At 60.4% G+C, this 114,580-nt stretch carries 105 protein-coding genes and 1 pseudogene (2 of these 106 cut by a window edge); 42 read left to right on the top strand and 64 right to left on the bottom strand.

The annotated features are described in order from the left end of the window. The 4 genes in view from JTP94_RS17440 to JTP94_RS17455 are tightly spaced (at most 43 nt apart) and all read right to left on the bottom strand, a layout consistent with a single transcriptional unit that may run on beyond the window. Positions 1–475 carry the start of an acyl-CoA dehydrogenase family protein gene (locus JTP94_RS17440; RefSeq protein WP_204851733.1) on the bottom strand. 674 nt of this gene lie to the left of the window's left edge, so 475 of the gene's 1,149 nt are visible here — the first part of the coding sequence; its start codon is at positions 473–475; its stop codon lies beyond the left edge, outside the window. A gap of 20 nt (positions 476–495) precedes the next feature. Further along, positions 496–1,533: an ABC transporter substrate-binding protein gene (locus JTP94_RS17445; RefSeq protein ID WP_204851734.1), complete on the bottom strand. Its 1,038-nt coding sequence runs from the start codon at positions 1,531–1,533 to the stop codon at positions 496–498. Between the two features lie 11 nt (positions 1,534–1,544). Then, a complete protein-coding gene (locus JTP94_RS17450) occupies positions 1,545–2,726 on the bottom strand; it encodes an LLM class flavin-dependent oxidoreductase (protein WP_204851735.1) in 1,182 nt (393 codons plus the stop codon). A 43-nt stretch (positions 2,727–2,769) separates the two neighbouring features. Next, on the bottom strand, positions 2,770–4,374 hold the full coding sequence (locus JTP94_RS17455) for an ABC transporter substrate-binding protein (protein ID WP_204851736.1): 1,605 nt from the start codon (positions 4,372–4,374) through the stop codon (positions 2,770–2,772). 289 nt (positions 4,375–4,663) lie between these two features. Here JTP94_RS17455 and JTP94_RS17460 point away from each other — a divergent pair, with 289 nt between their 5' ends. The 7 genes from JTP94_RS17460 (at position 4,664) to JTP94_RS17490 (ending at position 12,359) form a co-directional block, all read left to right on the top strand. Further along, a complete protein-coding gene (locus JTP94_RS17460; RefSeq protein WP_204851737.1) occupies positions 4,664–5,653 on the top strand; it encodes an ABC transporter permease in 990 nt (329 codons plus the stop codon). After that, positions 5,650–6,651, top strand: a complete 1,002-nt coding sequence (locus tag JTP94_RS17465) for an ABC transporter permease (protein WP_204851738.1) — start codon at positions 5,650–5,652, stop codon at positions 6,649–6,651. The genes JTP94_RS17460 and JTP94_RS17465 overlap by 4 nt, the downstream gene beginning before the upstream one ends. Then, complete coding sequence (locus tag JTP94_RS17470; protein ID WP_204851739.1) at positions 6,651–7,646, top strand: ABC transporter ATP-binding protein; 996 nt, start codon at positions 6,651–6,653, stop codon at positions 7,644–7,646. Before JTP94_RS17465 ends, JTP94_RS17470 begins: the two co-directional genes overlap by 1 nt. Further along, positions 7,624–8,559 carry an ABC transporter ATP-binding protein gene (locus JTP94_RS17475; protein ID WP_204851740.1) on the top strand — a complete coding sequence of 312 codons (936 nt, stop codon included), beginning with the start codon at positions 7,624–7,626 and terminating at the stop codon, positions 8,557–8,559. Before JTP94_RS17470 ends, JTP94_RS17475 begins: the two co-directional genes overlap by 23 nt. A gap of 16 nt (positions 8,560–8,575) precedes the next feature. Beyond that, positions 8,576–9,634, top strand: coding sequence for an aldo/keto reductase (locus JTP94_RS17480; RefSeq protein WP_204851741.1), 1,059 nt, complete (start codon positions 8,576–8,578; stop codon positions 9,632–9,634). Between the two features lie 64 nt (positions 9,635–9,698). Beyond that, on the top strand, positions 9,699–10,934 hold the full coding sequence (locus JTP94_RS17485; RefSeq protein WP_204851742.1) for an acyl-CoA dehydrogenase family protein: 1,236 nt from the start codon (positions 9,699–9,701) through the stop codon (positions 10,932–10,934). A 3-nt stretch (positions 10,935–10,937) separates the two neighbouring features. Beyond that, a complete protein-coding gene (locus JTP94_RS17490) occupies positions 10,938–12,359 on the top strand; it encodes an FAD/NAD(P)-binding protein (protein WP_204851743.1) in 1,422 nt (473 codons plus the stop codon). Between the two features lie 61 nt (positions 12,360–12,420). Here the strand turns inward: JTP94_RS17490 and JTP94_RS17495 are convergent, their stop codons facing one another. Then, on the bottom strand, positions 12,421–14,040 hold the full coding sequence (locus JTP94_RS17495; RefSeq protein ID WP_204851744.1) for an ABC transporter substrate-binding protein: 1,620 nt from the start codon (positions 14,038–14,040) through the stop codon (positions 12,421–12,423). 328 nt (positions 14,041–14,368) lie between these two features. Between JTP94_RS17495 and JTP94_RS17500 the strand changes: the two genes are divergently transcribed. Next, positions 14,369–15,379 carry a LysR substrate-binding domain-containing protein gene (locus tag JTP94_RS17500; RefSeq protein WP_204851745.1) on the top strand — a complete coding sequence of 337 codons (1,011 nt, stop codon included), beginning with the start codon at positions 14,369–14,371 and terminating at the stop codon, positions 15,377–15,379. 6 nt (positions 15,380–15,385) lie between these two features. On the opposite strand, the gene JTP94_RS17505 is transcribed toward JTP94_RS17500, so the two are convergent. Genes JTP94_RS17505 through JTP94_RS17530 form a run of 6 tightly spaced genes read right to left on the bottom strand, consistent with a single transcriptional unit; the run spans position 15,386 to position 21,706 of the window. Continuing rightward, complete coding sequence (locus JTP94_RS17505) at positions 15,386–16,237, bottom strand: NADPH-dependent oxidoreductase (RefSeq protein ID WP_204851746.1); 852 nt, start codon at positions 16,235–16,237, stop codon at positions 15,386–15,388. Between the two features lie 13 nt (positions 16,238–16,250). Beyond that, entirely contained in the window at positions 16,251–17,579 is a 1,329-nt protein-coding gene (locus JTP94_RS17510) for an LLM class flavin-dependent oxidoreductase (protein WP_271023939.1), read from the bottom strand. Next, positions 17,576–18,796, bottom strand: coding sequence for an acyl-CoA dehydrogenase family protein (locus JTP94_RS17515; RefSeq protein WP_204851748.1), 1,221 nt, complete (start codon positions 18,794–18,796; stop codon positions 17,576–17,578). The genes JTP94_RS17510 and JTP94_RS17515 overlap by 4 nt, the downstream gene beginning before the upstream one ends. A 12-nt stretch (positions 18,797–18,808) precedes the next feature. Next, positions 18,809–19,150, bottom strand: coding sequence for a DUF3088 domain-containing protein (locus JTP94_RS17520; protein WP_204851749.1), 342 nt, complete (start codon positions 19,148–19,150; stop codon positions 18,809–18,811). A gap of 10 nt (positions 19,151–19,160) precedes the next feature. After that, a complete protein-coding gene (locus JTP94_RS17525) occupies positions 19,161–20,516 on the bottom strand; it encodes an LLM class flavin-dependent oxidoreductase (protein ID WP_204851750.1) in 1,356 nt (451 codons plus the stop codon). Between the two features lie 11 nt (positions 20,517–20,527). Then, entirely contained in the window at positions 20,528–21,706 is a 1,179-nt protein-coding gene (locus tag JTP94_RS17530) for an acyl-CoA dehydrogenase family protein (RefSeq protein WP_204851751.1), read from the bottom strand. Positions 21,707–22,015: 309 nt separating this feature from the next. On the opposite strand from JTP94_RS17530, the gene JTP94_RS17535 reads away from it, so the two are divergent. The 5 genes from JTP94_RS17535 to JTP94_RS17555 are packed head-to-tail and all read left to right on the top strand — an operon-like array spanning position 22,016 to position 26,943. Then, a complete protein-coding gene (locus JTP94_RS17535; protein ID WP_204851752.1) occupies positions 22,016–23,371 on the top strand; it encodes an LLM class flavin-dependent oxidoreductase in 1,356 nt (451 codons plus the stop codon). A gap of 7 nt (positions 23,372–23,378) precedes the next feature. Continuing rightward, complete coding sequence (locus JTP94_RS17540; RefSeq protein WP_204851753.1) at positions 23,379–24,218, top strand: ABC transporter ATP-binding protein; 840 nt, start codon at positions 23,379–23,381, stop codon at positions 24,216–24,218. Positions 24,219–24,236: 18 nt separating this feature from the next. Beyond that, positions 24,237–25,313: an ABC transporter substrate-binding protein gene (locus JTP94_RS17545; RefSeq protein WP_204851754.1), complete on the top strand. Its 1,077-nt coding sequence runs from the start codon at positions 24,237–24,239 to the stop codon at positions 25,311–25,313. 32 nt (positions 25,314–25,345) lie between these two features. After that, entirely contained in the window at positions 25,346–26,164 is an 819-nt protein-coding gene (locus tag JTP94_RS17550; RefSeq protein ID WP_204851755.1) for an ABC transporter permease, read from the top strand. Positions 26,165–26,166: 2 nt separating this feature from the next. Beyond that, a complete protein-coding gene (locus tag JTP94_RS17555; protein WP_204851756.1) occupies positions 26,167–26,943 on the top strand; it encodes an ABC transporter permease in 777 nt (258 codons plus the stop codon). Positions 26,944–27,108: 165 nt separating this feature from the next. Here JTP94_RS17555 and JTP94_RS17560 read toward each other — a convergent pair whose 3' ends face one another. From JTP94_RS17560 to JTP94_RS17590, 7 genes are all read right to left on the bottom strand, one after another. Beyond that, positions 27,109–27,762 carry a hypothetical protein gene (locus JTP94_RS17560; RefSeq protein WP_204851757.1) on the bottom strand — a complete coding sequence of 218 codons (654 nt, stop codon included), beginning with the start codon at positions 27,760–27,762 and terminating at the stop codon, positions 27,109–27,111. Continuing rightward, positions 27,744–29,234, bottom strand: a complete 1,491-nt coding sequence (locus tag JTP94_RS17565; protein ID WP_204851758.1) for a sugar ABC transporter ATP-binding protein — start codon at positions 29,232–29,234, stop codon at positions 27,744–27,746. Before JTP94_RS17565 ends, JTP94_RS17560 begins: the two co-directional genes overlap by 19 nt. Before the next feature lie 66 nt (positions 29,235–29,300). Continuing rightward, complete coding sequence (locus tag JTP94_RS17570) at positions 29,301–30,257, bottom strand: substrate-binding domain-containing protein (RefSeq protein ID WP_204851759.1); 957 nt, start codon at positions 30,255–30,257, stop codon at positions 29,301–29,303. A gap of 69 nt (positions 30,258–30,326) precedes the next feature. Beyond that, positions 30,327–31,349, bottom strand: a complete 1,023-nt coding sequence (locus JTP94_RS17575) for an ABC transporter permease (RefSeq protein WP_204851760.1) — start codon at positions 31,347–31,349, stop codon at positions 30,327–30,329. Continuing rightward, positions 31,318–32,808, bottom strand: coding sequence for a xylulokinase (locus tag JTP94_RS17580; RefSeq protein WP_204851761.1), 1,491 nt, complete (start codon positions 32,806–32,808; stop codon positions 31,318–31,320). The genes JTP94_RS17575 and JTP94_RS17580 overlap by 32 nt, the downstream gene beginning before the upstream one ends. Before the next feature lie 3 nt (positions 32,809–32,811). After that, complete coding sequence (locus JTP94_RS17585) at positions 32,812–33,441, bottom strand: SIS domain-containing protein (RefSeq protein ID WP_204851762.1); 630 nt, start codon at positions 33,439–33,441, stop codon at positions 32,812–32,814. 88 nt (positions 33,442–33,529) lie between these two features. After that, entirely contained in the window at positions 33,530–34,465 is a 936-nt protein-coding gene (locus JTP94_RS17590) for a sugar-binding transcriptional regulator (RefSeq protein ID WP_204851763.1), read from the bottom strand. Between the two features lie 439 nt (positions 34,466–34,904). Here JTP94_RS17590 and JTP94_RS17595 point away from each other — a divergent pair, with 439 nt between their 5' ends. From JTP94_RS17595 to JTP94_RS17605, 3 genes are all read left to right on the top strand, one after another. Beyond that, on the top strand, positions 34,905–35,456 hold the full coding sequence (locus tag JTP94_RS17595; RefSeq protein WP_204851764.1) for a sorbitol dehydrogenase family protein: 552 nt from the start codon (positions 34,905–34,907) through the stop codon (positions 35,454–35,456). A gap of 147 nt (positions 35,457–35,603) precedes the next feature. Beyond that, positions 35,604–37,244: a GMC family oxidoreductase gene (locus JTP94_RS17600; RefSeq protein WP_204851765.1), complete on the top strand. Its 1,641-nt coding sequence runs from the start codon at positions 35,604–35,606 to the stop codon at positions 37,242–37,244. Between the two features lie 2 nt (positions 37,245–37,246). Further along, complete coding sequence (locus tag JTP94_RS17605) at positions 37,247–38,665, top strand: cytochrome c (RefSeq protein ID WP_312038179.1); 1,419 nt, start codon at positions 37,247–37,249, stop codon at positions 38,663–38,665. A gap of 204 nt (positions 38,666–38,869) precedes the next feature. On the opposite strand, the gene JTP94_RS17610 is transcribed toward JTP94_RS17605, so the two are convergent. The 3 genes from JTP94_RS17610 to JTP94_RS17620 form a co-directional block, all read right to left on the bottom strand. After that, positions 38,870–39,430: a GNAT family N-acetyltransferase gene (locus JTP94_RS17610; protein ID WP_204851766.1), complete on the bottom strand. Its 561-nt coding sequence runs from the start codon at positions 39,428–39,430 to the stop codon at positions 38,870–38,872. 22 nt (positions 39,431–39,452) lie between these two features. Continuing rightward, the gene (locus JTP94_RS17615) at positions 39,453–41,810 is read right to left on the bottom strand and encodes an Orn/Lys/Arg decarboxylase N-terminal domain-containing protein (RefSeq protein ID WP_204851767.1); all 2,358 of its coding nucleotides are present in this window, start codon (positions 41,808–41,810) and stop codon (positions 39,453–39,455) included. Between the two features lie 384 nt (positions 41,811–42,194). Further along, positions 42,195–42,770 (bottom strand): TetR/AcrR family transcriptional regulator, encoded by a 576-nt coding sequence (locus tag JTP94_RS17620; protein ID WP_204851768.1) that lies wholly within the window; start codon positions 42,768–42,770, stop codon positions 42,195–42,197. Between the two features lie 143 nt (positions 42,771–42,913). On the opposite strand from JTP94_RS17620, the gene JTP94_RS17625 reads away from it, so the two are divergent. From JTP94_RS17625 to bigR, 4 genes are all read left to right on the top strand, one after another. Continuing rightward, on the top strand, positions 42,914–43,276 hold the full coding sequence (locus tag JTP94_RS17625) for a DoxX family protein (protein WP_204851769.1): 363 nt from the start codon (positions 42,914–42,916) through the stop codon (positions 43,274–43,276). A gap of 186 nt (positions 43,277–43,462) precedes the next feature. Next, positions 43,463–44,029 carry a flavodoxin family protein gene (locus JTP94_RS17630; RefSeq protein WP_204851770.1) on the top strand — a complete coding sequence of 189 codons (567 nt, stop codon included), beginning with the start codon at positions 43,463–43,465 and terminating at the stop codon, positions 44,027–44,029. A 314-nt stretch (positions 44,030–44,343) separates the two neighbouring features. Further along, positions 44,344–45,639 carry a bifunctional sulfur transferase/dioxygenase Blh gene (gene blh, locus JTP94_RS17635; RefSeq protein ID WP_204851771.1) on the top strand — a complete coding sequence of 432 codons (1,296 nt, stop codon included), beginning with the start codon at positions 44,344–44,346 and terminating at the stop codon, positions 45,637–45,639. Then, complete coding sequence (gene bigR, locus JTP94_RS17640) at positions 45,633–45,977, top strand: sulfite-sensing transcriptional repressor BigR (protein WP_204851772.1); 345 nt, start codon at positions 45,633–45,635, stop codon at positions 45,975–45,977. Before blh ends, bigR begins: the two co-directional genes overlap by 7 nt. A 111-nt stretch (positions 45,978–46,088) precedes the next feature. Here the strand turns inward: bigR and JTP94_RS17645 are convergent, their stop codons facing one another. The 4 genes from JTP94_RS17645 to JTP94_RS17660 form a co-directional block, all read right to left on the bottom strand. Further along, a complete protein-coding gene (locus JTP94_RS17645; RefSeq protein WP_204851773.1) occupies positions 46,089–46,460 on the bottom strand; it encodes a response regulator in 372 nt (123 codons plus the stop codon). After that, the gene (locus tag JTP94_RS17650; RefSeq protein ID WP_204851774.1) at positions 46,453–47,505 is read right to left on the bottom strand and encodes an HWE histidine kinase domain-containing protein; all 1,053 of its coding nucleotides are present in this window, start codon (positions 47,503–47,505) and stop codon (positions 46,453–46,455) included. Before JTP94_RS17650 ends, JTP94_RS17645 begins: the two co-directional genes overlap by 8 nt. 443 nt (positions 47,506–47,948) lie before the next feature. Next, complete coding sequence (locus JTP94_RS17655) at positions 47,949–48,170, bottom strand: Sf3a2-prov protein (RefSeq protein WP_204851775.1); 222 nt, start codon at positions 48,168–48,170, stop codon at positions 47,949–47,951. A gap of 34 nt (positions 48,171–48,204) precedes the next feature. Continuing rightward, positions 48,205–48,636 (bottom strand): hypothetical protein, encoded by a 432-nt coding sequence (locus tag JTP94_RS17660; RefSeq protein ID WP_204851776.1) that lies wholly within the window; start codon positions 48,634–48,636, stop codon positions 48,205–48,207. A gap of 213 nt (positions 48,637–48,849) precedes the next feature. Here JTP94_RS17660 and JTP94_RS17665 point away from each other — a divergent pair, with 213 nt between their 5' ends. Beyond that, a complete protein-coding gene (locus tag JTP94_RS17665; protein ID WP_204851777.1) occupies positions 48,850–49,803 on the top strand; it encodes an NAD(P)-dependent oxidoreductase in 954 nt (317 codons plus the stop codon). Positions 49,804–49,823: 20 nt separating this feature from the next. On the opposite strand, the gene JTP94_RS17670 is transcribed toward JTP94_RS17665, so the two are convergent. Beyond that, complete coding sequence (locus tag JTP94_RS17670) at positions 49,824–51,032, bottom strand: TIGR03862 family flavoprotein (RefSeq protein ID WP_204851778.1); 1,209 nt, start codon at positions 51,030–51,032, stop codon at positions 49,824–49,826. Between the two features lie 258 nt (positions 51,033–51,290). On the opposite strand from JTP94_RS17670, the gene JTP94_RS17675 reads away from it, so the two are divergent. The 4 genes from JTP94_RS17675 to JTP94_RS17690 all read left to right on the top strand — a co-directional run bounded on the left by JTP94_RS17675 (position 51,291) and on the right by JTP94_RS17690 (position 55,328). After that, the gene (locus tag JTP94_RS17675; RefSeq protein WP_204851779.1) at positions 51,291–51,998 is read left to right on the top strand and encodes a TetR/AcrR family transcriptional regulator; all 708 of its coding nucleotides are present in this window, start codon (positions 51,291–51,293) and stop codon (positions 51,996–51,998) included. A gap of 127 nt (positions 51,999–52,125) precedes the next feature. Continuing rightward, positions 52,126–53,283 (top strand): Gfo/Idh/MocA family protein, encoded by a 1,158-nt coding sequence (locus JTP94_RS17680; protein ID WP_204851780.1) that lies wholly within the window; start codon positions 52,126–52,128, stop codon positions 53,281–53,283. 12 nt (positions 53,284–53,295) lie between these two features. Next, on the top strand, positions 53,296–54,471 hold the full coding sequence (locus JTP94_RS17685) for a dihydrodipicolinate synthase family protein (RefSeq protein ID WP_204851781.1): 1,176 nt from the start codon (positions 53,296–53,298) through the stop codon (positions 54,469–54,471). Positions 54,472–54,503: 32 nt separating this feature from the next. Then, the gene (locus JTP94_RS17690; protein WP_204851782.1) at positions 54,504–55,328 is read left to right on the top strand and encodes a sugar phosphate isomerase/epimerase; all 825 of its coding nucleotides are present in this window, start codon (positions 54,504–54,506) and stop codon (positions 55,326–55,328) included. An 80-nt stretch (positions 55,329–55,408) separates the two neighbouring features. Here the strand turns inward: JTP94_RS17690 and JTP94_RS17695 are convergent, their stop codons facing one another. From JTP94_RS17695 to JTP94_RS17730, 8 genes are all read right to left on the bottom strand, one after another. Next, positions 55,409–56,515 (bottom strand): branched-chain amino acid ABC transporter substrate-binding protein, encoded by a 1,107-nt coding sequence (locus JTP94_RS17695; protein WP_204851783.1) that lies wholly within the window; start codon positions 56,513–56,515, stop codon positions 55,409–55,411. 327 nt (positions 56,516–56,842) lie between these two features. Then, complete coding sequence (locus JTP94_RS17700; RefSeq protein WP_204851784.1) at positions 56,843–58,228, bottom strand: FGGY-family carbohydrate kinase; 1,386 nt, start codon at positions 58,226–58,228, stop codon at positions 56,843–56,845. Then, on the bottom strand, positions 58,225–58,551 hold the full coding sequence (gene rhaM / locus JTP94_RS17705) for an L-rhamnose mutarotase (protein ID WP_204851785.1): 327 nt from the start codon (positions 58,549–58,551) through the stop codon (positions 58,225–58,227). Before rhaM ends, JTP94_RS17700 begins: the two co-directional genes overlap by 4 nt. Next, positions 58,548–59,561 carry an ABC transporter permease gene (locus JTP94_RS17710; protein WP_204851786.1) on the bottom strand — a complete coding sequence of 338 codons (1,014 nt, stop codon included), beginning with the start codon at positions 59,559–59,561 and terminating at the stop codon, positions 58,548–58,550. The genes rhaM and JTP94_RS17710 overlap by 4 nt, the downstream gene beginning before the upstream one ends. Next, positions 59,558–60,562 (bottom strand): ABC transporter permease, encoded by a 1,005-nt coding sequence (locus JTP94_RS17715; RefSeq protein WP_204851787.1) that lies wholly within the window; start codon positions 60,560–60,562, stop codon positions 59,558–59,560. Before JTP94_RS17715 ends, JTP94_RS17710 begins: the two co-directional genes overlap by 4 nt. Positions 60,563–60,572: 10 nt before the next feature. Further along, a complete protein-coding gene (locus JTP94_RS17720) occupies positions 60,573–62,108 on the bottom strand; it encodes a sugar ABC transporter ATP-binding protein (protein WP_204851788.1) in 1,536 nt (511 codons plus the stop codon). Positions 62,109–62,181: 73 nt separating this feature from the next. Then, the gene (gene rhaS / locus JTP94_RS17725; RefSeq protein ID WP_034506542.1) at positions 62,182–63,177 is read right to left on the bottom strand and encodes a rhamnose ABC transporter substrate-binding protein; all 996 of its coding nucleotides are present in this window, start codon (positions 63,175–63,177) and stop codon (positions 62,182–62,184) included. A gap of 53 nt (positions 63,178–63,230) precedes the next feature. Beyond that, a complete protein-coding gene (locus tag JTP94_RS17730) occupies positions 63,231–64,043 on the bottom strand; it encodes a DeoR/GlpR family DNA-binding transcription regulator (protein ID WP_204851789.1) in 813 nt (270 codons plus the stop codon). Positions 64,044–64,250: 207 nt separating this feature from the next. Here JTP94_RS17730 and JTP94_RS17735 point away from each other — a divergent pair, with 207 nt between their 5' ends. Both JTP94_RS17735 and rhaI read left to right on the top strand, forming a co-directional pair. Beyond that, positions 64,251–66,347, top strand: coding sequence for a bifunctional rhamnulose-1-phosphate aldolase/short-chain dehydrogenase (locus JTP94_RS17735; protein ID WP_204851790.1), 2,097 nt, complete (start codon positions 64,251–64,253; stop codon positions 66,345–66,347). A 216-nt stretch (positions 66,348–66,563) separates the two neighbouring features. Then, the gene (gene rhaI, locus JTP94_RS17740) at positions 66,564–67,856 is read left to right on the top strand and encodes an L-rhamnose catabolism isomerase (protein WP_204851791.1); all 1,293 of its coding nucleotides are present in this window, start codon (positions 66,564–66,566) and stop codon (positions 67,854–67,856) included. A 67-nt stretch (positions 67,857–67,923) separates the two neighbouring features. Here rhaI and JTP94_RS17745 read toward each other — a convergent pair whose 3' ends face one another. The 3 genes from JTP94_RS17745 to JTP94_RS17755 all read right to left on the bottom strand — a co-directional run bounded on the left by JTP94_RS17745 (position 67,924) and on the right by JTP94_RS17755 (position 70,244). Beyond that, a complete protein-coding gene (locus JTP94_RS17745) occupies positions 67,924–68,178 on the bottom strand; it encodes a type II toxin-antitoxin system Phd/YefM family antitoxin (RefSeq protein WP_204851792.1) in 255 nt (84 codons plus the stop codon). A 66-nt stretch (positions 68,179–68,244) separates the two neighbouring features. Continuing rightward, a complete protein-coding gene (ggt, locus tag JTP94_RS17750) occupies positions 68,245–69,834 on the bottom strand; it encodes a gamma-glutamyltransferase (protein ID WP_204851793.1) in 1,590 nt (529 codons plus the stop codon). A 128-nt stretch (positions 69,835–69,962) separates the two neighbouring features. Then, positions 69,963–70,244 carry a hypothetical protein gene (locus tag JTP94_RS17755; RefSeq protein ID WP_204851794.1) on the bottom strand — a complete coding sequence of 94 codons (282 nt, stop codon included), beginning with the start codon at positions 70,242–70,244 and terminating at the stop codon, positions 69,963–69,965. On the opposite strand from JTP94_RS17755, the gene JTP94_RS17760 reads away from it, so the two are divergent. Next, positions 70,231–71,022: an HpcH/HpaI aldolase/citrate lyase family protein gene (locus JTP94_RS17760; protein ID WP_204851795.1), complete on the top strand. Its 792-nt coding sequence runs from the start codon at positions 70,231–70,233 to the stop codon at positions 71,020–71,022. The genes JTP94_RS17755 and JTP94_RS17760 overlap by 14 nt on opposite strands. A 161-nt stretch (positions 71,023–71,183) precedes the next feature. On the opposite strand, the gene JTP94_RS17765 is transcribed toward JTP94_RS17760, so the two are convergent. Further along, positions 71,184–71,333: a hypothetical protein gene (locus tag JTP94_RS17765; protein WP_204851796.1), complete on the bottom strand. Its 150-nt coding sequence runs from the start codon at positions 71,331–71,333 to the stop codon at positions 71,184–71,186. A gap of 220 nt (positions 71,334–71,553) precedes the next feature. Between JTP94_RS17765 and JTP94_RS17770 the strand changes: the two genes are divergently transcribed. From JTP94_RS17770 to JTP94_RS17800, 7 genes are all read left to right on the top strand, one after another. Next, positions 71,554–72,606 carry a LacI family transcriptional regulator gene (locus JTP94_RS17770; RefSeq protein ID WP_271024245.1) on the top strand — a complete coding sequence of 351 codons (1,053 nt, stop codon included), beginning with the start codon at positions 71,554–71,556 and terminating at the stop codon, positions 72,604–72,606. Positions 72,607–72,793: 187 nt separating this feature from the next. After that, entirely contained in the window at positions 72,794–73,783 is a 990-nt protein-coding gene (locus JTP94_RS17775) for a sugar phosphate isomerase/epimerase (protein ID WP_204851798.1), read from the top strand. A gap of 11 nt (positions 73,784–73,794) precedes the next feature. After that, entirely contained in the window at positions 73,795–74,916 is a 1,122-nt protein-coding gene (locus tag JTP94_RS17780) for a Gfo/Idh/MocA family protein (RefSeq protein WP_204851799.1), read from the top strand. Positions 74,917–75,120: 204 nt separating this feature from the next. Then, entirely contained in the window at positions 75,121–76,368 is a 1,248-nt protein-coding gene (locus tag JTP94_RS17785; protein WP_246755029.1) for an ABC transporter substrate-binding protein, read from the top strand. Between the two features lie 143 nt (positions 76,369–76,511). Further along, positions 76,512–77,378, top strand: coding sequence for a carbohydrate ABC transporter permease (locus JTP94_RS17790; RefSeq protein WP_204852315.1), 867 nt, complete (start codon positions 76,512–76,514; stop codon positions 77,376–77,378). A gap of 5 nt (positions 77,379–77,383) precedes the next feature. Continuing rightward, positions 77,384–78,286 carry a carbohydrate ABC transporter permease gene (locus JTP94_RS17795; protein ID WP_204852316.1) on the top strand — a complete coding sequence of 301 codons (903 nt, stop codon included), beginning with the start codon at positions 77,384–77,386 and terminating at the stop codon, positions 78,284–78,286. Positions 78,287–78,289: 3 nt separating this feature from the next. Further along, positions 78,290–79,375 (top strand): ABC transporter ATP-binding protein, encoded by a 1,086-nt coding sequence (locus tag JTP94_RS17800; RefSeq protein WP_204851800.1) that lies wholly within the window; start codon positions 78,290–78,292, stop codon positions 79,373–79,375. A gap of 46 nt (positions 79,376–79,421) precedes the next feature. On the opposite strand, the gene JTP94_RS17805 is transcribed toward JTP94_RS17800, so the two are convergent. From JTP94_RS17805 to JTP94_RS17855, 11 genes are all read right to left on the bottom strand, one after another. Then, on the bottom strand, positions 79,422–80,483 hold the full coding sequence (locus JTP94_RS17805; protein WP_204851801.1) for a class I SAM-dependent methyltransferase: 1,062 nt from the start codon (positions 80,481–80,483) through the stop codon (positions 79,422–79,424). Between the two features lie 187 nt (positions 80,484–80,670). Next, the gene (locus JTP94_RS17810) at positions 80,671–81,222 is read right to left on the bottom strand and encodes a glutathione peroxidase (protein ID WP_204851802.1); all 552 of its coding nucleotides are present in this window, start codon (positions 81,220–81,222) and stop codon (positions 80,671–80,673) included. Positions 81,223–81,301: 79 nt separating this feature from the next. After that, a complete protein-coding gene (locus JTP94_RS17815; protein ID WP_204851803.1) occupies positions 81,302–83,152 on the bottom strand; it encodes an ABC transporter ATP-binding protein in 1,851 nt (616 codons plus the stop codon). 53 nt (positions 83,153–83,205) lie between these two features. Next, positions 83,206–83,964, bottom strand: a complete 759-nt coding sequence (locus tag JTP94_RS17820; RefSeq protein WP_204851804.1) for a DUF1028 domain-containing protein — start codon at positions 83,962–83,964, stop codon at positions 83,206–83,208. A gap of 6 nt (positions 83,965–83,970) precedes the next feature. Continuing rightward, entirely contained in the window at positions 83,971–85,758 is a 1,788-nt protein-coding gene (locus JTP94_RS17825) for a gamma-glutamyltransferase family protein (protein ID WP_204851805.1), read from the bottom strand. A 22-nt stretch (positions 85,759–85,780) separates the two neighbouring features. Next, positions 85,781–86,659, bottom strand: coding sequence for an ABC transporter permease (locus tag JTP94_RS17830; protein ID WP_204851806.1), 879 nt, complete (start codon positions 86,657–86,659; stop codon positions 85,781–85,783). Beyond that, complete coding sequence (locus JTP94_RS17835; RefSeq protein ID WP_204851807.1) at positions 86,656–87,603, bottom strand: ABC transporter permease; 948 nt, start codon at positions 87,601–87,603, stop codon at positions 86,656–86,658. The genes JTP94_RS17830 and JTP94_RS17835 overlap by 4 nt, the downstream gene beginning before the upstream one ends. Positions 87,604–87,664: 61 nt before the next feature. Continuing rightward, the gene (locus JTP94_RS17840) at positions 87,665–89,173 is read right to left on the bottom strand and encodes an ABC transporter substrate-binding protein (RefSeq protein WP_204851808.1); all 1,509 of its coding nucleotides are present in this window, start codon (positions 89,171–89,173) and stop codon (positions 87,665–87,667) included. An 86-nt stretch (positions 89,174–89,259) separates the two neighbouring features. After that, positions 89,260–89,997 carry a FadR/GntR family transcriptional regulator gene (locus JTP94_RS17845; protein WP_204851809.1) on the bottom strand — a complete coding sequence of 246 codons (738 nt, stop codon included), beginning with the start codon at positions 89,995–89,997 and terminating at the stop codon, positions 89,260–89,262. Positions 89,998–90,169: 172 nt separating this feature from the next. Then, positions 90,170–91,612 carry a M81 family metallopeptidase gene (locus JTP94_RS17850; protein ID WP_204851810.1) on the bottom strand — a complete coding sequence of 481 codons (1,443 nt, stop codon included), beginning with the start codon at positions 91,610–91,612 and terminating at the stop codon, positions 90,170–90,172. Positions 91,613–91,619: 7 nt separating this feature from the next. Beyond that, positions 91,620–92,753 (bottom strand): ROK family transcriptional regulator, encoded by a 1,134-nt coding sequence (locus tag JTP94_RS17855; protein WP_204851811.1) that lies wholly within the window; start codon positions 92,751–92,753, stop codon positions 91,620–91,622. 301 nt (positions 92,754–93,054) lie between these two features. Here JTP94_RS17855 and JTP94_RS17860 point away from each other — a divergent pair, with 301 nt between their 5' ends. After that, entirely contained in the window at positions 93,055–94,551 is a 1,497-nt protein-coding gene (locus JTP94_RS17860) for an MDR family MFS transporter (RefSeq protein ID WP_204851812.1), read from the top strand. Between the two features lie 70 nt (positions 94,552–94,621). Here JTP94_RS17860 and JTP94_RS17865 read toward each other — a convergent pair whose 3' ends face one another. Further along, positions 94,622–95,416, bottom strand: coding sequence for a FadR/GntR family transcriptional regulator (locus tag JTP94_RS17865; protein WP_204851813.1), 795 nt, complete (start codon positions 95,414–95,416; stop codon positions 94,622–94,624). A gap of 416 nt (positions 95,417–95,832) precedes the next feature. Here JTP94_RS17865 and JTP94_RS17870 point away from each other — a divergent pair, with 416 nt between their 5' ends. After that, the gene (locus JTP94_RS17870) at positions 95,833–97,296 is read left to right on the top strand and encodes a DHA2 family efflux MFS transporter permease subunit (protein ID WP_204851814.1); all 1,464 of its coding nucleotides are present in this window, start codon (positions 95,833–95,835) and stop codon (positions 97,294–97,296) included. A 29-nt stretch (positions 97,297–97,325) separates the two neighbouring features. Here JTP94_RS17870 and JTP94_RS17875 read toward each other — a convergent pair whose 3' ends face one another. Further along, the gene (locus JTP94_RS17875; protein ID WP_167669539.1) at positions 97,326–97,466 is read right to left on the bottom strand and encodes a hypothetical protein; all 141 of its coding nucleotides are present in this window, start codon (positions 97,464–97,466) and stop codon (positions 97,326–97,328) included. A 258-nt stretch (positions 97,467–97,724) separates the two neighbouring features. Between JTP94_RS17875 and JTP94_RS17880 the strand changes: the two genes are divergently transcribed. Both JTP94_RS17880 and JTP94_RS17885 read left to right on the top strand, forming a co-directional pair. Beyond that, complete coding sequence (locus tag JTP94_RS17880; protein ID WP_204851815.1) at positions 97,725–98,771, top strand: NAD(P)-dependent alcohol dehydrogenase; 1,047 nt, start codon at positions 97,725–97,727, stop codon at positions 98,769–98,771. 147 nt (positions 98,772–98,918) lie between these two features. Beyond that, positions 98,919–100,661 (top strand): cation:proton antiporter, encoded by a 1,743-nt coding sequence (locus JTP94_RS17885; protein ID WP_204851816.1) that lies wholly within the window; start codon positions 98,919–98,921, stop codon positions 100,659–100,661. 15 nt (positions 100,662–100,676) lie between these two features. Here the strand turns inward: JTP94_RS17885 and JTP94_RS17890 are convergent, their stop codons facing one another. After that, positions 100,677–101,588, bottom strand: a complete 912-nt coding sequence (locus JTP94_RS17890; RefSeq protein ID WP_204851817.1) for an acetamidase/formamidase family protein — start codon at positions 101,586–101,588, stop codon at positions 100,677–100,679. A 179-nt stretch (positions 101,589–101,767) separates the two neighbouring features. Next, positions 101,768–102,718 carry a GlxA family transcriptional regulator gene (locus tag JTP94_RS17895; protein WP_204851818.1) on the bottom strand — a complete coding sequence of 317 codons (951 nt, stop codon included), beginning with the start codon at positions 102,716–102,718 and terminating at the stop codon, positions 101,768–101,770. A gap of 85 nt (positions 102,719–102,803) precedes the next feature. On the opposite strand from JTP94_RS17895, the gene JTP94_RS17900 reads away from it, so the two are divergent. The 3 genes from JTP94_RS17900 (at position 102,804) to JTP94_RS17910 (ending at position 105,938) form a co-directional block, all read left to right on the top strand. After that, positions 102,804–103,493 carry a DJ-1/PfpI family protein gene (locus tag JTP94_RS17900; protein WP_204851819.1) on the top strand — a complete coding sequence of 230 codons (690 nt, stop codon included), beginning with the start codon at positions 102,804–102,806 and terminating at the stop codon, positions 103,491–103,493. Positions 103,494–103,788: 295 nt separating this feature from the next. Further along, on the top strand, positions 103,789–104,766 hold the full coding sequence (locus JTP94_RS17905; protein ID WP_312038185.1) for an alpha/beta hydrolase: 978 nt from the start codon (positions 103,789–103,791) through the stop codon (positions 104,764–104,766). Between the two features lie 338 nt (positions 104,767–105,104). Beyond that, on the top strand, positions 105,105–105,938 hold the full coding sequence (locus JTP94_RS17910) for an alpha/beta fold hydrolase (protein WP_204851821.1): 834 nt from the start codon (positions 105,105–105,107) through the stop codon (positions 105,936–105,938). 77 nt (positions 105,939–106,015) lie between these two features. On the opposite strand, the gene JTP94_RS17915 is transcribed toward JTP94_RS17910, so the two are convergent. The 11 genes and pseudogenes from JTP94_RS17915 to JTP94_RS17965 all read right to left on the bottom strand — a co-directional run. Beyond that, positions 106,016–106,189, bottom strand: coding sequence for a hypothetical protein (locus tag JTP94_RS17915; protein ID WP_169055465.1), 174 nt, complete (start codon positions 106,187–106,189; stop codon positions 106,016–106,018). A 170-nt stretch (positions 106,190–106,359) separates the two neighbouring features. After that, a complete protein-coding gene (locus tag JTP94_RS17920) occupies positions 106,360–106,542 on the bottom strand; it encodes a hypothetical protein (RefSeq protein WP_204851822.1) in 183 nt (60 codons plus the stop codon). Between the two features lie 664 nt (positions 106,543–107,206). After that, complete coding sequence (locus tag JTP94_RS17925; RefSeq protein ID WP_204851823.1) at positions 107,207–107,437, bottom strand: hypothetical protein; 231 nt, start codon at positions 107,435–107,437, stop codon at positions 107,207–107,209. Positions 107,438–107,484: 47 nt separating this feature from the next. Then, positions 107,485–107,663 (bottom strand): annotated as a pseudogene (gene rpsU, locus JTP94_RS35575) (30S ribosomal protein S21). Between the two features lie 101 nt (positions 107,664–107,764). Continuing rightward, positions 107,765–108,058 carry a cold-shock protein gene (locus JTP94_RS17935; RefSeq protein WP_204851824.1) on the bottom strand — a complete coding sequence of 98 codons (294 nt, stop codon included), beginning with the start codon at positions 108,056–108,058 and terminating at the stop codon, positions 107,765–107,767. Between the two features lie 116 nt (positions 108,059–108,174). Then, positions 108,175–108,384, bottom strand: a complete 210-nt coding sequence (locus tag JTP94_RS17940; RefSeq protein WP_037192391.1) for a cold-shock protein — start codon at positions 108,382–108,384, stop codon at positions 108,175–108,177. A gap of 334 nt (positions 108,385–108,718) precedes the next feature. Next, complete coding sequence (locus JTP94_RS17945; RefSeq protein WP_246755031.1) at positions 108,719–109,771, bottom strand: siderophore-interacting protein; 1,053 nt, start codon at positions 109,769–109,771, stop codon at positions 108,719–108,721. After that, positions 109,768–111,768 carry a Fe(3+)-hydroxamate ABC transporter permease FhuB gene (gene fhuB, locus JTP94_RS17950; protein WP_246755033.1) on the bottom strand — a complete coding sequence of 667 codons (2,001 nt, stop codon included), beginning with the start codon at positions 111,766–111,768 and terminating at the stop codon, positions 109,768–109,770. Before fhuB ends, JTP94_RS17945 begins: the two co-directional genes overlap by 4 nt. Continuing rightward, positions 111,752–112,624, bottom strand: coding sequence for an ABC transporter substrate-binding protein (locus JTP94_RS17955; protein WP_204851826.1), 873 nt, complete (start codon positions 112,622–112,624; stop codon positions 111,752–111,754). Before JTP94_RS17955 ends, fhuB begins: the two co-directional genes overlap by 17 nt. 17 nt (positions 112,625–112,641) lie before the next feature. Continuing rightward, complete coding sequence (locus tag JTP94_RS17960; RefSeq protein WP_204851827.1) at positions 112,642–112,797, bottom strand: hypothetical protein; 156 nt, start codon at positions 112,795–112,797, stop codon at positions 112,642–112,644. 101 nt (positions 112,798–112,898) lie between these two features. Next, positions 112,899–114,580, bottom strand: the 3' portion of a protein-coding gene (locus JTP94_RS17965; protein ID WP_204851828.1) for a TonB-dependent siderophore receptor. The gene runs 514 nt beyond the window's last position; 1,682 of the gene's 2,196 nt are visible here — the last part of the coding sequence; its start codon lies off the right edge, out of view; the stop codon is at positions 112,899–112,901.

Genomic DNA, 114,580 nt, shown 5'->3' on the forward strand with positions numbered 1-114,580 from the left:
GGATGCCGGTGACGTAGCTCTTATGACCGGAGATGCGCCAGCGATTGCCGTCGCGGCGGGCGATTGTCTCGGGGAGGGCGCCATGCGCCGGAGAGCCTATGCGTGGTTCGGCCTGCGCGTTGTTGATCAAGGCCACCCCGCGCCGGTTGGCCGAAAGCACTCTTTGCGCAAGATGCGCCGGCCATTCGCCGAAACGCCGGATGGTAAAATGCGAGTTGTAGTGCATGGCAAGGACGAGCGCAGTCGAAGGCTCGCCGCGGGCGATCTCGCTGATAACAGCCTGGGCTGCGGTCAGACCCTCGCCAAGGCCGCCGTGCTCCGGTGCGCTCACCAGTCCCAAAAGACCGGCCTCGAAAAGCCTGTCGAAGTTTTCGAACGGAAAGGCACCGGTCGCATCATGATGGGCGGCCGTCGTCGAAAAATCCTCGGCAAGACGTTGTGCCTTGCCGATCACATGTTGAAGGTCTTCGGTCATGTCGGTCGTTGCGCCTTTCGTCAGGCGACTGCGCGAGCCGCGAAACTGTCGATATGCCGGCGGTCCACCCAATCTGCGATGACGAAATCGGCGGCCAGAAAGCCGAAGTCGCGCAGGAAGTTCTTGTAGTGCTCTACGGCGTCGACAAGCGCCGGCTCCAGTCCGAGGCCAAGATGTCGGTGAACCTCCGCACCGTTGGCAGCCAGGACCTGCTCTTCCGTCGCGCCGGATTCGCGCGCCACGAAACGTCTCGTTTCTTCTGGATGGGCCTGCGCCCAGGCGCTGGCCTTGAAGATCGCCTCGATGAGCTTGCGGACAAGATCAGGACGCTCTTCGGCGAGCAATTCGTCCACGGTCAGCACGCGCGGTGAGCCTGAGTTGATGCGGATCTTCGGATCGGGATGGAAGCCAAACTCAGCGACCTCTACAGCGCCGATGAGGTTGGCGACATTGATGCCTGCGGTTCCCTTGACATAGATCGCATCCACGTCGCCGCGCAGCAGCGCAGCAATTTCTTCACCGTAGGCCTGCCTGCGTTTCAGGCCGAACAGCGACGGTCCCTCCTGGCTTGCAAGCACGGAATCGGCAAGCGCTATCTCGACAATCTCCACGTCCGTCTGCGATAGGCCTTCAAGCGACAGTGCCGAAATCAGGCCTTTCAGTGCGGTTGCGCGCATGAAGTCGACGATCCCTTCGGGGCGGCGGGCGATGCCGAAGCGGCGGCCCTTCAAGTCCTTCGTCGTCTTGATCCCGGTTTCGGGCAGCGTGATGATCGCCTGAAACTCGTCCGTCCAGGTAATGCCGACAAGGCGCGTGCGGCGGCCTTCCGAGCGGGCGCGGATGGGCGGCACGTTGCCGCCATGGCGGAAGGACCAGTCGAGCGTATGGTTGAAATGGCTCTGGCGGATGTTGCGGTCGGGTGAATCGATGATCGATTTCAGCGTCACGCCCTCGCTGCGGAAACCCTCTTCGAGATAGCCGAGTTGAGCCGCGAGACCGATGGGCGTCGGCACGGGGCAGCGTGTGTACCAGATTTCGGAAATGGCATTGCTGGTCATGATCGTCCCTTTCAGTTGCGCAGGCCGGCCTGTTTCATCAGCGGCAGCACGTCGCTGCCGAAGAATTCCAGATCGTCGCGGAAATCGAAGAAGCTGAGTTGCAGGCCGTCGACGCCGGCGGCTTTCAATTTGACGAATTGATCGACCACCTGCTCCGGCGAGCCGATGACGCGGATATTGCCGCCGATAAAGCGGTACGGGTCTTGTGCGTCGCGGCCCTTCCACGCGTGGGCGTCGGAACTCAGCGACTGGAAGCCCTGCCGCGAGCGCTGATCGCCATGGGCGACGATGCGGTCGGCCAGTTCCCAGGCTTCCTTCTCGGTTGGCCGACAGATGACCATCGGGTTCAGGAGCGTGCGCACGGTGCGGCCGATATCGGTGGCTGCGTCCTTTACTCTTTTCGTGTGGGCAGGTAGCGAAGAAAGCGCGCTGTCGATGTCAGCCCCTGTCGGGCTAGTGATGAAGACGATGTCTGAATAGCGGGCGGCAAAGGCGATGCCGGCATCCGAGCCGGTGGCGTTCACCAGGATCGGCCTGCCGAAATTCGGCTTCGGCGTGACGAAGCCGCCACCAAGCTTCCAGCTGCTTTGACCTTCGAAGGAATAATTCTCATCGTCGCTCCAAAGGCGCTGCACGACTTCGAGAAATTCGGCCGCGAGTTCATAGCGCTTGTCGTGCTCGATGCGCGGCCAGCCGAACATTTCGTGTTCGACAGCTCTGTGGCCGGTGACGACGTTGATACCCCAGCGCCCGCCGGTGATGTGATCGAGTGTGGCGCCGAACTTGGCGAGATGCAGCGGGTGCCACGGTCCATAAAGGACATGCATGGTCGAGATCAGCATGATCTTCTTCGTGAGGCCAGCAAGCGCCGCCGTCGAGACGAAACTGTCGAGCGCCTGCCCGTCGAAGACGCCGCCATAGCCGCCCTTCGGAAGCCATTGCGACAGCGCGAAGACCAGATCGAAGCCCAACTCTTCCGCCCTCAAGGTCAGTGCCTTGTTGTAGTCGAAGCGCCAATCGGTCGAGCGTTCGAGCGTCGATTGGGTCCAGCCGCCGGCCTGGATCGGCAGAAACAGGCCAAGAAGAACCGGCTGCGTCTCCAGAGCCTTTGACAGCGGACTGTCCGGGAAATCGGTTGGCGCTGCGAATTTCGGCAACCCCACGATGGAGCCCGGCGAGTGTTGGATGGACATGGCGTTCCCTTGCTTTCGATGTTTCGGGCTTGGGCTGCTCCCGTCAGGCGGAGGCGATATAGGCGTAGGCCAAGCTGCCGGCGACGCCTTCGCCGCCAAGCGTGTGATCGGCGATGCGCTTGTTGTAGATGGTCAATTCCGGCTGGCTGACGATATCGATCGCCGGCAGATCATCCACCAGGATCTGCTGGATCTGCCGCCATTGCTCAACACGCTTTTTCGGATCGACTTCGATGGCGGAAGCCTCCAGCAGGGCGTCGACCTTCGGATTGCTATAGGCCGACCCATTTGAGAACGGCACGCCGGGCTTGAAGTTCTTGCTCCAGTAGAGCCGCTGCACGCCGACTGTCGGGTCGAAGAGGTTGCTCATTCCTTCGAAGGCAAAGTCGAAGTCGCGATCGGTGTAGATGCGCTTGGTATAGGTGGCGAAATCCTGGCTGCGTACGGTGACATCGACGCCGACCTTGGCGAGTGCCTGGCGGATATATTCCGAACCGCGGCTATAGCTTTCGCCGCTCGGCACATAGTCGAGACTGATGCGCAGGCGCACGCCATCCGAACCGCGGGGATGGCCGGCTTCGTCAAGCAGCTTCTCGGCGGCAGCGAGATCGATTGGATAGGTCTTCAGATCGGCGACATACCACTTCGTCAGATTGGGGTTGATCGGCCCCGGGATCGCTTCACCATAGCCATAGTTGATGGTGTTTCGGATGACCTTCCGGTCGATGACATGCGCAAAGGCTTGGCGTACGCGGATGTCCTTGAAGACTGGTCGCTCCAGGTTGAATTCGATGCGGCTGACGCCGTTGGAATATTGATAGCCACGGGTTTCAAAGGCCAGATTTGGCAAGTCCTTGAAACGTTCGAGATCGCTGAGAGGAACCGGCGTCGACGGGGCCAGATCGATCTCACCCGTCTCGATCGCGATGGAGCGTGCGGCGGCGTCCGGGATGAAGCGGACGATCAGCTGGTCGAGATAGGGCCGAGGCTGGTCCCAATAATCGGGATTGCGCTCGTAGACGATATGGCTGCCGCGCACCCACTCCTTGAATTTGAAGGGGCCGGTGCCGATAGGCGCCAGATTGACGGGGTTTTCAGCGACTTTCGTGCCTTCGTAGAGATGGCGCGGCACGATCGGGGATTCGGATGCGGCCAAGGCCGTGATCAGATAAGGCGCGGGTTTGGAGAGGACCAGGATCGCGGTCAGTGGATCCGGGGTCTCAATGTCGACGAGGTTGAGGAAGGTGTTGCGTCCGCGCGGATGCACGTCCTTGAGGGTCTTGATCGAAAAGGCCACGTCGCCAGACGTGAATGGCTTGCCGTCATGCCATTTGACGCCCTCGCGCAACTTGAACGTATAGCGCAATCCATCATCGCTGATGCTCCATTTTGTGGCGAGCAACGGCTGCGGATTGAGATCGAAATCATAGGTCAGCAAGCCTTCGGTCGTCTTGGGCGACACATAGACCGAGTTGAATGCCGTATGGGCGATCGTTGTCAGCACGGGCGGCTCGGCAGAGAGAAGGAGGATCGCGGTGCCGCCGCGAGCCGGGGCTGCGCGTGCCGGCAGGCCGGCCGCGACGGTCGCGCCGAAGGCTGCGGAGGCAAGCAGGAAATGGCGGCGGGCGATTGCCGGAAATTTTGTCATCTGGGTCTAGCCTTACATAAGTGGTGGACCGTTTTTCGCTTGCGGACGGCCCTTGGTTTTATCTTCCCGAAGAAGCGGATCTCGTAGGGTTTTTTGTCTCATCTAGCTGGCACTGTAGGATAATGGTCTACGTCTCGCTTCTTATTGGGTAAAAACTTCTAAAACTTACGATACATATGCCGATTTCTGGAAATATTTACCAATACTGATTTGACAAAAGCTACAGATTTAGTCAACTATTATTGCGATGCAGCGTTCATAATTTCTGTGGTGCTGCCGAGGAGTTGCGATGTCAGCTTACAAGCGGATAGGGCGAACGGTACGTCGAACAGCCATTCAAGCGGTGCCGACCGTGCTCGGCATCGTCATCCTGAATTTCTTCCTGCTGAAGCTGGCGCCAGGTGACGCGGCGGATGTCATGGCGGCGGAGGCAGGATCGGCGACGGTGGAGACGATGGCCGCGCTGAGGGAGCGCTTCGGCCTCGACAATCCAATCCTGGTGCAGCTTGCGAACTATCTGAACAATCTCGCCCATTTCAGCCTGGGTTTTTCGCCGCGCTACGGCATGCCGGTGGCCGATCTCATCGGGCAGCGCTTGCCGGGTACGCTCACCCTGATGTTGGTCGCGCTGGCGATTGCCATCGTGGTCGGCCTCGTCCTGGGATCGCTGATGGCGACCTTCGCCGGTCGGCTGCCCGATCGACTGATCTCCATCATCTCGTTGTTGTTCTATTCGATCCCGGGTTTCTGGATCGGTCTGATGCTGATCCTGCTGTTTTCTGTGAAACTTGGGTGGTTGCCGAGCGGCGGCGATAGCACCATCGGCTCGCGGCTAACGGGTTTGCCGGCACTTCTCGATCGCGCCCGTTACATGATCCTGCCGGCGACATCGCTCGCCCTGTTCTATCTCGCCATCTACGCAAGATTGACCCGCGCGGCGATGCTGGAAGTCAGATCCCAGGATTTTGTTCGCACGGCACGGGCCAAGGGCGTCTCCCCCTTCGTGCTGACAACGCGGCACATGCTGCGCAATGCGCTGGTCCCGATTACCACCATGGCAGGAATGCATTTCGGCGGCATGTTGGGCGGCGCCGTCGTTGTGGAAACCGTTTACAGTTGGCCTGGTCTCGGGCGGCTCGCCTTCGAAGCGGTCATGGCCCGCGACTTCAGCGTCCTGCTCGGCATCCTGCTCCTGTCATCGTTTCTCGTGATCATCGCCAACGCCGCGGTCGATCTTCTGCAGGCCTGGCTCGACCCCAGGATCGGAGCAAGTCGATGAAAGCACAGCAGCTCAAAATCTATTCCGGCACGGAAAATGAGATCAGCGCCAGCACACTGGTGCTGGAGGCAAACCCGGCTCCTGTGCCTGGGCGCCGCTGGACGCACATCCATGCGCCCGATGCGCGCACCACAGCCGTGGCGGATGCACGCCGCCAAGGGCGTGGCCGGGAACTCAAGATTTTCCTGTCAAATCCCAATGCGCTTTTCGGTATTGCCGTTCTGGCGATCATTGCGCTCGCTGCGCTGCTTGCGCCGGTGCTCTATCCGGGTGATCCGCTGGAAATGGTGGCGCGCCCCTTCCTCTGGCCTGGTCAGAATGCCGACTATCCGCTCGGCACGGATTCCATGGGGCGCGACGTTCTTGCCGGCATCCTGCATGGCGCCTGGATCTCGCTGACCGTTGGCATCGCCGCGACATTGCTCGGGCTCGGCGTGGGCGTGACCGTTGGTGCGCTCGCCGGCTATTTCGGTGGGCTGGTCGATGATCTCCTGGTCAAGCTTATCGAAATCTTCCAGACCATACCGAGCTTTGTCCTCCTCGTGGTGCTTGTCGCAATTGCACAACCGACCACCACGACGGTGACTGCTGCCATTGCGATCGTCAGCTGGCCGACCGTCGCGCGCCTGACACGCGCCGAGTTCAGGGCGATCCGCGAAAAGGACTATGTGCTTGCCGCCCGCAGCCTCGGTTTCGGTCATGCCCGCATCATTTTCCGTGAAATCCTGCCGAACGCGCTGCCGCCCCTGATCGTCACCTCGTCGGTCATGGTCGCAAGCGCCATCCTGATGGAATCGGCCCTTTCCTTCATGGGACTTGGCGACCCCAATCGCGTCTCCTGGGGGTCGATGATCGGATCAGGGCGCGATGTCATCCGAACGGCCTGGTATCTGACCGCCTTGCCGGGTCTTGCCATCGTCTTTACCGTGCTAGCGCTCAACCTCATCGGCGACGGCCTCAATGACGCCCTTAATCCTCGTTTCTCGGAGGAGCGCTGATGGTCCAGCTTTTGGATGTCCGCAATCTCTCTGTCGGATTTGGCGATGCCCAACCCGTCAAGGGTGTCAGCTTCACCGCCACGCCGGGCGAGATGCTGGCCATCGTCGGCGAGTCCGGCTCGGGGAAATCGCTGACGGCGCTGGGGCTGATGGGGCTTCTGCCACGTCATGCCAAGACGGGCGGTGAGATCCACTTTGATGGACGCGATCTGCTGAAATTGCCCGAGAAAGAACTGCGCGGCATTCGCGGGCGTGACATCGCCATGATCTTTCAAGAGCCGATGACGTCGCTCAATCCGGTCATGACGATTGGCGATCAGATTGTTGAAGTCCTGCGCATCCACGAGAGGCTAAGCCGCAAGCAGGCCCGCCTGCGCGCCATCGAATTGCTCGATCTGGTCAGCATCCCCGATGCGGCGAAGCGGGTGGACGACTATCCCCATCAGCTTTCGGGCGGCATGCGCCAGCGCGTGATGATCGCTATCGCGGTTGCCTGCAGCCCGAGACTGCTGATCGCCGACGAGGCGACGACGGCACTCGACGTGACGATCCAGGCTCAGGTGCTGCAACTTCTCGATCGCCTGCGCAGTCAGCTGAACATGGCTGTCATTCTCATCACCCATGATCTCGGCATTGTCGCCCAATGGGCCGATCGGGTCGTCGTCATGTATGCGGGCCGCAAGATCGAGCAGGGTCTGCCGGACGCACTTTTCGAGACACCCTACCATCCCTACACGCAAGGGCTGCTTGCGGCGTCGCCGCGGCTGAAGGCCGATTATCACTATCGTGACGGGCCTCTGACGGAAATTCCGGGTTCAATCGTATCGGCCGCGGGAGAGCAGGGCTGCGCGTTCCGGCCACGCTGTCCGGTTGCGCGATCCGCCTGTGGCTCCTCCGTGCCGGCTTTAGTACAGCTGTCAGCCGAGCGCGAGGTTGCCTGTCCCTATGTTCCAGCCATTGCGGAGGCATCTCATGCCGCTTCTGTCCGTCGATAGGCTCTCGACGCATTATCCGGCGACGGATGGAACCGTGCGCGCCGTGGATGATGTTTCGCTCGAGATCGTCGAGGGCGAAACCGTCGCCCTTGTCGGCGAATCCGGCTGCGGTAAGTCGACGCTCGGCAAGTCCTTGATGCGTCTCGTCAATCCGACATCCGGTCAGGTGACGTTCAAGGGGCGTGACGTTGCCGCAATGACCGGCAAGGAATTGCGGTCCGTTCGTCGGCATATCCAGATGATCTTCCAGGATCCGTTTGCCTCGCTCAATCCGCGCCAGACGATCCGGACCATCCTGACGTCGCCGCTCGCCGTCCACGGGATCGGCGATCGTAAGAGCCGCGAGGCCATTGCTGCCTCGATGGTCGCCCATGTCGGTTTGCCGGCGGATTCGCTCGATCGTTATCCGCATGAATTTTCCGGCGGTCAGCGCCAGCGCATCGGCATTGCCCGGGCGCTAATCCTGCAGCCGGAACTGGTGATATGCGACGAGCCGGTCTCGGCGCTCGATCTCTCGATCCAGGCACAGATCCTCAATCTCCTTGTGGAGATGAAGACGGAGCTTTCGCTCTCCTATCTGTTCATCTCTCACGATCTGTCGGTCGTGCGCTACTTCGCCGATCGTGTGCTCGTCATGTATCTCGGGCGTATCGTCGAAAGTGCTCCAACTGCAAAGCTCTGGAGCGGCGCCAAGCACCCTTACACGCAAGCGCTGTTGGCTGCCGTACCCGATCCGTCGCGGCGCAAGCAGGCGGCGCCGATTACCGGTGACCTGCCAAGCCCTCACAACCCGCCTTCCGGCTGTCGCTTCCATACGCGCTGCCCGCTCGCGACCGACATTTGCTGGACGGAAGATCCCACCTACACGCAGCTCGGCGGCGGTCATGCTGTCGCCTGCCATCACGCCCAATAGAACTGGAGAATTGACTATGGTCGACTATCGCTATCTCGGACGCAGCGCACTGAAAGTGTCGCCGCTCAATCTTGGAACGATGATGTTCGGCGGTCCGACGCCTGATGATGTTGCCTTCCGCATCATCGACAAGGCCCGCGACCAGGGGATCAATTTCATTGACACCGCCGATGCCTATCACGACGGCAAGTCGGAAGAGGTGGTCGGTCGCGGTATCAAGGCGAGCCGGGATCACTGGGTACTCGCAACAAAATTCGTCAACTCGCATAAAAAGGGCCCGAACCTTGGCGGCCATTCCCGCAAATGGGTGGTCGAAACAGTCGAGAATTCACTGCGTCGTCTCAATACCGACTATATCGATATCCTTTATTTCCACCGCGCGATCTTCGACGCGCCGCTGGAAGAGCCGGTGCGCGCCATTGCCGACCTCATCCGGGCGGGCAAGCTGCGGTATTTCGGCGTGTCGAATTTTCGTGGCTGGCGCATCGCTGAGATCTCGCACCTGGCCGATCAGCTCGGCATCGATCGCCCGGTTGCAAGCCAGCCGCTCTATAACATCGTCAACCGCACGGCGGAGGCCGAGCAACTGCCGGCGGCCCACTATTATGGCCTCGGCGTCGTATCCTATTCGCCGCTGGCACGCGGCGTGTTGACGGGCAAATATGAGCCGGGTCAGGCGCCGGCCGCCGACACTCGTGCAGGCCGCGGCGATAAGCGCATCCTGGAAACCGAATGGCGTCCGGAGTCCATCGCCATCGCCAAGGAGATCGCCGACCATGCCAAACGCAAGGGCATCGCCCCTACCGAGTTTGCGATCGCCTGGGTGCTGAACAACAAGCTGATTACATCTGCCATCACCGGCCCTCGCACGGAGGAGCATTGGGATAGCTATATCCGCGCGCTCGACGTCAAGCTCGATGCTGAAGACGAAGCGCTGGTCGATCGGCTGGTTACGACAGGCCATCCGTCGACGCCGGGCTTTAACGATCCAAGCCATCCCCTCGAAGGCCGCGTTCCGCTGAGCAGTACCGCCGACGCTGAAAACGTCGTGCCGCTGACGCGTGCCGTTGCCTGAATGATCGTGCTTCAGGCCCCACCGACATGGGGCCTGTTTCCTCCTGGCGCCGAAAGAGCCCCACATGCCGAACACAGCCTCATCAGCCATTGCAGCCGTTCCCGTCGCCAATGATCGTGCGGCACTTCTTGCCAGGATACCCGATCTTGCGGCGGAGATCGCAAAGGAGGCCGCGCGGCGGGACCTCGAACGTGAGCTGCCGCATGAGGCTTTCCGACTGTTCAAGGAGGCCGGGCTCGGAGCACTGCGAATTCCGGCAGCGCTTGGCGGGCCGGGCGGATCGGTGGTCGATTACATCGACATGATCATGGCGATCGGTGCCGCCGACTCCAATGTTGCCCATGCGCTGAGGAGCCATTTCAATTTCACCGAGGCCCTATTGCTCAATCCGGGCAGCGCGCTCGACCGCACCCAGCTTTCTCGCGTATTGGCCGGCAAGCTCTTTGGCGGAGCCCATACCGAACAGGGGACGAAACGTCCTGGCGATGTAACGACGCGGCTGACGAAATCGGGTGAAAGCTACAGGCTTAACGGCCGCAAATGGTATGCGACTGGCACCGCCTTTGCCGATTTTGCCTCTTTCAGCGCCCGGAATGATGAGGACCAGCTTGTCGGCGCGTTGTTGCCCGTCGACCGCAAGGGGATCACCATCCTCGATGACTGGGACGGCATGGGGCAGCGCCTGACGGCAAGTGGCGGCGTCCTGCTGGAGGACGTGGAGGTCTTGCCGCACGAAATTTCGACGCGCGGTTTGAACACGTTGATCGGTCGTCATACGTCGACGCTGCGCCAGCTCCACCTTGCCGCCTCGATGGCGGGTGCTGTACGCGGCGTGCTTGCCGAGGGTACGGACTATGTGCGCAAACAGGCACGTTCGGCCGCTCATAGCGCTGCCGAGACGGCCAATGCCGATCCCTTCGTGCAGAAGATACTGGGTGAGATCGCAGCCGGCTCCTTTGCCGTCGACACGTTGATCCGCGAAAGCGCTCGCGCGCTCGATCGAACGGCGGAAGCCTTTGCTGGCGATGACCCGCAAAGACTGGAGGCGGCTTTAGTCGAAAGCGCTCTGACGACGGCACGCACACAGATCGTAGCATCACAGCTGGCGCTTGCTGCCGCGACCAACGTGTTCGAGCTCGGCGGTGGTTCGGCGACGTCTCGCCATCTCAATCTCGACCGGCACTGGCGCAACATTCGCACCGTGCTCAACCATAACCCGCTCCTACACAAGGCGCGGGTGGTGGGCGACTACTACATCAACGGAACCACGACGCACCTGGAAGAAGGCAAGGTTTTCTAAACCATGCACCCGGATTTACACTCACACCATTCCATCGTCATAGTCGGCGGCGGCTTTGCCGGCGCGTTGACGGCGATGAAGCTGCTCGACCGAACCGAGGTCCCATTGTCGATCACGATATTGGAGCCCCGCGAGGAGCTTGGACGCGGGGTCGCTTACAGCACGACCGAGGCTGTCCATCTCGTCAACGGTCCTGCGGCGACATTTTCGTTGCATCCGGAGGATCCGGACCATCTGGTGCATTGGCTCGCCTACAATGCGTCGCGTTACGGATGGACATTGCCTGCGGATATCGCTGCAAGCTTTCCGCCGCGCCATCTCTACGGCAGCTATGTCCGGGATGAGTTGAGCCGTGCTATCGCGCAGGCGCGTGCCGGGTCGACATTACGGCACATCAGGTCTTCGGCATCCGAGCTTATTGCCGCTCCGCATAAGGTTCGGATCAAGACGAGCGATGGCGAGCTGATCGAAGCGGATGAGGTGGCCCTTGCTCTTGGTGTCTTCCAGCCGAACCCTGCGCCGCAGGAAGCGCCCGTCGCGAGCCATCCCGCCTTTGCAGCTTCGCCTTGGGATGCAGCGGCGCTGGATCGCATGATGGAGGCAGGCGAAATCCTGCTGATCGGCTCCAGCCTGTCGATGGTCGATGCTGTGGCCAGCATGGAAAGTCGCGGCTTTCGCGGCAGATATCATGTCATCTCCCGGCGAGGCCAATTCATCGAGGATCGACGGGATGCCGAACCGGCGCGAGACTTCCTTGCCGAGCGGCCGTCTCCGACAACGGCACGCGCGTTGTTGTCGATCGTCAAGACCGAGCGTCGCGCGCTTGCAGCCGCAGGCAAGGACTGGCAGGGTCTGCCCGTCGCCATCAGGCCCCATATTCTGACACTTTGGCAAAAGGCTGAAGATGTCGAGCGGTTGCGCTTTGCCCGTCATCTTCGAGCCTTCTGGGATGTGACCGCGCATCGTGCCGCACCCGACAGCTACCGTGCCGTTACTCAAGCTATCGCCGATGGCCGTCTCCGGCACCAGACAGCGAGGTTGCTCGCAATGACGCCGGCGAATAGCCTGATCGCAGCGACCTTGAAGACACGAGCCGATGTCGAAACGCGTTCCTTCGGCGGCATCATCGATTGCCGCGGTCATCAGCTGCATGATTGGCGGCGCATTTCCGATCCCTTTGTCCGGAGCCTGCTCGACAGTGGCGAGGTTCGCCCCCACAGCACCGGCTTTGGCATCGATGCCACCATTGAGGGCGATGTCATCTCCGAAGAGGGGCGCATCCATCGCAACATCAGCGCGATCGGCCATCCGCTGCGGGGCGTGGCCTGGGAGTCGAGTTCGATCACGGAGCAGCGTGCCCAGGCGATCGCGCTCGCCGACCGCATTCTCGGCAAGCTTACGCCGCTCGCCCTTGCCGCTTCCTGACGCGTGACAATAAAAAAGGGGCGATTTATCGCCCCTTGATTGGCATGTGGCCGGTGTTGCCTCAGCCTTCGCTTTCCTTGATATAGACATCGGCGAAATTCGATTGCACGCCCTCGACACCGATGGTGTGGTTTTTGACACGCTTGTTGAAGACGGTGACGTTTTCGAGTGCGATCAGATTGATCACGGGAAGATCGTCGGCGATGAGTTTCTGGAAGGCGTTGAATTCCTGCTTGCGCTTCGCCTCATCGACCTCGACGGACGCAGCCTCGAGCAGGCGGTCGACCTCCGGGTTCTGGTAGTGGCTGGCATTGGAAAACGGCAAGCCGATTTTGAAGTTCTTGGACCAGTAGACGCGCTGTACGCCCAGCGTCGGATCGAACTGATTGCCGAGATATTCGGCCGTGAGGTCGAAGGCGCGCTCGTTGTAGACCTTCTGGATATAGGTCGAAAAATCGTAGGAATCGATCTTGGCGATAATGCCGATGCGGGCAAGATTCTGCTTCAGATATTCGGCAACGCGCTTGAAGCCCTCATTGTAGGAATTGTGGGTCAGACGAAGCGTGAAGCGAGTGCCGCTGCTATCAGGCTTGTAGCCTGCCTCGTCGAGCAATGTCTCGGCGGCCTTGAGATCGAAGGCATAGGGCTTGATGGAGGCGTCGTAGTAATCAGGCAGAAAGGTGCTGATCGGCGTCGGAGAGATGTGGCCATAGCCGTACCAGACCGTATTGAGGATGACGTTGAGGTCGATGGCATGGGCGATCGCGCGGCGGACGCGGACATCCTTCAGATAATCGTTGTCGAGATTGAGGATAAGCTGTGTCTGGTCTCCCTTGGTCTCGTAGCCGCGGGAATCGATGCCGATATTCGGCAGCGCCTTGATGCGCTCGAGATCGGCAAGCGGAATGGGATTGTCGCCACCGAGATCGAATTCCCCCGTCTCGAAGCCGGCTGCGCGGGCAGCGCCATCGGGCACGAAGCGCACGACGACCTGGTCGAGATAGGGTTTGCCCGCATCCCAATAATCCGGATTGCGTTCCAGGATTATATGGGAGCCGCGAACCCATTGCCGGAAGATGAAGGGGCCTGTGCCGATGGGGGCACTCCCGTTCGGATTGATCGGGACATCGGCGATCTTGACGCCCTCGTAGACATGTTTCGGCACGATCGGGGATTCTGCCGCATAGAGCGCTTTCAGTAGATAAGGCGCCGGTTTGGAGAGGCGGAATATCGCAGTCAGATCGTCCGGTGTATCGACTGCCGTGACGTTGGCGAAGGTGCCGCGTCCACGCGGATGGACCTGTTTCAACAGCTCTATCGAATAGGCGACATCGGCCGCTGTGAAGGGCTTGCCATCATGCCATTTGACGTTCGGGCGGAGCTTGAACATATAGGTTAGCCCGTCAGCGCTAACGGACCATTCGGTGGCCAGTTGCGGCTTTGCCTTGAAGTCGAAGTCGTAGGTCAGCAACCCCTCGGTGATCTTCGGACTGATCTTCTGCGTTCCACCAGCGGTATGGGCGAGGGCTAGAATCGTCGGTGGTTCTGGCTCGACGATAAAATTCAGCGTGCCGCCCCTCGGTGGTTTTGTTTCTGCCGCGTGAGCCGTAATGGATGGCAATAGCGTTGCAGCGGTCGACAGCAGCAACATTTGATTGAATCGGCGGCGATTGAGAGTCATTTGAGAGTCCTTTGCTGAGGCTGAAGCATTCTTGAGTGGATAGGTGGCAGAGAGGTCGCTCGCCACGAAAGTCCGGGACATCTTCGGGGTGCGGGCCAGCAAAACGGAAGAATGTTTTTCTCGCCCATCGGGAAAGAAAAGCTTCGTGGGTCTCGTCTTGTTGGAGCGGCGGCGATTCATGTAATCTAGTAAAAATATAGACTATTTCTCGATTTTAGTTTTTGCTTCCCCGCCTTTGGCGGAGCATGGAAGAAAATGTTCGTCAGCTTTCAGACAAACGCAAAGCGCGTTCTCGTCTTTGATGGCTGGTTTGTGCTGCAATCGGCCCATGAACACCCTTGCCAACACACGTAAAAAAACCATCCAGCCGACCTTGGCGCGCTTGCCGCCATTGACCTCGCTGCGCGCCTTCGTCGCCACCGCGCGACACCTGAATTTTCTCGGCGCGGCCGACGAGTTGCACGTCACCTCGGCGGCCGTCGGCCAGCAGATCCGACTGCTGGAGGACTATCTCGGGCAACCGCTTTTCCACCGGACGCGCGGACAGCTGCAACTGACCACCGCTGGCCTTTCCCTGGTTCCCGGTCTGACCGATGCATTCGATGCCGTGTTGGCAACGATGACGCAGTTTGTCGCCAGCGATCACGATCTGCCGATCCGCGTCTCGGTGGCGCCGTCCTTTGCGAGCAAGTGGCTCATCCCGCGATTGAACGGTCTGAGGCGCGCTGCACCGGGCCTGCAGGTTCTAGTCGACGCATCGACGCAGCTAACCGATCTCAACACGGATGACACGGATTGTGCTATCCGTTACGGCAGTGGCGGCTATCCTGGCCTTGTCGTGGATCATCTTTTCTCCGAGGCCGTCGTGCCGATTTGCAATCCGGAATTTGCCGAGCGGCATTGGCTCTGGAATGATCCGCAGGCGATCGAGGGCGTGCCGCTCCTGCATGAGGATGGCGCCGAGCATGATCAATCATGCCCGGACTGGAACGCCTGGCTGCGGGCTGAGGGGCTTTCCTATCGGCTCTCGCAAGGCGGCTTTCGCCTCAATCAATCATCCCTAGTCATTGATGCGGCCTTGGCAGGGCAGGGGCTTGGCCTTGGAAAGGTGCGCTTGGCCGAGGCGGAGTTGAGGACGGGACGTCTCGTCAGTCCCTTCGGCAGCCCGCAGCCTGTGAGTTTTTCCTATTTCTTCGTGACGACATCAGCCAAAGCAAGTCTCATGCGCGTGGAGCTGTTTCGCAATTGGCTTCAAGCCGAAACGCAGGCGCTGCGGGCGATCGGCGACGTCCTGCTGTGGAATTCACCCCGCAGGCTCGACATCGCCGCCGCCGAATAGAGCCGATCACGTCAGCTTGAAACCGAGCCGATGCGCCGCTGCTTTCAGCAGGTGACGGCCCTTCAAGGCCTCGACCGTGCCGATCCTGTTCTTCACCTGCTCGGTCCAGTCCAACAGCGGCATGCCTTGCTCGGCCTGAAAGCCTCTGAGCGCGGCGTTATAATGGTTCAGATCGCCCACTCGCCGGCTGTCATCGTAGCGTTCGCGATGCAGCACGGTGGTCTGGGGCAGCCTCGGCTTGACCGCGGCCGGCACCGCCGGATCGGGATAGCCGACCGTCAGACCGAAGACCGGAAATATGCCTTCTGGCAATTCCAGTTCCCGCGCGACGACTTCCGGATCGTTGCGGATCGCACCGATGTAGCAGGTGCCAAGGCCTTGGGATTCCAGAGCGACGACAGCATTCTGCGCCGCCAGTGCTGCGTCTATGACCGCCAGCAGGAAGCTTTCGACATAGTCCAGACCCTCTGCCGAGGACCCCTGGTTTGCGGCGATGTTGCGCGGCCTCGCAAGGTCGGCGAGCCATACCAGAAGGAGGGGCGCCTGCGTGATCTGTCGCTGTGTCCCAGCAACGGTGTTCAGCCTCTCCTTGCGCGCTTCGTCTTCGACAGCAACGACGCTCCATGCCTGCAGATTGGATGAGCTCGGGGCTGATTGCGCGGCAGCGACGGCGAGATGGATGGCACTTTCCGGAACCGCTTTTGGCAGATAGCTGCGGACGGTGCGATGGGACAGGAGCGTCTCGACGGTCTCATTCCAGTCCGTACCAAGCTGCTGCTGGGCGTCGCGATAGCGCTCTTCGGCAAGGCTGGCTAGTCGATGTGGTGCGGAAACCTTGGCGGTCGCAAATGGCGTCATGCTCTATTCTCCTTCATTCGGCGGCGATGGCGTAGGGGTTGGCAGGCCGGGCGAGGCCGAGATGATCCCGCAACGTATGGCCCGTGTAGGCCTGTCGGAAAAGGCCTCGGCGACGCAGGATCGGCACGACTTCGTCGACGAAAACCTCCAGGCCGTGCGGCAGCACATCCGGCATCAGATTGAAGCCGTCAGCAGCTCCCGCCAGGTACCATGTCTCGATATCGTCGGCGATCGCTTCGGGCGTGCCGACGATGGTGCGGTGGCCGGTTCCGCCGTTCAATGCGCGGATCAGGCCGCGCACGGTCAGTTTCTCGCTATGGGCGAGGGCAAGCGTCGCCCGAAAGAAAGTGTGGCCGCCGTCCGGCGGCAACGGAATGTCATCCGGCAACGGTTCGTCCAGCTTAAGCCGTTTGGGATCGATTTGCAGAACGCCGGAGAGGCGTGCGAGGCTGTATTCCAGCGGGATGAGTTCACGCAACTCCTCCTGCCGTCGTTTCGCCTCCGCCTCCGTACTGCCAATGATCGTTGCGAGACCGGCGAGGACGAGCAGGCTATTGGGTGCTCGGCCATAGCGCGCCGCCCGCGTTCGCAAGTCCCGAGCATAGTCGAGGGCTTCGTCAAAGGATTGCGAGGCGGAAAAGACGGCTTCCGCGTGTTGAGCCGCCAGTTCCCGGCCATCGTCGGAACCGCCCGCCTGAACGAGAACCGGATGGCCTTGCGGCGGGCGCGGAACATTGTGAGGTCCATGAACGGAAAAGTGCTTTCCCCGATGGGCGATCGGGTGAACCTTGTTGGGATCGACGAAACGGCCGCTGGCAACATCGCCGATGAAGGCATCTTCCTCCCAGCTATCCCAGAGCGCCTTCACCACGGCCGTAAATTCGGCGGCACGCTCATAACGACCCTGATGCTCGACCGGTTTTTCCAGTCCGAAATTCCGGCTTTGAGAAAGATCGGCGCTGGTAACGATGTTCCACCCGACGCGGCCACCGCTTGCATGGTCGAGTGTCGCGAACCGGCGGGCAATATTGTAGGGCTCGTTGTACGTCGTCGAAGCAGTCGCGATAAGACCGATATGTTGCGTGTGGGCGGCCACGGTCGCCAGCACGATCGTCGGCTCCAGCGAGGTCAGTGGCCTGAAATCGACACGATCCGAAATGCCCGCCTGGTCGGCGAGGAAAACCGCGTCGAAGGTGCCGCGCTCGGCAATGCGGGCGACATTGACGTAGTGATTAATATCGAAGGATGCGCGAGGATCGCTTCCTTCCATCCGCCAGGCTGCCGGCGAGAAGCCGGAGTGCAGGATGTTGATGTTGAGATGGAGCTCGCGTTTCTGGCTCACTGGAATATCCCCGGTTCCGGAAACTCGCCACTCAAGAACCATGTGCCGACATTGCGGGTCTTGTATTCGGCGGGGTTGTGAAGCGTGTGAATGCGCGCATTGCGCCAGAAGCGGTCGAACCCAAGCGGTCTGACGGCGGAGCGCGCGCCCATGACCTCGAAGATCTCGCTGGTAACCTCAAGAGCGACGCGTCCGGCGAGCGCATTGGCCGAGGCAACCGCAATTGCAGCTTCGCCGCGATCGTCTGCTGTCAGATCCGGCCCTTTGGCATAGACGTCATCGAGCGCCGTCAATGCCCGGTCGGCGAGTGCGGTTGCCGCCTGCACTTTGATCCACAGCTCGCCATATTGCCGTTTGATCCAGGGATCATCCGAGTGACGGTCGACACCGGAATAGATCCAGGGTCGCGATTGCGTGACGGTATAGTCGCGGGCGGTAATCAGCGCGCCCTGTGCTGTGCCGACGAATACGTTGAGCAACACACTCTGTTGCTGCAAAGGGGCCAACAGGGTGATCGGATCTTGTGGTCGCTCGGGCAGGATATCGGCAATATCGATCTCTACGTCCTTGTAGAATACACGGCCGCTTCCGGTCTGCCTCTGGCCGATCCCGTCCCAGTCATCGGCGATGGTAATGCCTTCTCGGTTTGCCGGTATGTAGGCGAAGCTTCGCTTGTTGGTGTCTTCATCCTCCCAGGCGACCATCAGATAGTCGGCGACGTGCGACCCGGAGGCGAACGGGCGGAAGCCGTTGAGGATGACTTTGCCTGCTTCGCGGCGGCCGAAAAGGCTTTTGGAAAAGCTGTTGGTCGTATTGCCCCAGAACCAGCGACCGGCGGCCGAGCGGCGCAGGATATCGCGGGAACGTTCGTCGGGGCCGGTGTTAACGGCATTCTGCAGCGGACTGAAGTGATAGCCGTAGAGATGGGCGACCGACCCATCCACCTTGGCGAATTCGCGGACGATCCGCATGGCGGTGGAGTAGCGCTCGCCGCCACCGCCGAACTCCTTGGGGATCAGCAGATTAACGAGGCCGGTTTCCTTCAGCAGCTTGATTTGCTCATCAGGCCTGCCACCCTCTTGATCCCTCTCAATGGCATCCCTAGCGAAGATTTCGCGCAGTTCGGCCGCCTTGGCGAGATGGGGATTGGTCTTGTCGGTCTCGAACAGCGCCGGCAGCAGATGGGGTGGCTCGAAGCCATTTGGTTTTATGGTCATGTCGCTCCCCGTTCATTTGTGGAGGCGCGGAAATCCGTGCCGTTCGGTCAGCAGCTCAAGAATGCGATCGGTCGAATTGACGAACCGCGTCCCGCTGCGGTCGCTTGCATCGGCAGGAGGATTCTCTGCCAGAATGAAAAGCGGCAGCGACTGGTTTTCCTCGCCGACGACATCGATCACTTTCTGTCGCGGCCGGGGAAAGGCGACCCGCTCGACATCGATCTTAGAAGCTAGGTTCGGGAATGCGGCAAGCAGACCCTCGATGGCGTTGCAATAGTGGCAAACGAAGCTGACGCCTGGATGCTTCGGGTCGGCAAAGCCGGGCGAAATCAGAAACAATTTGTCGCGTGCCATGGATCTTCTCCTATTCTGCTGCAGCCGCATTGCCTGCGGAAAATCGATTGACGGGGCGTTTAAGACCGAGATTTTCGCGCAGCGTCGTGCCCTCATATTCGGTGCGGAAGAGGCCACGACGGCGCAACTCCGGCACGACGAGCGTTATGAAGTCGGCGAGCCCGCCCGGCATGATCGGCGCCATGATGTTGAAGCCGTCGGCGCCGTAGTTCTCGAACCGCTCTTCCATGACGTCCGCGATCTGGGTGGGTGTTCCCACAACCTGCCAGTGACCGCGCGCGCCGGCGATACGCAGATAGAGCTGGCGAATAGTCAGATTTTCACGGCGGGCAAGGTCGAGCACCAGTTCCTGGCGGCTCTTGCCGGCATTGGTTGCCGGAGGCTCGGGCGGCACGGGACCATCAAGCGGATAGGAACTGAGATCGACGCCTGTCAATTGCGACAGGAGGTTGAGGCCAACTTCGGGCTGGATCAAACTCTGCAACGCTTCGAACTTTTCCTGCGCTTCCGCCTCACTGCGCCCGACCACGGGGAAGATACCCGGCAGGATCTTCAGGTCGTCGTGAGAGCGGCCATACTTGCCGAGCCGCCCCTTGACGTCGGCATAGTAGGCCCTGGCCTCGTCGAGGGTGATCTGCGCGGCAAAGATGGCTTCCGCCGTGCGCGCAGCAAGCTCCTTGCCCGGCTCGGAGGCACCTGCCTGCACGACCACCGGGCGACCTTGCGGCGAGGGCGGAATGTTCAGCGGCCCGCGAACTTTGAAGTGACGCCCCCTGTGGTCCAGTCGGTGCAGTTTTTCCGGATCGAAGTAGCGCCCGCTCTCACGATCGCGGGGGAAGGCATCGTCCTCCCAGCTATCCCAGAGGCCGAGCACGACGTCTGCGAATTCTTCTGCTCGGTCATAGCGGTCGGCATGCAGGACCTGCGTTTCGTGACCGAAGTTGAAGGCGGCTTCTGGGTCGGAGGACGTCACTAGGTTCCAGCCCGCGCGGCCACCGCTCAGCCGGTCGAGCGAGCCGAACTGGCGGGCAAGGTTGAAGGGATCGGAAAAACTTGTCGAGGCGGTGGCGATCAGGCCGATGTTGCGGGTGACGCTGGCAAGCGCAGATAGCAACGTGATCGGCTCAAACGGATAGACGCCATTATGCGCCTTTCGGCTTGCCGCGTTGACATCCTTCAACCGCGCCGCGACCCCGTCGGCAAAGAAGATGGTATCGAACTTGGCCGCTTCGGCAAGCTTGGCAAGTTCGAGATAATTCTCGAATTCCGTGCCGACGGACGCGTCGGGATGACGCCAGGCTGCGACGTGATGGCCGGTAAAGAGCAGGAAGGCGCCGAGCTTGATCTGGTCCTTGCGTCTCGCCATGGGAAATCCTTTCAGCGGTACATTGCCGGCGTCGGAAGTTCGCCGGTCAGCAGCCAGGTGCCGATCGTACGCTTCTTGTATTCGGCGGGATTGTGGAGTGTGTGGGTGCGGACATTGCGCCAGAAGCGATCGAAACCATTGGCTGTCGTGGCGGATCGCGCGCCCATGACCTCGAAGATCTCGCTGGAGACGGCAAGGCCGATCTCGCCGGCATAGATGTTGGCAGTGGCTATATCGATGGCTGCTGAGCCTCGGTCCTCATGCGTCAGGCCAGGTCCCTGATTGAATGCCTCGTCGAGGCTGCGGGCGGCCTTGTCGGCGAGCTCGGCGGCAGCCAGCGTGCGGATATAGAGATCGCCATATTGTCGCTTGATCCAGGGATCGTCGGTGTGCTTTTCGACACCGGAATAGATCCATGGACGCGATGATGTCGTCGTGTAGGCCCGGCCTTCTTCCAGCGCGCCCTGCGCACTGCCGACGAAGACGTTGAGCAGCACGCTCTGCTGCAGCAATGACGTTAGCGAGGTGTAAGGTGTCAGCGGGATGGCAGGCGAGCTGATGAGCTCATCATCCTCGATCTCGAGATCCTGAAAACTGACTGTTCCACTGCCGGTCTGGCGCTGGCCGATCCCGTCCCAATCGTCTTCGATGACAATCCCGTCACGGTCGGCGGGAACGGCAGCCGTCAGCCGATCGCCCTCGGCGTTTTCAAACGAGATCTGAATGTAGTCGGCAATGTGGGAGCCTGACGAGAACGGGCGCTTGCCGTTGACAAGCCATCCATTGTCGATCCGCCGCCCCGACGAGGTCTTCGACATGGCGTTGCCGGAATTGCCCCAGACCAGATTTCCGGCAGCCGAGGCACGCAGCAGGCGGTCCTTCTGGGCATTCGAGCCACGGAAAAGAACGAGGTTTAGCGGGAGATGATGATAGCCGAAGAGATGGGCGAGCGAACCGTCCGTGCGGGCGAACTCCCTTACGACACGCAGGATGGAGAGCCAGGAGGCACCTTGTCCGCCATATTGGGCGGGAATCTGCGCAGACGGCAATCCGCTCTGTTTCAGCAAGCGGATCTGCTCGGTCGGCCTGCCGCCAAGCTTGTCGCGCTGAACCGCGTCTTGATGGAATGCCTGCCTGAGTTCGATGGCTTTGGCGACCAAGGGATCGGAACTGTCGGAATTGAAAGACATGTCTGCTCCACGCATCTGGATGTGAGCGGCGCTTCGTCGCTTACCGCGTGGAGGGTTCGGCGGCTGCCGCCGCAAGTCCAGCAATATCTATTTGATCCTGTGGGAAGAAATTCTTTCCCAGGCGGGGCTGCGGACGGATGTCGATGCCGATGTCCTAGTTTCATGGCGAATAGCTGCGAAACGTTCTCCGCCCGATCGACGCTGCGTGCGACGACAAATCCGAAGTGATGACTGTAAATAGAATATAATTTCTATAGATTATCAGATTTAATGATTAGCCTTCTTCCCGCTGCCATGGGGGAGAAGACGATGACGGGTAAAAAACGCCAGCTGAAGCTTGGAGCATTCCTTTATCCGACGGGCCACCACATCGCCGCCTGGCGGCATCCTTTGGCTCAGGCCGATGCCGGCTCGAATTTTGCCCATTATGTCGAGCTTGCTCAAATTGCCGAAGCTGCCAAGTTCGATCTGATCTTCATGGCGGACGGCGTTGGAACGCGCGGAGCGGACACGGAGGCCTTGCATCGGACGGCTATTCGGTATGTGGCGCAGTTCGAGCCGATCACGCTGCTGTCCGCCCTGGCCGCGGTCACGAAAAACATCGGTTTCGTTGCCACCGCCTCGACCTCCTTCAATGAGCCGTATCATATTGCGCGCAAGTTCGCGTCCCTTGACCACATCAGCGGCGGTCGCGCCGGCTGGAACCTGGTGACGTCCTCGAGCGATCATGAGGCGCATAATTTCGGCAGGGACGAGCACTATGCCCATGCCGAGCGCTACGAGCGGGCGGAGGAGTTCGCCAATGTGGTGCGTGGCCTCTGGGACACCTGGGAAGAAGACGCGTTTCCCCGCAACAAGCAGAGCGGCATCTACTTTGATCCGCACAAGCAGCATATCCTCAATCACAAGGGTAAGCATTTCAAGGTCCGCGGTCCGTTGAACGTCGCGCGCACGCCGCAGGGACATCCGGTCCTGGTGCAGGCGGGTTCGTCCGAGCCGGGCCGGGAGCTTGCGGCCCGCACGGCCGAGGTTGTCTTCACCGCCCATCAGACCATTGAGGATGCCAGGGCCTTCTATAGCGATCTCAAAGATAGACTTGGGAAATACGGCCGAGACCGCGATGATCTCAAGATCATGCCTGGCATCTTCCCCGTCGTCGGCAGGACGCAGGCGGAGGCGGAGGAAAAATTTGCACAGATCCAGGATTTGATCCATCCGGCCGTCGGTCTTTCCCTGCTGAACGGCATGTCGGGCGGTGTCGACCTGTCTCAATACCCCGTCGACGGCCCTGTTCCCGACTTGCCGGAAACCAATGGCAGCAAGAGCCGTCAAAAGTTGCTGTTTGACCTTGCGCGACGCGAAAATCTGACCATCCGGCAGCTCTACCTTCGCATTGCCGGCGCGCGTGGACATTGGCAGATCGTGGGAACCCCGACACAGATCGCCGATCAGATGGAGGAGTGGTTCAGGACGGGTGCTGCGGACGGATTCAATGTCATGCCGCCGCAACTGCCTACGGGCCTCTATGACTTCGTTGAGCACGTGCTGCCGGAGCTGCGTCGACGCGGCCTCTTCCGCAGCGAATATGAGGGCAAGACCTTGCGCGAAAATCTGGGCCTGAAAGTGCCGCAGCATCCCGCGCGGCATGCGGTCGCCGCGGAGTAGCTGGGCGATGGGCAATTCCCTGCACCTCCAGATCAGCCACGTCACACGCCGGTTCAAGGTCAACGGCGAGACATTGACCGCTCTCGATGATGTCAGCCTTGACATCGCCGAGGGCGAATTCGTCACCATTGTCGGTGCGAGCGGCTGTGGAAAGTCGACGCTGCTGCGCCTCGGCGCCGGTCTGGACACCCCCACCTCCGGTTTCGTCGGCCATGCCGGACGGCCGGTCACTGAGCCGAGCCTGGAGCGAGGCATCGTCTATCAGGAGCCGCGGCTTTTCCCTTGGTTGACGGTAGCGCGCAACATCGCACTCGGGCTAGAAAACTCCGGGTTGCCAAAGGCAGAAAAGAAGAGGCTGGTCGAATCCCACCTTGAGCTTGTCGGGCTGTCGGGCTTTGCCAACGCCTATCCACACCAACTTTCCGGCGGCATGGCGCAGCGCGCCGGCATCGCCAGAGGCTTGGTCAATCGCCCGAATGCGCTGTTTCTCGATGAACCGTTTGGGGCGCTCGACGCCATTACCAAGACAAGGCTGCAGGATGAGCTTCAGGATATCTGGGCCAAGGAGCGCATCACGATGGTTCTGGTGACGCATGATGTCGAGGAGGCTGTCTACCTTGGCGATCGTGTCGTCGTGATGTCGCCGCAACCCGGTCGCATCCGCGACATCATCCCCGTGGAATTGCCGCGCCCGCGTGCGCGAACATCACAGAGACTGGTCGACATGCGCAACCGTGTTCTCGAAAGCCTCAACGCAACAAGCTCAATACCCTCAGGTGCTCGCGTGACGCCCGTTGCAGGCGGTCGGACGGTCGAGGCACGGCCCGCCATCGCTGCGGCAGAATAAATAAAACGGAGAATTAGAATGAAACTTCTATCTATTACGCGCCTGGTTGCCGGAGCCGTCATCGCTCTCACCATGCTTTCGGTCTCCGCTCGCGCCGAGGACCCGCTGGTCATTCACGTCGGCTATGCTGCCATCGGCGTCGACAACCGCCCCTATTCCGAGGGGACCTCGGCGGCGACGGCGCGCGCCGGTGAGTTTCTGGAAAAGGAATTTGCCGGCGATCCGAACGTCAAGATCGAATGGACCTTCTTCAAGGGCGCCGGCCCGGCCGTGAACGAAGGTTTTGCCAATGACCAGCTCGATTTTGCCTACCAGGGCGATCTGCCAGCGCTGATCGGACGGGCGACCGGCCTGAAGACGAGGTTTCTGCTGGCAAGCGGTGCGCGCAAGCCGCTTTATCTCGCCGTTGCCAAGGGATCCGGCATCAAGACGATCGAGGATCTGAAGGGCCGCAAGATTGCGCTGCAGCGCGGAACCAATGGCCACCTTGCCGCAATCAAGATTCTGCAGGCGCATGGACTGACGGAGCGGGATGTCCAGGTCGTCAACCTCGACAGCGCCGGAACCATTGCCGCGCTGACGAGCAAGGACATCGACGCCGCGTTCGGCGACACGCAGCTCATCAATCTGGCGGCCAAGGATAGCGCCGACATCATCTATACGACCAAGGGCGACGACCCGCGCTTCGGCCGCAACGCCGGCATCATCGGCCGCGAGGCTTTCATCGAAGCCCATCCCGAGATCACGCAGCGTGTTGTCGATGCCTTCGTCAAGGCAGCGCAGTGGTCTTCCGAAGAGCCGAACCGCGCTCAGCTCTTCGAGCTTTGGCACAAGTCCGGCACGCCGGTTCCGATCCTGGAAGAGTATTTCCGCAACGATACGCTCGCCTACCGCAATTCGCCGCTGATCGATGACCTGCTCGTCTCGCAGTACAAGGAGCAGGCCGTCAAGAGCAAGGAGTATGGTCTCATACGCCGCGACGTCGATCTCAATGGCTGGTTCGAGCCGAAATACCTCGACAACGCGCTTGAAAGGCTTGGCCTGAAGAAGTTCTGGCAGCCCTATGGCGCGGACGGCAAGCCGGTTGCTTCCTGAGCTGTGGCTATAGCCCTGGCGAGGAGACATGCATGAGCGCCATGATTGAGACTGCCAGCCGTGCCGGACCGCGGTTGCCTTCCGCAAGACTGCGGCGGCTCGCCGTGCTCACGACAGGCCTGATCTTCCCGCTTGGCTTGCTTGGCCTCTGGTGGGTCTCCTCCTCCAGAGGCTGGCTACCGGAACAGATCCTGCCGGCGCCGGCCTATGTCTATCAGACCGGCCGCGACATGATCCTGAGCGGTGAGCTCCCTTATCATACCGGGGTGAGCCTGGCGCGCGTCGTCATCGGCTTTACGATCGGCGCAGGCTTGGGGCTGCTTCTCGGCATCGCCATGGGACTTTCCGAAAGAGTGGAGGACTATGCAAAACCGCTTTTCCTCGCCTTTGCACAGATCCCGACACTCGGATGGATCCCGCTTTTGATGCTGTTTGTCGGCATCGAGGAGACGCTGAAGATCATCATCATCGCCAAAGGCGCCATCGTGCCGATGACGCTGAATACGCTGACGGGAATTCGCGGCGTCTCGCCGAAATATGTCGAGGTCGGCAGGGCATTGCGCTTCAGCCGCTGGCAGACGTTGCGGCTGATCGTGCTACCCGGCGCCATCCCCTCGATATTCACCGGTATCCGCTACGGGCTGACGCATTCATGGACGGCGCTGGTCGGGGTCGAGTTGCTCGCTTCTTCGGAAGGGCTTGGATACCTGCTGGTCTGGGGGCGGCAGATGTTCTGGCTCGACACGGTCATCGTCGCGATGATTGCCATCGGGCTTGTCGGTTTCGTCATGGACAAGGGGCTGGATCGCATCGAGTTGTCGATTCAGCGCTGGAAGCGACAGGAGATCTGACGATGGCCAGTGCTAGCCGTTTCGTCCGATTCCGCCGTGGCATCACATTGCCGATCCTTCTCTTCATCGCCTGGGAAGTCTCAAGCCGGACCGGCCTTGTCGATGCGCGTTTCCTGCCGTCTTTGGAAGATGTTGCCGCCACCGCCAAGCGCGAACTGATCGACAACGATCTCATCGGTGAGCTGGGCTTCAGCCTGATGCGCAATATCGCCGGATTTCTAATCGGCTGCGTGCTCGGCGTCGGCTTCGCGAGCGTTCTTGCCTTGTCACGCGTTGCCGATCGGCTGCTGATGCCGACCTTCAATGGGCTGAAGCAGATATCTCTTCTTGCCTGGATACCGTTGATCTCGGTCTGGTTCGGCTTTGGTGAACAGGCGAAGATCGTCTTCGTCGCCCTCGCCGCCTTCATTCCTATTGTCCTCAATACCTATGACGGCATGCGCCAGGCGCCGGCAGATCTTTTGGAGGTCGCAAGGGCACTCAAGTTCAATGCACGACAGAAGGCGCTGCGGATCTACATCCCGGCGGCCATGCCGTCGATCGCAACGGGAGTGCATCTTGGCTTGATCTACGCCTGGCTGGCGACTGTTGGGGCGGAATACTTCCTTGCGGTCGGTCCAGGCGTCGGCGGGCTGGTCATAGCCGGACGAGAGAGGTTCGATATGGCGCTTGTCATGGTCGGCGTCCTCGTGCTTGGCCTCGTCGGCTTTACCCTTAATCGTCTCGCCTACGTCCTGGAAGCTTACTTGTTGCGCTGGCGGCCCAAACAGCCCGCATGAGCGACATCTCACGTTGTTTCCGGCTAACGGTTGAAGCGCTATTCGATTGGGTATGAGTACTCCTGCCGTATCCACAAAAGACAGACCGCAGGAAGCGGTCAATCTGCGTTTCAGCAATTCGCTGCTCTTGCAGCATAACTGTATCCAGCGATAGCCACTTCACTCTCACGCTGAAAATTTGCGACCGAGCATCTTTGAGTACTCTTCCGCTTTGGCCTTTGCCTGGCCTTCTATGAATAGGGCGGCCCCCACGACAGCCATATCCACCTGGAAGCGATTCAGGCGCTTGAAGTGTTCGGGCTCGATTCGACCATCAACTACCGTGTAGAGCCCGTTCGGGCGTTGCGCGAGACGATCGAATGCGTGTTGGTCGAAAGCACCTCCACCGGCCGGCGCCGTAAGAAGCAAGCAGCCGTCGACGTGATCGAGCTCGGCGTCAAGGGCTGCGACGGGCGTCGTGTGCCTGAGCGCCGCATAGACCTTCACTCCATTACTCCGGCCGATCGCGGTGAGTTCCCTGAAATCCTGATCGGCTTCGAGATGGATCGCGATGGATCGCACGCCTATTTCGGAGAAGCGTATCACCGAGTTCTTCGGCCGGGCGACCATTAGATGCACATCGAGCGGCATCGACGTCCGTCTGCTCAAATCGCGGATGAGACGCGCGCTCAGTCCGTATTCCGGCGCAAAGACGCCGTCCATGACGTCAAGATGCAAGGATTCGACGCTTGCAGAAACCGCGTCGATTTCCTCAGCCAGACGAAACGGGTCGGCTGCGTAAACTGAAGCGGAAAGAGCGGTCATGCGGCTGGCGCCCATGCCGCTTCGCGCAGCTTTGCCAGCGACCACTCGCCTACTTGCCTGGGAACGGAACTGCAATAGCCGTGCTGGAAGATCGCAATGCGGTCGCAGATCTCGACAAGCTCTTCCTCTTCGGAGGAGACAACGACGATGCAGCGGCCCTCGTCGGCCAGGCGCCGGATGATGTCGTAAATATCGGACTTTGCACCGATGTCGACGCCCTTCGTGGGCTCGTCGAGGAGGACAAGGTCGGCGTTCTGTTCGATAATGCGGCCGAGCAGAACCTTCTGTTGATTGCCGCCCGACAGAGACTTGACCGGAGCGTCCAGCCGGCCGCGGGTGCCGATTGACGCCAGCGTGCGGCGCGCGGAGGCGCGTGCTCCGGCAAGATCGACGAATCCGTTCCTGCGGTATCTTGTTAAGGTCGAGAGGACCACGTTCTGAAACGATGACATCAGCGGGATGAATCCATCGATCTTGCGCTCTTCGGTCAGGAAGGCGATCCCACTTCCGATCGCTTGCTTGGGGTTCGTCGGATGATAGGGCTTGCCGGCGATCTCGATGGTTCCCGCCGTCACGGTCTCCATTCCATAGAGGGTTCTGAGAAAACGGGTACGTCCCGAACCTACAAGGCCGTAGAGGCCGAGGACCTCGCCTCGTCTTGCCTCGACGTCCGCGCCTTTCAGTCTTTTGCCTGCCAGACCCCGAACGCGCAGAAACACATCGCCAGCAGGCCGCGCGTCCCGCTGCGTCGTCGCATGCTTTCCGTGGGCATCGCCGACGATGGCATCGACGATAGCCTGCTTGCTGACGTCGCCGCCAGCGGCATGGTAGACGACGCGTCCGCCTGACAGGACCGTGGCTTCGTCGCAAACAGTCAGGACCTCGTCCAGCTTGTGGGATACCAAAACGATGCCGATATTTCGATCGAGCGCTATACGGCGCACATGGTTCAGCAGGTCGGCCGACTGGTTTCCGTCCAGGGCGGTGGTCGGCTCGTCGAGGAACAGGAAGCGGGCCTTGCCCTCAAGGTTTGCGATCACCTCGATAAGCTGCTTTTCAGGGTGGGAAAGGCCTTTGACAGTGCGCGTGACGTCAATGTTCAGGCCGTAGCTCGAAAGCAGTGTCTTGCTATAGGCGTTCATCTCGGCGGTGCGCTTCACGCCATGGAGCGTGACCTCGCGTCCAAGGAAAAGGTTTTCGGCTACGGTCAAGTTGGAGATGAGGCGCAGCTCCTGGTAGACGCATCCAATCCCTTTCGCGAGCGCTTCCCTGGGCGAAGCGAGCTCGACGACTTCGTCGTCGACCGTCAGCACGCCATCGTCCTGAGGCTGTGCGCCGGCAAGGATCTTCAGAAGCGTGGACTTGCCTGCACCATTGTGGCCGAAGAGGCCGTGGATCGTGCCGGGCTTCACTTCAAAATCGATCCCGTGCAACACGCCGACACCGGCAAACGACTTGGTGACGCCTTTGGCACTGTAGCTCGACATTTCGGATACCCTCAAGCTTCGGTGGAAAGAGGGCGCGCGGCATCTGGCCGCGCGCCGTGGAGAGGATCAATACGCCTTGTCGACGGTCCCGCCGGCATTGTCCTTGTTGACGAGAAGCGGCGGGCTATCGATCACCGGATCCAGCTTCTGCCCATCGAAGAACTTCTTGATGTTCTCGACCTGGATCTGCGCAAGCTTTGCTGGCTCCTGGATCGCGCCGGCCTTCAGGATCGAATTGTCTTCGATATTCTTGACGCCGAGCTTGTCGACGAAGGCGTAAAGCTTCACGTCGTCACGGCCAAGCTGCTGGATCGCTGCCAAGGCCCCAAGCGCAGACGGCTCCGTATCGGAATAGACGACGGTGATGTCGGGGTGGCCCTGAAGCATCTCGGTCGTGACCTTCAACGACGTCGTCTCCTCGACCTTGCCGTTGACCAAAGCGACGAACTTCACGTTCGGGTTCGAAGCGAGCCCCTCCTTGAAACCGTCGTCGCGAGCATTCGCCGCCACCGACGTCGGTTCGCCGACGATACCGACCACGGCCTTGCCGTCGGCGCCGATGTCCTTGAGCAGTTGCTTGCCGATGTAGACGCCACCGGCCTTCTGGTCCGTCTGGACGGCCTGCTCAACCTTCAGGCTCTCAGCCTTCAGTCCTTCCGGGTCGGGCAGAAGGTTGATCGTGAACACCGGGATCTTGGCCTGGTTCAGCTCGGATACCGAAGCGACGCAAGGGCCGGAGGAAACGCAGTTGAGCGCAACTGCGGACACGCCCTGCTGGACCAGCGTCTGAACCTGCGAAAGCTGCTTTGCGTCGTCGTTGTCAGCGATGAGCACACGCACCTCGAAGCCCTGCTTTACGCCATTTTCCTCGAAGCTCTTCTTCATGGCGACGTAGTAGGGGTTGGTGAGGTTCGGAAGGGCCACGCCCAGAACCTTCTTGTCCTGCGCATGCGCGATCGCGGCCGACATTGCGAGCGACATGCCCAGTGCCGCCAAAGCGGAATTTTTCAAAAGCTTCTTCATCTTTCTCCTCCTTTTGGATGATGAATCTCGGTAGTTGCCGGTTCGGCCGGTGCCGTCTCGCTTCACGCCTCAGGCGCTGGCCGAAAACTTTTTCTTCAGCAGAGCGACCCAGGGAAGGGAAAGCCGGCTGGAGGAACGCAGGGTGTCGAACGTCACGCCGACGAGGATGATCACGCCGATGACGAGGGGCTGCCAGTAGGCGCTGACATTCAGCACGTTCATAAGGTTGGAGATGGTCGCGATCAGCGTAGCGCCGATCATCGCGCCGTAGATCGAGCCGATACCGCCGAAAAGGCTGACGCCGCCAACGACTGCGCCCGCGATCGAGAAGAAAAGCTCGTCGCCGCGTCCGGCCGTCGGATAGCCGGTCATCAGCCGCGATCCGTAGATCAGACCGCCGCATGCGCCGCAGAAGCCGGAAATCGCGTAGACCAGAACGGTAATGCGGGACGTGTTGACGCCGGCGAGCCTCGCGGCTTCAGCGTTGCCGCCGACCGCGAAGATATGGGTCCCGGTCACCGTCCGTTTGATGAACATAGCGGCCGCGATGATGGCAATCGCCAGGGCGATGACCGGGAACGGGATCCCAAAAACCTTGGCTTGTCCGATAAAGCGGTAGCCGAAATCCATCACGCGGATGGATTCCGCGCCGGTTATGATCTGCGGGATCGAGGCAGCGACGCCCATCATGGCGAAGGTAACGATGAAAGGGGGAACGCCAGTCCGGTCGATGATCAGTCCGTTGACTGCGCCGGCAAGCGCTCCGACCGCAAGAACCAGGAGTGCGGCGACGGGCCATGGCAAACCTACCGTTTCCATGAATACCGCGGCGATAACACAGGTCATCGCTACGATCGAGCCACAAGAGAGGTCGATGCCACCCGTGAAGAGGACAAAGGACTGCCCGAGGCAAAGGAAGCCGATGACAGCGCCGTTCAGCAGCAGGACGAACATGTTCGATAGCGTCAGGAAGTTCGGCGATGCCAACGCTCCCGCGATCATCACGACCAGCAGGACAAATGCGATCCCCGCTTCCGCGGGAACCTTTATTCCCCGGCCATCATGCGGTTGGAGTTGTGTCATGTCTGTCATCGTCCTCTCTCCACTTTGCGAGGGGCTGGGCGGCCCGATAGGCGCCCCGCACTTCTTCCATCCGTGCGACGTCTCGTTCGCGCGGCTCCGCCACGATTTCGTACCGTGGCTCCCATTCTTCAGCGACCAGCGAGGTGCTGCGTCCGGATGCTGCGGCGGCAGCCTGGACCGCCGCGCCGGCTGCGGCCGCTTCGGGCAGGTCGCAAGTCCAAACGGGTTTTCCCGTGAGGTCGGCCAGGATTTGTCGATAGGCCCTCGAGCGCGAGGCGCCGCCGGTGACAATAAGGCGGCCACCCGTCTCAAGGCCTTGGGAAGCGAGAAGGTCGCCACCCTCCAGCAGCCCGCAGATGACGCCTTCGATGGCCGCTCTCGCGATCTGCCCCGGTTCGACGTCGCTGCGAATCCCGGCGAGGACGCCGGTGGCATTCGGAAGATCGGGCGTCCGTTCCCCGTCCAGATAGGGAACCAGCACAACACCGCGCGCACCCGGCTCGGTCGCGAGCGCCAGCGTGTCGAACTCTTCCGTGGATGCCCGCAAAATTCGACGGAACGCGTCGGTCACCTTTGCCGAGTTGAGCGTGGTGACCATCGGCAGAAAGGCGTCCGTCGCGTCCGCATAGCCGTTGATCGCGCCTGTTTCGTCCTTGATGCCGATAGGCGTCCGTCCGTAGATCGTCCCGCTGGTGCCGAACGAGATGACGACGTCACCTTGGCGGATACCCATTCCCAAAGCCGCGGTCATGTTGTCGCCAGAGCCGGCGCCGACAACCGCTCCCTGCAGAGCCTCGAGTCCCTTGATCCGCTGGACAGAACCCGAAGCGTCGCTGGATCCAATGATGTCGGGGAGCACTCGCTCCCAGTCGACACCTGGAGCAGCAAGTTCCGCCAAGGCGTAGTCCCATTCGTTCCGGAAGGGGTCGAAGTATCCCGTTCCGGAGGAAACGCCGCGTTCTGTCGCGGTTCGGCCACTCAGGCGAAACAACAGGTAGTCGGACGGAAGCATGATGTGACGCGCCTTGGCGACAAGACCGGGAAAGACCCGCTCGGTCCATGCCAGCTTGCTGATGGTCAGGGCAGGAGCAGGTATGGATCCTGTTCGCGCCGCCCAACTCTTCGGCGAAAGCCTGTTGCGAAGGCGGACAGCGTCGGATGCCGCTTCGGTGTCGTTCCATAGCTTGGCGTCGCGAAGGGGAAGCCCGTCCGGCCCGATCATCACGAGGCCATGACCTTGGCCGCCGACCGAAACGGCCGCGACACGAGGTAGAAACCTGCTCAATTCACCGAGGGCCGAGAGAAGAGCCTGCCACCAGGCTTCCGGGGCCTGCTCGCTTCGAGGAGGTGTCGTCGGTGGATGAGGCTTGCGTGCTTCCGCGATCGCTGCACCGTCTTCCAACCTTCTGAGCACGACCGTGCAGGACTGTGTGGAGGAATCGATGCCGGCGACGAGATCCCGTGGCATCTGTTAGCCCTCTGCGCTCTGAAGACGGCGAAGGCTTTCTTCGGCGTCGCGCCCTACGGCGCCCGACGGATGCGTGAAGAGAAGCCTGTCCCAGCCGTATCCGCGAGCAAACCGGCAAACCTCGACAAGAGCGTCCGTCATCGCCGCAGTTGCCAGCGAACTGCCCGTTGCCACCACCTCCCCAAGATCGCTGTCGGGAGGCAGAGTGAGTTGGATCACATGATCGGACATCGCTGCCAATGCGGACTTCGGATCAGCGGTGATGGAGATCAGCCCTGCGCAAAGAGTTTTGGCGCGTTTGCAGAACTCGACCAGCTCCTCGGAGCTGCCGCCTTTCGACAGAGCGAGAACGAGATCCTCAGGCCGCAGGACGCCAAGGCCGCCATGAAGACCATCGGACGGCGGCAGATAAAAGGCCGGAGTTCCGCCTACGGAAAGAAGATGAGCAGCACGGCTGGCGATGGAACCCGATGTGCCGCTGCCTGTCACCAGGATCTTGCCCTTGCATTCAATAAGCTTCCTGGCGACCGCGAGGAAGGTCTCGTCGACCCCATCAAGCGTTCCAAGAATAGCCGCCGCATCCGCACGGATAACCTGCTTAGCGCGACCGACCCACTCATGTTCTGACTGCATAAGAGCCTCCCTGATGAACGGAGTCATAAGACAGGTCTCAGAAATCGTCAAGTGAGTATATATCCGCTCATTTGAGCGGTATGATGTTTTACGCGGTCAGCCTCCTTGCGACGCCGGCGTCAGTCACAAGCGTGGTTATCCAATTCCCCTTGAGAACCGCTTTGATGGCGTCGGCCTTTTCCAGGCCGCCGCCGATGCCGATGCGTTCGGGAATTCGCCGAAGCTGGGCAGTGCTCAGGCACAGGCCTGTTTCATCGAGCGGGCTCGGTACGCTCGCGCCATTCTCGTCGATCAAGGTGGCGCAGAGATCGGCACAGACGTTCTTCTTGAGAGCATCGCGTCGCCAGTCATCAGGAAACCCAGAACACAGGCACGACTCCTGCGGTCGCCAGGAGCCGATCCCGACCGCGAGAACGTCGATTTTGTCGTAGCGAGACATGGCACTGGCAATCGACGTTTCATTTCGGAGCCGCGTAATAAGATCGGCGTCGTCAACCCACATGGGACCGAACAGAGGGTATGCAACACCTCCGCTGGCACGCGCGAACCGATGGACCAACTCTGTCGGGTTCTGCGACAGGTCGAGTCCCGCGGGACTCCCTCCCGCCTGAACCACATCTACTTTTGGCAGCTGGGTTAACGCCTTGGCCGTCGACGCAAGAGTGCGGCCCCACGAGATGCCAAGCAACTGCCCATCCAGCAGGGACTCCTCCAGGAAGTCGGCAGCCAACAAGCCCAGAGGCTCGAAGAGTGCGCTCGTCGGCACGTCCGGACCATCCAGAACCAAAGCGGTCTTGAGGCCGAACTTCCGACGCAGCTTTTCGGCCAGCTCGGTGTTGATGTCGCCCTGGTCGTTGATCTCGATCCGGACAATCCCATCGGCCAGCGCGGTGTCCAGCAACCGTGCAACCTTGAATCTTGATATGCCAAGCTCGTCGGCGATCTGAGATTTGGTTTGCTGCTCGATATAGAAGCGTCGGGCGACAAGGGAGGCCTGTAATTTCTGAAGGGGGCGTCGAGGCATTTGAGAAGATCTTCGCTCATTTGTTGCACGAAGCTGACTATTTGACAGATTAGACAATGATCGGCAATGTCGTATTGACTTGGCCTGTGCCGAAGTGCCTGCCTATGGTCGGATCAGACCGCCGCAACCAATTCCTACATAGCGCTATCAATACACAGATTTGACTTGCCAAAATGGGCGCGACGCGGTGCTATCCGCGCTCGACCTTTGTTGGCCAAGCGATGCGCCTTTTCTGACAACGTGACAACGTGACAACGCCGGCGCGGTCGCGCGATTCAACAACTCGACTTGAGTACTACAGTTGATTTTTGCAATTCTGATAAACTGGCTTCGCTGATTGTTGGATTGACTCTATCGTATGCAGTGCATAGATTTCTGTGACATTCCTGACTTGCGCCTGTGTTGAAATGTGACGCAAACTGGTTGACGAGGCATCTTGATGGACATGACTGACCCGTCTCGCGATGACTGTCCTGAGGAATTCAATCTCACACGTCGGAAACTAATGGTGAGTGGCGCCTTGCTTATAGGAGGCGTGTTACTGTCTCCCGAGATTTCGGCTCAAACCCTAGGTGTCGTTGCACCGGAAGTTTCGGCAAACTTCATGGAAGTGTCGTCACTTCTCATTGATCACCATTTGGATGCTGAGGTCGGAGCGCGCATGGCTGCCGCCATGCTGCGGATACATCCGACGATTGAGCAGGATATTGGCGCCATTATCCAAATTGCCAAAAAGAAGAACGCCAAGATCGTCGAGGAATTCTTTGCCGATATTCCGGAAGGGAACCTGAAGGATACGGCCCTGGCCATTATTTCGGCCTGGTATACGGGCGTCGTGGAAAATTCCAGCAACGCGGAGGTCTTCGCCTTCGAGACGGCGCTTATGTACCAGCCGACCCATGACGTCATGACAATCCCGACCTACGCGATATCCGGTCCGAACGGATGGAATGCGGAGGCCCCGGCTCTTAGCGATATGCCGACATTCTGACGCGAGCCGCCCGGTGCGCGAAGGCGCGTTGCGGGCGGTTTTCAAACAAATCGAGCGAGACGCCCTGAAGAGTACTTTGTGATGGGATCGGCTTGCGGCGGGTTTTGACGTGCCTATTCGAGCCTTTGGATAGTTGGAATCGATAAGATGGCAAACGATTTTAGTGCCGACGTCATTGTGGTTGGAACGGGCGTCATAGGCTGCATCGTAGCCGAGCAGGCGCTGGACGCAGGCTTGTCTGTTCTCATGCTGGAAGCCGGCCCTCGCGTGGAGCGCTGGCAGATTGTTGAAAATTATCGCAACGTACCGCCTCGGTTCAAGCAAAATTGGAATGCGCCCTATCCGGCGAAGCCCTGGGCACCGCATATTGAATCAGAATTGGTAGACGCCACGACCGACTACCTGCAGCTGGAAGGGCCGAATGGGCGCGCATACCGGCAGGGTTATGTGCGTTATGCCGGCGGCGCCACGTGGCATTGGGCGGGCATTTGCTGGCGTCTGCATCCCGATGATATGCGGATGAAAAGCCTTTACGGCGTCGGCCGGGACTGGGCGTTCGATTACAACACACTTGAGCCATACTATACCCGAGCCGAATACGCGTTGGGTGTGTGTGGTCCGTCCGAGGTTGAGCTGCAATGGCCGCCATTGCCGCGCTCCAAGCCCTATCCAATGGGCCGTATTCCTTTCGGCCAGGGTGAGCAACGTTTTACAGAGGCTGCGACTCGAGTTGGCATCACCAATCTTCCGGCCCCTCAAGCTCGCAATAGCGGGGTTTCCTACGACGGGCGACCGCCCTGTTGCGGCAACAACAACTGCTTCCCGGTCTGTCCGATCTCGGCGAAATACGATGCGGCATCGGCTCTGCCAAGGATCGAATCAAAGGGCGGCAAGATTCTTGCGAATGCGGTCGTCTACCGGGTGGAGACGGATGCAAAGCAAAACATCCAGGCGGTTCATTTCTTCAATCCCAACAAGGAATCGCAAAGGGTTGTCGGCAGGCTTTTCGCCATTGCCTGCAATGCCATAGAGACGCCGAAACTGCTCCTGATGTCAAAGGACGAGCGCAACCCGAATGGCGTCGCCAATCATTCCGATCAGGTCGGGCGCAATCTGATGGATCAGCCCAAGATCACCGCACAGATGGTGCTTGCAGAACCGATGTGGACGGGCGTAGGCCCCGTGCAGGGCAGCAGCATCATGATGACGGGGCAAGGCGCTTTCCGAAGCGAACACGCCGGTGCCATGCTTCGCTGCGAAAATGCCGCTCTCAGCGCCGTGGGCGGTCAGGCAGCGCTTGCGAAGGGGCTGGTTGGCAAAGCGCTGGACGCAGAGATTCGCAGGCTCTCGGCCTGCACCGCGCGACTAACGATCGAGCACGAGATCCTGTCGGATCCCAATAATCGCCTGACGTTGTCGGATAAGAAGGACTGGCTGGGCCTCAACAAGCCGAACATCTATTATGATGTCGGCGACTATGTTCGCCGCGGCCACCAGGAATACACCCTACCATTGCTGAAGAAATTGATCGCGGAGCTTGGTGCTGTCGAAAGCAACATTGCCACGACCTTTACCAACAGCGACCACATGATGGGGAGCTGCATCATGGGCACCGATCCCACGGACTCAGTCGTCGATGTTGACTGTCGCGCGCACGACCATCCGAACCTTTTTCTGCCGGGCGGCGCGGCGATGACGACGGGCGGATGCGGCAACAGCACCATCACCATGGCGGCTTTGGCCATGAAGGCCTCCGATACCATCGTTGACCAGTTGAAGCGGGGTTGAGCGTGGACACTTTCTACCGGCTCCTCGGCGCTGCAATCTGTTTGATGTCTGCGAGCTCGGCTGCCTTCGCTGCCGGCGATGATGCGCAAGCCGCCTCAGTCAAGCGCGGCGCGTATATCGCCACCGCTTCGGATTGCTCCGCCTGCCACACGGCGCCAGGTGGCAAGCCGTTCGCGGGGGGACTGGCCATCGTGTCCCCGGTGGGCACGATTTTCACGACCAATATCACACCGTCCGCGACTGCAGGTATTGGGCAATATACGGAAGAGCAATTCGCCCGTGCCGTGCGGGCGGGCGTTCGGGCCGATGGTGCGAACCTCTATCCGGCGATGCCGTACACATCATACAACGTGCTGACGGACGCAGATATCCACGACCTTTACACTTACTTTCAGCACGGCGTCGCACCCGTCGACACGGCGCCGACGCGTACCGCACTGCCGTTTCCGATGAATATTCGCCTATCGATGATGGCGTGGAACCTCCTGTTCCTCGGCAGCGGCGATAGCAAGACCGATGCCGCGCAGTCACCCGAGTGGAATCGCGGCAAATATCTGGTTGAAGGGCCGGCGCATTGCAGCACCTGCCATACGCCGCGCGGCTTCCTGATGCAGGAAGTGTCCGCGCACTATCTGGGTGGTGCGCAAGTCGGCCCATGGTATGCACCAAACATCACCTCGGATGCCACTAGCGGTATTGGAAGCTGGAGCAAGGACGAACTGGTTCGCTATCTGGCGACCGGCTCGCTGCCCGGCAAGGCACAGGCTGCGGGCAGTATGGGGGAGGCCGTCGAGCACAGCTTCTCTCACCTCACGCAGGAAGATATCTCGGCGATATCAACCTATATCAAAACCGTGGCGCCGCTGCATGATGCGTCGGATGATCAACCGCGATTTGGCTACGGGAAGCCGTTCTCACAGCTTGCAAGCTTGCGTGGGGCAAACCCAATCCGCTCGGATACGGACGCGCAAGCCAGCGGCGCGGTCCTGTTTTACGGCAATTGTGCTTCCTGCCACCAGGCGTCTGGCCAAGGCAGCAAAGACACCTATTATCCGAGCCTGTTCCACAATTCGGCGACAGGCGGGGCCAATCACAACAATCTGATCGCCACGATTCTGAATGGCGTTAGCCGGACTACCCCCAAGGGTCAGGCCTTCATGCCTGGCTTCGGCGGCAAGGCGAATGACATCAATGCTCTGAATGACAGCCAAGTCGCCACGCTGGCGAATTATGTGATTGATCAGTACGGCCGCCCCGGCACCCCGGTCACCCCTGCCGATGTCGCCCAGGTGCGGGCCGGTGGCCCGGCGTCTTCGCTCCTGCTGCTGGCACGCATTGGCATCGCCGTGGCCGTCGTTGTGGGCTTGGTGATCTTACTGCTGCTTGTTGTTTGGCGACAGCGGCGAGCCAGGATGGCTTAACTGATGCCCAGCGGCTTGCTGCCGATGCAGCCTCGGAGCAATCTCTCCCAGCCAAATTGCCGGTATCGAACTTGCCGAGTTTGAGCCTCCCGAAGATGAAGACCAGCGTTCATTGGCGCTTGCGACAATGCTCGATATCGTCAAGCCGTTCTTGCGCGGTCGTGTCTTGACGTAAACCTATCGCGTGCATCATTCCCGTTCGTTTCAGCGGGTTGAAAGCGCTGGCGGTGGTGGTGCGGCAGTCGTGCCGGAGCCGAGTGAGCGCTGGACCATCACGCTGTCGGCCCAGCGGCCGTAACGATAGGCGACGCCTGGCAATAAACCAACGCGAACGAAGCCGAACCGTTCGTGCAGGGCGAGCGAAGCGACGTTGTCGGCATCAATATAGCCGATCATCTGCCGGAAACCGGCGGCTGCGCAGGCGTCGATCAGCCCGCGCATGAGCAGGCTCCCAACGCCCTGGCCGATATGGTTGTGATGCACATAGATTGAGTGCTTGACCGTGTAACGATAGGCCGGGCGTTTGCGGAACAGCACCACATAGGCATAGCCTACAACGTCTCCGCCTTTGATCGCGACGACATGAGGGAAGCGGCGGTTTTTCAAATTCTTGCGCCGCTCTCGCAGATCGTCCGGTTGCGGCGTGTCGCTATCGTCCACGCCATCCTCGATGCCGCGGCGAATGTGGCGGCGATAGATCGCCAACATGGCATCAACGTCGGTTTCCCGGGACGGGCGAATGACGATTGTTTTGTCCTGCTCCATGACCGACCCTGAATTTCCCAGCCTATTCCGCTACGACATAGGTATAAAGCCGGATGCGGCCAGATGCATCGGTCTCGCGATAGAGCCCTTGAATCTCTACGTCAAATCCGGGGAAGGTGTTGAAGCTGGTCTCAAACATCTTGAGATAGTCGATCATGGGTTGTGCCTTATCCGTCAAGCGTTCGCCCGGCACGATGGTGGCGATGCCCGGAGGATAGACCACGAACGGCGTTGTTGCGATACGGCCCGCAATGGCGTCGATCGGCAGATATTCCACATCATTGCGCACCAGGCAGCGCGCGGCATCATGCGGCGACAGGGCAATCGGGGGCAGGTGGTCAGCGGAGAACTGCTTTGTCTGAAGCGTACTGACATCGGCTTGGCGGAAGAAGTTGTGCATTTCCGCGCAGAGATCGCGCAGCCGTACCCCTGCATAGCGGTTCGGCCGGCGACGATAGAATTCGGGGATTGCCTCCTCCAGCAGCACATTGTCGTCGTGGAGCTTTTTGAAGGCGACGAGGCCGCTGATCAACGTGCCGGCTTTACTGGCCTCCACGCCGGGGGTGAGGAGGAACAGCAGGGAATTGAGGTCGTTCTTCTCCGCCACGATGCGGTTTTCCCGCAGATATTGCGCGACCACAGGCGCTGGAATGCCATGCTCGGCATAGGTACCGTTCGCCCGATCAAAGCCCGGGGTGAGCAGGGTGAGTTTGTTTGGATCGGTCATGGCGAAGCCCGGTTCCATCCCGGAAAAGCCGTGCCACGCCGCATCGGGCGTCAGGTGCCAGAAGGCGGGATTGGTGGCGAGTTGGTCGGTGGTGACGCTTTCCCAGGGCACGTCATGCACCGCGCCGGGACTGGACACATCCGGGATCGCCACCCGGTCCGGTACGAAAGGTTCGAAGAACCAGCGACGATCGGGACGAGGTTCCTTCTCCTCGAACTCGCGCCGCACGGCCCGGATCTTCTTGCGCAGTTCGATGCCGAGGCGGATCGTGTCGTCCCACAACACCACGCCCGAGCGCCCCTTCATCATCTGCGCGCCCACGTCGAGCGAGGCAAACAAGGGATAGAAGGGCGAGGTCGAGGCGTGCTGCATGAAGCTCTCGTTGAACCGCCGATGCTCCACGCGGCGCTTCTGGCCGGAGATATGCCGGTCCTTCATGTGAATCTGGGACGCCTGCGAGAAGCTCGCGAGCTGTTTATGGGTGGATTGCGTGGCGATAATGCCCGGCGCATCGGGGCCAAGATCGGCAAGGCCCATGGCAAAGCGTCCGGCATATAGCGGGTGAAATTTCATGAAGCCCGCCCATGCCTCGTCGAAGAGGATGTAGTCGCACAGATGCCCGATGCGCTTGAGGATCATCTCGGCATTGTGGATCGTGCCGTCATAGGTGCACTGCTCCACCACCGCGACGCGGAACGGACGCGGCTTCTTGTAGGCATCAGGATCTTTTACCAGCGGATGGGTACGGATTCGCTCTCGCAGGGCCTCCTCGTCCAAGGCCGCAAAATCTATCGGACCGATCAGCCCATGGACGTTGCGTTTGGTCGGCAGGTAAACGGGAATGCCGCCGGAGATCATCAGGGCGCCATGATGGGCGGCTTTGTGGTTGTTGCGATCGAACAGCACCAGATCACCGTCGGTCACGAGTGCGGAGAGCGCAACCTTGTTGGAGGTGGAAGTGCCATTCAGTACGAAATAGGTCTTCTCGGCGCCGAAGATCTTGGCTGCCTCCTTCTGTGCAGCAAGTGCCGGCCCCTCGTGGGTCAGCAGGTCGCCGAGGTCGAGCACCGAATTGTCGAGATCGTCGCGGAACACCGCTTCGCCCAGATGCTCCATGAACACCCGACCGATGGGGCTGCGGCTGTAGAACACGCCGCCGTTGTGCCCGGGGCAGGTCCAGAGCTGGTTGCCTTCCTCGGCATAGTCCACCAGCGCGCCGAAAAACGGCGTCTTCAGCGTCTCGGCATATTGCTTGAGCCGGCTGATAAGGTTCTTGGCGATGAAGGCAGGTGTTTCCTCGGAGAGAAAGACATAGCCGTCGATGAAGTCGAGCACCTCCACCGGCACGTCCTCGAAGCGTTTACGGCGGATCAGCAGGATGATCGGGAATTCGAGGCCGCGGCGGCGCATCAAATTGATGAGAGAGGCAGTCTTGCCCTCGAGGCCCTTCTTGCCCCAGTCGACCATCATGCAGCCTATGGCGGCGTCCGTCTGTACGGCTATCTCTGCGTCTTCCAGATTGCGCGCGCGCACAACCTCGAAGCCTGAGCGTTCGATCTCCTCAACGATCTGGTTATAACGGGTTCCTTCCAAATCCTCGTTGTCGAAGGCCGGCGTCGCGAACAAAAAGTTGAAACGTCTGAAATATTCCATTTGGCCACCCGTTCTTGATCCGGCACGAGGTGTCGACGCATTTCATGACATGGTTGTGACAGGGTACCGAATGCCCGAGGGACCCGCACAGAATGGCATTCTGGCATTCATGTAGTGCGATGATGTAATGTCAAGAAAGGTGGATCAGTGGGTAGCCTGGTTGATACACGCCAGCAATGACGGGTCTCCGGTTCGATTTCTTTCAAGAGCGCCTGGCCCGCATGGCTGCAATCGGCCCATTGCAGACAAATTGGATGCGTAACGCGTCAACACGTCAACACCCGGAAAGTTCCTCGACAGAAGCTTCCCGATCAACCGTTTTTCATTCTCGGTAAGCTGACGCCACGCTTCGCGAGCCATTCTTCTCCTCTCTCCCGATTTTCTCTATCGGCTTAGACCTGACACCATCTGCATGATGAGGGTGATCCGGTGAGCACGGAAAGCGGGTCTTATTCTGCCGTGCCGTTCAAGCTGCGCTAAGCCGTGAAGTGCCGCCCAGAAAGTTTCGGTGGCGGTATCCACATCCTGGGAGAACGGCGCGATCACGGTCGCCATGGCTCCGAAACCCTCACGGAGCTGAGTTGGCGTGTCAGACCTGGCGAAGCGCAGACCGGTCGGCAGGACGAACATCGCCTCGTACATCGCAGGCCGGGCGAAAGCGAAATCGAGATAGGCGGTCGCGACGCCTTCCACCAACTCCTTTGGCGTAGACGATGGCTGGATCGCGGCGCGGAGCATCGCTGCCAGCTCGCCGAAGCCTTCAAGTGCGACCGCTCCGACGATCGCATCGCGATTTTGGAAATGAGAATAGAGAACCGGCTGACTGAATTCTATCTCTTCGGCAAGACGCCGGATCGTGACGGAAGCCCAGCCCTCGCGTTCCGCGATAGTCCTCGCAGCAAGGACTATCCGTCGTTCACGCTCCTCCCGTTCCCTGGCCTTGCGTTCGCTGATTCCCACCTTGTGCCTCTATCTTCATTCGCGCGATTTCTCTGGAGCCGAAACTATCAAATAAAGCGGCGATTGACAATCTAGCGACGCTAGAATATATTGCAGCGATATGAAGCGTCGATTGACATAGTGCATCACCGAAGAGAACATCAATGAATCTTCCAATCCAAATCTTCACGGGCGCAACGGTGCTCGATACCATCCTTGTCTGGCTAGCGTCCGGAGCGTTTCTGGTCGGCGCTATCGTCAACGTGAGTGGACACTCGAAAATCCGCGCAGGTTTTGTGCGACTTGGTTTCCCATTCTGGTGGTGCTGGGTAACGTCCGCCCTTGAGCTCGCAACAGCGGTGCTGTTGGTCACAGCCGGCACCCGATACATTGGGGTCGCGTTGGGCACCTGCATCATGCTGGCCGCGATCGCGACCATTATGCGTATCCGGAACTATCGAGAACTCCCGCCGCCTCTCGTGTTCCTATTGCTGCTGATACTGGCCAGTCTCAGCGGCCAGGCCTGAGCATCTCGCGGTAAACAGAGCCATCGGTCCGAGAATCCGCGCGTAGCCGTGCGGATAAAGGTCTCCATCGCCCAGGCGTCGGGTGTCATCCAAACTGCAGTCATCAACCCATCCGGAAGTCGCCGGACGGAGCGATCTCGTCTCCGGACAGCGCAAAGCAACGGCCCAAAGGAGGCCAAAATCACTATGTCAAACACAGTCGTCGTCTATCATTCCGGCTACGGCCACACGCAGCGGATGGCGGAAGCCATCGCGGAAGGTGCGGGCGGAGCGCTTTACGCCATCGACTCCGACGGCAACCTTTCAGATGATGGATGGGCTGCGTTGGACGCCGCTGACGCCATCATCTTCGGATCGCCGACCTATATGGGCGGCCCGAGCTGGCAGTTTAAGAAGTTCGCGGACACCTCCTCGAAGGCCTGGTTTACCAACAAGTGGCAGGACAAAGTCTTCGGGGGATTCACCAACAGCGCGAGTCTGAACGGCGACAAGCTCAACACGCTTGAATACTTCGTTCTTCTGGCTGGACAGCACGGAGGCCTGTGGGTCAGTCTGGGGATAAAGCCAGCGAACGTGAAGGCGTCGAAGCGGGACCACGCAAACAGGATGGGATCGTACATCGCGCCAATGGCCCAGAGCGATGCCGACGCAGCCCCGAGCGAGATGTCTGCCGGCGACCTCGAAACCGCCCTCCTTTACGGCGCACGCGTGGCAGGGGTTGCGCAGCGGTTCGCGTCGACTCAAGTCGCCTGATGCAATGCCCTAACTCCCAGCACTTGAAAGACCGATGAACCTGGCGAGCAGAGCATTGGTCAGCTACTGAAATAGACTTGGCTTTCCGAACTAACAGGGGTCACGACCGGCTCGGTCGTGATCCCACACATGACCTGATTTTGCTATTAATTTCAAATCGTTGTCGGGATTTTCAACGGGGTCAGCGTTCCGAGCCTGTTTACACCGATGCACGGCGGGCAAACGCTTTACGCTGGCTCGGGGCGACGGAGTGGTCTTGTAAATTATCAATATATATTATATGAAATTATATAATGATTGTTTGGAGCGATGTTATGAACCTTGTTAACGTCAGCGACCTGGTGACGGTGTCGGATCAACCAGACCTAACTGCCTTCGCCTCCCTTGTCGGACAGGGGTTTACCGCCGTCATTAACACCAGGCCGGATGGTGAAGAGGCAGGCCAACCGGGCAATGCCTCGGAATTCGCCGCTGCACGATTGGCCGGCCTCGACTATACGTTCGTGCCGGTCACTGGTCCGACCATCACCGAGGCCGATATCCACGCCTTCCAGAAAGCGATAGCCGATGCGAAAGGGCCGGTCCTGGCCCATTGCAAGAGCGGGACACGGGCGCTCACGCTCTACGCGCTCGGTGAGGTGCTCGAGGGGCGGATGAAGAGCGAGGATATCGAACCCTTCGGCAAAGGCCACGGCTTTGACCTGTCCGGCGCGGCAGGCTGGCTTAAGCGGCGGGCCGGGAAAGCGGCGCGCGTCAAGGGTTTCTACGATGCACGCACCGGTAGTATCCAGTACGTCGTCACCGATCCGGCGACGAGGGCCTGCGCCATTATCGATCCTGTACTCGACTTCGACGAGAAGTCCGGCGCGACCGCGACCGTTCATGCCGATGCGATCCTGGACTATGTGCGGGCCGAAGGGCTTACGGTCGAATGGATTTTCGACACTCACCCCCATGCCGACCACTTTTCGGCTGCACACTATCTGAAGCAGAAGACCGAGGCGCCAACCGCGATCGGCTCCCGCGTTGTCGACGTGCAGAAGCTTTGGCAGGACATCTACAACTGGCCGGAGTTGGCCACGGACGGCTCGCAATGGGACAGGCTTTTCGCGGATGGCGACACATTCAGGGTCGGTACCCTTGAAGGCCGCGTGATGTTCTCGCCCGGCCACACACTCGCCTCCGTCACCTACGTCATCGGCGACGCCACCTTCATCCACGATACGATCTTCATGCCAGATTCGGGTACGGCGCGCGCGGATTTTCCAGGCGGCAGCGCCAAGGCTCTTTGGAACTCGATCCAGCGGATTCTGGAGCTTCCCGACGAAACACGGCTCTTTACCGGCCACGATTACCAGCCGGGCGGGCGAAATGCGAAGTGGGAAAGCACGGTGGGCGAACAGAAGCGCGACAACGCGCATTTGTCTGGCATGACGGAAGACCGTTTCGTAGCGCTTCGCGAAGCGCGAGACCGGACGTTGCCGATGCCAAAGCTGATCCTCCATGCGCTTCAGGTGAATATTCGCGGCGGTCGGTTGCCGGAGCCCGAGGATAACGGTCGGCGCTACCTCAAATTCCCGCTTGACGCACTGGAGGCGCGCGCATGGTGACGGGAATCGAAAAATCGGCGCCTGCCGCTTTGCCGCCTGAGGAGATGGCAAGCCGGGCAGGCGAGGTCGCGACACTCTTGAAGACGCTGGCACATCCCGGGCGGCTGACGCTCGCCTGCGCGCTCGCCGAAGGCGAATATTCTGTTAGCGCGCTGGAGGAGAAGCTTGGCATCCATCAGCCAACACTCTCCCAGCAACTCGGCGTGCTGCGTGAGGCTGGCGTCGTCGAAACACGCCGGGAGGCCAAGCAGATCTTCTATCGTCTGACGGAAGAGAAGGCGGCACGACTCATCCAAGCGCTCTACGCTATTTTCTGCGGTCCGGAGGGGCGGAGATGATGCCTTACCTGCCCTCATTTTTCGGTGGGATGCTGCTCGGTGCCAGTGTCATCTTCACCGGTCGCGTTCTCTTGGCGAGATGTATCCACATTTGGCGGCGCAAGCGGACCATTATTTTGCACGGCCTAGAAGGTTCGTGAAGATCTCGACCAGTTCCTTGTCCATAAACGGCTTTTTCAAAACGGGCCGGTCGCGATAACCATCCCTGATGTCGTCACCGCTGTAGCCGGTTGAGAAGGCGAACGGCACACCGTGCGTGGCGAGCGCATCGGCGACGAGATAAGTCATATTGCCGTTCAAGTTCATATCCAGCATGGCGGCATCGAAAACTTGAGATTCAATCAGAGCGATGGCCTGGTTGACCGTGGCGGCGCTGCTCACTGACGCACATCCAAGGTCCGCCAGCATGTCTTCGATCATGATGAGGACCAGCATTTCATCCTCGACAACGAGCACACGCCGACCAGAAAGCAATTTATCCATCAAGAACACCACTCGACACAGGAAAATTGATCGTGCAGACGACGCCTTCCGTCTGATAGTCGAGATCAACCGTGCCCTCCAGTTCATGAGCCAGGCCGCGTTCGATCACGCGTGAGCCGAATCCTTTCCGTGAGGGAGGTGCCACGGCAGGGCCATCCTTCTCCCGCCAGCGCAAGAGAAGACGCTTGCCTTCCGGCGACGGCTCAACCGTCCATGAAATCAGCACCGAGCCTGCCTTGTTGGAAAATGCGCCGTATTTCACGGCATTGGTCGCAAGTTCGTGGAACGCGATGCCGAGGGCAAGGGCAACCTTCGGTGAGACACGGATATTCGTGCCCGTGATGACAAAGTGCTCTGAGCGCCCATTTCCGATCCCAAACGGCTCCAGGGCCGCTTTGACCAGATCGAGCAACCCCGCACCCTCCCAACTTTCCCGGGTCAATAGGTCATGAGACCGCGACAGGGCAAAGAGCCGTGGCTCGATGGAATCCCGGATCACCTCAATGTCGGACGCATTTCGCAGGGCCTGCCAGACGATCGACTGTACCGTCGCAAGCGTATTCTTGACGCGATGGTTCAGCTCGTCGATCAGCATGCGGGACTGGGCTTGCTCGCGCTTATGATCGGTGAGGTCGACAAAGGAGGCGAAGTGCTGCACGATAACGCCGCTTTCGTTTCGAACCGGGCTGACAAGGACCGCCGACCAGAACACGCTGCCATTCTTGCGGCGATAGGAGATTTCCGAACCGCCGATTGTGCCCGCGAATGCGGCTTCGATGCGTGCCAGTGAATCTGGATCGGTGCCGCGCGCCATTAGAAAGTTGAAGCTTTGTCCAAGCACCTCTTTCCGAGTGTAGCCGGTCAAATCGAGAAAGGCGTCATTGACAAAGATGATTGGATTGTCAGGTTCTTTCGCGTCCGTAAAAACCATTGCCATTCGCGTCGTTTCAGCAGCGACGACGAAAGGGCCAAGGTCTCTGCGGAAGCCGTCGACCTCGGCTTCGGCGACTTTTTGATTATCAGATTTGGCGATTATGTCTGGCATACGCTGACCTCGTCCCGTGGTTTGGCGGGCCGCAGCCAGTCAATTTTATCGTATACTGTGTGAAGCTTCACCACCAGCGAACATTTATCCGCGCCGCAAGGTCATCCTTAGTACCAACGCCCCCGGCCGAACCAGCCGCCGCCGCCGATCAGTAGAACTACAATAACGATAATGAGAAGTGTGGTGGTGTCCATGTACGTCTCCTGGGGAGCACCTGATCATCTCCATCGCGCTTACCTGCACGGTGCGTTGTTCTTTATGGCACTCCAACTTAACTTAACGTTCAGAACCGAATTTGGTTCAATTCGACGGCATATTTATTGATATGATATCGGCGAGATCAGCCGATCGGGTTTCTGCTGCGATCGGTGATATTGCAGTGGCATCAAGTCGGGTGAAGCCAAAGATTTCGATGTTTGGAACTTGAGCCAGTTTGCGGGCACTTACCGTCCCGGCGGCTTATCGCTGCATCTGACTTTCTGGGCGTCTAGTTGTCCGTGTTCAAACGACTTGGCAGCGTGGCTGCCTTCGGGATAGGGGTTGCCTTCTGCCGGGTTCTTCTGTTTGCCGGCTTTTGCGCCGCGATCATAGGCGCCGGTATCCCGTTTGGCGGCTTGCTTCGCATCCGTTGCGCTCAAGACCGATGATTCCTCATGCTTTGCCATGGGTTTATCCTTCTCCATTGCGGGTAGGCCTTCTCTACTGCTGAGCAGGCGCCGTTGCAGGCGACATTGACGTTGCCGGTGGCTGTGTCGTGGTCCTCTGGGCAGCCGGAACTCTAGATTCCTTCACACTCGTGTAAGGCGAGTTTGCATAAGGCCAAAAGTTCCACGCCAGCGCTGCGGCAGCAACAACCGCAAATATAGCGATCGACAGCCCAAAAGAAGAGCGGCGTGCATATGGCGTAGTTCTGAGATCTAGATTTGGTTTATTCGAATTAGTGTTCATATAAATTTCCTCCATATTGGAAAACTCTTTACTGCGGCAAAAGTTCCAGTTGCAGAAGTAGTAAGAAATACTTCTGAACGCGCTGGCGGTGGTCCGCTCAAACAGGTCTCGACCATTTCTGTATTGCCGTTTGTCCCGCATGTAGCCCACCGCAGCATCGTCGATGTTCTGCTTCGAAGCCACCAAACGCTTGAGGGTCGGAGCACCGCTCCATATTCGCATCTGAAGATGAGGAGGATGAGCGGGAAGGGCCAAAGCGGCGCATCGGCGCGCGGCGGTAAGAAAATCGCCGCTTCCTTCCTTCGGAGGATGACAAATCGGTGCGCGATCCTATTCTCAAAGGCGGATCACTTTTTGAATTTTGATAGGATCCGCTTTTGACTTTGGGAGGACATCATGACGCGTGCAGTGGTTATCGGCGCGACCGGCCATGTCGGCACTTACCTTGTGCCACGGCTGGTCGAGGCGGGGTATAATGTGGTGGCGATCAGCCGTGGCCAGGCAAAGCCCTATTCGCCGAACCGGGCCTGGGACGATGTCGAAATGTTGACGATGGACCGCTCCGCCATGGAAAAGGACGGCAGCTTCGGTCCGGCGATCCGCGCTTTGAAGGCGGATATCGTCATCGACATGATCTGCTTTACGCTCGACAGCGCCAGGCACCTGACGGATGCGCTTGCCGGTCATGTGAGCCATTTCCTGCATACGGGTACGATCTGGACGCACGGCTTCTCGATGGTAGTTCCGACGCTGGAGGAGGCACCGAAGCGGCCATTCGGAGACTATGGCATCCAGAAAGCGGCCATCGAGGCGTATCTGCTGGATGAGGCGCGTTGCAAGGGCTTTCCCGTGACGCTGATCCATCCGGGCCATATTGTCGGTCCGGGCTGGGCTCCCCTTAATCCGGCCGGCCATTTCAATCTGTCGGCATTTTCGACGCTGGCGCGGGGCGAAACGCTCGTCTTGCCGAATTTCGGCCTGGAGACTGTTCACCATGTCCATGCGGACGATGTCGCGCAGATGTTCATGGGGGCGATCGCCAATTGGCGAGCTTCGACCGGGGAGAGCTTCCATGCCGTCTCGAGCGGTGCGCTGACGCTTCGAGGCTATGCCGAGGCGATGTCGCGCTGGTTCGGGCACGAACCGAAGCTTGAATTCCTGCCCTATGAGACATGGGCGAGAGATCGGACGCCGGAAGATGCGCAGGCGACCTGGGAGCATATCGCCCGCAGTCCGAACTGCTCGATCGCCAAGGCGCAGCGACTTCTCGGTTATCAGCCGCGATACACGTCGCTGCAAGCCGTTCAGGAGTCGGTGGCATGGCTGATGGCGAATGGGCGTATCGGCTGAGAGGTTCAGACCCGCATCGCTTAACGCTTGAGCCAGGCGCCCATGCCCTTGGCCGCCGCGCGTCCGGTGGCAAAGCAGGCCGTGAGGAGATAGCCGCCCGTCGGCGCTTCCCAATCGATCATTTCCCCGGCGACGAAGATGCCGGGGAGCTTCTTCAGCATGTAGCCGTCGTCGAGCTCGCTCCAGCGGATGCCGCCGGCAGACGAGATGGACTCGGCAACAGGCCTCGGTCTCAGAAGCGGAATCGGCAAGGCCTTGATCAGGCGCGCCAGGCTTTCCGGATGCGAAAGGGTAGCCGGATCGGCAATTTCACGCAGAAGGCCGGCCTTGACGCCTTCGATTCCTGCGCCCTTGCGCAGGCGATTGGAAAGGCTGGCTTTCGGATCCTGTCTGGTCAGATCGCGCGACAGCCGTTCCGCCGTTCGTCCGGGCGCCAGATCGATGATGAGCGCGGCTTTGTCTTCGCTCGCCAGGCGATCGCGCAAGGCAGCGGCATGCGCATAGACGAGGCTGCCTTCAATGCCTGCCTGCGAGATGACGAATTCGCCCGGCAAGGTCCCCGCCTCGGATGTTGCCGTCACGGCTTTGAGCGGCACGCCGGCAAAACGTTCCCTGAACGGCGCACTCCAGGCGACGTCGAAACCGCAATTGGCGGGCTGGAAATCGGCAATGTCGATTCTTTTAGTGCGAAGCCAGTCGGTCCAGGACGCATCCGAGCCGAGGCGAGGATAGCTGGCACCGCCGAGCGCGAGCAGAACGGCATCATATTCGGCGATCTTGCGTCCTTGCGTCGTCTCGAATGCCAAGCCACCATCGGCAAAGCCGGACCAGCGGTGCCGTGTCATGATGCTCACACCCTGCGCCTCCAGCCGGGCAAGCCAGGCGCGCAGCAATGGCGACGCCTTCATGGCTTTCGGGAAGACGCGGCCGGAGGAGCCGATGAAGGTTTCCGTCCCCAGCCCCGCCGCCCAGGTCCTGATATCGTCGGGCTTGAAGCCATCGAGTGCCGCGCGCAGCCGGGGCGAGGCCGCCCCGAAGCGATCGGCGAAGAGGCGATAGTCTTCCGAATGGGTGATGTTGAGGCCGGATTTACCGGCCAGCAGGAATTTGCGCGCGACCGTCGGCATGCTGTCATAGACGGTGACGCGATGGCCCGACAGAGACAGGGCTTCTGCCGCCATGAGCCCCGCGGGGCCGCCGCCGATGATTGCGATCTGCTTCTCAGCCATAAGCCGTCCGGTGCCAATTCCTATCCGCTCTCTTGGGCCGGACCGGTGTCGAAAGCAAGGTCAGACCATTCTTTTGTCAGGGAAATTCATGCCGTGGGCAGTGGCCTTGCCTGGCGCATATTTGCATTTAAATCGATATAACCATCTGGTTACTATGGCCGGCGATTCGCGAGGGACTGTCAACTTATGCGATGATCGGTTACTTATCGGCGTCAGGAATGGCCGCACAAGCCTTGAATGATGCCGCCGGGAGCCATTATGTCGGAAGCCAGAACCGCGAAACGCCGCGCAAAGAACGCAGACCTTGCGAATGCCGATCAGGCGTCATCACGCGCAACGCCGGAACGGCCCCGTCTCAGGGATGCGGAACGCACGAGTAAGGCGATCCTGGCCGCTGCGACCAAGGAATTTGCCGAGCGCGGCTATGGCGGTGCGCGCGTCGATGCGATCGCCGAGCGCGCCAAGATCAACAAGCGGATGCTCTACCACTATTTCGGCGGCAAGGACGCTCTTTATGTCGCCGTTCTCGAAGGCAGCTACATCGCTATCCGCTCGGCCGAGGCAAGGCTTGATCTTTCTCATCGCTCGCCGGCGGAAGGCATGCGGGAGCTTGTTGTTTTCACATGGCAATATTTCTTGGATCACCCTGAATTCCTTGGCATTCTCAGCACGGAAAACATGCACAAGGCCCGCTTCCTGAAGCGTTCGGCGCGCATTTTCGAACTGCATTCGCCGTTGGTTTCAGAGATTTCCGGTCTGCTCGACCGAGGTGCGGTCTCCGGTGATTTCCGTCCCGGCTGCGATCCAGTCAAGATCTATATGAGCATTGCAGCGCTCGGCTCGTTCTTCCTGACGAACCGCTGGACGCTGTCGACGATCTTTCGGCGCAATCTTTCCGACGAGGCGGAAATCGATGCCTGGGGCGAGCATATCGTCGACGTCATTTTCGCCTATCTGCGCCCCTAGGCACACCTCTGCAACCGCTCAGCAATTGGAGATGATTGCCGCTGCGGCCATTGACGATGGCCGTTGACAGCACCGCTTTGCCATGTCAGTTATGTAACTATATAGTTATTTACGGGAGGAATGACTTATGGCGACGAAGCCGATCGGTATCATCATGCACGGCATCACCGGACGCATGGGCTATAATCAGCATCTGGTGCGCTCCATCCTGGCGATCCGCGAACAGGGCGGCGTCCTGCTGGCCAACGGCGACAGGTTGATGCCCGAGCCGATCCTCGTCGGCCGCAACGCCGAAAAGATCGAGGCCATCGCCCGCAAGCACGGCCTTGCCAAGACGACGACCGATCTCGACAGCGCTCTTGCCGATCCCACCAACACGATCTTCTTCGATGCCGGCTCGACGCAGATGCGCGTCGACTTGCTGGAGCGGGCGATTGCCGCCGGCAAGCACGTCTATTGCGAAAAGCCGATCTCCGAGACGCTCGCCGAGGCGCTTTCGGTCGCCGCTTCGGCGGAGCGGCGCGGGGTCAAGAACGGTGTGGTGCAGGACAAGCTGTTTCTACCGGGCCTGCGCAAGATCGCCATGCTGCGCGACAGCGGCTTCTTCGGCAAGATCCTCTCCGTGCGCGGCGAGTTCGGCTATTGGGTCTTCGAAGGGGATTGGGGCGTGCAAGCGCAGCGTCCGTCGTGGAACTATCGCAAGGCCGACGGCGGCGGCATGATCCTCGATATGTTGCCGCATTGGCGCTACGTGCTCGACAATCTGTTCGGTGAGGTCAAAGCCGTCAGCTGCCTCGGCGCCACGCATATTCCAAGCCGCGTCGACGAGAGCGGCAAGACCTATGTCGCCGATGCCGATGATGCGGCCTATGCCACCTTCGAACTGGAAGGCGGCGTCATCGCCCATATCAATTCCTCCTGGGCGGTGCGCGTGCGGCGCGATGATCTCGTCACCTTCCAGGTCGACGGCACCCATGGTTCCGCCGTCTGCGGCCTGATGCGGTGCTGGACACAGCATCGCGTCAACACGCCGAAGCCGGTCTGGAATCCGGACCAGCCGCAAACGATCAATTTCTTCGACACCTGGGACGAGGTGCCGGACACGCAGATCTTCGACAATGGCTTCAAGGTGCAATGGGAAGGTTTCCTGCGCCATGTCGCCGAGGACGCGCCGTGGAAGTTCACGCTTCGCGAAGGCGCCAAGGGCGTGCAGCTGGCGGAACTGGCGCAGAAGAGCTGGACCGAGCGGCGCTGGGTCGATGTTCCCGCACTCACAGCGCGGTAGGAGATCGGCATCATGACGAGAAGCCTTCGTTTGCCGATGGTCGGCGGCGGCCTTGCCGACTTCACGCTCACCAACGCGCCGTTGAGCGCTCCGGTAAAGCCGGCCGGTGGTCACCGGTTCAACCGCGTCGCCTATGCAGCCGCCCATGTCGTCATCGACCCCTTGGCAGACAACGATCCCTGGCTCGATCGCAACATCGACTGGGAACGCACCATCGCTTTCCGGGAGTATCTCTGGGATCTCGGTCTCGGCGTGGCGGAGGCCATGGACACAGCGCAGCGGGGTATGGGTCTCGATTGGGCCGGCGCAAAGGAGCTGATCGCGCATGCGCAATCGGCCGCCCGCTATCGGCCGGATGCGCTGATCGCCTATGGCACCGGCACGGATCATCTGGCGCCCGGACCCGATGTGACGATTGACGATGTCATTCGCGCCTATGAGGAGCAGATTGCCTATGTGGAAGGGCAGGGCGGCCGCATCATTCTGATGGCAAGCCGCGCGCTTGCCGCAGCGGCTAAAAGTCCGGACGATTATATCCGCGTCTACGACCGTATCCTCGGGCAGGTAAAGGAGCCGGTGATCATCCATTGGCTCGGTTCGATGTTCGATCCGGCACTGTCAGGCTATTGGGGATCGTCCGACGATCTGCAGGCGATGGAGACAGCGGTCGCGATCATCAATCAGAACGCCACCAAGGTCGATGGCGTGAAGATCTCGCTGCTTTCGGCCGAGAAGGAAATCGTCATGCGCCGTCGGCTTGATCCGTCGGTGAAGATGTATACGGGCGACGATTTCAACTATGCCGAACTGATCGCCGGCGACAGCCAAGGCTATTCGCATGCCTTGCTCGGCATCTTCGATGCCATCGCGCCGGCGGCGAGCGTGGCCTTGGCGAAACTCGCCCAGAACGATCTCGATGCCTTTCATCAGATATTGGCGCCGACCGTCCCGCTGTCGCGTCACATCTTCAAGGCGCCAACGCGCTTTTATAAGACCGGCGTCGTCTTCCTCGCCTATCTCAACGGCTTCCAGGATCACTTCCAGATGCTCGGCGGCCAGCAAAGCACGCGCTCGATCCTACATCTTTCGGAACTGTTCCGGCTGGCGGAGACGGCACGTGTCCTGAGGGATCCGGATCTGGCTGTGCGTCGGATGAAGACGATCCTTGCCACGGTCGGCATCGACTAACGGACAAAAGAGGATCGGGGAGGATCATCGCGATGGCCGTAGAGGGTCTGTCCATCAATCTGGCGACGGTGCGCCAGCAATATGACATGCGCCAGGCGGTCGAGGCCTGCCTGAAGCAGGATATCGTCGCGATCGCCCCCTGGCGCGATCAGGTGCACAAGATCGGCCTCGCGGAGGCCGCAAGGATCGTTACCGACAACAGGCTCAAGGTGACAGGCCTTTGCCGCGGCGGCATGTTTCCGGCTGCGGATGCCAATGGCCGGGCTGCGGCGATCGACGACAACAAGCGTGCAATCGATGAGGCCGCCGCCCTGAATGCCGATTGCCTTGTCCTCGTCGTCGGCGGTCTGCCCGAGAGCTCGAAGGACATCGGTCATGCTCGCGAGATGGTGGCTGACGGTATCGCGGCGATCCTGCCGCATGCCCGTAGCGCCGGCATTCCCTTGGCAATCGAGCCGCTGCATCCGATGTATGCCGCCGATCGCGCCTGCGTGAACACGCTGGAGCAGGCGCTCAATATCTGCGACCTGCTGGGCGAGGGCATCGGCGTCGCTATCGACGTCTACCATGTCTGGTGGGATCCGAAGCTCCACGAGCAGATCGCGCGCGCCGGTGCCGGAGGACGGATCCTGGCGCATCACATCTGCGACTGGCTGGTTCCGACCGCGGATCTGCTGCTTGATCGCGGCATGATGGGCGATGGCGTCATCGACCTGAAAGGCATTCGCGCAGCCATCGAAAAGGCAGGTTATTTCGGCCTGCAGGAGGTCGAAATCTTCTCGCAAGACAATTGGTGGAAGCGGCCGGGCGACGAAGTGCTGGCCACCTGCGTCGAGCGTTTCCGCACCGTTTGTTAGCCAGCATTGTGCGAACTAGGCATAAAAAAGCCGGGCCATCATCTGGCCCGGCAATATTTTGAGAGCGTCGATGCGACGGCTTATTCGGCCGAAACGATCTTGCCGCCTTCCCACTTGTAGAGCGAGAAGCTCTGCGAGGTGAGGTCGCCGGCTTCGCCGTAGGTGACCTTGCCGATGGCGGTATCGACCGGCTCGCCCGTTTTCAGCGCTGCGCCGACAGCTTCGGCGTCATCCGCCTTGCCGGCCTTCTCGATGCCGGCTTTCAGCACCTGCACGGCGGCATAGGCGTTGAGCGTGAAGGCTTCCGCCGGAATGTTGTGTGCCTTCAGGGCGGCAACGGCGCTCTGTGAATCCGGGTTCTTCAGGGCGTCGGACGCGTTGGTAAAGACCGTGCCGGCAGCGGCGTCATTGGCGATTGCCCAATATTCGGTGTTGGAAAGGCCATCGCCGCCGATGATCTGCGCCTTGACGGAGATGTCATGCAGCTGGCGGGCAAGCAGGCCGGCTTCCGGATGATAGCCACCGAAGTAGATTACTTCGACCCCGGCCTGCTTCAGCTTCGCCGTCAGCGCGCTGTAGTCCTTTTCGCCCGGCGTCAGGGAATCGTCCAGTACCTCGGTCACGCCGCCCTTGTTGAGGGTGGCCTTGAAGGCGTCTGCGAGGCCCTTGCCGTAGGCGGCCTTGTCGTTGAGGATGGCGATCTTCTTGTCCTTGAAGTTCTTCACCACGTAGTCGGCTGCGACGGTGGCCTGCTGGTCATCGCGGCCGCAAGTGCGCAGGATGTTTGTCAGGCCGCGATTGGTCAGGTCCGGAGCGGTCGCGGTCGGCGTCACCATCAGGATGCCGTTTTCAGCAAGCGCATCCGAAACCGGAATGGCAACACCCGACGTGACCGGGCCGACGACGAAGCGGATGCTGTCGCCGACGAAGCCGTTGGCGACAGATACGCCCTGCTTCGGATCGCCGGCGTCGTCGCCGAGCTTCAGGACCAGCTTCTGGCCGAGAACGCCGCCGCTCTTGTTGATTTCCTCGATGGCGGTCTGCGCGCCGTTCTTGACCTGCTCGCCATAGGCGGCGACCGGGCCGGTCAGCGGTGCGATAAGGCCGATCGTGATGTCGGCATGCGCGAGAGGTGCAAAGGCCAGCGAAGCGACGAAGGTCGCGGCCGTCAATGTCTTCAGACTCATATTATCTCTCCTTGGATGGGCGCGGCAGCGCCCTTTGAACCCGCCCAATGGCCTGTCTCAGCGCGCAAACTGCCGTAAGGCGCTCTCCTAAAGAGAACAGAACTGACATCGATGCTGACGATCGCTTTCGGACATTTTTGACCTCGAAAGCGCTCATAAGGGTATTTTCTGTAGGAATATTGCGACGATTCCGCAAGAAAATAACCGTCGCGAAGACAATTCTATCGATTTTTCGGAAATTTTCGTCGAGGGATGGTTGTTATAGTCTTGCAGTCAAGGGTTGTTTCCTGTCCTGACCACCCGTCACTCGGCGCGGAATGACCAAACCTACCCGGTCAAGGCTTCGCGCCAGGTCTGCCGATAGCGAATCAAACCCGGCAGGTCGGCGTGGACAGGCGGATTTTCCGCGGCAGCCGGCGGTCGGATGCCGGTGAGCAAGGCCGCACCCTGGCTGGTTCCCGTCGAGCCCGCCACAGCGATGACGTCAGTCCTCGTCAGCGCGGACAGCGCGATGAGATAGGCACGATTAAGGGCAAAAGGTCCCTCGACGAAGATCGGTCCCCTGGCGCCGATCAGGCCGAGGCAGGCTTCCGTCATCAGAGCGAGATAGAGGCTGACGGCTGCAAGACGTTCGGCATTGCTTGTCGAGGCATCGCCGATCCAGCGCATTTTCCTGGCTGGAAAGGGCCCCGATCCCTCGACAATGTTCGGCAGCAGCATGAGGCCATTTCCGATCACCGTCTCAAGGGCGGCTTCCATCGCCTCGGGGGGTGCTTCGCCGATCTCCGCAGCCAAAATCTCGAACTCGCGGCCGCCCATGAAGCGGGACGAGGGCACGGCGCGGCCATAGGCGTCGACATTGGCGAGCGCGTCGCGTTGGGGATCAAGATGTTCGAGATCGCCACCCACGCCAAAACTGATTACCCATGTTCCCGTCGATACGACGGCGAAGGGAGCCTTGTTCTCGACCAGATGCGGCAGCAGCGAGGCGTTGGAATCATGGATGCCGCAATAGACCGGGACCGGCGCTGCAAGACCGATATCAGCTGCAAGTGCTGGCAGTACCGGGCCGAGCGCATCGAAAGCCGACCGCACGGGCGCCATCAGCATGCGAATGCCGAGCGTATCGACAAGGGAGGAATAGGTTCCAGTCGTCGGATTCCAGAGATCGGTATGGCAGCCGAGCGAGGTAACCTCGTTGGCGGCGACACGGGTCAGACGAAACGCCCAATATTGCGGATAGGTCAGGATCGTCGTGACGCGGGTGAAATCTTCGGGAAAGATACTCATCTGATAGTGGATCTGGGCGCCGACATTCAGGCCGCCGGAGAGGCGTGGCGAGAAGGTTTCGGCAAAGGCCGGGCGCAAGTGCCCATAGGCTTCCTGTATGGTTTGCGGATAGGTGTGTTCGTAGTCGAGAACCGGCAAGGCAAGGGTGCCATCGGCAGCGAGCAATACCGCCGAGGCCCCGTGCGTGGTGATCGATATGGCATCGAAGCCGGGCGTCGTTGCAAACCCCTTCAACGCTTCGATGATGAAGCCCCACAGCCTTTCGATATCGTAATGCGGATAGGGGCCGGTCTTCACCACACCATTGCTCGTTTTGACGACAGCGATTTCCGCGCCGGTCTCAGCATCGAGCACCACGACCTTGGCATTGGTCTTGCCGATATCGATGACGGCAATGCGGCGATAGGCTGATACGGCGGTCATGGCAGATGGAAGACCGTGACGAGATCGCTCTGGACGGGCGAATTGTCGGGATTGGTCGCCATGATATCGGCCATGTGCGCCCACCATCTCTTCATGACGGGATGGTCTGGCAGGCTCGCCAGCCTGTGATCCTTTGGCCGCGTCAGCACGCCGAAGAGCGTGTTCGTCTCGCGGTCGAGATGGATGGAATAGTCACTGGCGCCGGACTCATGCAGCAAGTCCACCAGGTCGGGCCAGATCTCGTCATGGCGTTTCCTGTATTCCGCCTCCATGCCGGGATTAAGCTTCATCTTGAAGGCGTGACGTTCGAGAGCTGCGGTCATTTGGAACTCATGGTCTTGATGCGCCTTGCGACGATCGGCAGTGCGATGGTGATGATGAGAAGCAAGCCGATAAAGATCGACATGACGATGCCCGGAACGTTGAGCAGGCCAAGGCCGAAGGTGACGAGGCCCATGACGAAGGCGGCGATGACGACCCCGCCGATCGTGCCCGAACCGCCGAGGATCGACACGCCGCCGAGCACGACCATGGTCACGACTTCGAGCTCCCAGCCGAGCGCGATCGACGGACGTGTCGAGCCGAGCCGCGAGGTGAGGCACACGGCGGCGATGCCGCTCATGAGGCCGGTCAGGAGAAACAGGATGAATTTGACTCGCTCAACGGGGATGCCGGAGAAGCGCGCGGCAAAATCATTGTTGCCGATCGTGTAGACCTGCCGGCCGAAATTCGTCGCATGCAGCAGGATCGCGAAGACGATTGCGAGCACGATGAAGAGAACGAATTCGAAGGAGAAGACCCAGACGACATAGCCCTGGCCGAAATAGGCGAAACTATCGGGATAATTGCCGAAAGCCTGATCGCCCAGCACGATATAGGAGATACCGCGGAAAAGGCTCATCGTGCCGATGGTGACGACGATCGACGGCAGCTTCATCCCGGACACCAGGAAGCCGTTGAACAGGCCGCAGAGCAACCCGACACCAAGCCCGATGGCGACAAGACCGATCGTATCGACGCCGACTTGCGCCGCAGCGCCCATGGCCGTCGAGGCAAGCGCTATGATGGCGGCGACCGATAGGTCGATTTCACCGGCAATGACCAGCAGCGCCATGGCGAAGGCGATCATAGCCTTTTCGGTGAAGTTGAAGGTGGCATCAGAGAGATTGAAGGGATCGAGAAAATAGGGCGAGGCCAGCGAATTGAAGATGAAGATCGCGATTGCGACGCCGAGCAGCAGCGTTTCCCAGCTTGCCAGGATGCGTTTGAACGGCGTGCCGAGACGGTCCGGAATGGCGCGCTTTTCCGTCGTTGATTGCGAAACGGTGCTCATGCACTTGCTCCATGGCTGGCGGTGTCCTTCGCCGCCTGATCCCGCAGGATGATGCGGCCGCGATTGCGTTCGCGCCGGGCGTTGAAGACAACGGCAAGGATGATGACGGTGCCTGATATCGCCATCTGCGTGAACGGCGAAATGCCGATGACCGGAAGGGCGTTCTTGATGACGCCGAGGAACAGCGCGCCGAGCACGGCGCCCGCCACCGAGCCGACGCCGCCGGCAATCGAGATGCCGCCGATGACGCAGGCCGCGACGCTGTCCAGTTCAAAGCCATTGGCAATGTCGACATAGGCGACCGCATAGCGCGATACCCAGAGATAGCCGCAAAGGCCCGCAAGCGCGCCGGACAGAACGAAGGCAAGGAAGCGCGTCCAGCCGACGTCGATGCCGGCATAGACGGCCGCCACCGGATTGCCGCCACTCGCATAGGCGGAGCGGCCGAATTGCGTGTAGCGCAGCAGGAGATACATCATCAATACGATGACGATGCCGATCCAGGCGAGCACGGGCAGGCCAAGCAACGGCGTGCGCGGCACGCTGAGGAAATTCGGCGTAAACTGATGTGCGTTGACCCAGGCGCCGCCCGATAGCACGAAGGCCATGCCGCGATAGATGGTGAGCGTGCCGAGCGTGACAACGATCGGCGGGATCTCCAGCGCCCAGACGAGATAGCCGTTGATGGCGCCGAGAGCTGCGCCCATGACGATCGCCGTGATCACGAGGACGATCAGCGGCAGATCAGGATAGGCCGCGTTCAGCATCGCCACCGCCATGCCGGTGAAGGCAAGATTGGCGGCGACCGACAGATCGATCGATTTCGTCAGAATGACCGTCATCTGCGCCAAAGCGAGGATGATGAGGATCGACGTATCATTGAAGATATTGGCGAGATTGGCGGGCTCGGCAAAGCCGGCCGCACGCGTCGCAAAGCCCGCGATCATCACGATGATGATGAGGAAGAGCAGCGTTTCTCGTCTTTTGAGGATGCGTGGCATCCCGTCCTCCCTATGCGTTGCCCGTGGCGGCGCGCACCAGCGCTTCCGGTGTCAGCCCTTCGCGCTCGAACAGGCCGGCCGACAGGCCCTCTTTCATGACGAGCACCCGATCCGCCATGCCGATGATCTCGGGCAGTTCCGAGGAGATCATGATGATGCTGAGGCCTTCTGCCGCCAGCTCGCTGATGAAGCCGTGCACGGCCGCCTTCGAGCCGATGTCGATGCCCTTTGTGGGCTCGTCGAGGATGATGATCTTCGGCTGCGTTGCCAGCCACTTGCCGATGACGACCTTCTGCTGATTGCCGCCCGAGAGCGTGCCGACCGGAACGGAAAGGGCGGCGGCGCGAAGGTCGAGGCGCTCGGCATATTTGCGCGCTAAGGCGAATTCGTTGGCCGCCTTCAGGAAGCCCTTGCGCGAGGTGCGTCCGAGCGAGGGCAGCGACATGTTCTGATAGATCGGCATCGGCAGCGCCAGACCATGACGGCCGCGCTCTTCCGGCACGTAGACGATACCGGCGCGGATGGCGTCCTGCGGCGAACGGACGTGGATTTCCTGCCCATTGAGCGTCAATCGTCCGGAGAGCGGTTTGGTGATGCCGAACAGGGATTGACAGAGCTCGGAGCGCCCGGCGCCGATCAAGCCATAGACGCCAAGGATCTCGCCGCGGCGGAGCTTGAAGGAGATGTCGCGAAATTCGGTGCGGTGGCAATAATTTGCGACTTCCAGCACGGTCTCGCCGATGGCGACCGCGACTTTCGGGAAAGCGTCCTTGACGTCGCGGCCGACCATCATGCGGACGATCTCGTCCTGCGGCGTTTCCTTGAGCCTGCCATGCCCGACGGCACGGCCGTCTCGGAAGACGGCGAAATTGTCGGCGATCTCGTAGAGTTCGTCGAACTTGTGGCTGATGAAGAGGATAGCTTTGCCCTTGGCCTTCAACCCCTCGACGATGCGGAAGAGATCATCGATCTCCTTGCGCGAAAGGGCGGCGGTGGGCTCATCCATGATGACGATGCGGGCATCGATCGACAGCGCACGCGCGATCGCAACGAGGTGGCGCTGCGCTATGGAAAGATCTTTCAGCCGAGTGGAGGGATCGATGGCGCTTTCCAGCGATTCCAGCAGCTGCCTGGAGCGGCTGTTCATCGTCTTCCAGTCGATGGTGCGCCAGGACGTGCGCGGCGCATGCCCGAGAAATATGTTCTCGGCAACCGTCAGCTCGTCGAAGAGCACGGTCTCCTGATGGATGGCGGTAACGCCGGCATCGATGGCGGCCTGCGCATTGGCAAAGGCCGTCGGCTTGCCGTCGATGAGGATCTCGCCCTCATTCGGGCGGTAGATGCCCGTCAGGATCTTGACGAGGGTCGATTTGCCGGCACCGTTTTCGCCGATGAGGGCGGTGACCTTGCCGGGGTAGAGGGAAATGCTGACGCCATCCAGCGCTTTGACGCCGGGGAAGATCTGGGAAATGCCGCGCATTTCCAGAATGGCCTGACTGTTCGCGGCTGGTGTGTCCGCTAGGGATCGTTGAAGGACTGTGGTCATCAGCAATGTACCGGATCAATGAAACCAGGTCCGGCGGCTGACGCCGCCGGAGAGCTGTGGATGCGATCTTCGATCAGAAAACCTTGGAGAACTGATCGATGTTCGAGGCGTTGTAGACGAACGGATCGGCCATAGCGGCTTCGCTGTTTTCTCCAACCTTGATCTTGCCCATGCGGCCGGCATTGATCTCGCTGCCCGGCTTGCCGTCGGTCTCGCCCTTGACGAGGCGATAGGCGATCTGCGTGGCCGAATAGCCGAGGTCGATCGGGTTCCAGATCGCGAATTCCTTCGTCGCGCCTGACTTGATGGCGCCAGCCATTTCGGACGGGAGGCCAAGACCGGTCACGTAGACCTGACCGATCTTGCCCGCATCCTTGACGGCCTGCGAAGCGGCGAGCACGCCGACGGTCGTCGGAGCGACGATGACCTTGACTTCCGGATGCGAGGTCAGGAGGCCTTGGGCTTCGCGATAGCTCTTGTCCGAAAGATCGTCACCATAGACTGTGGTGACCAGGTTGAGGCCTGGGAAGTCCTTGAGCTGCTTCTTCATCTCGCCGATCCAGATGTTCTGGTTGGTCGAGGTTGTCGTGGCCGACAGGATGGCGAAGTTGCCCTTGCCGCCGTCAAGATGATCCTTGGCGAGCGTCAGGCACATCTTGCCGATCAGCGCATTCGAAGACGGGTTCAGCTGCAGGATGCGGCCGGCCGGCGCTACGCCGGAATCCCAGGAGATGACCTTGATGCCGCGCTGCGTTGCCTTCTTCAGGGCAGGTACGACAGCGTCCGGATCGTTGGCGGAAATGGCGATCGCATCGACGCCCTGTGCGATCAGCGAGTTGATGACTTCGATCTGGCCCTCGGCCGTGGTCGAGGTCGGGCCGGTGTAGATCACCTGCACGCCGCCGAGGTCCTTGGCTGCTTCCTGGGCGCCCTTGTTGGCGGCCTCGAAAAAGCCGTTGCCCAGCGACTTCACCACGAGGCCGATCTTGATGTCTTTTGCGCTTGCGGTACCGGCCATCAGTGCCGCGGCGAGTGCGACGCCGATCGCCAGTTTCTTTGCTATATTCATGTCTCTTCCTCCCTAGTTGATAGGCTATGCTCACCCCATTACAGCCGCGCACCTCATGCGACCGACGGGGAATCTTCCTCCTCGGCCTGTGCCGAAACGCTTGTAACAATCAGCGATACGCCTGCATCCTCGATCATCCGCACCGTATCGGCCGAAATGCCGTCGTCGGTGATGATCGTCGTCACCTGTTCGAGCGGGCAAAGGATCAGGCTGGAGCGCTGACGGAATTTGCTCGAATCGACCATGAGGATGAGTTCGTCGGCCTGGCGCATCAGCTTCTGCTCGCTCTGGATCAGCAGCCCGTCGGCCTCCATGATGCCGAGCGGCCCGACGCCCTGCGCGCCGATGAACATGCGCCGCGCGTAGAAATTGCGTGTCGTGTCGTTGTCGAATGGCGAAAGGATCAGGCTCTGCTCGCGATAGATCGCGCCGCCCGGAACCGTCACCGTGTTTTTCGAATGCTTGACCAGATGTTCGGCGATAGCGAAGGAATTGGTCATCACCTGCAGCCGGAAGCCCGATATGTAATGCACCAGCTGAAAGGTGGTCGTGCCGCCATTGATGATGATGGCGTCGCCCGGATTGCACAATTCAGCGGCCTTGCGCGCGATTGCGCGTTTCCTATCGATATTGACTGCTTCTGAAACGCGGAAGGGACGGCCGGCCAGACTGCCAAGCTGTGCGGGATGGATCGATTCGGCGCCGCCACGGACGCGGCGGATCTTTCCCTGCACATGCAGGGCAGCGATATCACGGCGTATCGTCGCTTCCGAAGCCTCTGTCAGCTCGGAAATATCCTGAATCGTCACCACAGGCTTTTCCTGTACGGCGCTCAGAATAATGCGATGGCGTTCACGTTCGTGCATCGGCTCCTCCTTGTTGGCGGTTATTTCGCAAATATGACAAAGTGTCAATCATAAACGATCATAAACTTTCATATTGCATCGCAGCATTATCGAATTTGATCGTTTTCGATTGACAAGGTGACTGTGCGTGAGCGATACCCTGCTCACAAAGGGTGGTTCCGTCATGTTTCGGTCCGCTCGCACGACTTGATTTCAAGGGAGGATGACATGGCGGCTGACGTTCAGCTTCTGAAGAACCGTTGGGATGATGCATATGCGGCCGGCCTCGATGAGCCGGGCAAACTGCTTTACCGGTCCAACCTGCTTGGCGCCGACAAGCGTATCACCAACTACGGCGGCGGCAACACGTCGGCCAAGGTCATGGAAACCGATCCGCTGACCGGCGAGAAGGTTAGGGTTCTCTGGGTCAAGGGATCCGGCGGCGATGTCGGCACCATCAAGCTCGATGGGTTTGCCACGCTTTATCAGGATAAGCTCGATAGCCTGAAGAATATTTATCAGGGCGTTGCCGACGAAGACCGCATGGTTGGCTTCCTGCCGCATTGCACCTTCAATTTGAATGCGCGCGCCGCTTCCATCGATACGCCGCTGCATGGCTTCGTGCCGTTCATCCATGTCGACCACATGCACCCCGATGCCATCATCGCCATTGCCGCCTCGAAGAATTCGCGCGAACTGACGCGGGAGATCTTCGGCGACGAGATCGGCTGGCTGCCATGGCGCCGGCCCGGCTTCCAGCTCGGCCTCGATCTCGAAGCCTTCGTCAAGGCGCATCCGAATGCCAAGGGCGTTGTGCTCGAAAGCCATGGTCTCTTCACCTGGGCCGATGACGCCAAAGCCTGCTACGAGCTGACGCTTGCGATCATCAACAAGGCCATTCAGTGGTTTGCCGCCAAGACAGAAGGCAAGACCATCTTCGGCGGCGCTGTTGTCCAGAGCCTGCCGCAGGCCGAACGGCGTGCGATCGCAGCGCAGCTGATGCCGGAAATCCGTGGCCGGATCGGCAAGGCGGAGCGCAAACTCGGTGATTTCGATGATCAGGCTGCCGTGCTCGAATTCGTCAATTCCAGGAATCTGCGGCCGCTCGGCGCGCTCGGCACCAGCTGCCCGGACCATTTCCTGCGCACCAAGATCCGCCCGCTGATCGTCGACTTCGATCCGGTGAAGCCCGATGTCGATGCCGTCATTGCCGGACTCGATAAGGCGCTGGAAGACTACCGGGCCGATTACGCCCGCTATTACAACGACTGCAAGCATGACAATTCGCCCGCCATGCGCGATCCGAACCCGGTGATCTTCCTGGTTCCGGGCGTCGGTCTGCTCTCCTTTGCCCGTGACAAGGCGACGGCCCGCATCGCCGGCGAGTTCTACGTCAACGCCATCAACGTTATGCGCGGCGCGTCCACCGTTTCGGAATATCAGGGCCTGCCCGAGCAGGAGGCCTTCGATATCGAATATTGGCTGCTGGAAGAGGCAAAGCTGCAGCGCATGCCGAAGCCGAAGAGCCTTGCCGGCAAGGTCGCCTTCGTTACCGGCGGTGCCGGCGGTATCGGCCGTGCCACGGCGGCGCGTCTGGCCGGCGAGGGTGCCTGCGTGGTGCTGGCGGATATCGATCAGGCGGCGCTCGAGGGTACGCACGAGGATTTCGTCAAGAGATACGGCGCGGATACGGTGCGCAGCGTCAAGCTCGACGTCACCAAGGAAGACGCGGTCATTTCCTCCTTCGCTGAGGCTTGCGTCGAATTCGGCGGTATCGACATTCTGGTGTCGAACGCCGGTATCGCCTCGTCCGCGCCGATCGAAACCACCGAGCTTTCGATGTGGAACCGCAATATCGACATTCTCGCGACAGGCTACTTCCTCGTTTCGCGAGAAGCCTTCCGGCTGTTCCGCCGCCAGAATCTCGGCGGCAATGTCGTCTTCGTCGCCTCGAAGAATGGTCTTGCCTCGTCACCCAACGCCGCTGCCTATTGCACGGCCAAGGCGGCCGAGATCCATCTGGCGCGTTGCCTGGCACTTGAGGGCGCAGACGCGGGCATTCGTGTCAACACGGTCAATCCCGATGCCGTGTTGCGCGGTTCGAAGATCTGGAACGGCGAATGGCGCGAACAGCGGGCTGCCTCGTCGAAGATCGAGGTGGACGATCTGGAGGAGCATTACCGCAAGCGCTCCCTGCTGAAGCTCAATGTTTTCCCGGAGGACATTGCCGAGGCAATCTACTTCCTGGCTTCGGATCTTTCCGCCAAATCGACGGGCAATATCATCAACGTCGATGCCGGCAACGCCCAGAGCTTTACGCGCTAGCTCCTTCTCCCCAGCGGGGAGAAGGTGGCCCGAAAGGCCGGATGAGGGGGTGGTGCAGCAAATGCAATTCTATCCTTCGCTTGCGCTCAAGATGTTCGTCGCTGCGCTCCTCAACCCCTCATCTGCCCGTTGGGCATCTTCTCCCCGCTGGGGAGAAGAGGGGACCGCACGATCGAAACGCTGTAACATTTCAAATGACGTATCTGGGAGGAAAGAATGGCCGAGTTTAGAATTGCGACCGATCTGGTCGCTGCCGAAAACGACAAGCGCGCCGCTGCGCTGAAATCCGATTACGAGGCGCTGGGCGCTGTACTCGCCCGCCGTGGCGTCGATATCGAAGCCGTGACGAAGAAGGTCTCCGAATTCTTCGTCGCCGTGCCTTCCTGGGGTGTCGGCACCGGCGGCACGCGCTTTGCCCGCTTTCCGGGAACCGGCGAGCCGCGCGGCATTTTCGACAAGCTTGACGATTGCGCCGTCATTCAGCAGCTGACGCGGGCGACGCCCAAGGTCTCGCTGCACATCCCCTGGGACAAAGCGGATCCGCGAGAGCTCAAGGCAAAGGGCGAGGCGCTCGGTCTCGGCTTTGACGCCATGAACTCCAACACATTCTCCGATGCGCCCGGCCAGGCATACTCCTATAAATTCGGCTCGCTGAGCCACGTCGACGCGGCAACCCGCGCACAAGCCGTCGAGCACAACATCGAATGCATCGAGATCGGCAAGGCAATCGGCTCGAAGGCGCTGACGGTCTGGATCGGTGACGGCTCGAACTTCCCTGGACAGAGCAATTTCACCAAGGCATTCGAGCGCTATCTCGCCGCCATGGCTGACATTTACAAGGCGTTGCCTGACGATTGGCGGCTGTTTTCCGAACACAAGATGTACGAGCCGGCCTTCTATTCGACGATCGTGCAGGATTGGGGCACCAATTACCTGATCGCGCAGACGCTTGGGCCTAAAGCTCATTGCCTCGTTGATCTCGGCCATCACGCGCCGAACACCAATATCGAGATGATCGTCGCCCGCCTCATCCAGTTCGGTAAGCTCGGCGGCTTCCACTTCAACGATTCCAAATATGGCGACGACGATCTCGACGCCGGCGCCATCGAGCCGTACCGCCTGTTCCTCGTCTTCAACGAACTGGTCGATGCGGAACGGCGCGGCGTCAACGATTTCAATCCGGCGCATATGATCGACCAATCGCACAATGTCACTGACCCGATCGAGAGCCTGATCTCCAGCGCCAACGAGATTCGCCGCGCCTATGCCCAGGCCCTCATCGTCGACCGCAAGGCGTTGGCCGGCTATCAGGATGGCAATGATGCGTTGATGGCGTCGGAAACGCTGAAGCGCGCCTATCGCGCCGATGTCGAGCCGATCCTGGCCGAAGCCCGCCGTCGCGCCGGGGGCGCCATCGATCCGGTCGCCACCTACAGGGCAAGCGGCTATCGCCGCAAGGTTGCCGGCGAACGCCCGGCCTCCGTTGCCGGCGGCGGCGGGATCATCTGAGGATCTTGTAGTTCCGGTGGATTGGCGAACGGATCGAGCGATCGGACGTCCATCAACTGGAAGTGCCTCAGCATAGAAGTGATCGGAAATTGTCGGAGCGCAGCGATCGGCCTGGCTTGCGCACCGGCAGATCACTATCGTCGAGCGGTGCATTGGTGAGCTGCCAGCCGAGGGGCGAATTCAGTCGCTGATACTCCTCATAGGAGACCAGAACGGCGGCGCGTTTACCGCGGTGGATGATGATCGTAGCTTCGCCACTAAGAGCATTATCGACCACATCAAAAAATGTGGCCTTCGCATCCTCAAGCTGAATCTCTCTCACGGGCTCACCTATCTAGCAATTGTCGCCATGATATTCCATGGCGCCATATCTCGTCAAAATCCGCGCTCAATAGCCGAGCGCGATGCCATCCTTGCGGTGGTCGGAGCCGCCGAGCAGGACGCCGCGTTCGTGATCGATCATGATCGCCTGCGCGCCGCCGATCGGCTCATCCGCCCATTCGACGACATGGCCGCGGCGCTCAAGATTGTGCTTGGTCTCTTCCGATATCGTCGGCTCGAGCGACAGCTTGCCGCCGAAGCAGAAGCTGCGTGGCTGGTCGCTTGCCTGCTGCGGATCGAGATCGCGGTCGAGGATTTGGGTCAGCATATGAGCGTGGCCGGCCGCCTGATATTGCCCGCCCATGACACCGAAGCTCATGCGCACCTTGCCGTTTTCCATCAGCATTGCCGGGATGATCGTATGGAAGGGCAGTTTGCCGGGGCCGATGGCGTTTGGATGGCCCTGCTTGACGACGAAGCCGGCGCCACGGTTCTGCAGCAGGACGCCCGAGCGCGGGGCATAGATGCCGCTGCCGAAGGCCATGAAGACCGAATTGATCAATGAAATGGCGTTGCCATCGCGATCGACGACGGAGACATAGACGGTGTCGCGATGCGTCGGCCCCTCCCATATCTTGGCATCGGCGGCGCGCTCGAGACTGATCTTTGCCCGCATGGCCGCGACCGAATGCTCCGACAGCAGTTCGGCTATGTCGACGGTCAGATAATCGGGATCGCAGATCAGCTGATCGCGCATGGCATAGCCGGCCTTGGTCGCTTCGGCATGCAGATGGATGCGGTCGGCTTCGGAAAGCTTGGGATCGCGAAGATCGAAACCGTCCAGGATGCGGGTGATCAATAGGGCTGCGAGACCTTGTCCGTTCGGAGGGCATTCCAGAAGGTCGCGGCCGCGGAATTTGCCGGAGATCGGCTTGGTCTCGAACGCCTTGTAGTCAGCGAAATCGCTTTCTTCGTGCAGGCCGCCCAGCGATTGCAGAAGCGTGGTGATCTCCTCGGCCACCGGGCCGCGATAGAAGGCGTTGCGGCCATCCCTGGCGATGGCCTTCAGCGTCGCGGCGAGAGCGGGATTGGTGACGCGTTCCCCCGTCCTCGGTGCCCGGCCGTTCGGCAGGAAGTAAGCGGCCGAATCCGGATATTTGGCGACGCGGTCGCTGTAACGATGCCAGTCGAGTTCGACACGCGGCGTGATGCAATAGCCGTCTTCGGCGGCGGCGATGGCCGGAGCGAGCACACGACCCATCTCAAGCCGACCGTAGGTGCCGATCAGCCGGCACCATGCATCGATCGCGCCGGGAATGGTGACGGCATGCGGGCTGTCGTCGGGAATGGCGATGAAGCCCTTTTCGAGGAAATAGTCGAGTTTTGCCTTTTGCGGCGCGCGGCCGGAGCCGTTGAGCGCGACCGGCATGCCGCCGGCGGCGCTATAGAGGGCGAAGCAGTCGCCGCCGATGCCGGTCATGTGGGGATCGATGACCGACTGCAGCGCGACCGCAGCGACCGCGGCATCAACGGCATTGCCGCCGGCGCGCAGGATGTCGACGGCGGCGAGTGTCGCCAGCGGATGCGAGGTCGCGGCCATGCCCTTGTCCGAAATGGTGACCGAACGGCCGGGCTTGAAAAAATCTCGCTGCTGCATGTCTTCACGTCCTCTGTCTGCCTTGCGTGCATCCGCGCGCGCGGCGCGGCGTTGATAGTGTTTTACGGTGTTTTTTCCGTCATGGAAGCCATGGCCTTGCCGCGTTGTGATTTTCAAACATCTTGTCATCAGCCGATCGTGTCGTCGGCCAGCCAAGCAGCGAAAATATCCGGATATTTGTCATGTTCATCTGTCAGGTTCGGGATGAAGCAGCCCGCCATGCGGTGGCAATCACGGTAGGGTCGGCTTTTTTGACGCGCTTGCGCCGGATGGTCACTTTCGAGTGGCCCGGGCGTCGGAATTGAGTATTGTCGGCGGTAGGGGCGGCCTTGATTTGATTGTCGAAGGCCATCTCGAAAAGACAGGGCTTGCGCTCGATAGGTGAGGAAAATCAATATGACGACTGACATTAACGGCTTTGCCGGGCGCCTGAAGCGCCGCGAGAATGGCGGCATGATCTCTGCCTGGATCGGCACCCCCGACCCGCTGTTCGTCAATCACCTGGCGCAAGAAGACTTCGATACCGTCGTGCTGGATATGCAGCATGGCATGTGGGACATGGCGTCGGCCGCCAACGGCATCGCGCATGTAAGGCTCGCCGGCAAGCCGGCGATCGCCCGCATCCCCGTCGGTGATTTCGCCTCCGCCTCGCGGCTTCTGGATGCGGGTGCCTCCGCCATCATTGCGCCGATGATCAATTCCGCCGATGACGCCCGCGCTCTGGTGAAAGCGACGAAATATCCGCCGCTTGGCGAGCGCAGCTGGGGTCCTTCGCTCGCCCTCAACCATTTCGGCATTTCAGCAGAAGACTATCTGCAGAGCGCCAATAGCCTGACCGTCACCATCGCGATGGTGGAAACCCGGACGGCTCTGGACGCCATCGACGAGATACTTGCCGTCGATGGTATCGATGGCATTTTCGTCGGCCCGTCCGATCTTTCCATCGCGCTTTCAAACGGCGCGCGGCTGGCGCCGGAAAGTGCGGCGATCGATCAGGCGCTGGCGACGGTACTTGTACGCTGCCGCGCCCATGGCAAGGTGATCTGCGCCTTCGGTGGCGATGGCGATCGCGCCGGCCAATATCTGAAGCTCGGGCTCGATCTGGTCATCGCCGGCGCGGAAACGGCGCAGCTTCGCGCAGGTGCCCGCACGGCCATTACCACGGCACGCAAGATCGCTGATTCATAGCCGACTAGCTTAGCAGAGAGAGGCTGCCCGGGAGCATTTCCGGGCATGCCAATGCCACTATCTGCGATGTCGATCCGCAGCTTCGGATCCGTCGATATCGACCCAAACGGCAGATTCGAAGATTCCGGTCAGCGAAGTCGGGCTGCGAGCGATGGGTTTTGTCAGTTTACGAGCTTTACGTAGCAGGGCCTATAAGTCTCTAAGCCGCAGCCGCCACCGACGGCCTTTGCCGGCGTGATCGTGTTTTGGATGGCGATCGCTGCAAGCGCGACGGCAATGACTGTCAAAACAGTTTTGGTATATTTGTCCATGAGCTATTCTTCCAAAAGTAGCGGGCAATGATTTGCACTTTAAAATTGCTTTTAAGAATGTCAATTCCAAAAAGTTGCATTAAGCAATTCGCTGCCGAGCATATGCGCCGGCGGGGCGTGCTGGCCTTTCCGTTGCGATGAGCGCGGCTCCGCGCTTGCGTCGTCATTCGCCTGCGGGCATTGTCAGGCTGATATGACGGAGCAGAAAGATTTGTCGAAAGTGCATGGATTGGGACTAGGGCGCGGCCTGCGGCGCGAAGCGGGCCAGCGCGTGACCTTGCGAACCGTCGCGACTGCTCTCGGCCTTTCGGTCACGACAGTCAGCCGGGCTTTGAAAGAGGGCCCCGAGGTCAACCGCGAGACGATCGAGCTGGTCAAGCGCGCAGCGAGCGAGCTCGGTTATCGCCCCAATCTCGGCGGTATCAATCTGCGCACCGGCAAGACCCACGCCATCGGCATTGTGCTGCCCTTCGGGCGCGAGGGCGAGATGAACATCGTCGTCGCCTCGCTGATCGAGGGCGCGTCGCGTTACATGAAGGCGCGGGGATACCGGACCACCATCGTGCCGCAACTGCAGGCGGATGATCCCTTCGCGACGGTCCGCGATATCGTCGAGGAAGGGTCCGTCGACGGCATCATCATCACGCATACGACGCCGCAGGACGACCGCGTCAAATATCTGCTTGAGGTCGGCATGCCTTTTGTTACCTTCGGCCGCACCGAATTGTTGAGCCTCCATCCGAGCATAGACCTTGATCATGAGGTGATCGGCGCGCAAGCGGCGCGCCTGCTTTTGGACGCCGGCCATCGCAAGCCGTTGCTGATCGCGCCCAGCAGTCACTTCACTTACAGCCTCCAGTTTGTCCGGGGATGGCGCAAGGCCTTTGCCGAGCGCCATCTTGATGTCACCGGCGATCAGATCCACTTCACGGCCGGAACGCCCGATAATGGTCGCGAGTTGGCAAAGCGCGTGGTCACGCAAAATCCGGAAGCGACCGCGGCCTTCGTCGCGAGCGAGGAGGCCGCTCTGGGCTTCCTGGCCGGCTTGCGAGACGCGGGCCGGCAGGATTTCGCGCTGATCACCTATGGCGGCACGGCACTGCCCGATTTCTTCAATCCGCCGCTCAGCACATTCTATTATTCCAACCATGCGATCGGCGAGCGGCTGGCTGCCTTTCTAAGTCGGGCGATCGCCGGCGACGATCCCGCTGAGCTACGCGAAATCGTTCAGGCCGAATTCGTTGATCATAATAGTCAGCTACTCTCTGCCTGATATGTGCAGCAGTTGGTAACATCAGCGGATCCATGGAAGATATTTGTAACGTTACGATTTTGCGGATTCATGGGAAATACCATGCCCTTTGCGGAAAAATGATTGCTTGACAGCATCGCATTTACCCAACAATCGTAACGTTACGAACTGTCGTTCGGAGGGGTTTGAGGCTCCGAGTGGCAGGATTATGCGCAAGAGAATGGAAGCCTTGCCGCAGGCGGGCAGCCACATTCCAAGGGAGGATGACGTGGGCCAAGGCTCGCTTTTTTTCGGATCGCCAATCTGGACGTTCAATTGGAACCCGCCTTACGCGGCACCACTGCGGCGACTTGCCCGCACCGGCTGCAAGGGCTTTGAGCTGACCGCATGGTCGGTCGACATGCTGGCCTATTACACGCCGGAGACCATTCGCGAGCTGAAGCAGATCGCCGATGGTGAGGGGCTGGTTCTCACCAACTTCTTCTTCAATCTGCCCTTCAGCCGAGCCGCAAATGCCGCGGTCTCGACAGTCGATCTCGAAGGCTACAAGCGTGGAATGGACGTGGCGGCGGAGATCGGCACGCCTATCGTTACCAGCATGACGCCTTACCCCTTTCAATCCGACGTCAAGCCGATCTTGCAACGGCCGATTTCACAGGAATGGACGGCGGCGGTCGAGCCGCAATGGGACTGGACGGGCGAATATGACCTGGTCGTCGACGGCTTCGCCAAGGCTTGCGAGATCGCCGCAGCCGCTGATCTGCGCGTGGCGATCGAGCCGCATCCCTATCGCTGGGTCAGCTCCGGGCAGGGCATGCTGCGCCTGATCGAGCGCACAGGCGCTCCCAATCTTGGCCTGAATTTCGATCCGAGCCACCTCTTTCCCGCCGGCGACATGCCGCATTACGTCGTGCTGGCGCTCGGCGACCGCATCTTCAACACCCATTTCTCCGACAATGAGGGCCATACCAACGCCCATTGGCGGCCGGGGCGCGGCAAGATCGACTGGAAGGCGATTTTCGCGGCACTGCAGGCGATCGGCTATTCCGGTCCGATCACGCTGGAGCTGGAGGATGCGCCAGGAGCATCTCACTGGACGCATTTCCGCGAGGCGACACCGGAATTCGACGAGGAGATGCGACGTGGCATGAGCTATCTGCACGCCGCTGCCGCTGAACTCGATATCACCATTTCCTAGAGGCAATCCCAATGAGCAATGAGCCCATGAAAGTCGGCATCGTCGGCGCCGGCAATATCAGCGCCACCTATGTCGCAACCCTGCATATGTTCGATTTCATCCGCGTGAAGTCGATCTACGATCTCTATGATTCATCGGCGCAGAAGCTTGCCGCGCAGTTCGGCATCGAGGCCGTGGCGCTGGACACGATGTTGGCCGATCCGGAAATCGGCCTGATCATCAATTTGACGACGCCGGTCTCGCATTATGCCATCAGCAAGAAGGCGCTTCTTGCCGGCAAGCATGTCTATTCGGAAAAGCCGCTCGGCGTCTCCATGACCGAGGCTGAGGAATTGATGTCGATCGCGCGCGCCGGCGATCTGCGGCTCGGCTGTGCGCCCGACACCTTCCTCGGCGGCGGTCATCAATTGACGCGGCGGCTGCTGGATGAAGGCCGCATCGGCAAGACGATCTCGGCCACCGCCATGCTGTTGCTGCCGGGACACGAGCACTGGCACCCCAATCCGGCCTTCTTTTATGGTCGCGGCGGCGGGCCGATGCTGGATGTCGGTCCCTACTACGTCACGAACCTGATTGCCCTGCTCGGCCCGGTGCGCGAGGTTTTCGGGACCGCCAAGATCACCCGTATCGAGCGCATGGTGAAGAGCGATCCGCATCGCGGTGAGACGATCAAGGTGCTGGTGCCGACCCATCTGACTGGCGTCATGGAGTTCCATAGCGGTGCGACGGTGACCATCGCGACCAGCTTCGATGTCATCAAGCACAAGCACAACCAGATCGAGCTTTATGGCTCGGAAGGCACCATGGTGACGCCGGATCCGAACAACTTTACCGGCAAGGTGGAGATATTCCGCGAAGGCACTGATGCCTGGGAGGAGGTCGCGGTAGACCATCCCTATACCGAGGGTGTGCCCGGCCATCTCGGGCTGCGCGGTTTGGGCGCGGCTGAAATGGTTGATTCCCTTCGCTCGGGACGCCAGCATCGGGTATCGTCGGAACTTGCCTTCCACGCCCTGGAAGTCATGACGGCATTCGAGCGGTCGGCCCAGTCACGCGGCGTGGTTGCAATCCACAGCAGCTGTGGTCGTCCGGATCCGATAAATCGCACAATTAATGAGGGACGTTTCGCATAGGCTGCGCTATAGCTTGGGAAAATGCAGTCCTTTCGGACTGTGGGCTTGACGAAAGGGTGATGCGTAAGGAAGCATTGCTCACTCGCCGCAGGGAACGGAGGCCCGGCGGTGCGGTTTTGGAGGATCGTGAAATTCGGCATCCGATGTCTGAAGACTGCGGCGGCTGAGCACGTTTGGAGAACGTTATCAAAGGAGGAGGAACGTATGCGTAAATTGATGATGGCATTGGTCGGCGCCACGGCGCTGGTCGCGGCAAGCGTGACCGGCGCTCTGGCCGAAGGCAAGAAAGCCGAAGTCTTGCATTGGTGGACATCCGGGGGCGAGGCCGCCGCCGTGAAGGAACTGGCCAAGGCCTTCAACGCCGCCGGCGGCGAATGGGTGGATACCGCGATCGCCGGATCCGGCTCGACCGCTCGCCCGATCGGCATCAACCGCATCATCGGCGGCAACCCGCCGACGGCCATGCAGTTCAACACCGGCACGCAGATGAACGATCTGGCCCAGCAGGGCCTGCTGCGACCGCTTGACGATCTTGCCAAGGAGCAGGATTGGAAATCCGTCCTGACGCCGGCCTTCTATCAGGCGATTCAGTTTCAAGACCACATCTATGGCGCGCCGATCAACGACCACGGCCAGAACTGGCTGTTCTATTCCAAGCCCGTTTTCGCCAAGGCAGGCGTGACCGAGGAGCCGAAAACCTGGGATGAAATGTTTGCCGCGCTCGACAAGATCAAGGCCGCCGGCCTGATCCCGGTCGCCGTCGGCGGCCAGCCCTGGCAGCTTCAGTTGATGTTCAACGCCATCCTTCTCGGTGAGGGCGGCAAGGACCTCTACGGCAAGGTCTGGAAGGGTCTCGATACCGACGCCGTCAAGTCCGACAAGTTCAAGCATGTGGCCGAGGTCTTCGCCAAGCTGCGCAACTATCAGGACGCAGGCAGCCCGAACCGCGACTGGAACGTCGCGACCGGCATGCTGATCGACGGCAAGGCCGGCATCCAGTTCATGGGCGATTGGGCCAAGGGCGAATTCATCCATGCCGGCCTCGTCGCCGACAAGGATTTCGGCTGCATCCTCGGGCCGGGCGAATCCAACTTCATGATGGGTGGCGACATCTTCGTCTTCCCGGTCCTGAAGGACAAGGCGGCGATTGATGCTCAGACCCTGCTGGCAACGGTCATCATGTCCAAGGAAGGCCAGCTCGCCTTCAACTCGAAGAAGGGCTCGGTGCCGGTTCGTCTCGACGTCGACACGTCGAAGCTCGATGCCTGCGCTCAGAAGGGCCTGAACGCGCTCAAGGATCCGAGCCGTCAGATCCTGACGTCCGATGTGTTGACACCTCAGGACGTCGTCCAGACCGAGGGCGACCTGATCGCCCAATATTGGACGACCCCCAGCATGACGGCCGACCAGTTCGCGGATCAATTCGCCAAGGTCATCGACCAGGCGAAGTAAGCTTCAGCCGACATCCATGCGGCGGCAGGTTCGCCTGCCGCCGGTTTTCATGAATGCTGAGGAGGAGCGCCATGAGCACACCTGAAACGAGCGCCGCCACTGTCGGTGTGACCGTAGCAAAGACGGGCGCCACCCGCAGGAGAATGCGTTTTTCGCCCTATATCGCTCTGTTCCCGGCTTTCGTCATCGTCCTTCTGGCCTATGTCGTGACTGTTGTCTGGAACATCTGGATATCCTTCACCGACAGCAAGGTGCTGCCGGTCAATATCTTCGTCGGAACCAAGCAGTACGAGCGGCTGTTTGACACCGCACGCTGGCAGATATCGCTGCAGAATGTCGTTGTTTTCGGCATTCTGTTCATCGCCGGCTGCCTGATCCTTGGCTTCCTTCTTGCCGTGGCGCTCGACCAGAAGGTTCGCTTCGAAAATACGTTCCGCACGATCTTTCTCTATCCTTTCGCCATGTCCTTCATCGTGACAGGCCTTGTCTGGCAGTGGATCATGAATCCGACGCTCGGCCTGCAGAAGGTTGCAGACAGCATCGGCTTCACCTGGTTCCGCTTCGACTGGATCGTTCAGAGCAATCTGGCGCTCTACGTCATCGTGCTGGCCGGCATATGGCAATCGACGGGGCTGGTGATGGCGATCATGCTGGCGGGATTGCGCGGCGTCGACCGTGAGCTGTGGAAGGCGACACGCATCGATGGCATCCCGAGCTGGCGCGTCTATCTCCACATCGTCATCCCGATCCTGAGGCCGACCATCATCACCGCCAGCGTGCTTCTGGCGATCGCCGTGGTCAGGGTCTATGAGCTGGTTCTGGCGACCACCGGCGGCGGGCCGGGAATATCGACCGAGGTGCCCGGGAAATTCATCATGGATTACCTGTTCGGCCGCGGCAATATCGGCCTTGCGACAGCGGCATCGACCGTCATGTTCGTCACCGTGGTCATCGTGGTGACGCCCTGGCTCTACTACGAATATTTCCGTGAAAAACCGAGGGGGAACTGATGACGATGCCATCTTCCGTCGCAGCCACCATGCAGGGTCCAACCGGCCGCAAACCGCAGCACTTTACGCCCGGGCGCATCGGCCTCTATGCCTTTCTCATCATGGCGTCACTGTTCTTCCTGTTGCCGCTCTACGTGATGCTCGTCACCTCGTTCAAATCCATGCCGGAGATCCGCCAGGGCAATATCTTTGCGTTGCCGCAGATGTGGTCGGCGGATGCCTGGGTTCAGGCATGGAGCACGGCATGCACCGGCCTTGAATGCGGCGGCATCAGCGTCGGTTTCTGGAATTCGGTGAAGATCCTGATTCCGAGCATGATCCTGTCGATCTTCATCTCTTCGCTGACCGGCTATGCGCTTTCCTTCTGGCGGGTGAGGGGTTCGAATGTGCTTTTCGCCATCCTCCTGCTGGGAGCCTTCATTCCCTACCAGGTGTTCATCTATCCGCTGGTTCTGATCTATCGCGATGTTGGCATCTATTCGACGCTGCCCTGCATCATCATCACCCACACGGTATTCGGTCTGCCTGTTCTGACGCTGCTGTTCCGCAATTATTACTCAAGCCTGCCGATGGAGCTGTTCAAGGCCGCCCGCATCGACGGGGCGGGGCTGTGGCAGATCTTCTTCCGGCTGATGATCCCCATGTCCATTCCGATCCTTGTGGTGGCGGGGATCCTGCAGGTCACCGGCATCTGGAACGACTTCCTGTTCGGCGTCGTCTTCGCCGGCCGGGAAAACTTCCCCATGACCGTGCAGCTCAACAATATCGTCAATTCCACCCAGGGTGAGAAGCTCTACAACGTCAACATGGCGGCAACCATTCTGACCGCCCTGGTGCCGCTGATCGTCTATTTCGGTTCGGGTCGCTGGTTCGTGCGGGGTATCACCGCGGGCGCAGTCAAGGGATAGTTCATGGCCAATGTTTCCATTCGCGAACTTGCAATCGGTTTCGGCAGCGTCAGCGTCCTGAAATCGCTCAATCTCGAGGTAAAGTCGGGCGAGTTCATCGTTCTACTCGGCCCGTCCGGCTGCGGCAAGTCGACCCTGCTCAATGCCATTGCCGGCCTCACCGATATCAGCGACGGCCAGATCTGGATCGGCGACAAGAACGTCACCTGGGAGGAGCCGAAGGATCGCGGTATCGGCATGGTGTTTCAGTCCTATGCGCTCTATCCGACGATGACGGTCGAAGGAAATCTCTCCTTCGGGCTGCGCATCGCCGGCATGGCGAAGGAGGAGATTGCCAAGCGCGTCGACCGCGCCGTGCAGATCCTGCAGATCGATCCCTTGCGCAAGCGGCGGCCGGGGGAACTATCCGGCGGCCAACGTCAGCGCGTCGCCATCGGCCGCGCCCTGGTGCGCGATGTCGATGTCTTCCTGTTCGACGAGCCGCTGTCCAACCTCGATGCCAAGCTTCGAACCGAACTGCGCGTCGAGCTGAAGCGCCTGCATAGCGGCCTCGGCTCCACCATGATCTACGTCACGCACGATCAGATCGAGGCGCTGACGTTGGCCGACCGCATCGCCGTCATGAGCGGCGGCGTCATCCAGCAGTTCGCCACGCCGAAGGAAATCTATCGCCGCCCTGTCAATCGCTTCGTGGCGGGCTTCGTCGGCTCGCCCTCCATGAACTTCCTGTCGGGGAAGGTGACGAGCAACAACGGCTCGCCGGCCTTCGTGCTGACCGATGGCCGCACGATCGATCTCAACGGCTACCAGTTTTCCGGCACGCCCGGGGAGGGTCGAACGGCAACGCTCGGCGTGCGGCCCGAGCAGATGCAGTTCAACGCTGCCAGCGATCGCGCCTCGAACCTGCCGGCGAGCTTCAGCATCGTCGAGCCCATGGGCTCGGACAATCTGATCTGGGGGCAGGTCGGCGCGGAGACCATATCGGTCCGCATCGACGCCGATGAGGAAGTCGAGCTCGACAGCGAGCAGCCGGTCTATTTCCAGCCGGCTCTCGCTTCCCTGTTTGGCGAAGACGGTCAGCGTCTATAAAAGATCAGATGGCGCCCCGCGTTCGACGGAGCGCGGGGCGCCATTTTCATGCCTTGACCTCGAAGACCATGTTGAACGGCGTTTCGGTCGCCTTGCGGAAATGCGAATAGCCCGCATCCATGGCAACCTTGCGCAGTCTCATCTCGCCGGCTTGCGCGCCTAAACCCAGGCCGACTTCCTGCGACAGCGAGGCCGGCGTGCAGATCATCGTCGATGCGCCGTAGAAGACGCGGCCGACCGGGTTGAGATTGTCCTTCAGGCAATCATGCGCAAAGGGCTCGACGATCATCCAGGTGCCGTCGTCGGCAAGGCTGTCCTTGACATGTTTACCGGCGCCGACCGGATCGCCCATGTCGTGCAGGCAATCGAACATCGCCACGAGATCATAGCCGGCAGCCGGGAAGTTCTTGGCACTCGCCTGTTCGAAGGTGATACGACCGTCGACACCCGCCTCCTTCGCCGCAGCTTTCGCTCGCTCGATGGAGGGAAGATGATAGTCGAAGCCGAAGAAGGTCGAGTTTGGATAGGCTTCCGCCATCAGGATGGTCGAGGCGCCATGACCACACCCGACATCGGCGACGGCGGCACCGGCCTGAAGCTTTTCCTCTAAACCGGTTAGCGCCGGTATCCATTCCGAAACGAGATGGCTGTTGTAGCCAGGCCGGAAGAAACGCTCCGTGCCGCGGAACAGGCAGGCGCTGTGCTCATGCCAGCCGAGGCCAGCGCCGGTCTTGAACGCATTGGCGATCTTCGGTTCGTCGAGCCACATGGATTGAACGACTTCGAAGGCGCCGGTGAAGAAGGCGGGACTGTTTTCCTCCGCAAACACCATCGCCTGTTCTGGCGTCAGGTGGAAGCGTTCGGTCTGGTCGTCATAGCTGACATAATCGGCTGCCGCTTGCGCCGACAGCCATTCGCGCACATAGCGCTCTTTCACGCCGACTTTGTCGGCCAACTCCCCCGAAGTCATCGGTGTTCCGTCCGCCATGGCCCTGAACAGGCCCAGATGGTCACCGAGTGTTACTAACACACCCGAAACTGCCGCGCCGAGATCGCCGACCAGGCGTCCGACTAGGGCATCGAGTTTCTGCATATCAGGTTCGCGCATGACATCCTCCCATCAGAATTGATGCAGCGTTCCGTCCGGATATATACGGAAGCCGAAACATACTCCCAGGGGGAAGGGGAGGCAATTACGTCATACGGGTGAGCAGGCCTCGCGCTGCTGCCTTGGAAAAGGCGCAACCTATTGAGGTATTGCCTTATTTTGGAAATGTGCGAGGTGCCGAGCTGCCTTAGCCGGCGCGCGCCAGCTCCTTTTCCAAAACGGAGAGCAGGCGCGGATCGTCGACCGTAACATCAGGTGCGAAGCGGGCGGCGACCTTGCCGTTACGGCCGATCAGGAACTTTTCGAAGTTCCAGACGATGCCGCCGTCGTGCCCGGTGTCGAGGCCGTGTTTCGCCAGACGCTCGCGCATCGGACCGTCGCCTGTCGTTTCGACGCCGGAGGCGATCAAGCCGTCGTAGAGCGGATGCCGCTCTTCGCCCGTGACAGCGATCTTGGAAAACATCGGGAACTGTACGTCATAGGTCAGCGTGCAGAAGCTCAGGATATCCTCGTCGGTGCCAGGTTCCTGGCCCTTGAAGTCGTTGGCCGGGAAGCCTGCAATAACCAAGCCTTCGTCGCGCTTGTCCTCGTAAAGCTTTTCCAGCCCCTCATATTGCACCGTCAGTCCGCATTTGGAGGCGACGTTGACGACCATGATGACCTTGCCGCGATAGTCGGCAAGCGTCGTGTCGCTGCCGTCGATCCTCTTTACCGGAATATCGAGTACGCTGTCGGTCATTTCGTTCACTCCAAGTGAGTTGGAAAATAGGATGTCGATATTTGCCTGGATTTGACGGCCGTCAAGGTCAGAACCCTATTCAGGCGGCCTCCTCCATCCTGACCAGATGGCCGCTCGACACTTCGCGATACTGTCGAGCCGGCGTGATGTATCCGACCGGCCGCACCGGGCTCTTCAATTCGTCGACGCCCAGATTGCGCTTGATGCCACGGCGGGAGGGATCCGGCACAGGCACTGCCGCGATCAGCTTCCTCGTATAAGGATGCTGCGGGTTCTCGAACACCGAGGCACGCGGGCCGATCTCGACGATCTCGCCGAGATACATCACCGCAACGCGATGGCTGACGCGCTCGACCACCGCCATGTCGTGCGAGATGAAGAGATAGGATAGATTGAGGCTCTGCTGCAGATCCATCAGCAGATTGCAGACCTGCGCCTTGATCGACACGTCGAGCGCCGAGACGCTTTCGTCGGCAACGATCACCTTCGGATCGAGGGCGAGTGCGCGGGCGATACAGATGCGCTGGCGCTGGCCGCCCGAGAATTCGTGGGGGTAACGGCTCATCATATCAGCCTTCAGGCCGACGCGCTCCAGAAGGTCGGCGGCCTTCTCGCGGGCTTCCGCGCGTGAGCCGAGACGATGTTCGATGAAGGGTTCGGCGACCGCCGCCCCGATCGTCATGCGCGGGTTGAGGCTGGCGAACGGATCCTGGAAGATCATCTGTATGCTGCGGCGCATGCGGCGCAGATCGAGCGCGCCGAGCTTCATCACGTCATAGCCGTCAAGACGAACGTCACCGGATTTGGGATTGATGAGGCGCATGATGGAGCGCCCGGTCGTCGATTTGCCGCAACCGGATTCTCCCACCAGCGACAGTGTTTCCCCTTGAGCGAGATCGAACGAGACGTTTTCGACCGCATGGATGGCGCCGGTCGGGCGACCGAGCAGCCCACCGCGGAGATCGAAGCGGGTGACGAGATTCTTGACCTCCAGAACCGGCGTCTTGCCGTGATCGACGGTGTCGGCCAGTGCCTTGGGTTCGCTGCGCTCGCCGGTGCTGATATCGACGGTCGGGAAACGCAGCGGCTGAGCCTGATCCTTCATCGAGCCGAGCCGCGGCACGGCCGACAGCAGCGCGCGGGTATAGGGATGCTGGCCGCGGTGGAAGATGTCGTCGGTCTTGCCGGTTTCCACCGCCTCGCCGCGATACATGACGATGGTGCGGTCGGAGATCTCGGCGACCACCCCCATGTCGTGGGTGATGAAGAGGACGGACATGCCTTCCTCCTCCTGCAATACCTTGATGAGGTCGAGGATCTGCCCCTGAATGGTGACGTCGAGGGCCGTTGTCGGCTCGTCGGCGATCAATAGTTTCGGGCGGCTGGCGAGCGCCATGGCGATCATCACGCGCTGGCGCATGCCGCCGGAAAATTGATGCGGATATTCGTCGAAGCGCGAGGCGGCGTTCGGGATGCGCACCTTTTCGAGCAGCCGGATCGTCTCGGCCTTGGCCTCCGCCTTGGAGATGTCGCCATGGCAAGTGAGGGCCTCGGAGATCTGCCGGCCGATGGTGAAGATCGGATTGAGGCTGGTCATCGGCTCCTGGAAGATCATGGCGATGTCCTTGCCTCTGACCTTGCGCATCTCGCCTTCCGGAAGAGTGAGGATATCGCGGCCGTTGAGCCTGACGGAGCCTTCGATACGGCTGCTGCCCCTCGCAAGCAGGCGCATGATCGAAAGCGAGGTGACGCTCTTGCCCGAGCCGCTTTCGCCGACGATCGCAACCGTTTCTCCCGGCATGACGTCGAAGGAGATGTTCTTCACCACCTGACGCCATTCGCCATCGACGAGAAACGACGTCGTCAGATTGGAGACCGAGAGAACGGGCTGTGCATCCGGATTGGTTTGCTGCGTTGAAATGGTTGTCATGGCGTCCCCTTTTTTATGATGTTGCGCACTGGCCGGGTATCAATCGACGCTGTTCATGATGATGCCGGCACGGTTGCGAAGGAGGCCGAAGGGCGACCCTCGGCGATCCTTGCGGCTTCAAGAGCAGCAATCCTCTCGTCGATCTCGCGGCGGTCGGTCATCCCGCTTGGATTCTGCCGTGTCGGCATGGTTTCGGCCACATGCAGGTAGCGCTCCTGCGCGACGACATAGAGCCGTTCGAGTTCGGCGAGCGGGTCAGCGCTGTCGTCGACACGGATGTTCAGCCAGGCATAGTCCTGATCACGGTAAATCACGAGTGCGGCCGATTGCTTGCCGCGCTTGTCACCGCCGGCATGCTCGCCGGCGCGCATGGCTTCGAGCAGCCGCTCGGCGAGCGGCTTTCCCTCGGTCTTCTTGAAGGTCGCAAGCGTCTCGGCAATCACCTGCGGACCCGCCAGCATATTGCCGGCCACCGAGACATTGTCGTCGACCAGATGGCCTGCCCAGTCGATGCATCGGGCGCCGGTGAAGGCAGCGTTGTTGCCCTTGCTGTCGATCAGGTGGAACTGGCGTTGTTCACGACCCTCGTCGCGGGCGCTGAGCGTTTCCAGAATCTCGCTCGGCGCATGGCCGGCGGCCAGCATGGCAAGTCCGTCGATGCCGTAAAGCGGGCTTGCGAAGGCCTGCGTCGCGACGGCGCCGATGCCGCCGCGAATATGCGGCACGATGCTGCCGACGGCGAAAAAGCGGGTGGCGACGGCAATGGCGAGATGGCCGGTTTCCGGCTCACGGGCTACGATCGACCAGGTCATCGGTGCTTATCTCCCAATGGCGTAGGCTTGCATCAAACGCGGTGTTGCTGCAGCGCGCAAGAGGCCATCTTTATCTCGCCGCGCTGCGGTGAGCCGCCCCACGGTCCATTCCGGCGCGACGGTCAGTTTGTGGCCCTTCCTGCGGAGCGCATCGAGCACCTCAGTGCTGAAGTTGGCCTCCGCGGTAAGGCCGCCGGGCTCGCGGGTGCGTGGGTAGAAGGAGCTCGGGAAGTGCGTGCTGTGGAACAACGGTTTGTCGATCGCTTCCTGCAGGTTCAGTCCGTGGTGGACATAGCGCAGGAAGAAGGAGAGCTGCCATTGCTCCTGCTGATCGCCGCCCGGCGTGCCGAAGGCGAGCGTCGGCCGACGCTCGTGCAATGCCAACGTCGGCGTCAGTGTCGTGCGCGGGCGCTTGCCTGGAGCAAGCGAAGAGGGCAGGCCGGGCTTCAGCCAGAACATCTGCGCACGCGAATTCAGGCAGAAGCCGAGGCCGGGAATGATCGGCGAGGATTGCAGCCAGCCCCCGGAAGGGGTCACCGACACCATATTGCCCTCACGGTCGATCACGTCGATATGCACGGTATCGCCGCGCTTCTCCGTCAGATGCGACATTGTAGGCTCATAGACCGCGCCGCCTTTGGCTTCGGGCGTCTCCAGCATGTCCATGGTGAGATCGTATTGGCCTTCGAAGCCGGGCAGCTTGCCCGGGCGCAACGCAAGCGAGGCTTCCGGGGAAATGAACTTGCGGCGTTCGCCGGCATAGGCATCCGATAGCAGGGTATCGAGCGGTACGGTCGTGAAATTGGGATCGCCGTAATAGACCTCGCGATCGGCAAAGGCGAGTTTCATGGCCTCCATGACTATGTGGACGAAGTCCGCGCCGGCCGGATCGATGCCAGCAAGGTCGAAACCCTTGAGCAGCGACAAGGCTTGCAGGAAGACCGGCCCCTGGCCCCACGGACCGATCTTGGCGACGGTCCAGCCGTGATAGTCGTAGGTCAGCGGCTCCTCGACGGTGGCGGACCAGCTGGCCATGTCATCGGCCGTCAGTACGCCCTTGTGGCGCTGGCCGCTGGCATCCATGACTTCGGCCTTGCTGACATAGCTGTCGATCGCCTCCGCGACGAAGCCGCGATAAAAGGCATCACGTGCCGCCTCAATCTGCGCTTCGCGGCTGCTCTTCGCCTCCGCTTCCGCGACGACCCGCTTCCAGGTTTCGGCAAGAACCGGGTTTTTGAAGTTGGACCAGGGTTCCGGGGCGGAGCCTCCGGGAAGCCAGGTCTCATAGGAGGTCGGCCATTCCTTGCGATAGAAATCGGCAAGTCCCGCGATGGTGGCGGAAACGCGCGGCAGGATGGGGTGGCCGTTCTCGGCATAGTGGATTGCCGGCTCGAGAACATCGCGGACCGTAAGCCTGCCATAGTCGCGCAGCATCAGCATCCAGCCGTCGAAGGAGCCGGGGATGACGGTGGCGAGCAGGCCGTCGCCCGGGATCAGCTTCAACCCCTCGCTCGTATAGTGCTCGATCGTTGCGCCGGCCGGCGCTGGACCCTGGGCGCAGATGACCTCGACCTTGTCTTTTTTCTTCGAATAGAGGATGGCCGGCATATCGCCGCCCGGTCCGCAAAGATGCGGCTCGACGATCTGCAGCACGAAGCCGGTCGCGACGGCAGCGTCGAATGCATTGCCGCCCTTTTCGAGAATGCTCATGCCGACGGCGGAGGCGATCCAGTGCGTAGAGGTGACGACGCCGAAGGTTCCAAGAATTTCAGGACGTGTGGTGAATGCGGTCATTGGGGGCACCCTTTCAGTTTATTCATGCTTCGCGCGGGTCGAGCGCATCGCGCAGGCCGTCGCCGAGGAGATTGAAGCCGATCACGACGAGAAAGATGGCAGCCCCCGGCCACATGGCCATCCAGGGCGCCTGTTCGAGATAATTCTTGGCCACATTGAGCATCGAGCCCCAGCTCGGAGCCGGCGGCTGCTGACCGAGCCCAAGGAAGGAAAGGCTGGCCTCTGCGATGATGGCGGTCGCGATGGTGAGCGTTGCCTGCACCAGGATGGGTGCAAAGACATTCGGCAGGATGTAGCGGGTGATGATGCTGAAGTGGCGCAATCCGATCGAGCGGGCGCCTTCGACATATTCCTCCGTCTTGACCGCCAGCACCTGGCCGCGCGTCAGCCGTACGAAGACCGGCGTTGCCGAAAGCCCGATCGCGATCATCGCATTGGTGAGGCTCGGCCCGAGAAAGGCGGCAAGCGCAATGGCCGTGATCAGGAACGGCATCGCCAGAAAGGCTTCGGTGATGCGCGAGATGATCTGGTCGATCCAGCCGCCGTAATAGCCGGAGATCAGGCCGAACGGCACGCCGATCACGACCGCGATGGCGACCGAGAAGATGCCGGCCATCAGCGATGCCTGCGCTCCCCAGATCATGCGGGACAGGATGTCTCTACCGATATCGTCGGTGCCGAACCAATGGGCTGTTGATGGCGCCTTGCGGATCGCCGACCAGCTCGTGGCGATCGGATCGGCGATCGGCAGGAGCGGCGCAAGTGCGGCGAGTACGGTAAAGAAGAGGATGATGGCAAGCCCGACCAAGGCTCCCTTATTGGCCTTCAACTTGCGCCAGGCGCGGTTGGGAGAGCGTTTGACCGAGGGAGCCGCCGCGGTCGTCTGTGCGATCATGCTCATAGGGCTGCCCTCATGCGTGGATTGAGGAGGACATAGAGAATGTCGGCGATGAGGTTCATCGCGATGAAGCCGATAGCCGTGCAAAGCACGACTCCCTGGACCACCGCGTAATCCCGATTGAAAACCGCGTCGACGATCAGCTTGCCGAAGCCGGGAATGGTGAAGATCTGCTCGGTCAAAACAGCGCCTGCCAGAAGCTCGCCGAAGAGCAGCGCGCTGACGGTGACGATGGGCAATATGGCGTTGCGGAAGGTATGCTGCAAAACGACGGCTGCTTCGGAAAGACCCTTGGCGCGGGCGGTGCGGATGTAGTCGGCGCTGAGGACGCTCAGCATGGACGAGCGGGTATGGCGCATCAACGTGGCGGCAAGCGCATTGCCGAGCACGAAGGAGGGCATCAGCATGGTCTGGATCGAGCGCCAGGGATCCTCAAAGAATGGCTGGTATCCCGAGGCGGGCAGCCAGTGAAGCTTCACCGAAACCAGCAGGATCAGCATGATGCCGAGCCAGAAATTCGGCACGGACAAGCCGCACAGGGCGATGATGTTGGCGAGGAAATCGATAAGCGTGTTTTTCTTCACCGCCGCGAGGATGCCCATGGGAATGCCGATGACGAAGGCGAAGATCATCGACATGACGGCGAGCTGGATGGTGACCGGCAGCTTTTCCGCGATGAGCGTCAGCACCGGCTGGTTGGTGCGCAGCGAAACGCCGAGATCGCCCTTCGCAACGCCCTGCAACCAGTAGCCATATTGATAGACGACGGGGTCGTTCAGCCGGTATTTCTCGCGAAGCAGCTCCAGGACCTGTGGATCGCGCTCCTCCCCGGCCATGGCGAGCACCGGATCGCCCGGCAGGAGCTTCTGCAGGGAGAAGACGAAGATCGAAATGATCAGCAGCGTCGGTATGGCGACGAGCAATCTTTTTCCGATATAGCTATACATGGGCAGATCCTTGGCGCGCGGGAGAGCCATGCGGGGCGAACGCCCGCATGGCGTTGCGGGCTCAGTTGCTCTTCTTTACGCCAGCGAGGCGGATCATCCCGTCCGGAGCGGGCGCGAAGCCGGTCACCTTCTTGTTGTAGGCCCAGATCCAGGCCTGATGACCGAGAAAGATGATCGGCAGATCCTCGTTGAGGATGGCTTCGGCCGCATCGTATTTCTGCTTGCGCACCGCACTGTCCTGCGACTGGCGCGCTTCCAGCAGCAGCTTGTCGACCTCGGGATTGCTGTATTTGGAATCGTTGAGGCCGGCGCCCGTCGTCACGAATTGCTGGATATTGCCATCTGGATCGGAGCGGCCGGACCAGTCGGAGCGGCTGAGCTGGTAGTTGCCCGCCGTCTGCGCGTCGAGCAGCGTGGCGAATTCGGTCGTCTTCAGCGTCACGTCGAAGCCGGCTTCCGCGACCATCGACTGGATGATCTGCATCGTCTGCATCGAGACGGGATTGTTGGCGACGGCAAGTTCGACGGGGACGCGGTCGAAACCGGCGGCCTTGACCAGTGCCTTGGCCTTGTCGATGTCGCGCGCGGGAACCGGAACATCCTTGTCGAACCAGGGGCTGTTGGGTGCGAATGGCTGATTGCCGGCAAGCCCGGTGCCGTCAAAGACGATCTGCATGGCGGCCTCACGATCGATCGCCAGCGAGAAGGCCTGCCGCAGGCGCTTGTCCTTGCCTATCGGATTGTCGGCGCGCGCTCCGTTGCCGATATTGGCATAGACGCCGAGCCAGCCTGTGCCGATTGCGTCGGCATAGACGAGGTTGGGATCGCCCTTCACCGTGCCGACGTCGGATGCGGCGACGCGCTCGATCATGTCGAGATCGCCCGAGCGCAGGTTTGCAAGGCGAACCGTCGAGTCGGGGATCGGCAGATAGGTCACCTTGTCGATGAAGACGGTGTCCTTGTTCCAGTAGTCCTGGAATTTCTCCAGTACGATGCGGTCCTGCTGCACGCGCTCGACGAATTTGAACGGTCCGGAGCAAACGGGATGGTCACCGAACTTCGCGCCGGCGGCTTTCGCCGCAGTCGGCGAGACCATCATGCCGGAGCGGTCGGAGAGCTGGGCAAGCAGCGTGACGTCAGGCGCTTTCAGGGTGAAGGTGACTTCGTATTCGCCCGATGCCTCGACCTTGGCGACCGAGGAGAGCTCGCTCTTGCGGCGCGATTCCGGCATGGTCTGGTAGCGCTGGATATTGTCGACCACGGCTTGCGCGTTGAACGGCGTCTCGTCCTGGAACTTGACCCCTTGGCGCAGTTCCATGATCAGCTGCTTGCCGTCTGCCGACCATTTCCAGGAGGTGGCGAGCTGCGGCACGAACTGCAGATCCGGAGTCACGTCGACGAGCTTGTCGCAGAGCGCGGTATAGACGATGCGGCCGACGAATGTGCGCGACTGGGCTGGATCCAGCACGTCGGCATCGTCCTGCAGGCCGATCTTCAGCTCGACAGCGAAAGCCGGCAGCGCGATCAATACGCCGGCGGCCAGCGATGTCAGGAATTTGGCGATCTTCATCTTGTTCTCCTGATTATAGTTTTCGTTCTTTGTATTCTCGACCGGTTTCCTCTCCGGTCGTGGTCTGGTGAGGGAGGGGCTTTTGGTCAGCCCACTTCTTCAGTCAGTGGCTCCAGTGCTTGTCGCGCATCGAGCGAGGTGATGCGGATCAGGCTTTCCTGCAGCATCAGAAGGTGCTCGCGCATGGCTTCGGCGGCCTTTATCGGATCTCGTGCGGCAATCGCATCGATGATCGCGATGTGCTGCGCATAAGAGACCGGGCGCGTCTTGTTGATGCTGCGGGCCAATTCGCGAATGGTTTGCCAAGCCTCGTCCTGACGGACATGGTTGATGACGTCGAAGATGGTCAGAAAGAACTGGTTGCCGGCGCTCTCGGCGATCAGCCGATGCAGCGCGCCATCCCAGAGCTCGCTGCTATCGGCATCGTCGCTGGCGGTGATTTTCTTCGTCAGCTCATACATGCGATCGATGTCATCGGGCTTGGCGCGCATGGCTGCAAGCTGGGCCAGCTGCGGCTCGATGCGCAGGCGAACCTCCATGACCTCCATGAGATCCGTGCCGGCCACCAGCGAGCTCACATGCTCGCTCCAGCCGTCCGGGCGCTGTCCCGCATAGGTTCCCGAGCCCTGGCGACGCCAGACACGGCCTTCGGCCTCCAGCACTTCCAGCGCCCGCCGGATGGCGCGGCGGCTGATACCCAATGTTTCCGACAGAACCCGTTCCGTCGGCAACTTCCCATCCGCCGGCAGATCGGCCGAATTCAAAAGCCCCCGGAGCTTTTCCAGGGCGTAGATCGAATTCTCCGGAAGGCTGCTGATTGCCATGACGAGGAAGTGAACCAATTTGGAATTGGTTCAATTGAAGTTCAACCCAACCCTGCCGTCAAGCTCTTTTTTGTGCAATTTTTGCAATGCACAATCTTTGTGCGTGGTGCGTCAAAGCGGAGCCGCAAAAGAACGCCGCCTGATTGAAAACGATGCGAAGGTGAGCCCCGCCTTAGCGGCTAAGCGCACGCGCCGAAAGTGCGATTTCCGGTGTGAAGTCGAAATCCTTGTCGAAGGGATAGATCGGCTTCTGTTTGCGCAGCCGCGGCAAGCGTTCGACGAACTGATCGACGACCCCCGGCGAAAGCGCCATCAGGTTCGGATTGGCGATCGGTGCCAGTTCCGGTGAGAGATAGCCTGACTTAACGACGATGATCCTGGCCTTGTGCGGATCGAGGCCGAGGCGCGTGAAATCGGCAATGTTGTGATAGGGGCGGCGCTTCGCAGAGAGCACCAGATCGATGCCGCCGATGGAAACAACCGCCTGGGCGTCGCTCGCGTCGATGACATCAAGCAGAAACTTGACGGTGAAATTAGCTTTGACGGGCTTGCTTCCCTTCGTGTCGAGCGATGCGCCGACAGAGAGATCGAGTGTGGCGCCGACGCCTGCCGCATAGCAGGCTTCCGTGGCTGCCTTGTCAGTGATGCCGGCGAAGATGACGCCGTCGGCCCCCTTCGCAATCAGTTCGGCAAGCACGTCGGCGCGATCGCCGACACCGCCTCCAGTCGGATTGTCACCGGATTCGGCAAGCACCACGGGCGCGGTCTCACTGGCAATCGCCCTGACGACGCATTCCTCGATCGAGCCGGTCTCGCAGCCGAAAACGAAATCCTTGCGTACATCCCAGTATGCCTGCGCCAGGCGTTTCGCTTCGCGCTCGAGAACTTGGCGATCCGTGCCGGTCATGATGGCCGCGGCCGTGGCGCGCGGCTCGTCGGCCCAGACATAGCCGACCATCAGCGAGGCATCCCAGACACCATCGATGGCATCGATTTCGGGCAGTAGATCGTAGAGGCTCTTGGCCGGTTCATCGACCGTGCTGGTGCGCTCACCCGGCAACACCACAGGGATCGGTGCCCAGAGCAGGATCGGCTTCACCCCGGTTTTGAGGCTTTCCGTCAGCATCTTGACGGCGCGGCGCATGGTCTCCTCGACATCGATATGCGGCGCGGTGCGATAGGTGGAATACATGTCGAGCGCATCGATGATGCGCTGGGTGACGTTGCCGTGCAGGTCGTAGCTGGCCGAGACCATGCAATTCTCACCGACAACGGAACGCGCGGCGCTGATCCAATCACCCTCGGCATCTTCCATGCCTTCGACATACATGGCGCCGTGCATGGCAAGATAGAGCCCGTCGAGCGGCAGCAATGGCTTCAGACGCTCCAGGAATTCCGCCTTGAAGGCCTCGTATGTATGGCGGGCGACCGGACCGCCGGCGATGGCCCTGGCATGGATGGTCGGCAGGAATTCGCCGTCGTATTCCTTGAGAAAGACGAAGTAGGGCGCAGCCGTCAGCTCTTCGCCGCGCAGAACGCGAAAATCCTTCTCCTCGTTCAATACGGGATTATAGGTGCTGCATTCGATGTGAATGCCTCCGACGGCGATACGCATGGGAACCTCAATTCGGGCTGGGACCAATCAGGAAATTATGGGCGGCGATGCTGGCGGCACCGCGCGCCCAGACATCGCCATCGACGCGTTGCGTGCGGATCGGCGTCTGGCCGGCATAGCGCGGCAGCACGTTCGCCTCGGCCGCCTGCCTCATCACGGTGCCGAAGAGGCCGTCGAAGCGCCCTTCGACATGGGTGATCAGGATCATGCCCGGATCGTTGAACTGGATCAGATGGGCGATCGCCAGGCCAAGGGCACTGCCGGCCCGATGCAGGATGCGGATCGCAGCCGCGTTGCCGAGCGACGCCTCGGCTTCCAGATCGTTGAGGGAATTGCAGGCAAGGCCTTCCGCCCTCGCCATTTCCTTGATCGCCTTCATCGACGCCACGGTGTCGAGGCAGCCGCGCTTGCCGCAGCGACAGGGCGAGCCGTTGGCTTCGATGGTGCAATGGGCGATCTCGCCGGCGCCGCCGTGATTGCCGCGATAAAGCTTGCCGCCGACGAAATGGGCGCAGCCGATGCCGTCGTCGAAAGAGACGACGCTGAAATTCTGAGCGTCGCGCGTGCTGCCGAACAGCTTCTCGCTGACGGCGACCGCCTTGGCGTCGTTTTCGATGAAAGTGTCGATGCCGGTCTTTTGCCGGATGATGCTCGCAAGCGGCACGTCCTTCCAGCCAAGCAGCGTGGATTGCACGCAGCTTGCCTGCTTCTCATCGACGAAGCCGGAGAGGGCGATACCGATGCCGGACAGTTTTCGGGCGATGTCCTCGCGCTCCGCAAGCAGCTTCGGCAGCGCCTCGGCAATCAGCTCGGCAATGATCTCCGGATCGCGTGATAGCGGCATGGTCTGACGCGCGATTATGTTGCCGTTGAAGTCGCTGAGAACCATCGGTGCCGGGTCTTCGAGCAATGAAATGCCGACAAAGAAGGCGCCCTCCGGATGCAGATCCAACAGGATCGACGGGCGGCCCTGACCGTAGATCGTCTCCGTCTCGTGCAGAACGCCGAGGGAGATCAGATCGCGGGTAATTCCGCTCATGGCTGCCTTGCTCAGGCCCATGGAAGCTGCGAGAACGGTGCGGCTCAACGGGCCGGATTCGCTGATGACGCGCAGAAGCTGCTGCTGGGAAGAGGTGAGCAATTCGACGTTCCGCCTGGATTTCGGTCTGCTTTCGCGGACAATAAGTTCATGAATTGAACAAATCAACGGAAATAAATTTAGAGGGGAACCTAATTGCAGGCCGGTCACGAGGCAGGGTTGCATTTAAATAGTTGACATCGACCTATATCAGTATGCAAAACTTATTATAACGATTCAGGCAATAAGCCCCTCCCGTCGCCTCGTCCTCCGACGTCGATTCCAAAAAGTAAACGCTCGATCATGGTTGCCCTGGCGGCCTATGCGTGTTCGATGTCGGGCGCAGCAGTCAGAAAGGAATGCCATGTCCAGCACGGTCGATCGTTCGAGACGCCCGTTGGTCATCGTCTCGATCATGCTCGCGACCTTCATGGTCGCGGTCGAAGCGACGATTGTCGCGACCGCCATGCCGCGCATCGTCGGCCAGCTCGGCGGCTTCACCTATTATAGCTGGGTCTTCTCCGCCTTTCTGCTGGCGCAGTCCACCACGACGGTGATCTACGGCAAGCTTTCCGATATGTTCGGCCGCAAGCCCATGCTCATCTGCGGTATCCTGATCTTCCTTGTCGGGTCGACGCTTGCGGGTTTTGCCTGGTCGATGGCCTCGCTGATCGCTTTCAGGCTATTGCAGGGTCTCGGCGCTGGCGCCATTCAGCCCGTGACGATGACGGTGGTCGGCGACCTCTACAAATTGGAGGAACGGGCCAAGGTGCAAGGCGCGCTTGCCAGCGTCTGGGCGGTGTCGGCCGTCATCGGCCCACTTGCCGGCGGCATCATCGTCGACAATCTCTCCTGGGCGTGGATTTTCTGGATCAACCTGCCCGTCGGCGTCCTGTCCATCGCCGGTTTCATCTTCTTCCTGCATGAACGCATCACGCCGCGCGAGGCGAAGATCGATTATCTCGGCACGATCCTGTTTTCGATATCGATCGTGTCGCTGCTGGTCATTCTGACGGAGACCGATTCCGGCTTCGCTGTTTTAGGCCCGCTTGCGGTCGTCTTTGTCGTCACCGGTATCCTGTTCCTGTGGCAGGAGCGGCGGGCGCCGGAGCCGATCATTTCGATCGCGCTCTGGAGCCGGCGGCTGGTGGCGACGAGCAATGCGGCAACGCTGCTTGCCGGCATGGCGCTCATCGGGCTGACGACTGTTCTGCCGATCTATGTGCAAGGCGTGCTCGGCCGCTCGCCGCTCGAAGCCGGCTTCACCTTGACGATGCTGATCGTCGGCTGGCCGCTGGCGGTGATGCTCTCGAGCCGGTTCTTCCGCGCCTTCGGCATCCGCAGGACGCTGCGTGCAGGCAGCTTCATGTTTCCGTTGGGCGCGTTGTTTCTGCTATTCCTGACCCCGGAGAGCAGTCCGATCATCGCCGGCATCGGCTCGTTTCTGATGGGCTTCGGCATGGGCCTCATCAGCCTCACCAGCATCGTGCTCGTGCAGGAAAGCGTCGAATGGTCGATGCGCGGCAGCGCCACGGCGTCGATCATATTTTCGCGCAGTCTCGGCAACACCCTCGGTGCGACGGCCCTCGGCGCGATCATGAATATCGGTATCGCGCACTACGGCAACGGCGAGTTGGCGACGAGGCTTCATGACATTCTGAACCAGCCGACCGGCCTTTCCGATCTTGTCGGCGATCCGGCGATCAGGAACGTTTTCGACGCCGCGCTTCACTGGAGTTTCTGGGGCGTTGTCGTCGTCGCCATCACGACGTTCGCAACCATCTGGCTCATTCCCGTCGCCCATGATGCCGGCCGCCGATCGGTGCCCAAGGCGGATGCCCAGGACGCTATGACGCATTGACGGAACGCAGACCGGCAACGGGCCGTGCTTCCGTCGCCGGCATTCATCGTGACGCTTGCGACGTGCTGCGTCAGAAATCGTAGTGGCTGATGCGCCAGGACTCCAACAGGCTCCGCGATGCCTTGATCGCGGCGTCGGAATCGCGGGCGACGATCGCGTCAAGGATGGCCTTGTGGTAGGGCAGAGAACGCTTCTGGCCCTCGGCGACCTCATCATGGCCCGAAAGCGTGCGGTTGGCGTAGATCCCCACCGCGATCAGGTCGATCAGCTGTGAATAGACCATATTGTGCGTGGCAGCGAAGATCGCGGTGTGGAAGCGCAGGTCGGCATCGGCGTTGGTGTTGATATCGCCGATGCTGGAAACCATGTCCTCGTAAGCGGAACTGATCGCGGCAACGTCTTCGTTTGTGCAGCGCAGGGCAGCGCGCGCAGTGGCTTCCGGCTCCAGCGCCAGCCGCAAATCCTTGATGGAACGCATGATCTCCACCGAAGGTCCGGTCTCGTAGTACCAGACCATGACGTCCGTATCGAGGTGATGCCAGTTGGAGCGCTCCTTGACGCGGGTGCCGACGCGGGTCTTGATCTCCACCAGTCCCTTGCCTGCAAGGCATTTCATCGCTTCGCGAATGACGGTGCGGCTGATGCCGAATTGTTCCACCAGATCGGGCTCATTCGGCAGCGTGGCGCCTACCGGGTAACTTCCACCGACGATGCGGCGACCAAGCTCGTGGACGAAATAGCCGAAGACGCCGCGACGGGGGATCGTACCGTATTTTCGCACAAAGGCATCGAATGGTGACTGCGTTACGATCAGTTTCGCCTCCGGGGTTGCCGGAGTGGTCATTGCATCAAGGCCATGTTTCATTATGCGGGGCTCTCATTCCTTTGATACGCGATTGCGAGGCTAATCTTCAGCCGATGACATGTTTTGCGGGCTCTACGCTGATGTCTCGGCGTGTTCGAGGCTGTTCCATATTGTTTTGATATCGATCCTGTCGTTCTTGGCGCGGCATTTCCGATAAAAAACCCTACCATGTCTTGTGCGCAAATGCCTACTGGCACCGGTTCGACCGGTCCGTTCACCGATACGCCGATAGATCCGTCATAAATTCCCGCGTGGCGGCATGGCGGCAGGCAGCGGCACGGCAATCAAATTCTGCGCCGCCCGTTAAGCGAAACGTGATTGGCCAATCGATTGATGGGACGATTTCGATCTATCGGAAACGATGCCGAACCGATTAAATAAAGCGGGATGCGAGGCGGATTCGGAGTAACTGGTTGATGAACGACATGTCCACGCATGGGCGGGAGAAGGAAATGCAGGCGACAGGTTCACGCTCGCTGTTGATCGCGTTGCTCGTGGCTGGCGCTTTCTTCATGGAAAACCTGGATGGTACGGTCATTGCGACCGCGCTGCCGCAGATGGCGGTTTCCTTTGGTACCCGACCGGTGGATCTCAATATAGGCATGAGTGCCTATCTGCTGACGCTCGGCGTTTTCATCCCTATCAGCGGCTGGATCAGCGACCGGTTCGGCGCGCGACTGGTGTTCACCACGGCCGTCGTCATCTTCACGCTTGCCTCGGTTCTATGCGGCTTTGCCAACGATGTCGGCTCCTTTGTCGCCATGCGCATCCTGCAGGGGATCGGCGGCGCGATGATGGTGCCGGTGGGCCGGCTCGTGGTTCTGAACAATACCCCGAAGGAGAAGCTGATCTCGGCGATTGCGACGATCACCTGGCCGGCGCTGGTGGCGCCCGTTCTCGGACCGCCGCTCGGCGGCTTCATCACCGACCATGCGAGCTGGCGCTGGATCTTCTTTCTCAACTTGCCGCTCGGCATATTGGCATTTGCCTTCGCGCTCGTTCTCATTCCGGAGACCAAAAGCGCTGCGCGGCCGCCTTTCGACTGGATCGGCTTCGTCGTCAGCAGCATCGGTCTGGCAAGCCTGATGTACGGGCTGGAACTGATCGGCCGTCCCGATCCCATATGGATGGAGGCCTGGGCCTATGTGGTCGCCGGGCTGGTTCTGCTCACCGTGGCCGTGTTTCATTTCCTGAGGACGGAGCATCCGCTCATCGATCTCTCAGGGCTGAAGCTGCCGACCTTTGCGATCACGATCTCCGGCGGATCACTGTTTCGTACCGCTATCGGCGCGGTGCCCTTTCTGTTGCCGCTGATGTTCCAGGTCGGTTTCGGGCTCAGCGCATTTCATGCCGGCATGCTGACCTTGGCGGTCTTTGCCGGCAACCTGGCGATGAAGCCGGGGACGACGCCGATTTTGCGGCGTTTCGGCTTTAAACCGGTGTTGATCGTCAACGGCATCCTGAATGCCGTCTTCATTGCAGCCTGTGCGTTGTTTTCGCCCGATACGCCGGTCTGGCTCGTCGTACCGGTACTGTTCATCGGCGGCATGTGCCGCTCGATGCATTTCACGGCATTGAATACGATTGCCTTCGCCGACATTCCACCGCGGCAGATGACGGGCGCCAACACGCTGTTCAGCACCGTCTTTCAATTGACCATGGGCATGGGAATCGCTGTCGGCGCCATCGGCATTCGCATCGGTCAGGCTATCAGTGCACCGCTTGGCGTAAGCGGCATCGTCGCCATCGAATTCCGCCTCGCCTTCGTGTTGCTCGGCATCATCGCCCTTTTTGCGGTGCTGGATTGCCTGCCACTCGACCGCAGGGCTGGCGACAACGTTGCGCGCAAGCAGAAGGCGGGCGCGAAAAAGGCGGCTTGAAGATCTCCGTTATGAGCGACCTGTGCCGCTCAATGGGGATACTGAATGAGATTATAATGCAACAGCACGGCGGGTATCGCCATCAGGATGATAAGAAGCATTGCAAAGCTTGCTGCACGCAACATTTTCATCCGGCGGGCGCGCTGACCGGTCCAATCATATACTGCCATAATGAGCCCCTCCTTTTCCTCAATTATTACAAAGGCAAGAAATGGAACTCCAGTCAATATTGGCAATAGGGCGTTAAATAATAAGTTTATTCTAATATAATGGGGTTAGTATACCGCCATTCTATTGCGCATCAGCGCAACGCGGCTTCTCCGGCACTGGCGCAAGCTCATTTCGCGACACCGGTCGGACGCTGGGAGAACAAGAGTTTGGGCCTCGCGCAAGCGGGCGCCTGTTGGTTCGGAAAGAGGAAAAATGCGATGAGCAAGATGCGCGCTTTGGTATTGGAACGCCAGCATGAGCTGGCAATCCGCGATATAGACCTTCTGCAGGAGGTCGGGCCGGGTGAAGTCAAGATCAAGATCCATACGGTCGGCGTCTGCGGATCTGACGTCCACTATTACACGCACGGCAAGATTGGCCCGTTCGTCGTCAACGAGCCGATGGTGCTCGGCCATGAAGCCGCCGGCACCATCGTCGAAGTCGGCGCTGGCGTAACGCATCTGAAGATCGGCGACCGCGTCTGCATGGAGCCGGGCATCCCCGACCCCAATTCCAAGGCCAGCCGTCTCGGCATGTACAATGTCGATCCCGCCGTCATCTTCTGGGCAACGCCGCCCGTCCATGGCGTGTTGACGCCCTTTGTCGTGCATCCGGCCAATTATACCTTCAAACTGCCTGATAATGTCAGCTTTGCCGAGGGCGCGATGGTCGAGCCGTTTGCAGTCGGCATGCAGGCGGCGACCAAGGCGAGAATTACCCCCGGTGACACCGCCGTCATCCTTGGCGCCGGCCCGATCGGCACCATGGTCGCGATCGCGGCTCTTGCCGGCGGCTGCGCGCGGGCGATCGTTGCCGATCTTGCCCAGCCGAAGCTCGATATCGCCGCCCAATATCAGGGCGTCATCCCTGTCAATATTCGCGAAAACAATCTGGTCGAGGAGGTCGATCGACTTACGGACGGTTGGGGTGCCGATGTCGTCTTCGAATGCTCCGGTTCGCCGAAGGCCTGGGAAACAGTCATGGCGCTGCCGCGCCCGGGCGGCGTCATCGTCGCCGTCGGCCTGCCGGTCGATCCGGTCGGCTTTGATGTCTCGACAGCGTCGACCAAGGAAATCCGCATCGAAACGGTCTTCCGCTATGCTCATCAATATGAGCGCTCCATCGCGCTGATCGCGTCCGGCCGTGTCGATCTGAAGCCGCTGATCTCGGAGACATTCGCCTTCGAAGACTCCATCGAGGCGTTCGATCGTGCCGTCGAGGCCAGACCAACGGACGTCAAGTTGCAGATCATCCTGGATCAGTAAGCGTCTGTTTACCGCGTCGCCTTGCATCGGCGAGGCGACGTTTTCCTCCGGTTTCGCACGACCCCGTAGACGGCCGGGCAAAAGCGATGCTAGTTAGCCTGAAAAGAGAGGAACAGGCTTTAACGCCGTGAAACGGGAAGGGTAGCCGTGCCGCACGACGTCGCATTGATCGCACTGATTGCCGGCGGGTTCGTGTTCGCGGCCATTTTCGGCTATCTCGCCGACAGGCTGCATCTGCCGCCACTGGTCGGCTATCTGGTTGCCGGCGTCATCATCGGCTCATCCACTCCGGGCTTTGTCGCCGACGTTTCGCTCGCATCGCAATTGGCTGAAATCGGCGTCATCCTGCTGATGTTCGGCGTCGGCCTGCATTTCTCGGCCGCTGATCTGCTGGCGGTGCGCGGTGTCGCTATTCCCGGCGCCATCGGTCAGATCGCGATCGCAACGCTTTTAGGCATCGGCTTGACGTCCCTCTGGGGCTGGGGCATCGGCGCCGGCGTGGTCCTGGGGCTAAGCCTTGCCGTTGCCAGTACCGTCGTGCTGTTGAAAGCGCTGGAAGAGCGCAACCTGGTGAATTCGACCAACGGGCGCGTGGCTGTCGGCTGGCTGATCGTCGAGGATCTGGCGATGGTGCTCGCACTCGTGCTGTTGCCGGCCTTTGCCGGCGTCATGGGCGGCCATGTGAATGCCGGCGACCATGCGGCTTCCGGCTCGATCTGGCTGACGATCGGCATGACGCTGGTCAAGGTGGCGGCATTTACTCTTGTTGCGATCTTCATCGGTCCGCGCATCGTACCCTGGCTGTTGACGTCGGTCGCCCGCACGGGCTCGCGCGAACTGTTCACGCTGTCGGTTCTGGCGATCGCGCTCGGCATCGCCTTCGGGGCGGCGCAGATATTCGGCGTTTCATTCGCGCTCGGAGCCTTCTTTGCCGGGCTCGTGATGAGTGAATCGCATCTCAGCCATCGGGCCGCGGCCGACTCCCTGCCATTGCAGAACGCCTTTTCCGTGCTGTTCTTCGTTTCCGTCGGAATGCTCTTCGACCCGACTATCCTGGTGCGCGAACCGCTGATGATCGTCGGCGTGCTTGCGCTCATCATCCTCGGCAAGTCACTGATTGCTTTCGGAGTGGTGCTGTTGCTGCGCTACCCGGCGAGCATGGGCTTTGCGGTCGCAGCCGGCCTAGCTCAGATCGGCGAATTTTCCTTCATCCTGGCAGGGCTCGGCGTTTCGCTCGGTCTGTTGTCCCGGGAAGGGCAGGATCTCATTCTTGCCGGCGCGATCCTGTCGATCACGCTCAATCCACTGGTTTTCTTTGCCGTCGAGAAACTGGAGACATGGACGTATTCCCGATGGCCATCGCTGGCGAGCAAATACGGCATGGCCAAGCAGGATGGGATGCGGCGCGAACTGACCGCCATCAACAAGCAACGCGAGGAAAGGGATCGGCAGCATAGTCTCGAGATCGAGGAGCTGATCGAAACCTTTCCGATGTTTGCCGAGCTGGATGACAATGCGCATGAGGAGCTTCTGTTGCTCTTCCGGCCGAGATCGGCTTCACCGGGCGATCGTGTCATCCGCACGGGCGATCGTGGCGACAGCATGTTCTTCATCGCCTCCGGCGCCGTCGAAGTGCAGCTCGAGGATGACGAGGTTCCGCTCGGCGCCGGCTCATTCTTCGGCGAAATGGCTCTGTTGACCGGTGCGCGCCGCACCGCCGATGTGGTCGCCGTCGATTTCTGCCAGCTCTTCGTGCTGGAGCGCCGTGATTTCAACCTGTTCATGTCGCGGCATCCGCAACTGCGCACCGCCGTCAGCCGCATGGCGCGCGAGCGGCAGGAAAGCAACGTGTCGCGCCAGCGGCGCGACCAATCAGAAGATGCCAGCTGACGCCCGACCTCAGATTTAGCGGCGCTTCAGCCAGGATTTCGAAACGCGACAGGCCATCGTATAGGCCGGATCGAAGACATTGCCGACATCGTAGCGCACGACCTGGCCGAGCAGGTGGCTGGCGGCAGTCTTATCGAGGCCGTAGTCGGAGCCGAGCCAGCGCAGCATTTCGCTGGTCGCGTGCTGCAGCGCTTGGTCGAGCGGCCGGGCATTGCCGATAGTGAAAATGTCGTCCGCCGTCTCGCCGCGAGGCCAGACGATCGTCTTTTTCTTTTCGACGCTCAGGCGTACCGTCACTTCGAAGGTGGTTTCGATCCCCGTGCCGACGATTTCGCCGTCTCCCTGCACGGCGTGGCAATCGCCAAGGAAGAAAAGCGCGCCTGGCGCCGATACGGGAAACCAGATGGTCGTGCCCGGCCCCAGCAGCCGATAGTCCATGTTGCCGCCGAATTCGCCGCTGGTGGCGGTCGATATGGCCTGGTCGAGCGCTGGCGCGACACCGAAGCAGCCGATCATCGGCGAGAGCGGCAGCGTCAGGGCCTCAAGGCCGGCAACCGGTTCGGAAAGCCTCGTTGTCAGAGCTTCGCGGTCGATCTGCCAGATCACCTTTTCGCTGGCCGGCAGCGCGCGCACATCCTGCGGATCGACGACGTTGCCGGCAACGACGCTGCGGGTGAATCCCGTGTCGCGCGTCGGCACCATGGTCAGGATTTCGACTTTGAGGGAATCGCCCGGTTCCGCACCCTCGACGAAGATCGGGCCGTTCATCGGGTTTCCTCCCCGGGCCTGTCGAATATCGTGCTTATCATAGCCGGCAGCGTCGAGCGTTTCGGTGATGACGGTATCGCCATCGGCGACATGCAAGGCCGGCGGCAGGGAGCCGATGACGTTGTGATAGACGGTGGGGGTGAAACGGTGCGTTGCCATTGCTTACAGCCTTATCCTGAATTCGGTTCGGCCAACCTATGACAGCTTTGCCGTGTCGCGAAAGACCGAGTTTGCGGATATTATGGATTGCTGCTTCGGATGATCCCAAGGACGATTATAAACGAGAGGCAACGGTGCTCTGCGGATTTTGCCGGCCGCGACTTGGAATGCAGGTCGATCTAGGCGAAATGATCGCGAAACGCCTGTGGCGTAGTTCCGAATTTTCTCAGGAAATTGCGCCGCATGGTTTCCTCCGAGCTGAAGCCGCAACGAATGCGCGCCTGGTGAACCGTAAGGCCCTCTTCCAGCAGACGCCGTACCGCCTCGATGCGGATATCCTCCACGGCCCTGGCCGGCGTGCGTCCGGTCGCCTTGAGGTAATGCCGGGAAAAGCTGCGCGCACTCATATTCGCCCGCTCGGCGAGAACGGGCAGAGAGAGGTCCGCGCGCAGATTGCCCATGATCCAGGCGTGCAGTCGGTCGAAACGCTCGCCGCTTTCCTGCAAGCGCAATGCTGAACTGAATTGAGCCTGGCCGCCCGGCCGCTTCAGGAAGACGACGAGCTCGCGGGCGACGGAAAGTGCCAGTTTCCGTCCGAGGTCGTCTTCGATCAAGGCGAGGGCCAGATCGATGCCGGCGCTCACGCCCGCCGAGCTCCATATGTCGCCGTCCCGAACGAAGATCGGATCTGGCTCCAGTTTCACCCGCGGAAAGCGCTTTGAGAATTCCTCGCAGCGATTCCAATGGGTCGCCGCGCGCCGCCCGTCCAGAAGTCCCGCTTCGGCAAGAAGGAAGGCACCGCTGCAGACGGAGGCGGTGCGCCTGGCGCTTGCCGACCGCCGGCGCACCCACTCGACCAATGCCTGATCTTCGCATGCCCTGTTGACGCCCCAGCCGCCGGCGATGATCAGGGTGTCGAGCGGGCCGTCAGTGTCGCTGAGCGGCACAGTCGTCAGCTCAAGGCCCGAGCTGGTTCTGGTCTGCCCACCCGTCGCGACTGTGATGGGCTCATAGGGCCTTGGCAATCCGTCCTCGATTGCAGCCTCATTGGCACTGGTGAAAACCTGCAGCGGACCGGCGATGTCGAGCAGCTGGGCGTTGTCAAAGGCAAGTATCTCGATGTGGCGCATGATTGGCACAAAATGACGGGAGTTTGGCAAATGCGCCAGATTGTGATCGCATAGACTGGCCGAAGTCAACCATTGGAGATGCAATATGACCATTCGCTTCGGCCTGCTCGCCTTTCCCGGCGTCCAGCAACTCGACCTGACCGGCCCTTACGAGATATTCGCCTCGATGGAGGGTGCGGAGGTTCATCTCGTCTGGAAGGATACGTCTCCGATCGTCTCCGCCACCAAGCTGGTGCTGCAGCCGACGACGAGCTTTGCGGCGTGCCCGCCGCTCGACGTCATCTGCGTGCCGGGCGGCGGCGGCGTCAATGCGCTGCTGGAAGACGAGACGGTCCTCTCCTTTATCCGCGCGCAGGCAGCCCAGGCACGCTTCGTAACCTCGGTGTGCACAGGCTCCCTCGTCCTTGGCGCCGCCGGTCTGCTTAAGGGCAGGAAGGCGACGACCCATTGGAACGCGCGCGATTTCCTGGCGGAATTTGGCGCCATCGCGAACCCCGGGCGCGTCGTCCGGGATGGCAATCTCTTTACTGCGGGCGGCGTGACGGCCGGCATCGATTTCGGGCTGACCATCGTTGCGGCCTTGAGCGATCAGGCGGAGGCCGAAGCGATCCAGCTTTCGCTGGAATACGCGCCCGCACCGCCGTTTCATTCCGGGTCGCCGGAGGAGGCACCGGCCGATGTGTTGATCGAGACGAAGCGGCGGCTTGCCGGCTCGCGGACGGCCCGGGAGGCCATCATGGCCCGTCTGGCGGCTCGTCGGCAACAGGCCGGTTGAGCGCCGATCCTGTGCACAAGCAATGTCACCTCGCTGAAATGGAACGTCGATAAGGAGACGGTCTGACTTTTGATCGTAGCGACAATCCCATCGAGGTGACGATGCCCAATCGGGCGAATAGGATCCTGGTTTCACGTCACCCATCACGCTTGACACGAACAGCATTTCTGCGACCGTGGCATCACGATGTCGTGTGCGGCCTTGTGGGGGACGAGAGGCTATTCTGATGAACAAGCTCCGATCATTTCGCTGCATTCCCCGTTTTGCCATGGCGATGAGCATTCTGATCGCCGCGATTTTTTCGCTGATGCTGCTGGCACCAGAAGCACACGCGCTTGATGTCGGGCAGCAGACGAAGGCGTCGAGCGAGCAGATCGAGAAGCTGATCAGAGCGCTGCGCGACAGCGGTGCCATGTCCGACAAGGACCTGTTGCAGCGGCGTGCCGATTTCGAGAACCTGATGGCAGCAACGCCGGATCCGACGCGGGTGCAGATTCGCCGCGTTGACGCCAACGGGGTTTCTGGCGACCTCATATGGCCGGCACGGCTGCATTACGGGATCGGCAGGCGTGCCATTCTCTATCTGCATGGAGGGGGCTTTTATAGCGGCTCGCTGCGGACGCACCGCAATATTGCCGCCTCGCTCGCCAAGGCGGCGTCGGCCGATGTGTTGCTCGTCGACTATCGTCTCGCGCCCGAAAACGGCTTTCCGTCACAGATCAACGATGCGGTGGCGGCCTATCGCTGGCTCCTGTCGTCGGGATACAAGGCCGGAAACATTGTCATTGTGGGGGAGTCGGTAGGCGGAACCCTGGCCATCGAGGTTATCCTGAACCAGCTTCGCCTCAGAGGAGCACTTCCCGCGGCGGTGGTTGCCATGAGCCCGGTGACCGATTTCGCTGCGACGGGGGCGTCACTGGTTGCAAACGCGTCCAATGACCCGTTTATGGGCAAGGACGAATTGACCATCATCCACAATGCTTATGTCGACGACCGATCACCGGTCGATCCCGAGGTGTCGCCGCTCTATGCCAATTTTGCCGGCTTTCCACCCCTGCTTATACAGGTGGGTTCGCGGGAGACGCTGCTGGATGACAGTGTCCGGCTGGCGGACAAGGTGCGGCAGGCGGGCGGAGACGTGGCCCTGGAAATATGGCCCGGGATGATTCACCAGTGGCAGATTTTCCCATTCTGGCTCGAGGATGCCAGGAAGTCGAATGGGAGAGTGGCGGAATTCGCGATATCGCATTTCGTCGACAAACCCGCACAATAGCGGCGCACGATCGTGGGATGATCCCGGTTTCCAAGAGAAGGGCCGCCCGGCACAAGCCGGGTTTTGCGACGCAGATTGCAATTATTTATCGCGATATATAATCGCAAGATAAATTTTATATGGACAACGTGCGGCGAAAACTCTATGGATAATGATATCGCGATAATAAATCGTGCAACACATTATAAGTGGAGATTGAAATGAGCCAGTCGATCAATCAAGCTACCCGTCGGGGCGTTATGACAGCCGGGCTCGGCCTTGCCGCCACGGCAGCCGTCATGCCCTTCGCTCAACCTGCGCAAGCCTCTACAAAGCAATCTTCGAAAGGTAAGGACACAATGAGCAGCAGCACGATCACCACCAAGGACGGAACTCAGATCTTCTACAAGGATTGGGGAACAGGCCAGCCGATCGTCTTCCATCATGGATGGCCCTTGAGCTCCGACGATTGGGACGCCCAGATGCTCTTCTTCCTCAATCAGGGCTACCGCGTTATCGCCCATGATCGCCGCGGCCACGGGCGCTCGAGCCAGACGGCGACCGGAAATGAGATGGATACCTATGCTGCCGACGTCGCGGCACTTGCCGAGCATCTCGACCTGAAAGGCGCTATTCACGTCGGTCATTCCACGGGTGGCGGCGAAGTCGCTCGCTACGTGGCCCAGTATGGCGGTCATGGCCGGGTTTCCAAGGCCGTGCTGATCGGCGCGGTGCCGCCGATCATGGTCAAATCCGACAAGAATCCCGGCGGTCTGCCGCTGGAAGTGTTCGATGGCTTCCGTGCGGCACTTGCCGCCAATCGCGCACAATTCTTCCGCGACGTTCCGGCGGGTCCGTTTTACGGCTTCAATCGCCCCGGCGCGGCGGTTTCGCAGGGCGTCATCGACAATTGGTGGCGTCAGGGCATGATGGGCGGCACCAAGGCGCACTACGACTGCATCAAGGCCTTCTCGGAAACGGATTTCACCGAGGATCTGAAGAAGATCGAGGTGCCGACGCTTGTCATGCATGGCGATGACGACCAGATCGTGCCGATCGCAGACGCGGCCCTTCTCTCCATCAAGCTGCTGAAGAACGGCACGCTGAAAGTCTACAAGGGCTTCCCGCACGGCATGGCGACCACGCATGCGGATATCATCAATGCGGATCTGCTGGCCTTCTTCAAGGCTTAACGATCCCCAAGAGTGAGGCGCCCGCCTTCTGGCGGGCGCCTCACAGCCGACCGGGTGCTGTTACCACGCCTGCTGCTTCAGCTATCAAGTTTCAATGAAAGCTGAACGGCACGCGGCAAGGGTGGTAGCGGCCGGCTGATGTCGACACGGCGTTTCCAATTGGCGAGCCGCTCCTGCTCGCGCTCCCGAAGCGCCTTCGAGACCGCGACAAAGGTCATGGCACGCTCTATGACTTGTTCAGCTTTGCTCATGGATATCTCCATATGTTCACTTTATGTTCTCATAGTGAGGTCAATAAGTCAAGCCTATGGCTGTGAGCGCTCAGCGCTACCAGGTTTTCCGAATATGGGGCCAGCAGTATTCCGACTGCTCTGCGGAACGTCCCAGACTTGCAACGCCAGTGAACGGGGTTGACGGTCAACTAGCCTTTCGGCTTGCGGCCCTGTTTTTGCTTCGGCTTCTCAACGGATGGGTCCGACACTTCCCTGGCCAATCTTTCCTGGCGGAGGCGTTCCGTCTTGCTTTCACGCGCAACGACTTCGTTTTGAATGATGGTCCGTGCTGAATCATTCGTGGCAATCGCCGCTTTTTCGGCTCTGGACAAGCGTTGCTCTGGCCGATTGACTCTAAACGCACTCATGTTGCCTCCTGGAGCTGCCGACAACAAAAAAGGCCGGAGCGAAACCGCGCCGACCTTCCTCACATCGCCCTCGCACCAATGCCAGTACATCCGTGGTCAAAAGAGGAAAACGACTAAAACATCGCGAGCGTCAAATTTCGTCAGCGCTCACCAGCAATGTTACTTCACGGATGTAGGGTGTTATTCCGTCGAATGCAAGTACTGGAGAAATTTATTTCGATTTAGCGCGCATCTATGCGGGGTTTCTGGAAGTTTTTTCGATACAGCTAAAGAGACGATGAGTATCCGTCTTCTCCGAACCTCAAATGGCTGATAAACTACTTGAGATCGATGCGACACGGAAAACGCTCCGCCCCCATCCTTCTCGGTGGCCCATGTCGAAGCTTACATTCAGGTATGGCATTCGTGAGGAGCGTGATTGTACCTGGACTGTGTACGATGTCTTCACGGGAAGGGCTGCGGAGCCCACGCATTGGATATTGAACGTTCTGACTGAGAAGGAAGCAAAGACCTATTGCGCCATTCTTAATGTCAAGGACATGGAAAGACGTGAACGTTTAGGCTTTTAGCGCATGGGTAAGCGAGATTGCTTTGTCCATTAGTGGCTAAGCGATATTCTCTTGCAATGTCACGCCCGGCCACGCCGCATGGGCTTTTTTCTTTCCTTAACCAACCTGGCCGTTTTCGGTGCTTCCGTGGCTTCCTGTTGCAGGCGAAGAGTTCGCAACGCCTCGGTTTTCTTTTCTCGAGCGGAGTTTTCCGCCGCCACGATGGTTTTTGACATGCTGGTAGTCGTCGCGGCTTTGTCGTTGGTGAGAGACGCCGCCTTCTTGAAGAATTGTTCCTTGGTGGCTGTCATGATCGCTCCTTCGCGCATAGCAGTAAATTGGGGAGGGTGGTCGAAGATTAACGAGTTTGGGTCCGGCTTCGGGTGCTCTTGGGCAGCAGGCCGTCTCTTTGTAGCTTTTTGCGCATCATCTTGCGGTGCCGGCGAATGGCTTGCGCTTTCTCTAGAACACGCTGCTCGGAGGCTTCACATAGGCTGAACGCACTTTTATTTCGCGAAAAATACCTTCTCGGATCATCTTCTTCTTTAGTACGCGCAATGCTTGATCGATATCATTGTCCTTTTACAAAAACTTGCAAATCAACCCTTCCTGTAGCGCACAATATGGCGCTCTATGCCCTATCTGAAGGCTTGTTTTTTGCCTCCCGCGGTAAGGGGTTTCAGCCAAGGCTCCGGTCTTGCTGATGTTGAGTTTTGGCTGTCGGCAACTGGATCCGCGCAAACCTGCTCGATGTCCGCCTCTGAGATGCGGCGTTCAAAGCTCTCATGCGTGAAGCGAACCTGATAATACGCCTCGGCGGAGTCGGAGGGGAGCATGCTTATAATGCGGCAGGTCCTTGGGGCTGCTTTCAGCCGAGTGAGATCCGCTTTCAAGACCACGATGTCTCCAGCCGAATACTTCATTCTGCTCATAGTATCCCCTCACTGATGGGCTGCGGAAATACAAAAGGCCGGGCTTAACCCCGACCTTTCCCTGCCAATCAAATCCTTGCTGCCAGTACATCCGTGGTCAGCATGACGAATGACAATTAGATAGCTTTGAGATTGTCGGCAGAGCTCTTGCCGGTCTTGCGATCGCGCACCAGCTCGTAGTCGACCTTTTGGCCTTCGGCGAGAGAATTCATACCTGCGCGCTCAACAGCAGAAATGTGAACGAACACATCCGTTGCGCCGTCTTCAGGTTGAATGAAGCCAAAACCTTTGGCGCTATTGAACCACTTTACAGTTCCAGAACTCATGACGATTTCCTTTCAATTAGACATAGAATTTCGCTCCGCGACAAACCATTTGCCGCAGTATCACGACCAAAATTGAAAGAAAATTCGGCTGCGCTTCCGCGCTAACAAAGATCATCAAGCAAGATCGACGTTATTAACATAGTGTTGAAACAAGGCGAAGGCAAGGCTGCATTATGATCGACGATTCCAACCGGCAGCCGCTCCGATACAATAAATGAAAATAACCCTTGATTTACAGTCGCCATGGGTGCCCGCTACACCTACTCGGTCGCAAGGCATGTGTCGATGATCCCGCGGATCTCGGTGCGGCAGGAGCCGCAGTTGGTGCCGACCTTCAGCGCTGCCAATAGGCGGCAATGCTGAAGTTGGTCTGCTCCCTGGCCGTCTCGCCTTTCATGAAGGCACGGATGGCGCGAGCTTCCTTTTGTTCGCAGGCGGCCCAGACATAGGTTTCGGGGTCGGACGCAGGCACGATATCGCGCAAGATGCGTTCGAGCGCGCCGGTCGTTCCTGCTGTCGCACCATCGCGGTGCAGCCAGGTGACATCAATCGACGCGTCGGAGGTCAAAGGCTGTTCTTCGTGCTTATCGGCGACTTCCAGGAAAACGCGCAGATCCGCTTCGACCGGCATGGCCGCGGCGATGCGGGCGATCGCGGGCAGTGCCGTCTCGTCGCCGGCCAGAATGAGTTTGCGCGCCGCCGGCACGCCACCGCCGCCCGGGCCGATGAGGCCGGCGCGATCGCCAGGCCGGGCGGTCAACGCCCATGTTGCGCCGGGGACGTTGTCGCCATCATGGACGACGAAATCGATGTTCATCTGGTCGCGGCCAAGATCGATGCTGCGGATCGTGTAGGCGCGGATGGTCAGCGCGTCATCGCCCTTGGGCCAATGGATGCGGCCATCCGGCTCGGTATGCGGCCAGACCGGCTCGCGGTCCTTCGGCGGAATAAGGAGCCGCGCATGCAGGCCGCCATCGACAAAATGCTTGGCATCGTCGGTCGCCACAACGACGCGGCGCATGTGCGGGGTGACGTCGTATGCGTCGACGACGCTGATCTCCCGAAAGTTGGGAATGGCTGATGGCTGCGGTCCATCGGCCCAATTGAGATCAAGCGCATTGCCAGCCGACAACTCGAAGAGGTTTTCCGCCACCATGCTGCGTATGGTGAAAAGCATTGCCGCAGTCGGGCAACGCAGCTTGATGTCAAGACGGTTGCTCGAAACGGCGATGTCGGCGCTGCCGATGACGGTCTCCAGGCGAGCTCCCGAAGCGCTCCGCGTGACTTTGACGTGTTCGGCAAAACGCTCGCAGAATTGCTCCAGCAGTTGTCCGGCATCCTCATGTGTGGCGACGCCGGAAGCCGTGAAATCCCTTGCATGCATCATTGCTTTGTCTCCTTGCGGGTCAGGAACCAGATGAGATACGGGCCGCCGATCAAGGCCGCGAACAGGCCGACCGGAACCTCGTAGGGAAAGATAACCACTCGCGACAGCCAGTCGGCCGCCGTCAGCAGCATCGCGCCGAGCAACAGGCTGGCGAGCAATTGCTTCATAGTGCTGCGGAATCCAATCAGGCGGGCGAGATGCGGCGCGATCAATCCGGTCAGGCTGAGCGGGCCGACGAGGAAAGACGGAATAGTGGTCAGGAGGGCGGCAACAATTGCAAGTACAAGCCGGCTCATCGCAACCGACAGGCCGACGGAGCGCGCGACGTCGCCGCCAAGTGGCAGGATGTCGAACCAGCGTCGCAATATCGGCAGCAACGGAATGAGCACAACGGCCGAAATGACGCCTGTCCAGGCCTCGAAGGAGCCGGCGCGATTGGTGGAGCCCGAAAGCCATGTCAACAGAAGATAGCCGCGCAGATCGCCACGGGCGAGAACGACCGTGACGATCGCCATCGACAGCGCCCCGATCGCTATTCCCGACAGCAGCAGCCGCTCCGGCCCGAAGCCACCGCGAGCGCTGATCGCCAGCATGAGGAGGAAGGCAATGAGCGCGCCGAGCGTCATGGCCGTGATCATGACCACTGGCGAGGGAAAGGCAAAGAGGAAGAGGGCCGCGGTCAGGCCCGCGCCGCCACCAGCACTGACGCCGAGCACTTCGGGGCTGGCGAGGGGATTGCCTGTGAGACGCTGCATGATGAAGCCGGCCGCCGCCAGCATGGCGCCGGCGGCGGCGGAAACAACGGCGCGGGGGAGGCGGAAAGGCAGCAGCTCCCAGAACCGGCTGCCTGTCGCCACCTGCCATCCATCCATGCTGCGACCGACCGATAGCACGAAGACAATCAGGAGGACGAAGGCGACGGCGAGCAGGATCAGCGTCCGGTGAGGTGCGGCAAGGTTTTGCCCTGCGCGCGGGGCGCTGTCGGCACGAAGGGGGTTGCCGGAATGCAGTCGCGGTAAGAGCAGAAGCAGCAGCGGCCCTCCCAGCAGAGCAGTTGCAGCACCAGTCGGGGCAAGGTCCGAAAAGCCTGGCGACAGCAGCTGCACCGCGCAATCCGTGAGGAACAGCAGGCCAGCGCCGGCGAGCGGCGCGGCGATCATCAGTTGCCCGGTGCGCCGCGCGCCGCAAAACCGGGCGAGATGCGGTGCTGCAAGACCGAGGAAGCCGATGATCCCGACCTGGGCCGTTACCGAGGCGGAGAGCCAGACAGCAAGCGCCAGAATGGCAAGGCGAATGCTATGCAATGCGAGGCCGAGGCTTTTCGCGCTGTTATCGTCGAGGCTCATGACGGTCAGCGGACGGATCAGCACGACAGCGGCGGCGAGGCCTATGGCGAGGCGTGGGGCAAGCGCGATGACGCCGTCCCAGCTTTGCTGGTTCAGCGCGCCCGCGCCCCAGATGAAGATGGACATGGCGTATTCGCCGCGTGCGAGAATGATGGTGACACTCAGTGCAGAGGCCACCAACGTCACCATCATGCCGCAAAGCGCCACCGTCACCGGATCGAGGCCGCGGCGCCAGCTCAGGGCCAGTACCAGCACGACCGCGGTGAGCCCGCCGGCAAATGCCGCGATCTCACGCGGCAGTCCGATCAGCAGCGGAAAGAAACCCAACGCCATCGTCATTGCGAGTTGCGCACCGGCGGCGATCCCGAGTGTCGATGCATCGGCGATGGGGTTGCGCAGAACCCTTTGTAACAGCGCGCCGGAAAGGCCGAGAGCAGCCCCCGCAATGAGCGCGATGGCCGAGCGCGGCAGCAGGCTGTCGACAAGCAGGATGCGATTGAGAACCGTCGCTCCGGTCATATCGGGGGCGAGCTGCGGACGCAGGGCGACCAGCAGGGTGAAGGCGAGGATGCAGGCAAGGCCAAGAACAGCCCCGCTCGAGGCCAGCGGCTTGCGTCTGACGATGCCGGGCCGCTCAACCGTTCCATGCATGGGCAAGCTCTCCTGCAAGGAGATCGGCAAAACGTCCGGCTGCCGGCAGCGCGCCATAGGGGTTGATCGAGCCGAGCAGAAGGACGCGGTCGGCCTGTACCGGCGGCAGCGCCTTCCAGAAGGCGCTTTGCTGCAGCTCGGCAAAAGCATCCGCCGGATGCGGCGGGATCAGCACGATCCACGCTTCCGGCATGGCGGCCAGACGCTCGATCCCGACCGGGGCGGTTGCCGAATAGCTGGTGAGATCAGGCCAGGCATTGGTAAGGCCGGTGCGGGTCAGGACTTCGCCGAGCATGCTGTCGGAGCCGAAGACACGGAAATGTCTGGCATCACCGAGATTGATCGGCAGGATTGGCCGGTGGTCGCCCTTGCTGAACCGGCCGCGATAGGCCTCGAGCTTTGTCTGCGTGGCCTCGACGAGCGCGCCGCCGGCGGCCAGCCCAAGCCGGTCACCAAGCGCGAGCGTCATCTGCTCCGAAAGCTGATAGGGGCTGGCGCCCGGCTGATAAACGGCGTGGCTTTCGACCGGGGCGATCAGGCGCATGCGATCATTGGCCCAGGCATAAAAATTGGAGTTGAAGATCAGGTCGGGCTTGGCGGCGTAAAGGACTTCGAAATTCGGCGTGCCGCGCAGGCCGAGATCGGCGACACCTGACGGCACGGAAGGCGTGACAGCGACATCCCGGAACTGCAGAAGCTCGGTTCCGGCGACGACATTGGCGCCGATGCCGAGCAGGGTTTCCAGAATGGCCCAATCGAGTGTCGCGACGCGCGGGCTCGCCGCTGCCTGCGCCGGCGTCAAACCGGTGATCACGCCGGCTGCGACCGTCGCCAGGAACCGTCGGCGCGACAGCATATGATCGCTTTGCACAGTCATAGAAGATAGGGGATCGGTTCGTGACGTTGCGGATGGGAAAACGCGCCCATGCCGACGCTGAAAATTCGCTGCAACCGCTCCGCCGTCATCATGGTTGCGGGATCGCCTTCGGCGATGACGCGGCCGATATCGGCGAGTTTGGGGAGAGGCATGGTTGCATCGCCTTTGGTTTCAAACGAGGACGAGGATTGCCATTCGGCAATCCTCGGCTCTTTGCCACGGTTCGGAAATAAAGTATACTTTTATTATCAACTTACCATTTCTTGCTGAGCTTGAAGGTAATCGTCCGTGCCTCGCCATAGCCGCAGACATTTTCCCCCGCGCACCCCGCGACGTAGTTCTTGTCGAAGAGATTGGCGACGTTGAGCGAGGCGCCCCATCCCTTCTTCTCGTAGCGGATGCCGGCATCGAAGAGCGTCGCGGAGGGCACGCGCAGGGTGTTGGCCTCGTCTGCCCAGGACTTGCCCTGGTAACGCACGCCGGCGCCGATGCTCAGACCGTCAAGCGCATCGCTGGTGAAGGCATAGTCGAGCCAGAGCGAGGCGGTGGAGTTTGGCACGAGGTAGGGCGAATTGCCGACGACGGAAGAATCGATGTCCTTGGTGATTTCGAGATCCGTGTAGGAGTAGGAGCCGAGCAGCTTCCAGTTCTGGTCCAGATTGACCTTGCCCTCGAATTCGACGCCGCGTGAACGGACCTCGCCGATCTGCCGCTGCAGGAAGGTGACGGGATCGGTCAGGGCCATGTTCTTGCGGTCGATCTGGAAGACGGATGCCGTGAACAGGCCGTCGATGAAATCGGGCTCGTACTTCACGCCGGCTTCATACTGCTCGCCCTTTTCCGAGGTCAGGCCGCCGCCGGTGACGCTGGTGCCGACCAACGGCCTGAAGAAGGTGCCGGCGCTGACATAGGGCGTGATGCCGTTGGAGAACTCGTATGCGAGGCCTGCGCGGCCGCTCGGCGCATTTTCGTTCGAGCTGTAGGTCGTGCCGACCGTCGCGTCGGAATTGGTGTCGACGAAGTCGTAACGGCCGTTGAGCGTCAGCAGCCAGCCGCCGCCGAAGCGCATCTGGTCCTGCGTATAGATGCCCAGTTGCTGCTGCGTCAGCACCTGATCGAGATAGACGAAGTTTGTACCCTGCGCCGTGCCGTAGACCGGATTGGTCGCGCTGATCGGGTTGGAGCCGCAGCAGGCCTGAATCTGGTCGAGCCGGTAGATCGAATAGTCGGTGCCGATCAGGAAATCATGGCTGATGGGGCCGGTGTCGAACTTGTTCTCTGCGCGCGTGTCGACCGAGAAAGTGTCCACCTTCGAGCGTTCGAAAAAGCCGATGCGGTTCAGCATGTAATCCGGATCGTCATAGGACGGGCTGAGCGGATTGCCATCCACATAGCCGTTCAGATACGGACCTTCCTCACGCTTGTAGAGATGGCCGTAGCGCGCATTCTGCGACACGGTCCAGCCGCCGTCGAAGTCGTGCGAGAACTCGTAGCCGAGCATCTGCTGGGCATATTTCAGGTTGTCGATACTGCGTTCGCCATAGAAGGCATCGCGCTTGATCTTGCCGAAGGGCGCATCGACGACGGTGCCGACATAGGGGAAGAAACCGTTGCCGGTGTGAATCTCGTCGAGACCGCTGAGCATGCCGTAGACGGTAAGCTTGGTGGATTCATCCGGAGAGATCGTCACCTGCGGCATGATGAAGCCACGCAGGTCGTGGGTACCGTCGCTATAGGTATCGCCGCCGGCGATCTTGCCGGTCAATCGGTAGCGGTAGACGCCATCCGCCGAAAGCTTGTCGGAGAAGTCGAAGCCGACGAAAGCGTTGCCGAGGTTGTTGATGCCGATCTCGGTGTAGTAAGAGGGATCGTCGGTCGGCTCCTTGCGCACCATGTTGACGAGGCCGCCGGGGTTGGACCCGCCGTAGAGCACGG

Origin of the sequence: Martinezella lusitana, from assembly GCF_016901135.1 — a bacterium.
Taxonomy (GTDB): Bacteria; Pseudomonadota; Alphaproteobacteria; order Rhizobiales; family Rhizobiaceae; genus Rhizobium; species Rhizobium lusitanum_D.

Coding starts and splice junctions, on each gene's coding strand:
- JTP94_RS17545 (WP_204851754.1), top strand. CDS start 24,237: ATGAAACTTCTATCTATTACGCGCCTGGTTGCCGGAGCCGTCATCGCT.
- JTP94_RS17585 (WP_204851762.1), bottom strand. CDS start 33,441: ATGCAGTCAGAACATGAGTGGGTCGGTCGCGCTAAGCAGGTTATCCGT.
- JTP94_RS17590 (WP_204851763.1), bottom strand. CDS start 34,465: ATGCCTCGACGCCCCCTTCAGAAATTACAGGCCTCCCTTGTCGCCCGA.
- JTP94_RS17815 (WP_204851803.1), bottom strand. CDS start 83,152: ATGACAACCATTTCAACGCAGCAAACCAATCCGGATGCACAGCCCGTT.
- JTP94_RS17650 (WP_204851774.1), bottom strand. CDS start 47,505: ATGCCAGACATAATCGCCAAATCTGATAATCAAAAAGTCGCCGAAGCC.
- JTP94_RS17850 (WP_204851810.1), bottom strand. CDS start 91,612: ATGCGTATCGCCGTCGGAGGCATTCACATCGAATGCAGCACCTATAAT.
- JTP94_RS17550 (WP_204851755.1), top strand. CDS start 25,346: ATGAGCGCCATGATTGAGACTGCCAGCCGTGCCGGACCGCGGTTGCCT.
- JTP94_RS17470 (WP_204851739.1), top strand. CDS start 6,651: ATGGTCCAGCTTTTGGATGTCCGCAATCTCTCTGTCGGATTTGGCGAT.
- JTP94_RS17680 (WP_204851780.1), top strand. CDS start 52,126: ATGGCGACGAAGCCGATCGGTATCATCATGCACGGCATCACCGGACGC.
- JTP94_RS17805 (WP_204851801.1), bottom strand. CDS start 80,483: ATGCGCGAACCTGATATGCAGAAACTCGATGCCCTAGTCGGACGCCTG.
- JTP94_RS17570 (WP_204851759.1), bottom strand. CDS start 30,257: ATGAAGAAGCTTTTGAAAAATTCCGCTTTGGCGGCACTGGGCATGTCG.
- JTP94_RS17670 (WP_204851778.1), bottom strand. CDS start 51,032: ATGGCTGAGAAGCAGATCGCAATCATCGGCGGCGGCCCCGCGGGGCTC.
- JTP94_RS17915 (WP_169055465.1), bottom strand. CDS start 106,189: ATGAGCAAAGCTGAACAAGTCATAGAGCGTGCCATGACCTTTGTCGCG.
- JTP94_RS17555 (WP_204851756.1), top strand. CDS start 26,167: ATGGCCAGTGCTAGCCGTTTCGTCCGATTCCGCCGTGGCATCACATTG.
- JTP94_RS17495 (WP_204851744.1), bottom strand. CDS start 14,040: ATGACTCTCAATCGCCGCCGATTCAATCAAATGTTGCTGCTGTCGACC.
- JTP94_RS17775 (WP_204851798.1), top strand. CDS start 72,794: ATGCGCAAGAGAATGGAAGCCTTGCCGCAGGCGGGCAGCCACATTCCA.
- JTP94_RS17955 (WP_204851826.1), bottom strand. CDS start 112,624: ATGCTGTCGCGCCGACGGTTCCTGGCGACGGTCGCAGCCGGCGTGATC.
- JTP94_RS17655 (WP_204851775.1), bottom strand. CDS start 48,170: ATGGCAAAGCATGAGGAATCATCGGTCTTGAGCGCAACGGATGCGAAG.
- JTP94_RS17455 (WP_204851736.1), bottom strand. CDS start 4,374: ATGACAAAATTTCCGGCAATCGCCCGCCGCCATTTCCTGCTTGCCTCC.
- JTP94_RS17575 (WP_204851760.1), bottom strand. CDS start 31,349: ATGACAGACATGACACAACTCCAACCGCATGATGGCCGGGGAATAAAG.
- JTP94_RS17695 (WP_204851783.1), bottom strand. CDS start 56,515: ATGAGTCTGAAGACATTGACGGCCGCGACCTTCGTCGCTTCGCTGGCC.
- blh (WP_204851771.1), top strand. CDS start 44,344: ATGAACCTTGTTAACGTCAGCGACCTGGTGACGGTGTCGGATCAACCA.
- JTP94_RS17735 (WP_204851790.1), top strand. CDS start 64,251: ATGGCGGCTGACGTTCAGCTTCTGAAGAACCGTTGGGATGATGCATAT.
- JTP94_RS17900 (WP_204851819.1), top strand. CDS start 102,804: ATGACCATTCGCTTCGGCCTGCTCGCCTTTCCCGGCGTCCAGCAACTC.
- JTP94_RS17665 (WP_204851777.1), top strand. CDS start 48,850: ATGACGCGTGCAGTGGTTATCGGCGCGACCGGCCATGTCGGCACTTAC.
- JTP94_RS17445 (WP_204851734.1), bottom strand. CDS start 1,533: ATGACCAGCAATGCCATTTCCGAAATCTGGTACACACGCTGCCCCGTG.
- JTP94_RS17730 (WP_204851789.1), bottom strand. CDS start 64,043: ATGCACGAACGTGAACGCCATCGCATTATTCTGAGCGCCGTACAGGAA.
- JTP94_RS17600 (WP_204851765.1), top strand. CDS start 35,604: ATGGCAAACGATTTTAGTGCCGACGTCATTGTGGTTGGAACGGGCGTC.
- JTP94_RS17675 (WP_204851779.1), top strand. CDS start 51,291: ATGTCGGAAGCCAGAACCGCGAAACGCCGCGCAAAGAACGCAGACCTT.
- JTP94_RS17480 (WP_204851741.1), top strand. CDS start 8,576: ATGGTCGACTATCGCTATCTCGGACGCAGCGCACTGAAAGTGTCGCCG.
- JTP94_RS17845 (WP_204851809.1), bottom strand. CDS start 89,997: ATGGCAATCAGCAGCCTTCCGGAGAATTCGATCTACGCCCTGGAAAAG.
- JTP94_RS17645 (WP_204851773.1), bottom strand. CDS start 46,460: ATGGATAAATTGCTTTCTGGTCGGCGTGTGCTCGTTGTCGAGGATGAA.
- JTP94_RS17780 (WP_204851799.1), top strand. CDS start 73,795: ATGAGCAATGAGCCCATGAAAGTCGGCATCGTCGGCGCCGGCAATATC.
- JTP94_RS17895 (WP_204851818.1), bottom strand. CDS start 102,718: ATGCGCCACATCGAGATACTTGCCTTTGACAACGCCCAGCTGCTCGAC.
- JTP94_RS17565 (WP_204851758.1), bottom strand. CDS start 29,234: ATGTCGAGCTACAGTGCCAAAGGCGTCACCAAGTCGTTTGCCGGTGTC.
- bigR (WP_204851772.1), top strand. CDS start 45,633: ATGGTGACGGGAATCGAAAAATCGGCGCCTGCCGCTTTGCCGCCTGAG.
- rhaI (WP_204851791.1), top strand. CDS start 66,564: ATGGCCGAGTTTAGAATTGCGACCGATCTGGTCGCTGCCGAAAACGAC.
- JTP94_RS17615 (WP_204851767.1), bottom strand. CDS start 41,810: ATGGAATATTTCAGACGTTTCAACTTTTTGTTCGCGACGCCGGCCTTC.
- JTP94_RS17790 (WP_204852315.1), top strand. CDS start 76,512: ATGCGTTTTTCGCCCTATATCGCTCTGTTCCCGGCTTTCGTCATCGTC.
- JTP94_RS17925 (WP_204851823.1), bottom strand. CDS start 107,437: ATGACAGCCACCAAGGAACAATTCTTCAAGAAGGCGGCGTCTCTCACC.
- JTP94_RS17690 (WP_204851782.1), top strand. CDS start 54,504: ATGGCCGTAGAGGGTCTGTCCATCAATCTGGCGACGGTGCGCCAGCAA.
- rhaM (WP_204851785.1), bottom strand. CDS start 58,551: ATGACCGCAGCTCTCGAACGTCACGCCTTCAAGATGAAGCTTAATCCC.
- JTP94_RS17540 (WP_204851753.1), top strand. CDS start 23,379: ATGGGCAATTCCCTGCACCTCCAGATCAGCCACGTCACACGCCGGTTC.
- JTP94_RS17535 (WP_204851752.1), top strand. CDS start 22,016: ATGACGGGTAAAAAACGCCAGCTGAAGCTTGGAGCATTCCTTTATCCG.
- JTP94_RS17960 (WP_204851827.1), bottom strand. CDS start 112,797: ATGCCTCTCCCCAAACTCGCCGATATCGGCCGCGTCATCGCCGAAGGC.
- JTP94_RS17460 (WP_204851737.1), top strand. CDS start 4,664: ATGTCAGCTTACAAGCGGATAGGGCGAACGGTACGTCGAACAGCCATT.
- JTP94_RS17715 (WP_204851787.1), bottom strand. CDS start 60,562: ATGCCACGCATCCTCAAAAGACGAGAAACGCTGCTCTTCCTCATCATC.
- JTP94_RS17500 (WP_204851745.1), top strand. CDS start 14,369: ATGAACACCCTTGCCAACACACGTAAAAAAACCATCCAGCCGACCTTG.
- JTP94_RS17860 (WP_204851812.1), top strand. CDS start 93,055: ATGTCCAGCACGGTCGATCGTTCGAGACGCCCGTTGGTCATCGTCTCG.
- JTP94_RS17945 (WP_246755031.1), bottom strand. CDS start 109,771: ATGATGCATGCAAGGGATTTCACGGCTTCCGGCGTCGCCACACATGAG.
- JTP94_RS17710 (WP_204851786.1), bottom strand. CDS start 59,561: ATGAGCACCGTTTCGCAATCAACGACGGAAAAGCGCGCCATTCCGGAC.
- JTP94_RS17560 (WP_204851757.1), bottom strand. CDS start 27,762: ATGGGCGCCAGCCGCATGACCGCTCTTTCCGCTTCAGTTTACGCAGCC.
- JTP94_RS17475 (WP_204851740.1), top strand. CDS start 7,624: ATGCCGCTTCTGTCCGTCGATAGGCTCTCGACGCATTATCCGGCGACG.
- JTP94_RS17580 (WP_204851761.1), bottom strand. CDS start 32,808: ATGCCACGGGATCTCGTCGCCGGCATCGATTCCTCCACACAGTCCTGC.
- JTP94_RS17835 (WP_204851807.1), bottom strand. CDS start 87,603: ATGTATAGCTATATCGGAAAAAGATTGCTCGTCGCCATACCGACGCTG.
- JTP94_RS17515 (WP_204851748.1), bottom strand. CDS start 18,796: ATGACCATAAAACCAAATGGCTTCGAGCCACCCCATCTGCTGCCGGCG.
- JTP94_RS17490 (WP_204851743.1), top strand. CDS start 10,938: ATGCACCCGGATTTACACTCACACCATTCCATCGTCATAGTCGGCGGC.
- rhaS (WP_034506542.1), bottom strand. CDS start 63,177: ATGAATATAGCAAAGAAACTGGCGATCGGCGTCGCACTCGCCGCGGCA.
- JTP94_RS17630 (WP_204851770.1), top strand. CDS start 43,463: ATGTCAAACACAGTCGTCGTCTATCATTCCGGCTACGGCCACACGCAG.
- JTP94_RS17890 (WP_204851817.1), bottom strand. CDS start 101,588: ATGGCAACGCACCGTTTCACCCCCACCGTCTATCACAACGTCATCGGC.
- JTP94_RS17625 (WP_204851769.1), top strand. CDS start 42,914: ATGAATCTTCCAATCCAAATCTTCACGGGCGCAACGGTGCTCGATACC.
- ggt (WP_204851793.1), bottom strand. CDS start 69,834: ATGCAGCAGCGAGATTTTTTCAAGCCCGGCCGTTCGGTCACCATTTCG.
- JTP94_RS17450 (WP_204851735.1), bottom strand. CDS start 2,726: ATGTCCATCCAACACTCGCCGGGCTCCATCGTGGGGTTGCCGAAATTC.
- JTP94_RS17685 (WP_204851781.1), top strand. CDS start 53,296: ATGACGAGAAGCCTTCGTTTGCCGATGGTCGGCGGCGGCCTTGCCGAC.
- JTP94_RS17875 (WP_167669539.1), bottom strand. CDS start 97,466: ATGGCAGTATATGATTGGACCGGTCAGCGCGCCCGCCGGATGAAAATG.
- fhuB (WP_246755033.1), bottom strand. CDS start 111,768: ATGCATGGAACGGTTGAGCGGCCCGGCATCGTCAGACGCAAGCCGCTG.
- JTP94_RS17530 (WP_204851751.1), bottom strand. CDS start 21,706: ATGTCTTTCAATTCCGACAGTTCCGATCCCTTGGTCGCCAAAGCCATC.
- JTP94_RS17865 (WP_204851813.1), bottom strand. CDS start 95,416: ATGAAACATGGCCTTGATGCAATGACCACTCCGGCAACCCCGGAGGCG.
- JTP94_RS17820 (WP_204851804.1), bottom strand. CDS start 83,964: ATGACCTGGTCGATCGTAGCCCGTGAGCCGGAAACCGGCCATCTCGCC.
- JTP94_RS17485 (WP_204851742.1), top strand. CDS start 9,699: ATGCCGAACACAGCCTCATCAGCCATTGCAGCCGTTCCCGTCGCCAAT.
- JTP94_RS17800 (WP_204851800.1), top strand. CDS start 78,290: ATGGCCAATGTTTCCATTCGCGAACTTGCAATCGGTTTCGGCAGCGTC.
- JTP94_RS17795 (WP_204852316.1), top strand. CDS start 77,384: ATGCCATCTTCCGTCGCAGCCACCATGCAGGGTCCAACCGGCCGCAAA.
- JTP94_RS17525 (WP_204851750.1), bottom strand. CDS start 20,516: ATGGCGAGACGCAAGGACCAGATCAAGCTCGGCGCCTTCCTGCTCTTT.
- JTP94_RS17810 (WP_204851802.1), bottom strand. CDS start 81,222: ATGACCGACAGCGTACTCGATATTCCGGTAAAGAGGATCGACGGCAGC.
- JTP94_RS17840 (WP_204851808.1), bottom strand. CDS start 89,173: ATGAAGATCGCCAAATTCCTGACATCGCTGGCCGCCGGCGTATTGATC.
- JTP94_RS17505 (WP_204851746.1), bottom strand. CDS start 16,237: ATGACGCCATTTGCGACCGCCAAGGTTTCCGCACCACATCGACTAGCC.
- JTP94_RS17825 (WP_204851805.1), bottom strand. CDS start 85,758: ATGACCGCATTCACCACACGTCCTGAAATTCTTGGAACCTTCGGCGTC.
- JTP94_RS17700 (WP_204851784.1), bottom strand. CDS start 58,228: ATGACCGCCGTATCAGCCTATCGCCGCATTGCCGTCATCGATATCGGC.
- JTP94_RS17940 (WP_037192391.1), bottom strand. CDS start 108,384: ATGAGTTCTGGAACTGTAAAGTGGTTCAATAGCGCCAAAGGTTTTGGC.
- JTP94_RS17610 (WP_204851766.1), bottom strand. CDS start 39,430: ATGGAGCAGGACAAAACAATCGTCATTCGCCCGTCCCGGGAAACCGAC.
- JTP94_RS17910 (WP_204851821.1), top strand. CDS start 105,105: ATGAGCAGCAGCACGATCACCACCAAGGACGGAACTCAGATCTTCTAC.
- JTP94_RS17465 (WP_204851738.1), top strand. CDS start 5,650: ATGAAAGCACAGCAGCTCAAAATCTATTCCGGCACGGAAAATGAGATC.
- JTP94_RS17880 (WP_204851815.1), top strand. CDS start 97,725: ATGAGCAAGATGCGCGCTTTGGTATTGGAACGCCAGCATGAGCTGGCA.
- JTP94_RS17830 (WP_204851806.1), bottom strand. CDS start 86,659: ATGAGCATGATCGCACAGACGACCGCGGCGGCTCCCTCGGTCAAACGC.
- JTP94_RS17595 (WP_204851764.1), top strand. CDS start 34,905: ATGGACATGACTGACCCGTCTCGCGATGACTGTCCTGAGGAATTCAAT.
- JTP94_RS17765 (WP_204851796.1), bottom strand. CDS start 71,333: ATGGACAAATATACCAAAACTGTTTTGACAGTCATTGCCGTCGCGCTT.
- JTP94_RS17870 (WP_204851814.1), top strand. CDS start 95,833: ATGAACGACATGTCCACGCATGGGCGGGAGAAGGAAATGCAGGCGACA.
- JTP94_RS17720 (WP_204851788.1), bottom strand. CDS start 62,108: ATGACCACAGTCCTTCAACGATCCCTAGCGGACACACCAGCCGCGAAC.
- JTP94_RS17935 (WP_204851824.1), bottom strand. CDS start 108,058: ATGAGCAGAATGAAGTATTCGGCTGGAGACATCGTGGTCTTGAAAGCG.
- JTP94_RS17520 (WP_204851749.1), bottom strand. CDS start 19,150: ATGGCACGCGACAAATTGTTTCTGATTTCGCCCGGCTTTGCCGACCCG.
- JTP94_RS17785 (WP_246755029.1), top strand. CDS start 75,121: ATGCGTAAATTGATGATGGCATTGGTCGGCGCCACGGCGCTGGTCGCG.
- JTP94_RS17760 (WP_204851795.1), top strand. CDS start 70,231: ATGACGACTGACATTAACGGCTTTGCCGGGCGCCTGAAGCGCCGCGAG.
- JTP94_RS17755 (WP_204851794.1), bottom strand. CDS start 70,244: ATGTCAGTCGTCATATTGATTTTCCTCACCTATCGAGCGCAAGCCCTG.